The sequence below is a fragment of the Rhodococcus sp. JCM 9793 genome (genome assembly GCF_055380405.1).
This window is the reverse complement of record NZ_AP043721.1, coordinates 1,780,360-1,895,702: the sequence shown is the minus strand read 5'-3', so window position 1 is coordinate 1,895,702 and position 115,343 is coordinate 1,780,360. Positions and strand designations below refer to the sequence as shown.

The 115,343-nt window shown below is 64.5% G+C and carries 90 protein-coding genes and 3 pseudogenes (2 of these 93 only partly in view); 38 read left to right on the top strand and 55 right to left on the bottom strand.

All coding sequences use genetic code 11. The annotated features are described in order from the left end of the window. Window positions 1-112: the 3' end of an oxidoreductase gene (locus ACZ46K_RS11040; protein WP_464748214.1), read on the top strand. 1,874 nt of this gene lie to the left of the window's left edge; the window shows 112 of its 1,986 coding nt (coding positions 1,875-1,986); the start codon falls outside the window, past its left edge; it ends in the stop codon at window positions 110-112. Window positions 113-162: 50 nt separating this feature from the next. Next, the gene (locus ACZ46K_RS11035) at window positions 163-918 is read left to right on the top strand and encodes an SDR family NAD(P)-dependent oxidoreductase (RefSeq protein WP_464748212.1); all 756 of its coding nucleotides are present in this window, start codon (window positions 163-165) and stop codon (window positions 916-918) included. A gap of 14 nt (window positions 919-932) precedes the next feature. Here ACZ46K_RS11035 and ACZ46K_RS11030 read toward each other — a convergent pair whose 3' ends face one another. The 7 genes from ACZ46K_RS11030 to ACZ46K_RS11000 form a co-directional block, all read right to left on the bottom strand. Beyond that, window positions 933-1,538 (bottom strand): response regulator, encoded by a 606-nt coding sequence (locus ACZ46K_RS11030; protein WP_054807104.1) that lies wholly within the window; start codon window positions 1,536-1,538, stop codon window positions 933-935. Then, entirely contained in the window at window positions 1,535-2,566 is a 1,032-nt protein-coding gene (locus ACZ46K_RS11025) for a sensor histidine kinase (protein WP_464748209.1), read from the bottom strand. The genes ACZ46K_RS11030 and ACZ46K_RS11025 overlap by 4 nt, the downstream gene beginning before the upstream one ends. Before the next feature lie 50 nt (window positions 2,567-2,616). Next, window positions 2,617-3,378, bottom strand: a complete 762-nt coding sequence (locus tag ACZ46K_RS11020) for an ABC transporter permease (RefSeq protein WP_464748207.1) — start codon at window positions 3,376-3,378, stop codon at window positions 2,617-2,619. Then, entirely contained in the window at window positions 3,375-4,301 is a 927-nt protein-coding gene (locus ACZ46K_RS11015) for an ABC transporter ATP-binding protein (protein WP_054810430.1), read from the bottom strand. Before ACZ46K_RS11015 ends, ACZ46K_RS11020 begins: the two co-directional genes overlap by 4 nt. Window positions 4,302-4,370: 69 nt before the next feature. Further along, window positions 4,371-5,543 carry a CaiB/BaiF CoA transferase family protein gene (locus ACZ46K_RS11010; RefSeq protein WP_054810431.1) on the bottom strand — a complete coding sequence of 391 codons (1,173 nt, stop codon included), beginning with the start codon at window positions 5,541-5,543 and terminating at the stop codon, window positions 4,371-4,373. After that, window positions 5,540-7,246, bottom strand: a complete 1,707-nt coding sequence (locus ACZ46K_RS11005) for an acyl-CoA dehydrogenase family protein (protein ID WP_464748206.1) — start codon at window positions 7,244-7,246, stop codon at window positions 5,540-5,542. The genes ACZ46K_RS11010 and ACZ46K_RS11005 overlap by 4 nt, the downstream gene beginning before the upstream one ends. A 23-nt stretch (window positions 7,247-7,269) precedes the next feature. After that, complete coding sequence (locus ACZ46K_RS11000) at window positions 7,270-8,610, bottom strand: MFS transporter (protein WP_464748205.1); 1,341 nt, start codon at window positions 8,608-8,610, stop codon at window positions 7,270-7,272. A gap of 137 nt (window positions 8,611-8,747) precedes the next feature. On the opposite strand from ACZ46K_RS11000, the gene ACZ46K_RS10995 reads away from it, so the two are divergent. The 3 genes from ACZ46K_RS10995 (at window position 8,748) to ACZ46K_RS10985 (ending at window position 11,130) form a co-directional block, all read left to right on the top strand. Continuing rightward, window positions 8,748-9,704, top strand: a complete 957-nt coding sequence (locus tag ACZ46K_RS10995) for a LysR substrate-binding domain-containing protein (protein WP_464749286.1) — start codon at window positions 8,748-8,750, stop codon at window positions 9,702-9,704. A gap of 9 nt (window positions 9,705-9,713) precedes the next feature. Next, complete coding sequence (locus ACZ46K_RS10990) at window positions 9,714-10,493, top strand: enoyl-CoA hydratase (RefSeq protein ID WP_464748203.1); 780 nt, start codon at window positions 9,714-9,716, stop codon at window positions 10,491-10,493. Window positions 10,494-10,587: 94 nt separating this feature from the next. Further along, a complete protein-coding gene (locus tag ACZ46K_RS10985) occupies window positions 10,588-11,130 on the top strand; it encodes a dihydrofolate reductase family protein (RefSeq protein WP_378490658.1) in 543 nt (180 codons plus the stop codon). A 28-nt stretch (window positions 11,131-11,158) separates the two neighbouring features. Here the strand turns inward: ACZ46K_RS10985 and ACZ46K_RS10980 are convergent, their stop codons facing one another. Beyond that, window positions 11,159-12,403 carry an amidohydrolase gene (locus ACZ46K_RS10980; RefSeq protein WP_464748201.1) on the bottom strand — a complete coding sequence of 415 codons (1,245 nt, stop codon included), beginning with the start codon at window positions 12,401-12,403 and terminating at the stop codon, window positions 11,159-11,161. A 139-nt stretch (window positions 12,404-12,542) separates the two neighbouring features. On the opposite strand from ACZ46K_RS10980, the gene ACZ46K_RS10975 reads away from it, so the two are divergent. Next, entirely contained in the window at window positions 12,543-13,415 is an 873-nt protein-coding gene (locus ACZ46K_RS10975; protein ID WP_464748199.1) for an alpha/beta fold hydrolase, read from the top strand. Window positions 13,416-13,490: 75 nt separating this feature from the next. Here ACZ46K_RS10975 and pcaDC read toward each other — a convergent pair whose 3' ends face one another. Genes pcaDC through ACZ46K_RS10960 form a run of 3 tightly spaced genes read right to left on the bottom strand, consistent with a single transcriptional unit; the run spans window position 13,491 to window position 16,953 of the window. Further along, window positions 13,491-14,654: a bifunctional 3-oxoadipate enol-lactonase/4-carboxymuconolactone decarboxylase PcaDC gene (gene pcaDC, locus ACZ46K_RS10970; protein ID WP_054810954.1), complete on the bottom strand. Its 1,164-nt coding sequence runs from the start codon at window positions 14,652-14,654 to the stop codon at window positions 13,491-13,493. Next, window positions 14,654-15,976, bottom strand: coding sequence for a lyase family protein (locus ACZ46K_RS10965; RefSeq protein WP_464748197.1), 1,323 nt, complete (start codon window positions 15,974-15,976; stop codon window positions 14,654-14,656). The genes pcaDC and ACZ46K_RS10965 overlap by 1 nt, the downstream gene beginning before the upstream one ends. Window positions 15,977-16,032: 56 nt before the next feature. Further along, window positions 16,033-16,953: a LysR substrate-binding domain-containing protein gene (locus tag ACZ46K_RS10960; RefSeq protein WP_464748195.1), complete on the bottom strand. Its 921-nt coding sequence runs from the start codon at window positions 16,951-16,953 to the stop codon at window positions 16,033-16,035. Window positions 16,954-17,052: 99 nt separating this feature from the next. Between ACZ46K_RS10960 and pcaH the strand changes: the two genes are divergently transcribed. Both pcaH and pcaG read left to right on the top strand, forming a co-directional pair. Further along, a complete protein-coding gene (gene pcaH / locus ACZ46K_RS10955) occupies window positions 17,053-17,784 on the top strand; it encodes a protocatechuate 3,4-dioxygenase subunit beta (RefSeq protein ID WP_464748193.1) in 732 nt (243 codons plus the stop codon). A 9-nt stretch (window positions 17,785-17,793) separates the two neighbouring features. Further along, entirely contained in the window at window positions 17,794-18,450 is a 657-nt protein-coding gene (gene pcaG, locus ACZ46K_RS10950) for a protocatechuate 3,4-dioxygenase subunit alpha (RefSeq protein WP_054806874.1), read from the top strand. Window positions 18,451-18,529: 79 nt separating this feature from the next. On the opposite strand, the gene ACZ46K_RS10945 is transcribed toward pcaG, so the two are convergent. Then, complete coding sequence (locus tag ACZ46K_RS10945; RefSeq protein WP_054810774.1) at window positions 18,530-19,990, bottom strand: DHA2 family efflux MFS transporter permease subunit; 1,461 nt, start codon at window positions 19,988-19,990, stop codon at window positions 18,530-18,532. Window positions 19,991-20,140: 150 nt separating this feature from the next. Between ACZ46K_RS10945 and ACZ46K_RS10940 the strand changes: the two genes are divergently transcribed. From ACZ46K_RS10940 to ACZ46K_RS10920, 5 genes and pseudogenes are all read left to right on the top strand, one after another. Further along, a complete protein-coding gene (locus ACZ46K_RS10940) occupies window positions 20,141-20,770 on the top strand; it encodes a TetR family transcriptional regulator (protein ID WP_378556101.1) in 630 nt (209 codons plus the stop codon). A gap of 40 nt (window positions 20,771-20,810) precedes the next feature. Next, window positions 20,811-21,896 (top strand): potassium channel family protein, encoded by a 1,086-nt coding sequence (locus tag ACZ46K_RS10935; RefSeq protein ID WP_054806873.1) that lies wholly within the window; start codon window positions 20,811-20,813, stop codon window positions 21,894-21,896. Between the two features lie 78 nt (window positions 21,897-21,974). Further along, window positions 21,975-22,841 (top strand): PaaI family thioesterase, encoded by an 867-nt coding sequence (locus ACZ46K_RS10930; RefSeq protein ID WP_464748191.1) that lies wholly within the window; start codon window positions 21,975-21,977, stop codon window positions 22,839-22,841. A gap of 56 nt (window positions 22,842-22,897) precedes the next feature. Further along, complete coding sequence (locus ACZ46K_RS10925) at window positions 22,898-23,350, top strand: MarR family transcriptional regulator (protein WP_054810642.1); 453 nt, start codon at window positions 22,898-22,900, stop codon at window positions 23,348-23,350. Then, window positions 23,347-24,723, top strand: a pseudogene (locus ACZ46K_RS10920) (MFS transporter); the annotation flags it as partial. The gene ACZ46K_RS10925 and the pseudogene ACZ46K_RS10920, both read left to right, overlap by 4 nt. Here ACZ46K_RS10920 and ACZ46K_RS10915 read toward each other — a convergent pair. Next, the gene (locus ACZ46K_RS10915; RefSeq protein ID WP_464748189.1) at window positions 24,704-25,609 is read right to left on the bottom strand and encodes a type IV toxin-antitoxin system AbiEi family antitoxin domain-containing protein; all 906 of its coding nucleotides are present in this window, start codon (window positions 25,607-25,609) and stop codon (window positions 24,704-24,706) included. The pseudogene ACZ46K_RS10920 and the gene ACZ46K_RS10915 overlap by 20 nt on opposite strands. Before the next feature lie 162 nt (window positions 25,610-25,771). Then, window positions 25,772-26,689, bottom strand: coding sequence for a TIGR03564 family F420-dependent LLM class oxidoreductase (locus tag ACZ46K_RS10910; protein ID WP_464749285.1), 918 nt, complete (start codon window positions 26,687-26,689; stop codon window positions 25,772-25,774). Between the two features lie 93 nt (window positions 26,690-26,782). Here ACZ46K_RS10910 and ACZ46K_RS10905 point away from each other — a divergent pair, with 93 nt between their 5' ends. From ACZ46K_RS10905 to ACZ46K_RS10890, 4 genes are all read left to right on the top strand, one after another. Then, the gene (locus tag ACZ46K_RS10905) at window positions 26,783-27,616 is read left to right on the top strand and encodes a TauD/TfdA dioxygenase family protein (RefSeq protein ID WP_464748187.1); all 834 of its coding nucleotides are present in this window, start codon (window positions 26,783-26,785) and stop codon (window positions 27,614-27,616) included. Continuing rightward, window positions 27,613-28,170, top strand: a complete 558-nt coding sequence (locus ACZ46K_RS10900) for a nuclear transport factor 2 family protein (RefSeq protein WP_054807607.1) — start codon at window positions 27,613-27,615, stop codon at window positions 28,168-28,170. The genes ACZ46K_RS10905 and ACZ46K_RS10900 overlap by 4 nt, the downstream gene beginning before the upstream one ends. Window positions 28,171-28,264: 94 nt before the next feature. Further along, window positions 28,265-28,942: a PaaI family thioesterase gene (locus ACZ46K_RS10895; protein WP_464748185.1), complete on the top strand. Its 678-nt coding sequence runs from the start codon at window positions 28,265-28,267 to the stop codon at window positions 28,940-28,942. Window positions 28,943-29,031: 89 nt separating this feature from the next. Further along, entirely contained in the window at window positions 29,032-29,379 is a 348-nt protein-coding gene (locus ACZ46K_RS10890; protein ID WP_054807608.1) for a hypothetical protein, read from the top strand. 182 nt (window positions 29,380-29,561) lie between these two features. On the opposite strand, the gene ACZ46K_RS10885 is transcribed toward ACZ46K_RS10890, so the two are convergent. The 3 genes from ACZ46K_RS10885 to ACZ46K_RS10875 form a co-directional block, all read right to left on the bottom strand. After that, on the bottom strand, window positions 29,562-30,761 hold the full coding sequence (locus tag ACZ46K_RS10885; protein WP_054807610.1) for a MalY/PatB family protein: 1,200 nt from the start codon (window positions 30,759-30,761) through the stop codon (window positions 29,562-29,564). 383 nt (window positions 30,762-31,144) lie between these two features. After that, on the bottom strand, window positions 31,145-31,795 hold the full coding sequence (locus tag ACZ46K_RS10880) for a hypothetical protein (RefSeq protein ID WP_464748183.1): 651 nt from the start codon (window positions 31,793-31,795) through the stop codon (window positions 31,145-31,147). A 174-nt stretch (window positions 31,796-31,969) separates the two neighbouring features. Beyond that, the gene (locus ACZ46K_RS10875; protein WP_464748181.1) at window positions 31,970-32,128 is read right to left on the bottom strand and encodes a hypothetical protein; all 159 of its coding nucleotides are present in this window, start codon (window positions 32,126-32,128) and stop codon (window positions 31,970-31,972) included. A 209-nt stretch (window positions 32,129-32,337) separates the two neighbouring features. Between ACZ46K_RS10875 and ACZ46K_RS10870 the strand changes: the two genes are divergently transcribed. Then, on the top strand, window positions 32,338-32,856 hold the full coding sequence (locus tag ACZ46K_RS10870; protein WP_054807431.1) for an arsenate reductase/protein-tyrosine-phosphatase family protein: 519 nt from the start codon (window positions 32,338-32,340) through the stop codon (window positions 32,854-32,856). On the opposite strand, the gene ACZ46K_RS10865 is transcribed toward ACZ46K_RS10870, so the two are convergent. Further along, a complete protein-coding gene (locus ACZ46K_RS10865) occupies window positions 32,827-34,587 on the bottom strand; it encodes a tyrosine-protein kinase domain-containing protein (RefSeq protein WP_054807432.1) in 1,761 nt (586 codons plus the stop codon). The two genes, ACZ46K_RS10870 and ACZ46K_RS10865, sit on opposite strands and share 30 nt — an antisense overlap. After that, complete coding sequence (locus ACZ46K_RS10860) at window positions 34,587-53,447, bottom strand: non-ribosomal peptide synthetase (protein WP_464748179.1); 18,861 nt, start codon at window positions 53,445-53,447, stop codon at window positions 34,587-34,589. The genes ACZ46K_RS10865 and ACZ46K_RS10860 overlap by 1 nt, the downstream gene beginning before the upstream one ends. Window positions 53,448-53,632: 185 nt before the next feature. Here ACZ46K_RS10860 and ACZ46K_RS10855 point away from each other — a divergent pair, with 185 nt between their 5' ends. The 10 genes from ACZ46K_RS10855 to ACZ46K_RS10810 all read left to right on the top strand — a co-directional run bounded on the left by ACZ46K_RS10855 (window position 53,633) and on the right by ACZ46K_RS10810 (window position 66,966). Continuing rightward, window positions 53,633-55,465: a DUF4012 domain-containing protein gene (locus tag ACZ46K_RS10855; RefSeq protein ID WP_464748176.1), complete on the top strand. Its 1,833-nt coding sequence runs from the start codon at window positions 53,633-53,635 to the stop codon at window positions 55,463-55,465. 768 nt (window positions 55,466-56,233) lie between these two features. After that, complete coding sequence (locus ACZ46K_RS10850) at window positions 56,234-56,929, top strand: WecB/TagA/CpsF family glycosyltransferase (protein ID WP_464749284.1); 696 nt, start codon at window positions 56,234-56,236, stop codon at window positions 56,927-56,929. Beyond that, entirely contained in the window at window positions 56,926-58,116 is a 1,191-nt protein-coding gene (locus ACZ46K_RS10845; RefSeq protein WP_464748174.1) for a glycosyltransferase family 4 protein, read from the top strand. Before ACZ46K_RS10850 ends, ACZ46K_RS10845 begins: the two co-directional genes overlap by 4 nt. After that, window positions 58,113-59,222 carry a polysaccharide pyruvyl transferase family protein gene (locus ACZ46K_RS10840; protein WP_464748172.1) on the top strand — a complete coding sequence of 370 codons (1,110 nt, stop codon included), beginning with the start codon at window positions 58,113-58,115 and terminating at the stop codon, window positions 59,220-59,222. Before ACZ46K_RS10845 ends, ACZ46K_RS10840 begins: the two co-directional genes overlap by 4 nt. Further along, the gene (locus ACZ46K_RS10835) at window positions 59,219-60,493 is read left to right on the top strand and encodes a hypothetical protein (RefSeq protein WP_464748170.1); all 1,275 of its coding nucleotides are present in this window, start codon (window positions 59,219-59,221) and stop codon (window positions 60,491-60,493) included. The genes ACZ46K_RS10840 and ACZ46K_RS10835 overlap by 4 nt, the downstream gene beginning before the upstream one ends. After that, the gene (locus tag ACZ46K_RS10830; RefSeq protein WP_464748168.1) at window positions 60,494-61,657 is read left to right on the top strand and encodes a polysaccharide pyruvyl transferase family protein; all 1,164 of its coding nucleotides are present in this window, start codon (window positions 60,494-60,496) and stop codon (window positions 61,655-61,657) included. Further along, window positions 61,647-63,143, top strand: a complete 1,497-nt coding sequence (locus ACZ46K_RS10825; protein WP_054805370.1) for an oligosaccharide flippase family protein — start codon at window positions 61,647-61,649, stop codon at window positions 63,141-63,143. Before ACZ46K_RS10830 ends, ACZ46K_RS10825 begins: the two co-directional genes overlap by 11 nt. A 336-nt stretch (window positions 63,144-63,479) precedes the next feature. After that, the gene (locus ACZ46K_RS10820; RefSeq protein ID WP_054811053.1) at window positions 63,480-64,733 is read left to right on the top strand and encodes an IS256 family transposase; all 1,254 of its coding nucleotides are present in this window, start codon (window positions 63,480-63,482) and stop codon (window positions 64,731-64,733) included. A 92-nt stretch (window positions 64,734-64,825) separates the two neighbouring features. Further along, window positions 64,826-65,590 (top strand): nitroreductase family protein, encoded by a 765-nt coding sequence (locus ACZ46K_RS10815; protein ID WP_464748167.1) that lies wholly within the window; start codon window positions 64,826-64,828, stop codon window positions 65,588-65,590. A gap of 302 nt (window positions 65,591-65,892) precedes the next feature. Beyond that, entirely contained in the window at window positions 65,893-66,966 is a 1,074-nt protein-coding gene (locus ACZ46K_RS10810) for an acyltransferase family protein (RefSeq protein ID WP_464748165.1), read from the top strand. A 697-nt stretch (window positions 66,967-67,663) separates the two neighbouring features. Here the strand turns inward: ACZ46K_RS10810 and ACZ46K_RS10805 are convergent. After that, window positions 67,664-67,948: pseudogene (locus ACZ46K_RS10805) on the bottom strand (IS1634 family transposase); the annotation flags it as partial. 177 nt (window positions 67,949-68,125) lie between these two features. Next, entirely contained in the window at window positions 68,126-69,439 is a 1,314-nt protein-coding gene (locus ACZ46K_RS10800) for a sugar transferase (protein WP_464749283.1), read from the bottom strand. Between the two features lie 89 nt (window positions 69,440-69,528). Between ACZ46K_RS10800 and ACZ46K_RS10795 the strand changes: the two genes are divergently transcribed. Next, on the top strand, window positions 69,529-70,782 hold the full coding sequence (locus ACZ46K_RS10795) for an IS256 family transposase (RefSeq protein WP_054811053.1): 1,254 nt from the start codon (window positions 69,529-69,531) through the stop codon (window positions 70,780-70,782). Between the two features lie 857 nt (window positions 70,783-71,639). Further along, entirely contained in the window at window positions 71,640-72,575 is a 936-nt protein-coding gene (locus ACZ46K_RS10790; RefSeq protein WP_054805374.1) for a sugar phosphate nucleotidyltransferase, read from the top strand. Window positions 72,576-72,662: 87 nt separating this feature from the next. On the opposite strand, the gene manA is transcribed toward ACZ46K_RS10790, so the two are convergent. Then, window positions 72,663-73,910 carry a mannose-6-phosphate isomerase, class I gene (gene manA / locus ACZ46K_RS10785; RefSeq protein WP_464749282.1) on the bottom strand — a complete coding sequence of 416 codons (1,248 nt, stop codon included), beginning with the start codon at window positions 73,908-73,910 and terminating at the stop codon, window positions 72,663-72,665. Window positions 73,911-74,381: 471 nt separating this feature from the next. Between manA and ACZ46K_RS10780 the strand changes: the two genes are divergently transcribed. Then, window positions 74,382-75,140 (top strand): helix-turn-helix domain-containing protein, encoded by a 759-nt coding sequence (locus tag ACZ46K_RS10780; RefSeq protein WP_464748163.1) that lies wholly within the window; start codon window positions 74,382-74,384, stop codon window positions 75,138-75,140. A gap of 212 nt (window positions 75,141-75,352) precedes the next feature. Beyond that, a pseudogene (locus ACZ46K_RS10775) lies at window positions 75,353-75,524 on the top strand (DUF1049 domain-containing protein); the annotation flags it as partial. Between the two features lie 384 nt (window positions 75,525-75,908). Here ACZ46K_RS10775 and ACZ46K_RS10770 read toward each other — a convergent pair. From ACZ46K_RS10770 to ACZ46K_RS10760, 3 genes are all read right to left on the bottom strand, one after another. Further along, a complete protein-coding gene (locus ACZ46K_RS10770; RefSeq protein ID WP_054805376.1) occupies window positions 75,909-76,115 on the bottom strand; it encodes a hypothetical protein in 207 nt (68 codons plus the stop codon). A 281-nt stretch (window positions 76,116-76,396) separates the two neighbouring features. Further along, window positions 76,397-76,597 (bottom strand): hypothetical protein, encoded by a 201-nt coding sequence (locus ACZ46K_RS10765; protein WP_054805377.1) that lies wholly within the window; start codon window positions 76,595-76,597, stop codon window positions 76,397-76,399. A gap of 111 nt (window positions 76,598-76,708) precedes the next feature. Further along, complete coding sequence (locus ACZ46K_RS10760; RefSeq protein WP_464748161.1) at window positions 76,709-77,194, bottom strand: DUF4352 domain-containing protein; 486 nt, start codon at window positions 77,192-77,194, stop codon at window positions 76,709-76,711. A gap of 1,431 nt (window positions 77,195-78,625) precedes the next feature. Between ACZ46K_RS10760 and ACZ46K_RS10755 the strand changes: the two genes are divergently transcribed. Further along, a complete protein-coding gene (locus ACZ46K_RS10755) occupies window positions 78,626-79,240 on the top strand; it encodes an SGNH/GDSL hydrolase family protein (protein ID WP_464748159.1) in 615 nt (204 codons plus the stop codon). Window positions 79,241-79,676: 436 nt separating this feature from the next. Here the strand turns inward: ACZ46K_RS10755 and ACZ46K_RS10750 are convergent, their stop codons facing one another. The 23 genes from ACZ46K_RS10750 to ACZ46K_RS10640 form a co-directional block, all read right to left on the bottom strand. Further along, window positions 79,677-79,838, bottom strand: a complete 162-nt coding sequence (locus tag ACZ46K_RS10750; protein WP_464748157.1) for a hypothetical protein — start codon at window positions 79,836-79,838, stop codon at window positions 79,677-79,679. 139 nt (window positions 79,839-79,977) lie between these two features. After that, window positions 79,978-80,661, bottom strand: coding sequence for a DUF4352 domain-containing protein (locus ACZ46K_RS10745; RefSeq protein WP_464748155.1), 684 nt, complete (start codon window positions 80,659-80,661; stop codon window positions 79,978-79,980). Between the two features lie 225 nt (window positions 80,662-80,886). Beyond that, a complete protein-coding gene (locus ACZ46K_RS10740) occupies window positions 80,887-82,521 on the bottom strand; it encodes an FAD-dependent oxidoreductase (protein WP_464748153.1) in 1,635 nt (544 codons plus the stop codon). After that, a complete protein-coding gene (locus ACZ46K_RS10735; RefSeq protein ID WP_054809467.1) occupies window positions 82,514-83,998 on the bottom strand; it encodes an FAD-dependent oxidoreductase in 1,485 nt (494 codons plus the stop codon). Before ACZ46K_RS10735 ends, ACZ46K_RS10740 begins: the two co-directional genes overlap by 8 nt. Window positions 83,999-84,017: 19 nt before the next feature. Beyond that, window positions 84,018-84,326, bottom strand: a complete 309-nt coding sequence (locus tag ACZ46K_RS10730; RefSeq protein WP_464748149.1) for a hypothetical protein — start codon at window positions 84,324-84,326, stop codon at window positions 84,018-84,020. 88 nt (window positions 84,327-84,414) lie between these two features. Then, entirely contained in the window at window positions 84,415-86,061 is a 1,647-nt protein-coding gene (locus ACZ46K_RS10725) for an FAD-dependent oxidoreductase (RefSeq protein ID WP_464748147.1), read from the bottom strand. A 65-nt stretch (window positions 86,062-86,126) separates the two neighbouring features. Continuing rightward, entirely contained in the window at window positions 86,127-86,651 is a 525-nt protein-coding gene (locus ACZ46K_RS10720) for a nuclear transport factor 2 family protein (protein ID WP_464748145.1), read from the bottom strand. Further along, window positions 86,626-87,438, bottom strand: a complete 813-nt coding sequence (locus ACZ46K_RS10715) for an SDR family oxidoreductase (RefSeq protein ID WP_464748143.1) — start codon at window positions 87,436-87,438, stop codon at window positions 86,626-86,628. The genes ACZ46K_RS10720 and ACZ46K_RS10715 overlap by 26 nt, the downstream gene beginning before the upstream one ends. Window positions 87,439-87,464: 26 nt before the next feature. Continuing rightward, window positions 87,465-88,208: an EthD domain-containing protein gene (locus ACZ46K_RS10710; RefSeq protein ID WP_464748141.1), complete on the bottom strand. Its 744-nt coding sequence runs from the start codon at window positions 88,206-88,208 to the stop codon at window positions 87,465-87,467. Beyond that, on the bottom strand, window positions 88,196-89,104 hold the full coding sequence (locus tag ACZ46K_RS10705) for a TIGR03619 family F420-dependent LLM class oxidoreductase (protein WP_464748139.1): 909 nt from the start codon (window positions 89,102-89,104) through the stop codon (window positions 88,196-88,198). The genes ACZ46K_RS10710 and ACZ46K_RS10705 overlap by 13 nt, the downstream gene beginning before the upstream one ends. A gap of 5 nt (window positions 89,105-89,109) precedes the next feature. Continuing rightward, window positions 89,110-89,988: an alpha/beta fold hydrolase gene (locus tag ACZ46K_RS10700; protein ID WP_464748137.1), complete on the bottom strand. Its 879-nt coding sequence runs from the start codon at window positions 89,986-89,988 to the stop codon at window positions 89,110-89,112. Between the two features lie 30 nt (window positions 89,989-90,018). Continuing rightward, on the bottom strand, window positions 90,019-91,746 hold the full coding sequence (locus tag ACZ46K_RS10695) for a CocE/NonD family hydrolase (protein WP_464748135.1): 1,728 nt from the start codon (window positions 91,744-91,746) through the stop codon (window positions 90,019-90,021). A 107-nt stretch (window positions 91,747-91,853) separates the two neighbouring features. Continuing rightward, window positions 91,854-92,615, bottom strand: a complete 762-nt coding sequence (locus ACZ46K_RS10690; protein ID WP_054804805.1) for a glucose 1-dehydrogenase — start codon at window positions 92,613-92,615, stop codon at window positions 91,854-91,856. Window positions 92,616-92,647: 32 nt separating this feature from the next. Beyond that, window positions 92,648-93,694 (bottom strand): phosphotransferase family protein, encoded by a 1,047-nt coding sequence (locus tag ACZ46K_RS10685; protein WP_464748132.1) that lies wholly within the window; start codon window positions 93,692-93,694, stop codon window positions 92,648-92,650. A gap of 35 nt (window positions 93,695-93,729) precedes the next feature. Then, entirely contained in the window at window positions 93,730-95,283 is a 1,554-nt protein-coding gene (locus ACZ46K_RS10680) for an FAD-dependent oxidoreductase (RefSeq protein ID WP_464748130.1), read from the bottom strand. After that, complete coding sequence (locus ACZ46K_RS10675; protein WP_464748128.1) at window positions 95,280-96,155, bottom strand: VOC family protein; 876 nt, start codon at window positions 96,153-96,155, stop codon at window positions 95,280-95,282. Before ACZ46K_RS10675 ends, ACZ46K_RS10680 begins: the two co-directional genes overlap by 4 nt. 13 nt (window positions 96,156-96,168) lie before the next feature. Next, window positions 96,169-97,392, bottom strand: a complete 1,224-nt coding sequence (locus tag ACZ46K_RS10670) for an amidohydrolase family protein (protein WP_464748126.1) — start codon at window positions 97,390-97,392, stop codon at window positions 96,169-96,171. Between the two features lie 18 nt (window positions 97,393-97,410). Then, the gene (hsaA, locus tag ACZ46K_RS10665; RefSeq protein WP_054804786.1) at window positions 97,411-98,622 is read right to left on the bottom strand and encodes a 3-hydroxy-9,10-secoandrosta-1,3,5(10)-triene-9,17-dione monooxygenase oxygenase subunit; all 1,212 of its coding nucleotides are present in this window, start codon (window positions 98,620-98,622) and stop codon (window positions 97,411-97,413) included. A gap of 161 nt (window positions 98,623-98,783) precedes the next feature. Beyond that, on the bottom strand, window positions 98,784-99,575 hold the full coding sequence (locus ACZ46K_RS10660) for a FadR/GntR family transcriptional regulator (protein ID WP_464748124.1): 792 nt from the start codon (window positions 99,573-99,575) through the stop codon (window positions 98,784-98,786). A gap of 37 nt (window positions 99,576-99,612) precedes the next feature. Beyond that, window positions 99,613-101,883: a CaiB/BaiF CoA transferase family protein gene (locus ACZ46K_RS10655; protein WP_464748122.1), complete on the bottom strand. Its 2,271-nt coding sequence runs from the start codon at window positions 101,881-101,883 to the stop codon at window positions 99,613-99,615. 15 nt (window positions 101,884-101,898) lie between these two features. Continuing rightward, window positions 101,899-103,065: an amidohydrolase family protein gene (locus tag ACZ46K_RS10650; protein WP_054804781.1), complete on the bottom strand. Its 1,167-nt coding sequence runs from the start codon at window positions 103,063-103,065 to the stop codon at window positions 101,899-101,901. Between the two features lie 35 nt (window positions 103,066-103,100). Beyond that, window positions 103,101-104,369, bottom strand: coding sequence for a CaiB/BaiF CoA transferase family protein (locus tag ACZ46K_RS10645; protein ID WP_054809484.1), 1,269 nt, complete (start codon window positions 104,367-104,369; stop codon window positions 103,101-103,103). A gap of 192 nt (window positions 104,370-104,561) precedes the next feature. Beyond that, complete coding sequence (locus ACZ46K_RS10640) at window positions 104,562-106,172, bottom strand: ABC transporter substrate-binding protein (protein WP_054809485.1); 1,611 nt, start codon at window positions 106,170-106,172, stop codon at window positions 104,562-104,564. A gap of 175 nt (window positions 106,173-106,347) precedes the next feature. Between ACZ46K_RS10640 and ACZ46K_RS10635 the strand changes: the two genes are divergently transcribed. The 5 genes from ACZ46K_RS10635 to ACZ46K_RS10615 all read left to right on the top strand — a co-directional run bounded on the left by ACZ46K_RS10635 (window position 106,348) and on the right by ACZ46K_RS10615 (window position 111,191). Further along, the gene (locus ACZ46K_RS10635; RefSeq protein WP_464748120.1) at window positions 106,348-106,521 is read left to right on the top strand and encodes a hypothetical protein; all 174 of its coding nucleotides are present in this window, start codon (window positions 106,348-106,350) and stop codon (window positions 106,519-106,521) included. A 567-nt stretch (window positions 106,522-107,088) separates the two neighbouring features. Beyond that, a complete protein-coding gene (locus ACZ46K_RS10630; RefSeq protein ID WP_054804779.1) occupies window positions 107,089-108,042 on the top strand; it encodes an ABC transporter permease in 954 nt (317 codons plus the stop codon). Next, entirely contained in the window at window positions 108,035-109,132 is a 1,098-nt protein-coding gene (locus tag ACZ46K_RS10625) for an ABC transporter permease (protein WP_054804778.1), read from the top strand. The genes ACZ46K_RS10630 and ACZ46K_RS10625 overlap by 8 nt, the downstream gene beginning before the upstream one ends. Continuing rightward, the gene (locus tag ACZ46K_RS10620) at window positions 109,129-110,202 is read left to right on the top strand and encodes an ABC transporter ATP-binding protein (protein ID WP_464748118.1); all 1,074 of its coding nucleotides are present in this window, start codon (window positions 109,129-109,131) and stop codon (window positions 110,200-110,202) included. The genes ACZ46K_RS10625 and ACZ46K_RS10620 overlap by 4 nt, the downstream gene beginning before the upstream one ends. Next, a complete protein-coding gene (locus ACZ46K_RS10615) occupies window positions 110,202-111,191 on the top strand; it encodes an ABC transporter ATP-binding protein (protein ID WP_054809487.1) in 990 nt (329 codons plus the stop codon). The genes ACZ46K_RS10620 and ACZ46K_RS10615 overlap by 1 nt, the downstream gene beginning before the upstream one ends. Window positions 111,192-111,230: 39 nt before the next feature. Here ACZ46K_RS10615 and ACZ46K_RS10610 read toward each other — a convergent pair whose 3' ends face one another. The 7 genes from ACZ46K_RS10610 to ACZ46K_RS10580 form a co-directional block, all read right to left on the bottom strand. Further along, window positions 111,231-111,623 carry a hypothetical protein gene (locus ACZ46K_RS10610; RefSeq protein WP_054804777.1) on the bottom strand — a complete coding sequence of 131 codons (393 nt, stop codon included), beginning with the start codon at window positions 111,621-111,623 and terminating at the stop codon, window positions 111,231-111,233. A gap of 121 nt (window positions 111,624-111,744) precedes the next feature. Continuing rightward, window positions 111,745-112,620 (bottom strand): IclR family transcriptional regulator, encoded by an 876-nt coding sequence (locus tag ACZ46K_RS10605; RefSeq protein WP_464749281.1) that lies wholly within the window; start codon window positions 112,618-112,620, stop codon window positions 111,745-111,747. Window positions 112,621-112,796: 176 nt separating this feature from the next. After that, window positions 112,797-113,318, bottom strand: coding sequence for a MarR family winged helix-turn-helix transcriptional regulator (locus ACZ46K_RS10600; protein WP_464748116.1), 522 nt, complete (start codon window positions 113,316-113,318; stop codon window positions 112,797-112,799). 80 nt (window positions 113,319-113,398) lie between these two features. Next, on the bottom strand, window positions 113,399-113,890 hold the full coding sequence (locus ACZ46K_RS10595) for a flavin reductase family protein (RefSeq protein WP_054804773.1): 492 nt from the start codon (window positions 113,888-113,890) through the stop codon (window positions 113,399-113,401). A 53-nt stretch (window positions 113,891-113,943) separates the two neighbouring features. After that, window positions 113,944-114,441 (bottom strand): DoxX family protein, encoded by a 498-nt coding sequence (locus tag ACZ46K_RS10590; RefSeq protein WP_464748114.1) that lies wholly within the window; start codon window positions 114,439-114,441, stop codon window positions 113,944-113,946. A gap of 40 nt (window positions 114,442-114,481) precedes the next feature. Further along, entirely contained in the window at window positions 114,482-115,288 is an 807-nt protein-coding gene (locus ACZ46K_RS10585; RefSeq protein ID WP_054804772.1) for a FadR/GntR family transcriptional regulator, read from the bottom strand. Between the two features lie 46 nt (window positions 115,289-115,334). Beyond that, window positions 115,335-115,343, bottom strand: partial view of an acyl-CoA dehydrogenase family protein gene (locus tag ACZ46K_RS10580; RefSeq protein ID WP_464748112.1) — the 3' end only. Its footprint extends 1,317 nt past the window's final position; the window shows 9 of its 1,326 coding nt (coding positions 1,318-1,326); its start codon lies off the right edge, out of view — the gene reads right to left on this strand; its stop codon occupies window positions 115,335-115,337.

Below are 115,343 nucleotides of genomic sequence, written 5' to 3'. Positions count from 1 at the left end.
CCGCGACCTCGAGGGCAGCGACATCGACGTTCATCTCGTCGGAGACGCACACGCACCGCGGCGGATCTTCAACGCGATCTGGGAGGGAGAGAACGCCGCCCGCCGACTCTGACCGTCCTGCTACACCGATGAATTCCCACGAAACCTACCGAAGGTTGGAACATGACCGCATCACAGAAACCCCGCACAGCCATCGTCACCGGCGGAGGATCCGGTATCGGCCTCGCCATCGGGCGTCGACTCGCCGCCGAAGGCCATGCGGTGGCCTTCTTCGACCGCGACGGTGACAGCGCGAAAGCTGCTGCAGCGCAGATCGAAGCAGAGGGCGGAACCGCCATCGGGGTGCCGGTCGACGTGACCGACCGCGCCGCCATCGACGCCGGCGTCGACGAAGTGAAGACCCGGCTGGGCGTCCCGCAGATCCTCGTCAACAGCGCGGGTGTCACCATCGCCGGACCGGCCCTCGAGGTCACCCGCGAGGTGTGGGACACGGTGCACGCCGTCAACCTCACGGGTACCTTCGACTGCTGCCAGGCCGTGCTGCCGCACATGATCGACTCCGGGTGGGGCCGGATCGTGAACATCTCGTCATCGAGCGCACACAGCGGAGTAGCGGGAATGTCGGCGTACGTGTCGTCGAAGTCGGCGGTGATCGGTCTGACGAAGTCGCTCGCGCTCGAATTCTCGAAGCACGGCATCACCGTCAACACGATCCCCCCGGGATTCATCGACACTCCGATGATGCGCGACCACGCAGGTCAGGGCCTGATCTCGGTGGAAGACCAGATCGCGCGCACGCCGGTGGGTCGTGTCGGGACGGCGGAAGACATCGCGGCCACCACCGCGTTCCTCGTCAGCGACGGCGCGAGCTACATCACCGGCCAGATCATCGGTGTCAACGGTGGCCGCAACACGTAGCGGAGTGATCCGGCTCAGATCCACCCGTTCTGCTGGGCGCGCCGTGCCGCTTCCACCCTCGTCGTCGTGCCCGTCTTCCCGATCGCCGACGACAGGTAGTTGCGCACCGTCCCCTGCGACAGGTGCACTACGCTCGCGATCGCGGCGACGGGCACCCCGTCCAACGCCGCGCGCAGCACATCGCGTTCGCGGTCGGTGAGGGGATTGTTGCCTCCGGCAATGGACTCGGCGGCCAGGGCCGGATCCACGACACGTTCGCCTCGCCGAACTCGCCTCACCGCTTCGGCGAGTTCGGTGGCGGGCGTGTCCTTGACGACGAACCCCGACGCACCCGCTTCGAGCGCGGAGCGCAGATAGCCGGGGCGACCGAAGGTGGTGACGATCAGCGACCGCACGTCGGGGAGTTCGCGAGCGAGTTTCCCGGCGACGGCGATGCCGTCGAGTCCCGGCATTTCGATGTCGAGCAGGCACACCTCGGCGTTGCTCGAGCGTGCCGCGTCGAGAACTTCGTCGCCTCTGCCCACTTCGGCGACGACGTCGATGTCGCCCTCGAGGCCGAGCAACGCCGCCAACGCACCGCGGACGAGTGCCTGGTCATCGGCCAGCAACACACGAATCATCCGAATACCACTTTCAGTTCTGTGCCCGTGCCGTCGGTTGCGGCTCCGACAGCGAATTTCCCGCCGGCCGAACGAACCCGGTCGCGGATGCCTCTCAGGCCGTTGCCGTCGCGGCTGCCGTCGATGCCCACGCCGTCGTCGACGACGCTCAACGATTCTCCGCCGAGGGCGATCACACAGGTGCGGGAGTTGCTGTGCCGGACCACGTTGGTGACTGCTTCCCGCAGCACCCAGCCGAGTACGAGACGGTATCGGGGGTCGACGACCGACGCGTCGCCGCGCAGTTCGACGTGGATCCCGGCGTCGTCGAGTGCGGTTCGGGCACGATCGAGTTCGTCGGCGAGACGCGCGACACGCAGCCCGGTGACGGTGGCCCGTACTTCGCCGAGTGCTTCGCGTGTGAGCGCGCGGATCGCGGCGAGTTCGGCTTTGGCACGTTCCGGGTCGAGATCGATGAGGCGTTCGGCGAGTTCGGCCTTCACGGTGACTGCGGTGAGGCTGTGTCCGAGGACGTCGTGCACGTCGCGGGCGACGCGGTCGCGTTCGTCGGCGATCACGAGTTCGTTGCGCAGCGCGGTGTACTCGTCGTCACGGTCGCCGACGGCGCGGATCACCGCGGTGATCGCACCCACCAGCACGACGATCAGCGTGTAGAAGAAGTCGTCGCGGAAGGTGCCGTTGAGCCACGGCACCAGCAGGCAGACGCCGGCGGTCACGACCAGGACGGCCATCCTGGGCACCAGCGTCAGCGAGAACATCGCGAACGACACCACGAATGCGCCCATGCCCAGTGCGCCCGTCCCGATGTGCAGGCTCACTGCGCAGATCAGGAGCACCAGTAGCGGAAGGTGGATGGCGGCGACACGCTTCGGGGAGCCCTGCCCTGCGTAGAGGGCACGGAATCCGTGGATGTAGACGAGCGCGAACGCGGCGACGCCCGCGGTGCCGAGTGTCTTGCCGAGGGCCGACCCTGTGGTCAGTACCTCCGCCAGCGGGTAGATCAGAAAGAGGAGCCAGACGGTTGCCATGAACCATCCGAATCTGGCCCACGGGTCCTCGTCGGTCCGTCCACCCACTGTCACTGCCGACCCCGTCCTCGCTTCACCAGGTATGTCGAGAGCATCACGAAGATCACTGCCCACACCGACAAGTTAAGCATCGGTACCCACAGCGGCTCGGCAGGTAGGGGGTTGCCGCTGCTGTCGATCAGGACGCCCTCGGTCAGCGGGTACCGGGCGAGTGCCACGTAGCCGTAGAGCGGGGTGAACTTCGCGATGGCGAGCATCGTGCCCGACAGTGGGATGAAGATGTTGCCCAGGAATGCGAGGACCACCAAGCTGCCGCTCGCGGCGCCCACGGCCGCTTCCGATCGGAATGCCAGGCCGAACATCAGTCCGTAGACGGAGAACACGGCCGCACCGACGAGCACTGCGATCGAACTGAGAATCCACGCGCTCCACTCGCCCGAGGCACCGGTGAACACGCCGAGGATGAAGATCAGTGCGATGGGGATCGCGGCGAACACCAGCGCGACGGTCGCTTTCATCGCGACGAACCCGGCGTCTGTCAGCGGCGTCAGACCGAGTTGCCGCCCCCACCCCTGCATGCGCTCGACCGCAGCCATTCCGCCGATGCCGGTGGTCGCGGTGACGGCGCCGTACGCAGCCATCGAAATCATGATGTACATGGCGACGTTGCCGTGGCCGGCCGATTCGGATGCGTACGACTGCGATGCACCGAAGATCAGATAGAAGAACGCGGGCAGGATCGCGATGAAGAAGACGCTGATGTAATCGCGGAACTTGCGGCGCAATTCGAGGCGGATGAATGTGGTGGTCATGCCGGAACCTTCTCGGTGAGTGTGAGGAATGCGGTTTCGAGTGATCCGCCCGTGATTTCGAGGTTGGTGGCACCCAGATCGACCAGAAGTGTGCGGGCCACGTCGTCGGAATCGGTTGCGCGGATCTCGATTCGATTGCCCATCATGGAGATGTCGGCGACACCCGGGTGCGACGCCAGCGCCGCACGCACATGGTCTTCGCGTCCGTGCGCGATGTCCGCGGACACCATCCTTCCCGTGGCGAGCGCACGGATCTCGGAGGTGGGGCCGTCGGCGACGAGGCGTCCCCCGGCGACCATGACGATACGGTCGGCGAACGAGTCGGCTTCTTCGAGGTAATGGGTGGCGAAGACTACGGTGCGTCCGGCGTCGGCTTCGGCGTGCATGGTCGCCCAGAAGTCGCGGCGGGCGCCGACGTCCATCCCGGCGGTCGGTTCGTCGAGGACGATCAGGTCGGGGTCGGGCAGCAGGGCGAGAGCGAAGCGCAGCCGCTGCTGTTCACCACCGGAACATTTCGACACCATCCGGCCCGCGATCGTGGTGACCCCGGCCCGTTCGATGACCTCGTCGACGTCGCGGTGCGTCGGGAACGTCGACGCGATCATCTCCACCGTCTCGCGGACGGTGAGGTCGCGCAGCAACCCGCCGGTCTGGAGCACAGCGGACACCTGGCCTGCGGCGATGGCATGGCGTGGTGGTTTCCCGAACACTGTCACCACCCCCTCGGTGGGTTCGGTGAAGCCCAGCACCATGTCGAGGGTGGTGGTCTTCCCTGCACCGTTGGGGCCGAGTAGCGCGACGACTTCGCCGCGCTGCACGGTCAGGTCGAGGTGGTCGACGGCGTGCACTTCGTCGCCGCCTCGAGGCCGGAAACTCTTGACGACGTCACGCAGCTCGATGGCTGCGGCATCTGTGTTCTTCATGGTCAGAAGTCTGCTGGGGATCGCGGCGCGCCGCGATCCCCAGCTGTCACAAGATCACGATGACAAATGTCAGACGGAGGCCGTGCGGTACCTTCCCAGCACGTCGTCGGTGTGCTCACCGTGCAGAGGCGGTGCGGAACGCAACGGTGGCCGCACTCCCCCGAAGTTGACGGGGAAGGCGATCTGTTCGAGCGGGCCCGATGTGTGGTCGACGGTGCCGATCATGCCGATCGCGGCGGTGTGCGGGTCGCTGTAGATCTCGTCGAGATGCCGGATCGGCGAGACGGGCACTGCGTTCTCCTCGAGCACGCGGCACCAATATTCGACGGTGTTCGCCGAGAACACTTCGGTGAGCACCTGTTCGAGCGCGTCACGGTTCTCGATGCGGTGACGGTTGCGCACGAACCGCGGGTCCGTCGCCAACTCCGGACGTCCCATCGCCGTGCACAGGTTGTCCCACAGCCCGTCGTTGCCGACCGCGACGACGAAGTAGCCGTCGCTCGCGGGATAAGCCTGGTACGGCGCGAGATTCGGGTGTGCGGACCCCATCGCATGCGGGCGTTGACGCGTCGCGAAAAAATTGGTCGCCCAGTTCACGTGCATCGCGAGCTGGCATTCGAACAGCGACGTGGTGACGTACTGGCCGCGACCGGTACGGCCGCGTTCGACCAGCGCCGCGAGCACACCGATCACACCGAACAGCGCCGCACCGAGGTCACCCATCGCGTAGCCGGACTTCATGGGCGCGCCGCCGGGTTCACCGGTCAGCGACATCAACCCGCCCGCAGCCTGGGCCACCATGTCGTAGCCCGGCTGGTCGGACAGGGGTCCTTCGTCGCCGAACGCGGAGATGTGCAGGACGACGAGGTGCGGGTGCCGTTCCGACAGTGCGCGGTAGTCGAAGATCTTCTGCAGTCCGCTGCCCGGCTTGAAGTTCTCGACGACGACGTCGGCGTCCTCGAGCATGCGGTGGACGATCCGCTGACCTTCCTCGGATTTCAGGTCGAGGGTAACCGACTTCTTGCCGCGGTTGACGGCGAGATAGTAGGTGGCGTCGTCGCCGACGAAGGGCGGGCCCCACATCCGCGTCGGGTCGCCGCCTTCGGGGTGCTCGACCTTGGTGACGTCGGCCCCGAGGTCGGCGAACGACATCGTCGCGTACGGCCCGGCGAGGATCTTCGACAGATCCACCACCTTGACGCCGGCGAGCGGGGCCGGTCCGGTGGTCGGGTTCTCGGTCATTGCAGGACTCCTGCCAGTGCGTCCGGTGCCGCAGCGCGCGCGACGGACGGGTCGATGTCGGTGCCGTCGACGACGGCACCGAGATATGCGAGCGCAACGGCGTTCGGTTCGCCGCTGAGCCCGGTGAGATAGGCGTTGGCGACGAGCAGCGACCGGTGTCCGCGACCGCGCTCGACGCCGTGCGACGCGAGGTCGACGAGCAGCGTGGCCATCACGGTCCGCGCCAGATCATCAGCGTAAGTGGCACACAAGGTTTGGGCGCGCACGTCGTCGCCGGCGAGAAGTTCCTCACCCCGCGCTTCGAGCGCATCCCAGCGATCGCGCAGCGCTGCGACGGCCGGCGCGCACTCCGACGACGCCGCGTCGAGCAGCGCGCGCTGCGCCGCGGCAAGGGCACGATGCGCGCCGCTCTTGCGCATGGACCGCAGGACGTCGAGAGCAATGACGTTGCTCGAGCCCTCCCAGATGGAACCAAGGTGCGAGTCGCGGACGAGACGCGCGAACGCCCAGTCCTCGATGTAGCCGCACCCACCGCGCACTTCCATCGCCTCGCCGGTGACGGTTCGCGCCCGCTTGCAGATGTAATGCTTTGCGACGGGGGTGAGGATCCGGACGACGGCCTTGGCCTGCTCGTCGCCGTGGTCGGCGAGGTCGAGGGTGGCACCGGCGTAAGCGACGACGGCGAGGGCGCCCTCGGCGTCGAGCAGCAGCGGCAGCAGGGTGGCACGCATGAGTGGCTGGTCGAACAGAGGCGTGCCGAACACCTCTCGATCGCGGGTGTGCGCGACCGCGTCGCGAACGGCGCGGCGCATCAGGGCGCTCGAGCGCATTGCGTTGGACAGACGGGACGTGTTGAGCATCTCGGTCATCTGCCGGAACCCGCGGTCGAGGTCGCCTACCTGCAGCGCGTACGCGCCGTCGAGGGTGACCTCGCCGCTGGGCATCGAACGGGTGCCGAGCTTGTCCTTGAGCCGGTCGATCGTGTACGAGTTGCGGCTACCGTCGGGAAGGTGCTTGGGCAGCATGAACATTCCGACTCCGCGCGTGGAGTTCTCCGGGCCGTCGGGGAATCGGGCGAGGGTGACGATGACGTCGGCGTCCGGGTTGGAGGTGAACCATTTGTGTCCGGTCAACCGCCATGCGGTGCCGTCGAATTCGGCTCGGGTCTCGGTCTTGGCGATGTCGGTGCCGGCCTGGGTCTCCGTCATGAACATCGCGCCGGTCAGCGACGTGTCGACGTCGGTGGACGTCAGTCCGTCGACGAACGGGCCGAACACATCGGGGTCGCCGAACATGCGCAGCGTGCGGGCAGCGGCGTCGGTCATCGACACCGGGCATGCGAGCCCGAACTCCGCCTGCACGAACAGGTATGACGCGAGGTACTTGACGAGATGCGGCGGTACGTCGGTCCAGCCGTGGACCGGGCGGTGCGACAGGGCGGAGAGTCCGTATTCGGAGTATGCGGCGCGGCACAGTTCCACATAGGCGGGGTGGTAGTCGATGGTGTCGATGCGATTGCCGTCGCGGTCGTACTGGCGCAGCGTCGGCGGGTTCGCGTTCGCCGTGGCGGCGAGTGCGTCGAGTCTTTGTGCGGCGTCGGCGCCGAGGCGGTCGAGCAGACGGTCGGTCAGTGCCCGGTCGGAGTCGTCGATCCACCGGTCGACCACCGACCGGAGGGCGGGATCCTCGTGTGCGTAGTTCATCAGCGTCCTTTCGAAGGTGGTTCTCAGTGCGCGACAGCGGAGGTGCGCGATGGCGCAGGGTCGGCCTCGGTATCGGAGCGGGTGGCCGACCGGCGCAACAGCGCCGTCATGCAGATCATCGAGAGCAGGACGTATCCGAGTCCGAGTCCGACGACCGGCCAGATCGAGCCGGTGCGGCTGAGCAGGAACTGACTGACCATCGGAGCGGTACCCGCGAAGAGCGCCGTCGACAGCTGGTACGACAGTGAGATGCCCGTGTAACGGATGTGGGTGGGGAACACCTGCGCGAGGATGCCTGCCAGCGCCGCGTAGTACATCGCGTGCGGAGCCGTCGCGAGGACCATGCCGATGATCGCCCAGGTGAGCGAACCGGTTTGGATGAGCACGAACATCAGCGGCAGGACGACCAGTTCGGGGATCAGCATCCACAGCACTGCCCGACGCACGTCGATCCTGGTTGCGAGGATCGCACCGAACGGCTGCACGATCACCTGAGCAACGAGCGCGATCGTGATGACGAGCAGGAAGTCGCCCCGGTCGAATCCGAGATCTGTCGTGGCCCAGGAGAGTGCGAAGGTCGTCTTGACGTAGGTGATGGCGACACCCGCGACGACCGCGCCCACTCCGAGGACCATCGGAAGCTTGTGGAACCGGAACACTTCCGCGAGCGGGACGCGCTTCTTCTCCTGAGATGCCGCTGCCACCTGCATCTCGGGCGTCTCCTCGATCCGCAGCCGAATGTAGAGGGCCACGATGACCAGCGCGGCGGACGCCACGAACGGGATGCGCCAGCCCCATCCTTCGAAGGCCGCGTCGGACATCGCGGTCAACCCCAGGAACGCCACCGTCGCAAGGAGGTTCCCGACCGGCGACCCTTGCTGCGCAAAGGCTCCGTAGAGAATCTTCTTACGCGGCGGGGCGAATTCCGTGGCGATGAGGACGGCGCCTCCCCACTCGCCCCCCATCGCGATACCCTGCAGCACTCGAAGCAGGACGAGAAGGATGGGCGCCCAGATACCGATCTGGCTGTAGGTCGGCAGCAGGCCCACACCGACGGTTCCGATGCCCATGATCGCGAGGGTGGTGATGACCGCGTTCTTACGCCCGAACTTGTCGCCGAAGTGACCGAAGATGACGCCGCCGAGCGGTCGGGCGATGAACCCGACTGCGAAGGTCGCGAAGGCGGCGAGTGTGCCGACCGCGGGAGAAACCTGAGGGAAGAACAGGGCGCCCAGCACCAGCGCGGAGGCCGTGCCGTAGATGTAGAAGTCGAACCACTCGATGGTGGTGCCGACGAAGGCGGTGACACCGGCGCGGCGCGCGGCCTTGGTGTCGTGCGCGACGGGCTCTGGGGGTGGGTTCACGATGCACTCCGGGGGCGTGTCGTGCGGGCCGAGTCCGCAGATGAATGAGGCATGTATCACTATCGCGGTCACTACCGTGTAATGTCCAAGACCTAATCAGACATGATTATGTGGATAATTCACTGAGTTGGGGCGATATGGAACTTCGTCAGATACAGGCATTCCTCGCGGTGGCCGAGGAACTGCATTTCGGCCGCGCTGCGGAACGTCTGCACATCGCACAGTCGCCGCTCAGCCAGATGATCCGCGCCCTCGAACGAGAACTGGGCGCACAGTTGTTCGCGCGCACCACCAGATCAGTGCAGCTCACCGCAGCAGGGACGGCACTACTCGCTCCCGCACGGGTGATCGCAGCGCAGATCGATGTCGCGCGCACTGTGGTGCGCTCGACCGCTGCCGGTGAAACCGGCGTGGTCAGCGTCGGCTTCGGAGGCGCGAGCGGCTACGCCGTCCTGTCCGAACTGACTCGCGCGCTCGCCGATCGCCATCCCGGGATCGAATTGGACCTGCGGCCACAGACGTATTCGGGCAGGGTCCGCGACTCCGTCTCACGCGGGCTGCTCGACATGGGCATCGTGGGTCTCCCCGTCACCGACGAGTTCGACACCGAGACGGTGCGTCACGAGTCGCTCCTGGTCGCGGTGCCGGCAGGGCATCGCTTTGCACACCGCGATTCGCTCGATCCCGCAGATCTCGCAGGCGAACGCCTGGTCATCTACCCCGCTGCGCACGGCTCGATCGTGCGCGACGCAACCTTCACCGTGTGCGCATCGGCAGGGTTCGCGCCGGTGATCGCGCGTGAAGCCCCCGACCCCTACAGCCTCCTCGCCCTCGTCGGCGCGGGTGTCGGAATAGCGGTGGTTGTCGCGTCGACCGCGCACATCACCGTGGACGGCGTGCAGTACATCCCGCTCGACGGCGGCCCGGTCCTCCCGATCGCCCTCGCGTGGCGACGCGACAACCCCGCACCCGCAGTCCACCGGGTACTGGAGGTGCTCCGCGAGCTGCCCGGCCCCGATGGCGCCGAACGCCGCGAGTCGGGTAGACAGAGTGCGGACCACACCGGAGAACACACTCCGACCCGAGAACACTGAGGAGACTTCGTGACGGAATCGATCCTGCTCGTCGAACAGCGTGGACCCGTCCGGATTCTCACGTTCAACCGCCCGCAGCAGCGCAACGCACTCAGCTCGGCCCTCATCGACACACTTCGCACCGAGCTCGCCGCTGCGGACGCCGACGAGCAGACCAGCGTCGTGATCCTCACCGGCTCCGACCCGGCCTTCTGCGCGGGCCTCGATCTGCAGGAACTCGGATCGGGTGGCAACACCCTCCTGAAGGTCGAGGACGAGAGCATTCCCGCCGGACATCCGTGGCTGCCGCTGTCGAAACCGATCATCGGCACGATCAACGGCGCCGCGATCACCGGCGGCCTCGAACTCGCACTCGCGTGCGACATCCTCATCGCCTCGGAGCGAGCACGATTCGCCGACACTCACGCCCGTGTCGGTGTACTCCCCGGGTGGGGCCTCACGTCGCGCCTGCCCGCAGCGGTGGGACGCGGGTTCGCGCGACGGATGAGCTTGTCGGGGAACTTCGTCGATGCCGAAGAGGCACTGCGGACCGGGCTGGTCACCGAGGTCGTCGAGCACGACGCCCTCATGAACGCTGCACTCGCGCTTGCGGAGACGATCGCCGGCAACGATCAACCCGGTGTGCGCACGCTGCTCGCGTCGTACCGTCGGGCGGAGGAGCACGTCGTCGACCCGGCCCTGCAGGCCGAGAAGCAGACGTCGCGGGCGTGGCTGGAGACGTTCACACCCGACCGCGTCGCGGATCGGCGTGCGGACGTGATCGGGCGGGGCCGCGCACAGAACGCGTAGGTTTGCCGGTCGATGACCGCGCATCCGGAAACGATGATTTCCACCCGTTCCTGAAGTCGATACTGGCACAAGGTCCACTCGACGAAGGAGAACCATGGCCAAGGTGTTGTACTCGGCGACGATGTCGCTGGACGGTTTCATCGCCGGACCGGGCGGCGACATGTCGTGGATGAAACCGTTCTTCGAACCCGACGAGGAGACCGACGAACTCGCGGCCGATATCGGTGCGCTGCTGGTCGGCAATCGCACCCACCGAGGGGACGACCCCAACCGCGGAACCCAGAACGAGGGCGCCTTCGGCGGGACGTGGGACGGCCCCTATTTCCTGCTCACCCACCATCCGGCCCCGAGCACGCCGGAGCCGGGAGTGACGGTCGTCCACGATCTCGAGTCCGGACTCGCAGCCGCCAAGGCCGCGGCCGGCGACAAGTACGTCGGCATACTCGGCGCCGATGTCGCACGCCAATGTCTCGAGATCGGCGCACTCGACGAGGTGATGGCGAACATCGTGCCGATCTTCCTCGGCGACGGCACACCCCTGTTCTCCTATCCCGGCGGCAAGCAGGTGCGGCTCGAGCAGACGAAGGTGTCGCACGCTCGGACGTGGACGAGCATCTGGGCGAGGGTCGTCCGCTAGCTCTGTTCGTCGAACCGGCGCCAATCCGCTACGCCGTCGGCAACCAGGTTCGTGCTGCGGTGACCAATGCCGTGACCCCGATCGTCATCGTCGGTTCGATGACCGGCGCATAGTGCGGCGAGTGATTCGAAGGCACCTTCAGCAGCGCAGGATCCGTCATGTCGCCCGTGGTGAACACCGAAGGATCCGCACCTCCGAGCAGCCAATATGCCAGGGGCGCACCAGCACTCGTGGCGAGGACTCCGACGTCCTCACTGCCTGCACCCGCTCCGGGATCGAGGATCTTGTCCTCCCCCAACCACGTGGCGAACGCCTCCAGAGTCTTGCCCAACGCGGAGGGATCGTTCGTGACCACCGGGAAACGTTCGATCGAGGTGATTTCGGGTTCTTCCGGGGCGCCTGCCGTCGCAGCCTCACCTCGAACAATGCGATCGACGCTGTCGAGGATCTTCTGCCGTATCTTCGCGTCGTAGCTGCGGATGTTCAGCTGCAGCACGACCTCACCGGGAATGACGTTGGCCGCATCTCCCGCGTGAATGGAACCGACCGTGAGCACCGCGGTCGCCGTGCTCGGGATCTCGCGCGAGATGATCGTCTGCAGACGCAATACGACCTCGGCCGCAATGACGATCGGGTCGATGGATGCTTCCGGCATCGACCCGTGCGCACCTCGGCCGATCACACGCACGCGCAGCGAGTCCGACCCCGCATACGAGAGACCGGGATGTCCGGCGATCTTGCCTGCCGGAAGCGGCGCCACATGCTGACCGAGCACCACATCCGGTTTGGGGAACCTGTCGAACAGCCCGTCGTCGACCATGGCTTGGGCTCCCGCACCCAACTCTTCGGCCGGTTGGAAGACGATGAGCAGTGTGCCCGACCAACTCGCAGTATCAGTGGAGAGAATCTGCGCTGCGCCGAGCAGGCACGTCATGTGCATGTCGTGACCGCACGCGTGCGCCACCGGCTTCGTCTCGCCGTGTTCGTCCACGGCGGTAGCGGTACTGGCGTAGTCGAGGCCGGTGTCCTCCTGGACGGGGAGAGCATCCATGTCGGCGCGAAGCAATGCGGTCGGTCCGGCGCCATTCTTCAACACCCCGACCACTCCGGTCTTCCCGACACCGGTGGTGACCTCGAACCCGAGAGCATTCAATCGCTCGGCCACGATGGCAGAGGTGCGATGTTCCTGGAATCCGAGTTCCGGATGTCTGTGAAGGTCCTTGTACAGATCGATCAGCGCCGGATCGATTTCCACCTTGTCGGATCTGGTCACAAGCTCGTCCCTTCCGATGCGGAACACTGGGGTCCTTGTCGAGTATCTACGGGATCGGCCATCGGCGGGCCGATACCCGCGATCGGGCAGTCTCGGACCTGACCGATGAGTTCTGTCGTCGACCCCGGTCTGTCACGGCATGACCACAATCGATCGCCCCGTCACCACCGCCACCCTGGACGTTCCCGGCGCCACCCTCACCTACGACATCCGCGGCTCCCTGAAGTCCGGCACCCCACTGCTGATCGTGGGGTCGCCGATGGATGCGGGAGGATTCGCAGCGCTCGCGGCGCAGTTCGTCGACCGCCCCGTCGTCACCTACGACCCTCGCGGCGTGATGCGCAGCCCCCGCGACACCCCCGGCCTTTCGACGCCCGACCTCCACGCCGACGACCTGCACCGCCTCATCGAGGCACTCGGCGTCGGCCCGGTCGACCTGTTCGGCAGCAGCGGCGGCGCGGTGAACAGCCTCGCGTTGGTCGCGAAACATCCCGAGCAGGTCCGGACACTGATCGCGCACGAACCGCCCACCTGCCCGCTGCTGCCCGACTCCGCAGTCATCAAGGCGGTGGTCGACGACATCGACGCCACCTACCAGCGCAGCGGCATGGGTCCGGCGATGGCGAAGTTCATCATGATGCTGACGCAGACGGAGCCGCTGGAGCCCTCCTACCTCGCCGTGCCCGCGCCCGACCCGTCGATGTTCGGGATGCCCACCGACGACGACGGCACCCGCGACGACGCCCTGCTCAGCCAGAACCTGCAGTCCTGTACCGGATACGAACCCGACTTCGACGCCCTCGCAAAGGCGTCGACCCGCGTCGTGATCGGGGCGGGCACGGAGTCGACGGGTGAGGTCTCCGCTCGCGCGGCAGCGGAGGTCGCGAAGCGACTCGGCGTCGAACTCACGATGTTCCCCGGCGGGCACGCCGGGTTCACCGGCGACGGATACGGCGTGCCCGGCGACCCGGAGGGCTTCGCGGCGGTGCTGCGCACAGTGTTGGCTCGCTGAGGTCTGCACACCTGATGTGAGGTTCGCACACCCGTTTGTCGACCACAGGGTGTGCGAACCTCACATTTGTGTTGCTTACTTCCCGGCGGATTCGAGATCCGCCAACGCCTGCTTCCCCATCGCAAAGGCGCGGTTGCTGTTGGGCACACCCGCATAGACAGCGGTGTGGAGGAAGACCTCGATGAGTTCGTCGGGATCCACGCCCGCTCGCAGTGCCGCACGGATGTGCATGTCGAGTTCGTGCTCGTTGCCGACTGCGGTGAGGATCGCGAGGGTGAGCAGCCGTCGGGTGTGGTGGTCGAGTCCGGGGCGCGCCCAGATGTCGCCCCACGCCGTGCGGGTGATGAAGTCCTGGAACGGCTCCGTGAACGCCGTGGCCTGCGACATCGCACGGTCCACGTGCGCGTCACCGAGCACGGAGCGTCGCATCCGCATTCCCACGTCGACGGCCGCAGACCGGTAGGCGCCCACCTGTTCCGACCGGGTGAGGTGGGCTCGGATCAGGGCGGTCACGCGACCCGCCTGCTCGACGCTCACCAGATGCGCGCCCGGATCGAGGACGTGGAAGTCGGCATCGGCGATCCCGTCGGCCAGTTCGCGCATGACGTCGGGTGGGGTCGCCGGGTCTTGTGCCCCCGCGATCACGAGCGTCGGAGCGACGATCCGCGCGAGGTCGGCGCGACCGTCGAATTCGGCGAGGGCCTCGCAGCAGCCGGCGTATCCGTCGTCCGACGTCGCCGACACCATCGCGACGTGCCGCTGGACCAGCTCGGGGTCGCGTTCCGCCAGATCGGCCGTGAACCAGCGTCCTACGATCTGCTCGGCAATCGAACCCGCCCCGTCGGCGAGCACCGTCTCCGCGCGGTCACGCCACTGCTGAGCCGGCTCGAACACCGCGGCCGTGCACAGCAAGGTCAGCGACCGCACCCGCTCCGGGCGATGGGCGGCAAGCCACTGCCCGACCGAACCACCTAGTGACAGGCCGACGACGTGCACCGCGTCGACCCCCAGCTCGTCGAGCAGTGTCAGAACATCTCCGGCGAGTTCGGCCACCGTGTAGGCACCTGCAGCAGAATCAGATTCACCGTGCCCACGATGGTCGACCGCGATGACGTCGGCGATCGGCGACAATGCCACGATCTGTGGCGACCACATCCTCCGGTCGGAACCGAGCGACCCCAGTAGCAGTACCGACGGGGCGGCGGGATCACCGTGTCGTTCGTAGGCGAGTGATGTCATCACAGTCCTCCGTGTCGGGCGAGGGCACGGTCGACCAGATCGGCGGCGTGCCCGAGATAGCGGGTGGGATCGAGGAGTTCGGCCAAGTCATCGGCCGACAGGTGCGCGGTGATGCGCGGGTCTGCGTCGAGCGGGATTCCGGAGACAGCGGCGTCGGTGACGACGGCTCGCGCATCGTCGACGTGTCGCGACAGTGCGCTCGCCACCTTCTCGGCCAGCACCGCGCCACCGGTGAGCCCGAGGTTGCGGTCGAGAGCATCGACGTGCACGTGCAGTCCACTGAGACTCACGGAAAGCCGTTGTGCAGCACCGCCGGTGAGACGAAGCAGATCCGCAACGACCTCCCACTCCGCATGCCACGACCCCGCGGCGCGGGCGAATTCGTGGTCGGCCGACGACAACACGGTCGCGACGAGCCCCGGCACCCGACGCGCGGCAGCCCTCGCCGCGATGGCAGCCACTGGATTTCGCTTGTGCGGCATGGCCGATGAACCGCCCGGTGAGTCTTCGGAGACTTCACCTATCTCGGTCATGGCCATGAGCACCACGTCGGTCGCGGGTTTCGACACTGCGCCTGCCGCGACACCGAGCGCCGCCGCGAGCCGCGTCATCGGCGTGCGCACGGTGTGCCACGGGATGGTGGCGCGCGCGAGTCCGAGGCGGTCGGCGAGGTCGTCGGCGAAGTACATCCCGTCGGGTGCGACGGCGGCAAGGGTGCCGGCGGCACCTCCGTACTGCACGGGCAGCGCCGAGAGGGCGCGGTCGAGTTCGATGCGGGCGTCGTCGAGTCCGGTGAGCCACCCGGCGACGAGAGCGCCGAACGTGGTGGGAAGGGCTTGCTGGCCGAGGGTGCGCGCGATCATCGGTGTCGCGCGATGTGCTCGGGCGAGATCTGCAGCAGCGTCGGCGGCCGCGGCGAGGTGGTCGAGGATGCGTCGTCCGGCACGACGCGCGAGGAGCACCAGCGCGGTGTCCATGACGTCCTGGCTGGTTGCGCCGACGTGCACGGCGGTCGCGGGGGCGGCGGCGCGATCGCGGAGCAGCTTCACGAGCGGGATGACGGGATTCCCACCTGCCACGGCAAGGGCACCGAGTTCGGCAGGGTCGAGGTCGCGGGCGAGTTCGGTGGCGGCAACGGCCACGGCAGCGGCGTCCGCTTCGGTCGCACGCCCGATCCCGACGGCGCCGGCGGTGATCGCGGCCTCGACCTCGAGCAGCGCTCCGATCCACGCGCGGTCCGACACCTCGGGTGCCATGTCGTCGGCCCCGAAGACAGGATCGAACAACGGCCCGCGGGTGGATTCCTGGTGGGGGTGTGACATCGGAGACCTCGGGATCGGATCGGGTTCACTCGGAAAAGCTGCGCCAGAGCGCGGTTTCACGCACCGACTGTGCCATGGCCGGCTCGGCGCAACAGCGCAGCAACGTCGTCGACGATAGCGGACGCCGCCGCAGCCGAGCGGATCACGCCGATCGTTTCGGCCGTGCCGACGGTGTCGACGGGCAGCCGAGCGAGCCTCCCGTCGGCGATGTCCCGCCCGGGGACGCGCTCGGGAGCCACCCATACGGCGTCGGATTCGCGCGCGTATGCGGCGGCGACCGCGACGTCGAGGGTCTCGACGGTGCCCGGAGGTAATTCGAGGCCGTGTCGTCGCAGGAGCACGTCGGTGTGGTGTCGCGGAACGGTACCTGCCGCCCCGACGACCAGCGGGTATTCGCACATCGCGGGGAACGTCGCCCGTGTGCCCACCAACGGATGACCGGGGCGGACCACAAAAGCGAGCGCCTCGGCATAGAGCAGCTCGAACGACAGACCGGCCATGGTCTCGGGGTCGCTCATCCGTCCGATCATCACGTCGACGTCGCCCACGCGCAGCGCCGCGAGCAGTTCGGTGTTGGTGGCGGTGCGGAGGCGGACGTCGAGCTCGGGGTGCTGCGCGCGCAGCCCTCCGAGCACCTCGGGGAGCAGCACCGACGCGGCCGACGGCAACGCCCCGATGCGCACGGTCGTGTGCTCGGATTCGCCGGCGCCCGCCAATCCCGCGATCGCGGTGTCGAAGGCCTGGACGACGCGTTCGGCGTGGTCGAGAAAGCGTTCACCCGCGGCGGTGGGGACGGCGCCGTGACGGCCTCTGTCCAGCAGTTTCATCCCGGCGAGGAGCTCGAGTTCGTTGATGGTCTTGGTGACGGCGGGCTGGCTCAGGTGCAGCCGTTCGGCGGCACGACCGACGTGGCGTTCGTGCGCTACCGCAACGAAGCAGCTCAGGTGCCGTAACCGGATACGACCGTGAAGATCCATTACCAGAAGTTATGCAACTTGGCCCGAATCGTCAATTTACATGAGAGTTCGGCGCACATAGCGTAGATGTAACCCACAGCCCACGACAGGAGCCGCTTCATGAGCATCGCTGGAAGAAGCGCATACGGCGAGTTCGTCGAGCGCGACCACACGCAGCATCCCCCGGCGCTCACGCCGGGTTACCGCACGTCGGTCCTGCGTTCCCCGCGCAATGCGCTCATCTCACCGCGGAACACGGTGTCGGAGAAGACCGCTCCGCTGATCACCGCAAGCGAGCTCGGCGAACTCGACAACGACCTGATCCTCAACTTCGCGCACGGCGGTCTGCCGATCGGCGAGCGGATCATCATGCACGGCTACGTCCGCGACGAGTTCGGAAAACCCGTGAAGGGCGCGTTCGTCGAAGCATGGCAGGCCAACGCCGGGGGCCGCTACCGGCACAAGAAGGACTCGTACCATCTCGCGCCGATCGACCCGAACTTCGGCGGTTGCGGCCGGATGATCACCGACGACAACGGCTACTACTTCTTCCGCACCATCAAACCGGGCCCGTACCCGTGGGGCAACAGCGCCAACGCCTGGCGTCCCGCGCACATTCACTTCTCGATCATGGGCGACGGCTGGGCGCAACGTCTGATCACGCAGTCGTACTTCGAGGGCGACCCGCTGATCGAGCAGTGCCCCATCGCCGCGACCATCCCCTCCCGCGACCAGGTGCGCAGCCTGATCGCCCAGGCCGACACCGCGAACGACGCCCCGTTCGACGCCCGCGCCTACCGGTTCGACATCACGCTGCGGGGCCGCCGCGCCACTTTCTTCGAGAACGCATAGGGAGCCACCATGAACCAGCCGCTCACACCGCTGCCCATGGTGCAGCGTCGCCCCGAGACCCCCTCGCAGACGGGTGGGCCGTACGTGCACATCGGTCTCGCGCCGCAGCAGGCCGGATTCGACATCTTCGAGAACAACTTCGGCAACGTGCTCGTCACCGACGACACGCGCGGCGAGCGAATCACGCTCGAGGGAAGGGTATTCGACGGTTCCGGCACCGCGGTCCGCGACGTGCTCATCGAGATCTGGCAGGCCAATGCCGACGGCAAGTACGCCCACCCCGGCGACACCCAGGACAAGGACGTCGATCCGTCGTTCCGCGGGTGGGGTCGTACAGGCGGCGACTTCGACACGGGCGTCTACACGTTCGAGACCATCAAGCCCGGCGCTGTGCCCGGAAACAACGGCAAGACCCAGGCCCCGCACGTGCTGATGGTGTTGTTCGCGCGCGGCATCAACGTCGGCCTGCATACGCGGCTCTACTTCGACGACGAGACCGACGCCAACGCCGCCGACCCTCTGCTGAGTTCGATCGAGTGGGAAGTCCGCCGCGATACGCTGGTCGCCAAGCGCAGCGAGCGCGACGGAAAGCCCGTCTACACCTTGGATATCCGGTTGCAGGACACCCCCGACGGCGGACGCGAGACCGTCTTCCTCGACATCTGAGGCAAGTGAGCAGCACACACAAGAACCTCGCAGGGCCAGTGGGAAGCCACCAGCCCTGCGAGGTTTACCTCTGCCCTGCTTACTGCGCTTCGGCGAGCGTCGTCGCGGGCTTCCGGATGAAGAACGCCGCGACCACAGCCAGCAGCGACACGATGCCACCGCACAAGAACGCCATGTGGATGCCGTCCTGATTCGCCGCGAGCTCGCTCGCACCGTCGGATGCGGCAGACGTCGCGGTCACGGTCATGACCGTGATGAACAGCGCGGTACCTGCTGCACCGGCCAGCTGCTGGACGGTGTTGAAGATCGCGCTGCCGTAGGAGTACAGCTCGGCCGGCACCGCTCCCAGCGACGACGTCATCAGCGGCGTCATCACCGATGCGAGGCCGAGCATCAACATCATGTGGATGCAGACGATCAGCGGCGTCGGCGACTCCGCGTCGAGGAGCGTCATCAACCACAGCGCCGCACTGACGACGATCGCCCCCGGGATGACGAGAGGTCGCGCACCGATACGGTCGTAGAAGCGTCCGACGAACGGCGACAGCAGACCCATCGCCAGACCGCCCGGGAGCATCAGCAGACCGGTCTCGAGGGTGTCGAGGCCGCGCACGTTCTGCAGGTACAGCGGCAGCAGGATCAACGCGCCGAACATCGCCATCATGCTGACGACCACCATGCTCAGGCCGATGCTGAACACCGGGTACCCGAACGGGCGCATGTCGAGCAGGGCGCGTCCGTCCTTCTGCCGCGACAGCTGACGCATCACGAACACGGCCAACGCCACCACACCGACGACGAGCGGCACCCACACCGGGATGCTCGACTCCTCCGCCGAATGACCGATGCTGCTCAGGCCGTAGACGATGCCGCCGAACGCGAAGACGGACAGGATGACCGACAGGACGTCGAGCGGGACCTTCTTCGGCTCGGTGAGGTTCTTGACCAGCACGACACCGATGGCGAACGCGATGAGCGCGACGGGCAGGACGATCCAGAACATCCAGCGCCAGTCGAGGGCGTCGAGGATGATGCCGGAGATCGTGGGCCCGATGGCAGGTGCCACGGAGATGACGATCGAGATGATGCCCATCATGCCGCCGCGCTTGTGGGCGGGCACCACGCGCAGCACCGTCGTCATCAGCAACGGAAGCATGATGGCGGTGCCTGCGGCCTGCGTCACGCGACCGGCGAGGAGCATCTCGAATCCCGGCGCGGACGCCGCGAGCAACGTGCCGAGGCTGAACACGCTCATCGACGCGATGAACACCTGACGGAGCGTGAACCGCTCGAAGAGATAGCCGGTGATCGGGATGACGACGGCCATGGTGAGCATGAAGCCGGTGGTGAGCCACTGGGCGGTGCTCGCGGTGATGTCGAGATCGACCATCAACGGCGGCAACGCGACGCTCATGATCGTCTCGTTCAGGATCATCACGAATGCCGCGACGACGAGGACACCGATCAGCACCTTGCTACCCGGTTCCAGATCGGCCTGGGGACCGACGTCGGTCTGGCCTTCCAACTGAGGTGACTGCATATCCGGTTACTTCCTGAAGGGGTATATCGATCGCGAATGCGACAACCCTGAAAGTCTCGCCCGATCTGGAAGTCACTGTCAACTTGATTTCTACTGTTAGATTGGCGCGGACTCTCAACGTTGCGGTCCGAGGTGAAAGGAACCCCACCGATGACCCAGAAAACCCAGCCACGTGTCCCCGACCTGCGGGAACGACGCAGGCAGGAGACGCGTCTCGAGATTTCGAGGGTCGCCCTGGAGCTGTTCGAACTCCAGGGATTCGCCACGACGACCGTCGACGAGATCGCCCGTGCGGCCGGTGTGTCCTCGAGCACGTTCTTCCGGTGCTTCACCACCAAAGAGGACTCCGTGTGGGGTCCGGACCGCGAACTCGAAACCGAAATCGTCGAGTGGCTCGAGTCGGTTCCGCCGGAAGACATCAACCTCACCGGTATCGAAGCCTTCTACGAGCGTTCCCTGCAGCGACTCGTGACGAGCTCCGAGGACACGCGCGATCGCATCCTGCGCACCCGCCGGCTCATCACGTCCGACGACCACTTGCGTGCCGCCGCGTTCGCCGCCGACGCCCTCGCCATGTGCCGGATCAGCACCAGCGTCGCCGAGCGCCTGCGCGGACTCCGCTCCGAATCGTTCGCGCGACTACTCGTCGAATCGGCCGGTGTGGCCTCACGCATCGCGTTCGACACCTGGGTCCGGCACATCGAACGCGGCGACGACGCCGACCTCGTGGAGATCTATCGCACCACCCGCACCGATCTCCGCAAGGTCGTCGTCACCTGATACTTCGACGGAGCGGCCACTCGCGTGTAAGAGTGACGTAATGCCCGATAGGTTGCGAGCCCGGTTCAGCCGGTCCGATCAGCTCACGGAGCGCCCCGACTTCGCTCTCGTCGGTGTGCTGAGAGTCCCCCAGACGTCGACGAGTCCGGCGCGCGCGATCGTGCGTCGCATCGGCTACGCCCTGGCAGCCCTGCTGGTGATGGTGGCGCTCGTCTACATCGACCGCGACGGCTACCGGGATGCGCAGGACAACGAGCTGTCGCTGCTCGACTGCTTCTACTACGCGTCGGTGTCGCTCTCGACCACCGGCTACGGCGACATCACCCCGATCACCCCGTCCGCGCGACTGATGAACGTCCTCGTCATCACGCCGCTGCGCGTCTTCTTCCTCATCGTGCTGGTCGGTACGACGCTGGGTGCATTGACCGAGACGTCACGTCAGACGTTCCGTATCCAGAGTTGGCGACGCCGGGTCCGCGACCACACCGTCGTCCTCGGGTACGGCACCAAGGGCCGCTCGGCCGTCGACGCCATGCTCGGCGACGAGGTCCCACCGTCACAGATCGTGGTGGTCGATACCGATCCCGTCGTCCTCGAGAGCGCGGCCGGACAGGGCCTGGTGACCGTGCACGGTTCGGCGACCAAACAGGACGTGTTGCGTGTCGCGGGGGTGCAGCGCGCGGCGTCGGTCATCGTCGCCGCGAACCGCGACGACACCGCCGTGCTCATCACCCTCGCCGCCCGCGAGATCAATCCGAACGCGAAGATCGTCGTCTCGATCCGCGAATCCGAGAATGCGCATCTGCTGCGTCGCTCCGGCGCCGACTCGGTGGTGGTCTCGTCGGAGACCGCCGGACGCCTCCTCGGTGCCGCGCGGAGCTCACCTCGCGCGGTCGACATGATCGAGGACATCCTCACTCCGGAGGAGGGTTTCACCATCGCCGAGCGCGATGTGGACCTCGAGGAGGTCGGTCAGGACCCCCGTCATCTGGGTCAGATCGTGCTCGGGGTCGAGCGCAACGGAAGCCTGTTCCGGGTGGGATCGCCCGAGGTCAGTGCCCTGGCTGCGCGCGACAAGCTCCTCTACATCCGGTTGACGACGGACGGGGCCGGTCACCGCGGCTGAACCTGGCTCTCCCGCTCTGCGCACTTTTATGGAAGAGTCATTTCCATGATTGAGAATGACATTTCCACACAGGGAGGGATGACCGTGTCCGCAGACAACACTTTCACCTCGGATTTCGGCATCAAGTCGCTGCAGGTTTCGAGGGACCGCGCGATCATGGGTGCGATCGTCACCGAGAAGCTGTGCAACCCGTGCGGCACGGCGTCACTCGGGTTCCTCACAACACTGGTCGACATCGTCGCGTCGTCCCCCGCCCTCGTCGTGGGTTCCCCCGACTGGACCGCGACGCAGGACCTGTCGATCCACGCCGCAGGTTTCCTGCGACCGGGCCCGATCGCGGTCGACGCCAAGCTGATCCGCGTCGGCAAGAAGACGATCCTGGTGGAGACCGACGTGTACGACACGCACGGCGTCACCGATCTCCGTGAGATCGCGAACTCGATCGACACCCCGGGCACGGGCGGCCTCACTCTCGCCGCGCGCGGTCTCGTGACGTTCGTGCGCCTACCCCGCTCCGCCGCGATCCACGGCGACGTCGCGTCCTACACACCCGAACAGTGGGTCGGGACCCTCCGTGAATACCCGCCCGTCGCCATCGACGATGACGTCTTCTCGCGCCTGAACCTTCGCGAGGTCGACGCCGCCAACGGGGAGTTCGAGCTCGATCTCACCAGTTTCGTCGCCAATTCCATCGGCACCATCCAGGGCGGCGCGCAGGCTCTGCTCGGCGAGGCCGCCGCACACGCGATGCGCCCGGACCTCGTTGCCACCGACATCCAGGTCCATTACCTGGCGCAGGTGAAGAAGGGCCCGGCGCGGTCGCACGGCACGGTCGTCCGCGACGCTGACGACCACTCGGTGATCAAGGTCGCACTCGTCGATTCCGGCGCGGACGACAAGCTGCTCACGCTGCTGACGATCACCCTTCAGCGTCCCCCGCGGTAGCCCGGCGAGCACCGCCCTCGCTTGACGAGGCATCCCCACAATTACATAATTTGCTTATGCAAAAACGAGCCTCGAATGTCGCCCACCCCCTGGAGACCGGTGACGATCTGGTGCTCGCCGTCGAACAACTGGTTCGATTCGTACGTTCCCGCTCCACGGCCGGAGACCTGAGCAGTTCGGCATCGTCCGCGCTCAGCCGGCTGGTCCGGGAGGGTCCGCAGTCGATCACAGCGCTCGCCCGCGCCGAACACGCCTCCCAACCCAACATGACTCAGCTCATCACCCGGCTGGAGAAATCGGGGCTGGTCCGTCGCGCCCCCGACAGCAGCGACGGGCGCAGAGTCCTCGTCGAGAGCACCGCCCTTGGTCGCGACGTGATCGGACAACGACGAGGCCAGCGGTCCGAAGCGCTGCAGCAACTCCTCGATCAGATGTCCGAGGCGGAGCGTGACGCGGTGATGGTCGCACTTCCCGCACTGGCACAAGCGATCCGGGACTCGAACCGATGAGCGTCGTCACCTCACGCCTGTCGCTACTGCCCATCCTCGTCTACACGGCACTGACCAGTGCCATCGTCAGTTCCCTCGGCATGCTGCTGGTGCCGACACTCTCGCACGAACTGGACGTCTCGGTCAGCACCGCCCAGTGGATGCTCACCGTCAACCTGCTCGTCGGTGCGGTGGCCACACCGATCATGGGCCGCCTCAGCGACGGCCCCTACAAGAAGCGCCTGCTTCTGACGTCGTTGGCGATCATCATGGTCGGATCGATCATGGCGGCGTGCGCCCCCAACTTCACCGTCTTCCTCATCGGGCGTGCGCTGCAGGGCCTTTCGTACGGCATCGTCCCGGTGACGATCGCCCTCGCTCGGCGCTACCTGCCGGAAGTGCAGGTACGGCCCGGGATCTCGAGCCTGTCGGTGACGGTATCGACCGGACTCGGCGTCGGCTACCCGCTCACCGGGATGCTCGCCAGCGGCTTCGGATTCCGCGTCGCGTTCGCATTCGCCGTCGTCTTCCTGGTGACAGCGATCATCGTGGTCTGGCGCGTCGTCCCGGACGGCCCCGACGACCGCGCCCCACGAAACCGGTTCGACGTTCTCGGCGCCGCACTGTTGGGCCTCGGCCTGACCGCGCTGCTGGTCGCCGTCAGCGAAGGGTCGAACTGGGGTTGGGGCTCGGTCGCCACCCTCGGGTTCTTCCTCGCCGCGGCGGCGATCCTGGCCACCTGGGTGCGCGTCGAACTGCGGGTGTCCAATCCGCTGATCAATCTGCGCGTCATCCGCCACAAGGATGTCCTGCTCGCGAACTGCACCGCGATCGGTCTGGGCGCTGCCATGTACATGGGCCTGTCCGTCGCCAGCATCATCGCTCAGGCACCCGGGACGACGGCGTACGGCATCGGGCTGCCACTGTTCTGGGCGGGTTTCGTGATGCTCCCACTGTCGGTCGGCAGCTTCACCGCGAACCGCGTCGTGCGGAAGTTGTCGGGTCGGATCAACCTGCCGACCCTGCTGCCGTTGGGCGCCGGAATGACGGCCATCGGAGCGATCCTCCTCTGGCAGGTCCACGACCAGCTCTGGGAGATCCTGGTCGGAATGATGCTGTTCGGTGTGGGAATGGGAACGACGTATGCGTCGATGCCCGGCCTCATCGCCAGGTCGGTCGCCGACACGGAACTCGGCAGTGCGGTCAGCTTCAACCAGGTCCTGCGCACCGTCGGCGGCGCGTTCGGTAGTGCGCTGTCGGGTTCGGTGCTGGCCTCGTACCTCGCCGCGGATCTCAATCCCACCGACACCGGCATCACCCTGGCGCTGGGACTCTCCGCAGGTGCCAGCACGGTGGTGTTCACGGCATTGGCGGTCAACCATGTGAGGGCACGGCGTCGTCTACGCCGCACTCTTTCCCGCGCGCCTGCCAGTCTCGGACAACAGCAATCGCCGAAGCGGGAAGCTGGGCCGCGCGCGGGAAGGAGGAATGATCGCTCCGAAGCTTCTCCCGACGAAGAACGTCGGGGCCGTCACCGCCGTACTTGCCCATACCGTCGAATTCGCCGACGATCCGATGCTCCTTCCAGTAGAAGTCGGTGCGGGCAACGAACTCCCCCTCCGGGGTGTGCACAACCTCCTGCAACGACGGGGCAGGCAGCCCGATCTGTTCCATCCTCAGCCGGCTGAGCGACTCACCGGGGCTTTCGCTACGTCCGTCGAGAAACGCGATGATCCGTCGCGCCGCGGCGATACCTTGCCGTCGGCCGCGGGACTCGAGGGCTTCCGCCAGTGCCGCCCGCAGCGACGGGTTTCTCGCCAACGCCGAATCCCCGGCAATCACGACCTCGTCGACCGGTGCGGTGCAGGAAAGGTCCGCGACGGTCCGCGCGAGGGACGTACACGGCACTCCGTCGACCTGGACGACGTCGTCGCCGAGCTGGACCACATGCAGATGCCGTCCGATGCTGCGTCGGCCACCGGATGTTCCGTCACGGCTCACGTGGACACGGCTCAGGTCGGGGCGCCCCAATGCCAGTCCGTGCAGAACTGCGGCAGACACATGGCTGATCGCGGTCCCGTCAGGCAGTGCTTCCCCCGTGGTTCGCGCCCGGATTCGATGTCGTTCGGTCGCGTCGAGGCCCTCGGCGGTTGGGCCATCCAGATAGATTCCGGGAGCGAGGCGCTCCAGTTCGCCGGTCCGGAGCCCACGACGGATCTCGGAATCGCTCAGACCTGAGCTGAGAGCGTCGCTGCGGCGGAAGGGTTTCGGTGAGGTCATGACGCCGAGAGTGGCATCGCAGTACGCACGCAACGTGCCGGATTCGGTGGAAGCGACAGATCTGTGGATGGTTCCGGCAGTTGTGGATAACTCCCGCGACGCAATTCGCTTCCGACAGCCCTCGTTACGGGTGTGGGGAACCAATTTCCGCGCGGGAAGCGCCTACCGGGTAGTGATCGAACTCAAGAAGCTCCGCGTGCGCTGCACCGAGCCGCGCACGTCGTCGCCGACGGGGAAGATCGCGGCCCAGATGTCGGTGGCGCCGGCGTCGAGCAGGCCCTGGAGTTGAGCCTGGACGGAGGCTTCGTTACCGACGATCGCGACGTCGGCGGGGGTACTCGCTCCCCCGACCTCGAGGACACGCTGATAGTTCGGCATACCGGCGTACATGGTGGCGGTGGCTGCGACCGCTGCGCGCGCTTCGTCGGCGTCGTCGTGCACCGCGACCGGCAGCCCCGCGACGATGCGCGGCGACGGCCGACCCGCTTTCTCCGCTGCGGCGCGGATGGCGGGCGAGATGACGGATTCGACGACCTTGGCCGACGCCATCCACAGCACCGTGCCGTCGGCGTACTCCCCCGCGACACGCAGCATCCGAGGCGACATCGCCGACAGCAACACGGGAACCGGATGCGCGACCGAGGTCATCCGCCCTTCGCTGCGGGTACTCCATTCGCCGCCCTGAAAGTCGACGTCGTCGCCGTGCAGGAGTGCGGTGATGATCCGCATGTACTCCTCGGTGTTGCGGCCGGGCCGGTCGTACGACATGCCGTACGCATCACGCACGAGACTTTCGTGCGACGGGCCGAGCCCGAGGGTGAAACCGGGGCGCCCCATCGCTTCCGCTACTGCCGCAACACGGTTCGCCTGCAGCAGCGGGTGGACGGGGTAGGTCTGCAGCACCGCGGTACCGAGTTCGATGGACGAGGTCTCGCGACCGGCGACGGCGAGCGCGGCGAGCGGGTCGCCCGCAACAGTGCTCGCGTACCAGAGCGACGCGAACCCGTCGGCCTCTGCTTTCTGTGCCTGTCCCACGATCTTGTCGGCGGTCGATGCGCCACCCGTCAACCCGATCCGCACCACGAGCCTCCTCGAGAACCTTCTTTATAATCAGAGAGAATAGTACTCTCAAAATGACGATAGCTACTTCTTGCCCGACCCGGAGGCCGCACCTTGTTTCCCGACATCACTCCTATCTCCGAAGAAATCGGCGCGTACGTCACCGGCGTCGACGGACGCTCACTCACCACGGCGGAGGCTGCCGCACGCTGCCAGGAACTCGTCGACGAGTACGGCGTCGTCGTGTTCCGCGAAGCGCGGATCAGCGACAGCGACCTCGTCGCGCTGAGCCGCATGCTCGGCGAGGTCGTCGTCCCACCGATGGGCGGCCAGGAAGACCATCCCGAGGTGTCCGCGATCAGCCTCGACCCCGCGAAGACTGTCCTCGCGTCGTACAACACCGGCACCTTCCATTGGCACATCGACGGCGCCACCGACGAGATCCCCCAGAAAGGCACCCTGCTGACCGCGCTGCAGGTCTCCGACGAGGGCGGCGATACCGAGTTCGCGAACACGTACGCGGCGTACGAGGCACTCTCCGACGAGGACAAAGCCGAGTTCGCGACGCTCCGCGTGGTGCACAGCTTCGCCGCGGCTCAGCGTCTGGCCAACCCCGAGCCGACGGAGAAGCAGGAGGCCGCGTGGGCGCGCGTGCCCGAGCGCGAGCATCCGCTGGTATGGACGCGGCGCAGCGGCCGCAAGTCGTTGCTGATCGGCGCGACCGCCTCGCACGTCGTCGGCCGGCTGGAAGAGGAGAGCAACGATCTGATCCGCCGGCTGCTCGCGTGGTCGACGCAGCCGCGGTTCTCGCTGCGTCACCACTGGCAGCCCGGCGACCTCGTACTGTGGGACAACACCGGCATGCTGCATCGCGCGGTACCGTATTCGGCCACGTCACCGAGGCTTTTGCACCGCACCACCCTCGTGGGCGAGGAGGCCGTCGCATGACCGACCTCGCCGACCTCGAACGCAACGTGCAGTACCTGATGGACAGGACTGCGATTCTCGACTGCGTCGCGAACCATGCGCGCGGGTGTGACAGACACGACACCGATCTTCTCAGCGGTACCTATCACGACGACGGCGTCGACGAGCACGGCACGACCGTCAACAGCGGACCGGACTACGCGGACTGGGCCAACTCCACTCATGCCGCGACGGCAGACGCCCACACCCACAACATCACCACCCACACGTGCGAGATCGACGGCGATACCGCGCACTGCGAAAGCTATGTCATCGTCGGGTTACTCGGAAAAGGTTCGTCCACAGTGCAATTGATGAGTGGTCGATACATCGACCGGCTCGAGAAGCGCGACGGCACCTGGCGGATCGCGGTGCGCAGGTCGACGGTGGAGTGGAGCGCCTCGGCCGACGCGTCGCTTCTGCAGTCGCCCTTCTTCACGAAGCAGGCCTTCCTCAAGGGCACCCGGGACGAGTCCGATCTGTCCTATCAGCGCCCCCTTTCCGCCGACTCCGATGCCCCCGCTCGCTGGCGATAGCAGTCCCGATCAGCGGCTACTTCTTTTGACAAGGGCATATGTCCCCTGTTCGGATGGGAAAGATGATTTTGCGCGGATTTGGAGATACCCGACGATGATGGACTCGCTCGACACCTTCCGGCTCTACGTCAACGATGGGTTGTCGGACGAAGAAATCGCAGCTCAGGCCGCGCGTTACCAGCCGCTGGCCCAGGATCTGCGCGACCTCATCGTGCTGTCCATCCAGTCGCGTGGCGGCGACGACGAGATCCTCGCGGCCCGCAAGCACCTCTCCGAGGCCAGGTCGATCCTCGAACAGAATCGGGACACCGGTCCGTACGGCACCCGCTTCAACGACTCGGGAAGTTTCCGGACGTGGGGCAACGCGGCGATGGGGTTGCGCAATCCGATCGCACCGCCGCTCGACTTCCATTTCGAGGACGACGGCCGCGTGTGGGCCGACTTCCATCTCCACGCCGGCTACGAGGGCCCTGCCGGGTTCGCGCACGGCGGGGTCTCCGCCATGGTGCTCGATCAGCTCCTCGGCGACACGGCGCGCCACGCGGGCGCTCCGGGCATGACCGGCACGCTGACGGTGAAGTATCGGCGCCCCACCCCGCTCGGTGATCTGCGGTGCGAAGCGCATCTCGATCGGATCGAGGGTGCGAAGGCGTTCGCAACCGGATTCATCTCCGGCTCCGACGGGGTGTGTGTGGAGGCCGAGGGCATCTTCATCGCACCGAAGTGGATGCGTGAGCAGCGCGATCGCACCGGGGTCCAGGGCGGCCTGTAGTAAGCCAGAACACCCGCGCAGCTACGGCGAGCGCAGCGTCGCGCTGAGTACAGTGGTCAGGTACGCAGCGCGAAGGACGGTGACCGCACATGGAGAATGTCGAGTTCTATTCTCTCGTCGCCATGTGCTCGCTCTTCGCGGCGTCGACGTGGTGTCTCGCCCGCCCACATCTGCTGTCCAGCCTTGCCGCAGCCGTCGCTTCCTGCTTGTGGGTGCTCCTCAACGGTCCCATCGAGGGTCGTGTCCTGTATGTGGTGACGCCGAATCATGGGCTCACCGAATCGGATCTGCTGTCGGCTGTGGGACTGTGCATCGCCGCGTGGGGCTATTGGTACAGCATCCGGAACCGGCGTCGTCGGAGGCGGCGTCAGCCGAACGGCCCCACCCACCGGCACCCCGATGAGACCCGCGCGGTGCCCGTCCGCATCGGCGACTAGACAAGACGATTGAGCCTTAGGCTTGCCTATGCCTCAGCGTTACATCACTGTTCGGTATCGGTTCTGGACGATTCAGCGATGCTCACATAGACTTGCCAACGGCCACTTCGCGTGGCCGTATCTCCCTGAAGTCCTCCCCGACACAGGAGATGCAGCGCAGAGCCCCGCTGGCTCCTCCCCCCTCAATTCGCCGGCGGGGCTTTCCTGCGCCCGCCTTCCGTCAGCCCCGCGGTCACACCGTCGAGGATCCTCCCGAGGAGCGCTTCCGACGTTGCGAAGTTGATCCGCACGTGGCTTCGGTAGTCGCGCCCGAATCGCTGGCCGCCTTCGACGAGAATTCCGCCGCGTTCGCCCACGCGAGCAACCGGATCTTCGACGCCGAGCGCACCGGCGTCGACCCACGACAGGTATGTTGCCTCGGGAAGGTGGTGTCGCGCGGCGGGAACCTCGGCCCCGAGTCTGTCGTGGACACGCCGGCGGTTGCGATCGAGTACTCGGATCAGATCGGTCTGCCATGCGTCGCCGTGCTGCCATGCGGCCAGGGTCGCGACCACTCCCGGAACCGAGACCGTCCCGTACAGATCGAACGGTTCGCCGTCGCGTCGGGACAGCAACCCTGTCGGTCCGTAATGCACTACGGCGCAGCGTAGTCCGGCCAGATTGAAGGCCTTGCTCGCCGACGTGATCGTTACCGTCCGCGCGGCAACTTCGGGCCCGAGCGACGCGAAGGGAATGTGCCGGTGCGGCTCGTAGATCAGCTCTGCGTGGATTTCGTCGCTGACGACGAGAATGTCGAATCGCTCGGCGATGTCGGCGATGCGCTCGAGTTCGTCGCGGGTGTGCACGCGTCCGGTCGGGTTGTGCGGGTTCACCAGGATCAGGACGCGGGGACGATACCGCGCGACCGACCGCTCGAAGGTGTCGAAGTCGAGTGCCCATCCGCTACCGGTGTCGACGAACGGAAAGTCGATCTGCTGCAAACCCATTCGTCGCAGCGTCGAGAGGAACGGTGGGTAATTCGGGGTCTGGATCGCGACGGAGTCGCCGCGGGTGGTGGCGAGATGCAGGACGATCTGCAATGCCTGAATGAGGTCGGTCTGCTCGCGTACCGCATCCGGATCGGGTTCCCACCCGTATCGCGAGGCCATCCGCCGGGAGAATTCTGCGCGCAGCGGTGTTCCGCGGAACCAGTCGGGGTATCCGAGGTCGCTGCTTTCGATCCGTTCACACAGTGCGCGCCGCACCTCCGGCGCTACAGGAAAATCCATGTCGGCGACCCAGGAAGGGATCAACCCCTCTGCTGTCGCTTGCGCCCACTTCGCTCCCGCGCGGGCCGACAGCTGGTCGACATCGAGATCGTCGAAACCGGGGACACCGGTCATCGAGCCTCCGAACACTTCCGCTACGGACAGCCGCGCGCTGAAGACAACGCGCGGCTGACTTCGCAGCACGCGGATGATGTCAGTTGCGTCGGTCTACTACCCTGTCATCGCCCTGAACGTCTTCATCCATCCGCGCGATGTGGGCTTTGATCCACTCGGTGCTCCCCGGTGTGGCGGAGCTGTCGAACGTTGAATCGGTGGTGCAGGTACTCAAGTCAATCCTCGTCGCATTCGACGCCGGCTTGCCCGGCGGACGCAGGTCACAACCACCCCGTGTGAGTGACCGTCGTCACTATAGCTCTGGAATCGAGCTCTGCCAAACCGTCTCGTAGCGGTCCGGCGGCGCCTCTGGATGGAGGCGCCACCGGAGCTACGGGCTCACCTCACGGCTGTGAGGACTGAGGTGCGAGCAGGTCGCGAATGAAGTCCAGGAACCACTGGATCGGATCGATGGGCAGTTCGTCCAGGGGCGGTTCCGGCGTCGTCACCGGCTCATCGGAGACGGGCCCCGCCTGAGCCGGAGCGGCCTCGGGGGCGGGAGCCGGCGCACCCTCGGCAGGCGCAGCCTCGCCGCCACCGACGGTCACGGTGATGGGCTCCTTCGCGAACGGGCGGCCCGACGCGTCGAAGATGTTGTCGTAGGTGGCGCCCGCGGCGTCCTGGCAACCCCAGTAGACCTCGTAGGTGCCCGGCGTCAGCGCGCGAGCACCGGTCTGCGCGGGTGCGCCGTCCTTAACGTAGGTGGCCGACGAGGTCTGGGTGTTCTTCACCGAGAACTTGGTGCCGGCGGGCTGGTTGTCGATGCGGCCCGACGGGGCCGCGGTGTCGACGGTGCCCGGCTCGAGGACGTAGGTGACGCAGGTGGCGCCGAGCTCGACGGAATCCTGCGGCAGGTCGAAATCGACCGTGATCGACGTGTCGTCCGCGGAAGCGGAGACGTTGGGGCCGGCAGCGGATGCGACACCCGGAACGGCGAAGGCCAGCGCAGCGGCACCGGCGGCAGTGAGGGCAGCTTTCTTGGCGACAGAATTCATAAATTTCCTCCCCGAAATTTTCTGGTGCGCCCTCGTCGTGAGCGGCACGCGAAACCGACCTCTGTCAGGCACAGCTTCATCTGCACGTTATCGCAGGTAACGATCCGTGTCGCGACGAAAGGGCTCGCACGCCGGGAAGAACCGGAATGTCCCCTTTTTCATGAATGCGGATGTTCAGTTCAGAAGGGGCGGCTGTGCGTGATCGCGTTGATCACGCTGCAATTCGACGAGCTGTTCTTCACGCTCGGCCACCCGAAGGAATGCGCCCACAGCGAATGCGACGGCGACCGACACTGCCAGCCAGGCCATCAGTCCCACTGCGATCCACCACATGACCACAGTGTGCGCGAAAACGAGGGACGCGCCAAACACCCTTACCGGACGAAACGACAACGCTCCTGTCACGAAACGGACACGCCCCGTCGCTCACCTGGAGTTTCTTTCACCGGCAGTGCAGATCGGGCGAAATACAACATGTTTGCAACGCCACATCACGGTGTCCCACACCCGACATGTCAGGCAGCGTCCCCTACGATCGCCCAATGCGGATCTTCTTTGTGTGCACCGGAAACGTTTGCCGCTCGCCAACCGCTGAACGCCTGACCTCTGCATACGCGGCCGAGGCCGGCCGTACCGATCTCACCGCGCACAGCGGAGGTACCCGCGCAATGGTCGGGCACGGGATGGAGCCCACGGCAGCGCTCGTGCTGCAGCAGCTCGGTGGAGACCCCGACGGGTTCACCGCGCAGCGCATCACACCGCAGCTCGCGGAAGATTCCGACATGGTCATCACCATGAGCGAACGGCAGCGCAACAAGGTCGTCGAGGTGGCTCCGCGCATGATGCGCGTGACGTTCACCTTGAAGGAAGCGGCCCGTCTCATGGAGGCGAGTAGCGCAACCACCGTTGCAGAATTGGCAGCGGCCCGGGCCCAGCACACTGCTGAGCCCGGGCCCGAGGACATCACCGATCCGATGGGCCAGGACGAGGAGACGTTCGTCGCGGTCGGTTCGGAGATCGCCGATCTGTTGCTACCCCTGCTTGCCCGAATCCGGGTCTGAGTCGTCGACCGGGCGTCGCGGTGCTTGGATCACCGGCCGCGACACCTCGTGCTCGGTTGCATGACCGTTGTTGGGTCCGAAGCCCTGCGCGGCCGAGTACGCCTGCGGCGGGTACTGCTCGTCGCTGTGACGTGCCGGTGCCTGCGGGAACTCGGAGACCCTCCACGAGTCGTTGCCGTTGCCGTTACTGCGCGGGTAGTCGTCGCTGGTCCGGTACGGCATCGCCTGAGTCTGCTCGGGCGTCGCATACTGATTCGGCTCGGTGTCCTGCTGACGCCGGGAAACCGGCGGATTCACGACCCGCGGAGCAACGGGAGCGGGCTGAGCCGCGACCGGTGCAACAGGCGCGGCATTGGCAGCACCCTCGGCGGGCTTGTCCGACTCGTAGTAGTACCGGTACTCGTACGATCCGCCGCGACCCTTCGCCGGGGTCATGTTGAGGATCGTGCCCAGCACGGTCGCGTTGACCGAACGCAGGTTGCCGACCGCGCGGGCGAGCTGTTCCTTGGTGGTCTTGCCGTGTCGCGCGATCAGCAGGGCACCGTCGGTGATGGTGCTGAGCACGGCTGCGTCGGTCACGGGCAGCAGCGGCGGCGCGTCGATGATGACGTAATCGAACCGCGACCGCAGGTCTTCGAGCACATGGCGGGCGTGTTCGGAGCCCAGCAACTCGGACGGGTTCGGCGGCAACGCGCCCGCACCGAGCACCCACAGACCGTCGTACTTGGTGGTCTGCATGACGTCGGCGATCGACGCCTGGTTCGCGAGCACGGTCGAGAGGCCGGCTCCGCCCATCACGCCGAGATACTTCGACACACGAGGACGACGCAGGTCTCCCTCGACGAGCGCGACGGTATGCCCGGCCTCGGTGAGCACCAGCGCAAGGTTGATCGCGGTGGTCGTCTTACCTTCGGTGGGCAGTGCACTGGTGACCACGATCGCGCGCGGTGGATGGTCGACCTCGAGGAACTGCAGGTTGGTGCGCATTTCGCGGTAGGCCTCGGCGTCGCCGCTGTTGGCGTCGACGAACGAGATGGCAGGCGCCTCCTGCCGCGCCTTGTCCATCGGGATCACACCGACCACACCGGCTCCGGCGATCTCCTCGATGGCCTCGCGGTCCTTGACGGTGTTGTCGAGACGATCGCGCAGCACCGCGAGGGCGATGCCGAGCAGCACGCCGACGGCCAGGCCGAGTGCAACGTTGCGCATCGTCTTGGGCGTCACCGGTGCCGACGGCGTCGCGGCGTGGGTTTCCACCACGACGCGGGCTGTGGGAGGACCACCGTTCTCGGGCGTCTCGAGTTCACGGACCATGGTGACGAACTCGTCGGACATCGCGTTGGCGATGTCGCGTGCCCGCTCGGGCGACGGGTCGGTCACAGCCATGTCGATCAGGACGGTGTCGGGTGCCGACGCCGCGGTGACCTTCGCGGCCAGTCCGTTGGGCGTGATGTCGGTGAGTCCGAGCGTGTCGATGGTGCGCTCGGCGAGGTTCGTACCCGTCAGCAGCTTGGTGTACGACGCAACGCGCTGCTGTGAGAACAGGTTGCCCTGGTAGATCTCCTGGACCGATCCACCCGACGACGTGGACACGAACATCCGCGTCTTCGCTTCGTACTGCGGCGTGGTGAGCAGTGACGCACCGAGCGCGGCGAGAACGGCGACCACCGTCGTGACCGCGACGATCTTCCACCTCGCCTGCAGAATTCGCAGGTAATCGTGTACTTCCATCAGGGCGTCTCCCTCGTTGCGGTTACTGCGCACCCAACGGGCACGGTAGGACGGTCGTCGCGATCCGCCAGCGCACTGGCGAGAATCGGACCGAACGAACGCAGAGCATCCGCGCCGGTCAATTCCGAGTGCGTGTACGGCACCGGGTGTTCGACGACGAGACCGCGCACATACCGCTGCCAGGTGGCAGCGAGATCCGGGTGCCGGTCGAGATCTGGGGTGGCGACGAACAGGTCGACGTCGCCCTCGTAGGTCCGTGGTGTGTGCCGCAGCGCGGCCGCTTCGATGGCATCTGCTGCCGCGTCGGCCCGGCGGAGCACATCGCCCACGAGTTCGTCGGGCAGCGCTGCGATATCGAGTGCTGTGATATCGAGCTGGGGGGTGTCGGCGTCGGATTCCGGCTCGTGGGCTTCTCCGAGCGGAAGGGCTTCCGGGGTCAGGGTGTCGAGCAGTGCAAGCACCCCCACCTGGTCGCCGCGCTCCCGTAGCTGCACAGCCATTTCGTGAGCGATCGTGCCACCGACCGACCATCCGAGCAGGTGATAGGGACCATCGGGCCGAACTTTACGGATGGCTTCGATATACCGCGCGGCGAATTCGGGGATGCTGTGGGGTATGTCACCCGATCCGGTGGCCTGCACACCGTAAAGGGTTCGTCCGCCCAGGTGATCGTCGAGACCGCGGTAGGTCCACGAGAGTCCGCTGATGGGATGGATGCAGAACAGCGGCGGACCGGCGTCTCCGGCGGCGAGTTCGACGACCGTCCCGAGCGCGTCGGGCCCGTTTTCGCCGTGCTCGATGTGGTGCGCGAGTTCGTCGACTGTCGTTGTGGTGAAGAGCCATTCGAGCGGAATGTCCCGATCGAGTTCGGCGCGCAGATCGCCCGCAACCGCGACGGCGGTGATGGAACTCCCGCCGAGATCGAAGAACCCGCGGTCGGCGGACACGCTCTCGACGGGCACGTCGAGGTGCCGCGCGAAGATCGCAGCCACGGTCGGTGCGATCGGTCCCCGCGGCGGCACGTACTCGACCGCGGGCGCGTCCGGCGACGGCAGTGCCGCCCGGTCGATCTTGCCCGACGTTGTGAACGGCATTGCGTCGACGACGGTGATGCTCGCGGGTCGCAGATGGCGCGGAAGGTGGGCGGCGAGGCGGCGTCGCAGGCTTTCGATGCTCGCAGTGCCCTGCACGTAAGCGGCGAGGACACCAGCGGTGGGGACGGTGACGGTGGCGTCGACGTGCGGGTCGGACAGGAGCACGGCGTCGACTTCGGCGGGTTCGACGCGGATGCCGTGGATCTGCACCTGATCGTCGGCGCGGCCCACGTGATCGAGCTCCCCGTGTGCGTCGATCCGCACCAGGTCACCCGTGCGATACAGCCGGTCGCCGGGAGCACCGAACGGATCGGCCACGAATCGTATTGCGGTATCGGCGCTTCGGTTACGGTAGCCGCGAGCGAGTCCGCTGCCGCTCACATACAACTCCCCGACGGTGCCGGCAGGAACGGGGTGCAGCCGCGCATCGAGGACGTGGGCGGTGGCACCCGCGACCGGGACTCCGATGCTCGGCTTCCCACCACCGCGGAGCGGACCTGCAACAGACACGCCCACGGTCAGTTCGGTGGGGCCGTATCCGTTGAACACGCGGTGCGCACTCCACTTGTCGACGAGCGCAGCGGGAAGCGACTCGCCGGCCGCGACGAGGGTCAGTGGCGCCAACTCGGGCGACAGGGTCGCGAGCACCGTGGGGGTGAGGTTCGCGTGGGTGATGCGCTGATCGACGATCAACTGCTGCAACGGCTCCCCGGCGAAGGTGTGACCGGGCGCGATCACCAGAGTGCCGCCGTGGGCGTGCGCGGTGAGCAGTTCGAACACGGCGGCGTCGAACGTGTGGGAGGCCGCCTGCAGTACCCGTGCGCCGGGCGCGGCGTCGAGACGTTCGCGCTGCAGGTCGACGAGGGCGGCCAGTCCGCGGTGCGTCACCTCGACGCCCTTCGGGGTCCCCGTGGTGCCGGAGGTGTAGATCAGGTAGGCAGCATCGTCGACGCGCACGGTGTCGTCGACGCGCACGGTCGGTGATGCGGGCACGAGCACGTCGTCGCGGTCGGCGGTGACGTCGAGCCAGGTGACGTTGCCGGGGCCGTGCTCACCGACGGTGAGTCCGAAGACGGCGCCGGAGTCGCGCAGGATCGCGTCGATGCGCGCAGCGGGCTGCGCCGGATCCACCGAGACCCACGCGGCACCCGACTTGGCGACCGCCCACACCGCGAGCGGCCAATGCTGTTCGCGCGGAGACGAAATCGCGACGACGTCGCCGGGTCCCACACCGCGGCGGGCGAGGTCGGCGGCGATCTCGTCGGCGCGGGCGGAGATACCCGAGTACGTCCACACCACGTGCCCGGCCTGCACCGCGATCGCGCCGGGATGCTCTGCGACGGCGCCGTCGAGCAGGTCGACGAGGGTGCGCGGTGCGACAGCGGGCGTCGACAGCGGTGCGGGTGCGGGGACAGCGAGGTCGCCTACGGGAAGCTCCGGACGGTCCACGGCATCACCGAGCAGCGACACGTAGTCTGCGAGCAGCGAATCGGATGTGGCACTGTCGAAGAGGTCGACGGCGTGTACGAGACGCAGGTCGATGCCATTGTGGTCGATGCCATTTCTGCCACCGCGTTCGACGACTTCGAGCACCAGGTCGAACTGTGCGGGCGGCGCGCCGGCGTCGGCCTCGGTGATCTGCAGTCCGGGCAGTTGCGGCAGCATCTCACCGGCGACGGCGCGGTGGGTGAGCAGCACCTGGAACAGCGGGTGGTAGGCCTGCTCGCGTGTCGGCGCAACCCTCGCGACCACCTCTTCGAACGGCACGTCGGCGTGCGCGAACGCACCGAGGTCGGCGGCGCGCACGTCGCGCAGCAGTGCGTCGAACGGGCGGGCCGCGTCGATGACGGTGCGCAGCGGCACGGTGCCGACGAACATACCGACGAGATGCTCGAGCTGCGGGTCGCCGCGACCGGCCACCGCGGTCCCGACGGTGATGTCGTCGCGGCCACTGCGGCGCGCGAGCAGGACGGCGAGCACCGCGTGGGCCAGCATGAACACGGTCACGTCGTGGCTGCGTGCGGTCTCGCGCAGCCGGCGGTGAAGATCGGCGCCCAAGTGCACGACGGTCTGCTCACCGCGATGTGTGGGGCGTGCGGGTCGCGGCCGGTCGGTGGGCAGCGGCAGTGGACTGTCGGGGGCGCCGCCCAGGATCGTCGCCCAGTAGTCGAGTTGCCGTGCGGCGAGCGACGTCGGATCGGTGGGGTCGCCGAGCAGGTCGCGTTGCCAGCGCGCGTAGTCGCCGTAGGTGACGGGCAGCTCCGCGAACTGCGGTGCGCCCCCGGTGAGGCGGGCGGTGTAGGCGCGCGACAGGTCGTCGAGCAGCGGGCCGACGGAGCCGCCGTCGAACGCGATGTGATGCACCGCGGCTGCCAGGATCCACTTGCCGGGCTCGACGTCGAGCAACCGGATCCGCAGCGGCGCTTCGGCGACGAGGTCGAACGGCGTCGCGACGGTCTCGGCTATCGCCGCATCGACGTCGGTGCGCGAGAGGTGTTCGAGTACAGGAGGATCGAGCAGGACCTGACCGGCATCGGTGTGTGCGGTGCGCAGGATCCGGTGGCGATCGATCACGTCGCCCACCGCTGCGGTCAATGCGTCGACGTCGAGGTCACCGGTGAGCGAGAGGACGACGGGCACCACGTACGCGGTGGTGTCGGGGTCGACGCGGCTGAGCAACCACAGTCGGCGCTGGGCGGGAGCAAGCGGTGCGGGTCCGTCGACATCGGAGTGCTGCAGCGCACTCCGCTCGCTCCCGTCGCTCCCCTCACCCCCGATGCGCTGGGCCAGCGCCGCGAGCGTGGGTGCGTGCAGCACCGATCGCACGGGCACGTCCACCCCGAATACGTCGGTGAGGCGCGCGGCGAAGACGACGGCCGACAGCGAGTCGCCGCCCGCCGCGAAGAATCCGCGATGTGCGGACGGCCGCACTCCGAGGACGTGTTCGGCGACGGTGACGACGAGATCTTCGGCGTCGGTGAGCGTGCGGCTGTCGATCACCACATCGTCGCCATCCTGCGCAGCATCGAACTCTTCGAGCGCCGCGACATCGAGTTTGCCGTTGGCAGTGAGCGGCAGCGCGTCCACGATGCGCACCCGACCGGGCAGGCGCTGCGGTGGTACCACCAACGACAGCGACGCCTGCACATTCTGCGCGGTCAGTTCGTGGCCCGCGACGAACGCCACCAGCGTGCCACCGAGCGCGAGGACCGCGGCGTGCCGCACATCGGGTTGCGCGAGCAGCGACGCTTCGAGCTCGCCGGGTTCGATGCGCACACCCCGCACCTTGAGCTGCCGGTCGGTGCGGCCCCGGTAGGCGAGTGACTCGCCGGTGCGATGCACGAGGTCGCCCGTGCGGTACATACGGGTGCCGCCCGCCGCCGCGACGAATCGCTCGGCGGTGAGCGCGGGCGCATCGAGGTATCCGGCAGCCAATCCTTCACCGGCGAGGTAGAGCTCGCCGACGGCACCGTCGGGCACCGGTTGCAGGCGGCCGTCGAGGATGTGGGCGACCGTGCCGGGCACGGGGCGTCCGATGCCGGCAGGGGCGTCGCCGGTGATCTCGACGAGGGTCGAGACGATCGTCGCTTCACTCGGCCCGTAGGCGTCGAGCATCGTGCGGCCGGCAGCCCATCGCGCTGCCAGTGCGGGCGAGAGCGATTCGCCGCCCGACGCGACGACCCGCAGGGCAGGCAACCCGTCGGGATCGAGGGTGCCGAGCACGGTGGGCGTCGACAGGTAGTGGGTGATGTGCTCGTCGACGAGCAGGTGGTGCAGATCCGCTCCCGCATACACGTCGGGAGGTGCGACCACCAGTGTCGCCCCGGTCGTGTGCGCGAGGAGTAGTTCGAGCAGCGCGGCGTCGAATGCGGGTGAATAGCCGTGCAATACACGGTCTCCGGGGTGCACCCGGTAGCGCCTGGCGACCTCGGCGGCGAGCGGTGCGAGTCCGCGATGTGTGACGGCGACACGCTTGGGGGCGCCGGTGGAACCGGACGTCGCGACGACGTAGGCGACGTCGGGCGGGCACTGCGCCTCCATGCCGGAGAATTCCATGCCGGCAGACGACGTGAACGCCGCGCCGGTCTTCGTGACGGCCCACAGCATGCGGATGTAGTCGACGCTGCGGGGCAGGTCGATGGGCACGACCCGGCCCGGTCCTGCACCGGCGGAACGCAGTTCGTCGGCCAGCGCGTCGGACTGTGCGTCGAGTTCACGATAGGTGAGTGAGATCCCGTCGCCGTGCAGTGCCTCGCGATCGGGGTGCGCGGCCGCGGTGGCGCGCAGCAGCTCCTTCAGGGTGCGCGTCGTCGCGGGAGCGCCGCCGACGAGAGGCTCGGCCGCCGCAGCGAACTCGGCCTCACCCACCGCGGCATCCGGTGCGGCGGTGAGTGCGTCGAGGATCGTCACGAAGCGTTCGGCCAGCTCGACGGCGGTGGGCTCGGCGAAGCGGGAGGCATCGAACAGCAGGGTTCCCGCATAGCCGCCGGAGACAGCAGCGAGGGAGAACTGCAGATCGAATTTCGGTGTGTCGTCGACGCTTTCCTGCGCTTCGATAGTCAGGTCGTCCACTTGCAGGGGCTCCACGCCGAAGTCCTGCAGCGCCAGCGCCACCTGCGGTGTGCCGTGGATGTCGGCGACGACCTGCTCGAACGGAACCGAAGCATGGTCGAATGCGGCGACGTCGAAGTCGCGGACCTGGGTGAGCAGCCCGGTGAACGGCATGTCGGCTGCGACGCGCGCCCGCAGCACGAGAGTGTCGAGGAAGGGGCCGACGAGGTCTTCGAGTTGCGCCCAGCGGCGTCCACCCGTGACGGCGGCGACGGCGACGTCGTCGTGTGCACCGAGCCGGGCGAGCAGCACCGACAGCGCGGCGTGCAGCACCATGAATTCGGTGGCGCCGTGTTCACGCGCAAGCTCCGCGACACGGTCGCGTACGTCGACGGGAATTTCGAAGTCGAGGCGCTGTGCCAGGCCCTCTGCGCCGGTGTGGTCGACGGGCAGCTCGGTGACGACGAGACCGTCGAGCGCACGCTTCCAGTGCGCCACATCAACTTCCGATACCCCGCGTTCCTGCTCCCACAGTGCGTAGTCGGCGTACTGCAGCGGCAGCGGCTGCCACCCCGGCGCCTCCCCCGCGACGCGTGCCAGGTAGGCGACGGTGAGGTCACGCAACAGCGGCCGCAGCGATGCACCGTCGGCGATGGAGTGATCGACGTCGAGATGCAGCACGTGCAGGTTCTCCGCGACCGGTTCGAGCCGGCTCGACCACCGACCGCGACCGGTCACCACCTGGTGCACACCGTCGCCGTCGACGACGTAGTCGGTGCGCAGGATCTCGTGGCGCTGTGTCACGTCGTCGAGGGCTTCTTCGAGTGCGAGCACGTCGAGCGGTCCGCGCAAGTGCACGGTGCTGTGCAGACGGTATGCCCCGGGGGCGAGAGTGCCCAGACCCCACAGGCGACGCTGGGCGCGGCTGAGCGGGATGCGGTCGGGTCGCGGCGACACCGCGACCGGCCCGTCCTCACGTTCCGATCCACCGGCGTCGATCACCGCGGCGAGCGCCTCGACGGTCGGGTGGGTGAACAGCGTCCGCAGCGACACACTCACACCGGTCTCGTCGCGCAGCCGTCCGACGAGCACGGTCGCGAGCAGGGAGTTGCCGCCGATGCCGAAGAAGTCATCGTCGCGCCCCACCGTGTTGTTTCCCACCCCTTCGTGCCCCACCGTGTCGCGGCCGAGCAGTTCCGCCAGGATCCGCGCGACCGTGATCTCGGTGACGGTCAGCGGCTCCGACGAACCCGACGACCCACCCGTCGACGCGGCCGGCAGCGCCGCCACATCGATCTTGCCGTGTGCGGTGAGCGGGATCGTCTCGAGAGGCACGATGTGAGCGGGCACGAGATGCGCGGGCAGCAGAGCCCGCAACCGGGATCGCACCGGCTCGACATCGACAGACGACGGCGTCACATACGACGTGAGAACCCCGTTGCGCGGCAACGTGACAGAACGATCGACCTCGCCCAACGCCGCCAGCGCCGCGTCGATCTCGCCGGGTTCGATGCGCACACCGCGCAGCTTGAACTGGCTGTCGCTGCGGCCGTGGAATTCGAGGCTGCCGTCGCGGCGCCACCGCACGAGGTCGCCGGTGCGGTAACGGCGGGTGCCGTCGGGTGCGGCGACGAAGCGTTCGGCGGTGCGGGCCGGGGCGCCGCGGTAGCCGGTGGCGAGTCGTCCGCCGCCCACATACAGTTCGCCGATCACGCCGATGGGCACGGGCCGCAGCCGGTCGTCGAGCACAACCAGCGACGACGCGCGCACGGGCACGCCGATCACGATGTCGTCGCCCGAGTGCAGCGGCTGCGAGTTGGTGACGAACATGGTGGTTTCGGCGGGGCCGTAGCTGTTGATCAGGGTGCGCCCCGGCGACCAGCGGTCGACGAGCGCGGACGTGAGCCGGTCGCCGCCGAGCACGAGCACCCGCAGGTGCGGCAGGTCGCGGGGCGGCACGGTCGCGAGGGTGGACGGCGTCATCACCGCGTGGGTGATGGCGTCGCGGTCGAGGAGGTCGCCGAGGGCGGTGCCGCCGTAGCTGTCGGCGTCGGCCACGATCAGCGTCGCACCGGCGATGCCGGCGGTGAGGATCTCGAGCATCGCCGCGTCGAAGCTGGGTGCGGCCACATGCAGCACACGATCGCCGGGAGCCGCGGCGAGATCCTGGGCGATGTCGTCGGCGAACGCGCTCACACCACGCTGGGTGATGGTGACACCCTTGGGGTTTCCGGATGTGCCGGAGGTGAACACGTAGTAGGCGGGCGAATCGGGTGCCGGTTCGAACACCGGGACGGGATCGAAGTCGGTGCCGTTGTCGACAGGCACCCACGTCACGGTGTCGGGCAGGGTGTCGCTCTCACCCACACCGACGGCCACGCCGTCGAGCATCGCGGCGAGGCGCGCGGTGGGCTGGGCGGGGTCGACGAGCATCGGGGCGGCCCCGGCGCGCACGACACCCCACACGGCGAGCACCGATTCCAGCGACCGCGGCAACGCACAGGCCACCGCATCGCCGGGTTGCACACCCTCGTCCTGCAGGCGCGCGGCGAGATCGTCGGCGTAGAAGACGAGTTCGGGGTACGTCAGTTCGCGGTCGCCGTCGCGCACGGCCAGGTTGTCGCCGCCGAAGTCGGCGCCGGCGGCGAGGCGCTGCCGCAGCGACCGGGTCGACGCGGCGAAGCGGCCTTCCACGACGGGGTTCTGTCCGGCGATGAGGTCGATGTCGCCGAGGCGGATCTGCGGGTCGGTGACGGCTGCACGCAGGATCGCGGCGTACCGGCCGGCGGCAGCGGCGATGGTCGCCTCGTCGTACAGGTCTGTGCTGTAGAAGAATTCGAGCTCGAGTCCGGTGTCGGTGGGAGTGGCGGTGACCTGTAGATCGAGCTGGGTGTAGCGGGTGTCGACGGGCAGCACCGACACATCCACGCCCGGCAGTTCTGCGGTGCCTGGGGCGGGCCTGTTCAGCGACAGCGACACCTGGAACAGCGGGTGACGCGCCGCGCTGCGTACGGGGTTGAGGTGCTCGACGAGCGTCTCGAACGGCGCATCGGGATGCATGTAGGCGGCGACGTCACGGACGCGTACCTGCTCGAGGAACTCGGTGAACGTCGCATCGGGGTTCACGTCGGTGCGCAGCACGTGCGTGCCGACGAACATGCCGACGAGGTCGTCGAGCTGGGGTTCGCCGCGACCGGAGACGACGGTACCGATGGGGATGTCGCGTCCGGCGCCGTGTCGCTGAAGCAGGGTCGCGAGTGCGGCGTGCAGCACCATGAACAGCGTCGCGTGTCCGGTGCGGGCGAGGTCGTGCAGGCCGCCGACCAGTTCGGCGTCGAGCGACACGACGTGCGCGGCGGCGTGCCCGGTGGGATCCGACGGGCGCGGCCGGTCGCCGGGCAGTGTCGTTTCCTCGGGCAGGTCGGCGAGGACGCCGAGCCAGAACGGGAGTTGTTCGTCGGCGATGGCGTGTTGACGTCGCGCATAGTCGCTGTACTGCACGGGCAGCGGCAGCCACGCCGGTGCCGTTCCCGTGCGGCGCGCGTCGTAGGCGACGGTGAGGTCGCGCAGCAGCGGGGTCAGCGACCATCCGTCGGCGGCGATGTGGTGCAGCACCACCGCGAGTACGTGCCGCGTGGGTGCCGTCCGGTACAGCCGAGTACGCAGCGGGCGGTCGGTGGTGAGATCGTACCCGGCAGAGGCGAATTCGGCGACGAACTCACCGAGAGCATCGTCGGGGACGGCAATCGGCTGGAGGACGACGGGTTCGGTGGGCAGCACCACCTGCTCGGTCGCGGCGGGATACACGGTGCGCAGCGTGCGGTGTCGTTCGACGAGATCGGTCAGGGCGGCGGCGAGGGCATCGACGTCGAGATCACCGTCGAGCTGCACCGCGAACGGCATGTTGTAGCCGGGTGAGTCCGGGTCGAAGCGGTTGAGGAACCACAGACGCTGCTGCGCTGCAGGCATCGGGGCGGGACCGTCTCCCGCGACCAGCGGCGGACGCGAGCGTCCGACTCCGGTGCGCTCCGCGATGATCGCGGCGAGCGCGGTGACGGTGCGGGCGTCGAAGATGTCGCGGACGGTGACGTCGACGTCGGTGATGTCGGTGAGTCGCCCGGCGAGACGGGTGGCGAGCAGCGAGTTGCCGCCGAGGTGGAAGAAGTCGTCGGTCGCAGAGAGTGTCACGGCACTGTGGACGGCACCGACGCCGAGGAGATCGATGACGATCTCGGCGACCAGTTCTTCGACGGGCCCGTGCGGCGCCACTCCCCCCGCGCTCGTGATCTCGGGCATCGGCAGGGCATCGCGGTCGAGTTTGCCGTTGGCGGTGCGCGGCAACGCATCCAGCGGCACAGCGGCTGCGGGCACGAGGTAGTCGGGCAGAGTGCGGCGCAGTTCGTCCAGCGCAGCGGTACTGTCGCCGCCCACGAGATAGGCGACGAGCGTGTCGCCGCGCAGCAGCACCGCGGCCTGGGTGACGCCGTCGCATGCGAGAAGTGCGGCCTCGATCTCGCCGGGTTCGATGCGGTAGCCACGCAGCTCGATCTGATGGTCGGCGCGGCCCAGATAACGTAATTCGCCGGAGCGGTCGCGGCGGGCGAGATCACCGGTGCGGTAGCGGCGGGCGCCGCCGGGTGCAGCGACGAACCGGGCTGCGGTGAGGCCGGCCCGGCCGCGGTAGCCGCGGGCCAGTTGGTGTCCGGTGACATACATTTCGCCGATCGCGCCGGGCAGTGCCGGCCGCAGCGACACGTCGAGGACGTCGATGCCCATCCCCGGGATCGGGGTGCCTATACCGGTGGCGGTGGCTTCCCCGGCGGTGACGTGCACGGTGGTTTCGGTGATGCCGAACATGTTGACGACGTGCACGTGCGGGTGTCGTCGCGCCCACGGCGTCACGCGCGTCGGGTCGAGTGCTTCGCCGCCGAAGATCACGAGCCGCAGATCGGGCACCCTCACGTCGAGGTCGGCGAGTTGGTAGAAGGCGCGCGGGGTCTGGTTGAGTACCGTGACGTGCTCGCGGCCGAGAAGTTCGGCGAATGCCGCGGGGTCGCGGACGGTGTGGTGGTCGATCACGACGAGGCGCGCGCCCGTGGACAGCGCTCCCCACATCTCCCACACCGAGAAGTCGAAGGCCGGCGAGTGGAACAGTGTCCACACGTCGCTGGGGACGCAACCGAAGTCGAACGTGGTGGCGGCGAGCAGGGTCGCGAGGTTGCAGTGGGTGACGAGCACGCCCTTCGGGGTGCCCGTGGAGCCGGACGTGTGGATCAGGTAGGCGCCGCTGTCGGTGGGGATCGTCGTGTCGAAGTCGGCGCCGTCGTCGATGCGGGCGGCGATCTCCGGGTCGTCGAGGTGCAGTACGGGCACGGGCGAGTCGAAGCTGCTCTCGGCGAGCACAACCGACGGCGACGCGTCGCCGAAGAGTGCCTGCAGGCGCGCCGCGGGGTGGGTGACATCGACCGGCAGGTACGTCGCCCCGGCGCGTGCGACGGCGAGGATCGCGACGACGAGATCGAGCGATCGCGGCAACGCCACTGCCACCACGTCGTCGGTGCCGATCCCCCGCTCGCGAAGTATCGCGGCGAGGCCACCGGACCGCGACCACAACTGCCCGTAGGTGAGGGACTCACCTGCGTCGGACACGGCGATCGCTTCGGCATCGTCGGCGACGCGTGCCGCGACGAGCTCGATGGGTGAGGTGGCCACCGGGGGGAGCGTGACGCCGACGGGGGTGTGGCCGGCGCCACGCAATGGAATACCGCCCACCGGCGCTGCCGGATCCGCGGTAACCGAGTCGAGAGTAACCCCAAGCCACTCGGCCCATTCGATCAAGGTGCCTGCTTCGAACATTTCCGCTGGATACGTGAAGGTTCCGGCGAGTCCGGCGGGTGTGCCTGCGTCGGTGCGGTGATCGCGAATGTTGAGTTCGAGGTCTACTCGCGCAGCGCCGGACGGCAGCTCACGCACCGTAGCGCCGGGCACGGTGAAGGTGTCGATGCCGAAGCTCTCGTAGGCGAGGATCACCTGGAATACCGGGTGGTGTCCGCTGGTGCTCGCACCCACTGCGTCGACGATGCGGTCGAACGGGACGTCGGAGTGAGCGAACGCGTCGAGATCCACGCGGCGAGCCTCGGCGAGCAGGTCGGTGAAGCTGTGGCGCGGCTGCACGGACAGGCGCAGTGGGACGGTGCCGACGAACATGCCCACCATGTCGTCGAGCGCGGCGTCGGTGCGGCCCGAGACGGGGGCGCCGATGACGATGTCGTCGGTGGCGGCGAGCGCATGCAGCAGCGTCGCGAACGCGGCGTGCACCACCATGAACGGGGTGACGTCGTTGGCGCGGGCGAGTTTGTCGATGGCGGCGTGCACTTCGGCGGGCACGGTGAACGCGACCTGCGCGGTGGTACCGGTGGTGATGTTGCTGCGCGGGTGGTCGGTGGGCAGCTCCAGCAGCGGCGGGGCGCCGGCGAGCGTCTGCTTCCAATGCGCGAGTTGTGTCGCGGCGAGGCTGCGGGGATCGGTCTCGTCGCCGAGAACCGCTGTGTGCCACCGCGCGTAATCGCGGAAGGATACCGGCGAGCCGGCGAGGTCGGGGGTCTCGCCGGCTCGCCGATCAGCATATGCGGTCGCGGCGTCGCGTCCGAGTGGGAGCAGCGACAAACCGTCGACTGCAATGTGGTGGAGCACCACAGCGAGCGTGAACCCGTCGGTGGTGCGGTAGAGCGCGGCACGGAGGGGTGCGTCGGAGGTGAGATCGTAACGTCTGCGCGCGAACTCGGTCATCCGATCGTCGAGGTCGGCGGGTGCGTCGACCGGTGTGAGGTCGAGTTCCACGGTGTCGAGCAGGTGCTGACGCGGGCCGTCGCCGCTGTCGGGGTAGATGGTGCGCAATGTCTCGTGCCGGGTGATGACGTCGGCGAACGCGCCGCGGAGGGCGTCGAGGTCGGTGTCTCGCGGAAGGTCGACGGCGAACGCGATGTGGTCGCCGCCGTCCGTCTCGGCGGCAACGTCGAACCGGTTGACGAGCCACATGCGCTGCTGAGCGGGGGCGAGCGGTGCGTCGCCCGAGTTGTCGGCGTGTCCGGTGTCGTCACTGTGGACGAGCGGGATGTCGGCGACCGCGCCCGAGGAGCCGAGCGCGCGTGCGAGATCGGCGACGGTCGGGTTCTCGAACACGTCGCGCACACCCACGCGTCGCGCCGCGACCGCGCCGAGGCGGGCCGCGAGGGTGGTGGCCAGGAGCGAGTTCCCGCCGACCGCGAAGAAGTCGTCGTCGCCCGAGACGGCAGGCACGCCCAGCACGTCGGCGACGATCCCCGCGACGAGTTCTTCGGTGACGCTCCGGAACCCCTGATGAGCGGTGGATTCACCTGTGGGATCGGGCAGCGCGGCACGGTCGATCTTGCCGGTGCTGGTGAGCGGCACCGCGTCGAGCACGGTGACGGTGGCGGGCACCATGTGTCGCGGCAGGCGCGAGGCGAGCCAGTCGCGGATCGCGCGTCCGTCGAGCTGCGTGTCGGGGCTGTGCACGTAGGCGGCGAGCGCGCTGTCCCGGGCTGTGTACTCACGAACCAGGGTGACGGCGGTGCGCACGTCCGGGTGGTCGTGCAGGACGGTGTCGATTTCGCCGAGTTCGATGCGGAAACCGCGGATCTTGACCTGATGGTCGGCGCGACCCACGAATTCGAGGGCGTGGTCGCGGGTCCAGCGCACGAGGTCGCCCGTGCGGTACATGCGTCCACCACCGAACGGATCCGCGACGAAACGCTCCGCGGTGAGGGCAGGGGCGTCGAGATAGCCGCGGGCCACGCCCTGCCCCATGAGATACAGCTCGCCGGTCACGCCGTCGGGCACGGGCCGGAGGCAGTGATCGAGCACCGCCGCGGTGACTCCGACGAGCCCGGTGCCGATGGTGAGCTTGGCGCCGGGTTGCAGCGGTGTGCTGGAGGTGGCGATCACCGTGGTTTCGGTGGGCCCGTACACATTCAGCATGGCGCGGCCGGGCGACCACCGCGCCGCGGTCTCGTCCGGCCACATCTCGCCACCCACGGCGAGGACTTCGAGGTGGTCGAGTCCGGCCGGGTCGAGCTGGGTGGGCACCGACGGCGTGGTGAACCAGTGCGTGATGCGTTCACCACGAAGCAGTTCGAGTAGCTCGTCGCCGCCGAACAGATCGGGCGGTGCCACCACAAGAGTTCCGCCCGCCGTCAGCGCCATCACCTGTTCGAGGACGGCGCCGTCGAAGGCGGGGTTCGCGAAGTGCAGGATGCGGGCGTCGTCGTGGAGTGCGAAACGTTCGACGAACGACTGTGCGAGCGGCCCGAGTCCGCGGTGCGCGACCGCCACGCCCTTCGGCTTACCCGTCGACCCGGATGTGTAAACGAGGTAAGCGAGATTGTCGAGATGCACCGGACGCGCGCGGTCGGCGTCGGTGATCTCACGGGTGTCGCCGTCGAGCGTGAACGGCACGATTTCCACTCCCGACGGCACAGGCACGTCGGGGCCGGCGATGGCGTACCGGACGCCGGAGTCGGTGAGCAGAGCGATGATTCGCGCGGCAGGCTGAGCAGGGTCGACGGGCACGAACGCAGCACCGGTGAGGGTTACCGCTGCGGCCGCGATCACCGAGGCAGACGAGCGCGGCACCATCACCGCAACGCGGTCTTCGGCTCCCACACCCCTGTCGAGCAGCGACCACGCCAGCGGCCGGGCGGCAGTCGCGATGCGGAGCGGTTCGCCGCCGGGTTCGACGACGCGCGCCGCGGATCGTTCGATGATCTCGGCGAAGGTCGCTTCGGGTCCGGATTCGGCGACCGTCACCGGAACAGCACCGAGGTCGACGTCGCTCACCGGCCGGGTAGGGTGCTGCGCGACGTGCTCGAACACCGTGTTGAGACGTTCCGACCACGTGGTGATGGTCGTGTGGTCGAACAGTGTCGTGTCGTAGAAGAGCCGGCCCGTCAGCGATCCATCTTGCATGGCGCGCATCGAGATCTCGAGGTCGAACCGTGCGCGAGCCGAGCCGATTTCCTGTGCCCGCACGGTGAGGCCCGGAAGTTCGAGGTCGGGGACGTCGACGTTATCGTACGCGAGCATCACGCTGAACGGGCTGAATCCGAGTGCGTCGACGACCTGCTCGAACGGCACCGTGGCGTGGGCGAACGCGTCGAGGTCGGTGTCGCGGGCGGCGGTGAGCAGCGAGGTGAAGGGCGCGGCGGGGTCGACGTCGAGGCGCAGTGCGACGGTGCCGACGAACATGCCGACGAGTGCGTCGAGGTCGGGGTGATCGCGACCGGCCGTGCCTGTGCCGATGGCAATGTCGCGGACGGACGTCCACGCCGACAACCACACCGCGACGGCGGCGTGCACGGCCATGAACACCGTGGCGTCCTGGGCGGCGGCGATCGAGCGCAGGGCATCGACTTGCTCGGCGGGCACCGTGAACTCCGCTGCCGCGGCCGGGCCGAATCCGCCGTTGCGGGGACGGTCGGTGGGTAGCGGTGCTGCGGAGCCGAGCCCGGCGAGCACGGTGCGCCAATGTTCGAGTTCGCGACTGGCGAGGCTCGCGGGATCAGCGGCGTTGCCGAGCCGATCGCGGTGCCAGCGGGCGTAGTCGCGGTACTGCAGTGGTAGCGGCGCCCACGCGGGAGTCTGCCCTTCGACGCGCGCGGCGTACGCGGTGGCGACGTCGGTGGTGAGCGGCACGAACGACGCACCGTCGAGTGCGATGTGGTGGGCGACCACGGCGAGCACGTGCCGATCGTCGGCCACGCGGAACAGTCGCACACGGAACGGGATGTCTTCGGTGAGGTCGAACGGTGCGGCAGCCCACTGTCCGATCAGCGTGTCGACGTCGTCCTCGCCGACAACCTCGACGTCGAACGTATCCACAGCGCTGTCGATTTCGAGCACCTGCTGCACGGGCCCGTCGCTCGTCGTCAGGAAGACGCTGCGGAGGATGTCGTGGCGACCGAGCACATCGGTGAGCGCGGCCTGCAGCGCCGGCACGTCGAGTGCGCCGTCGAGATGCAGGGCGAACGGCAGGTGGTAGGCGGCGGGGTCGCCGTGCGCGCGGGCAAGCAGCAGCAGTCGTTGCTGGGCCGGGGCCAGCGGAGCCGGTCCGGTCTCGGCTAGCGCGACCGGCGCCGATGCGGCGAGCGGGCGTGCCTCGGCTGCGGCGGCGAGCCGGGCGACGGTGGGATGCTCGAACACGTCGCGGAGCTGCACGTCGCGGCCGAGCGCGGCGCCGAGGCGCGCGGCGAGCTGCGCAGCGCCGAGCGAGTGGCCGCCGAGTTCGAAGAAGTCGGCGTCGCCGCCCACATTGTCGGCGGCGGTGAGGTCGGCGAACAGTCGGGCGACGAGGGTTTCGGTGGGCCCGCTCAGCGGCTTCGACCCGGCGGAAGCCGCCACCGGGGCGGGCAGTTCGCGGTGGTCGACCTTGCCGCCCGGGGTGAGCGGCAGGGCATCGAGCACGGTGATCGATCTGGGCCGCAGGTAGCCGGGAAGTTGTTCGGCGAGGTGGATGGTCAGATCGGCTGTATCCACCTCACCCACCACATACGCGGCGAGGTGCCCGCCGCGCACCACGACGGTGGCGGCGCGCACGGCGGCGAACGAGGTGAGGGCCGTTTCGATTTCGCCGAGCTCGATGCGGCGGCCACGGATCTTCACCTGCTGATCAGCGCGGCCCAGGAAGATGAGCTGCCCGTTGGAATGCCAGCGCACCACGTCGCCCGTGCGATACATGCGACCACCGAACGGCGACGCAATGAAGCGTTCGGCGGTGAGTGCCGGTGCGCCGAGGTAGCCGCGGGCCACGGCATCTCCCCCGAGGTACAGCTCGCCGGACACTCCGACGGGCACCGGGTGCAGGCGGGAATCGAGGACCATTGCGGTCATACCGTCGATGGGTCGCCCGATGGGAACACCGGCTCCGGGTTCGAGCGGTGCGCTCAGCGTTGCGAGGACGGTGGTTTCCGTCGGCCCGTAGGCGTTGAGCATGGTGCGGCCCGGCGACCAGCGGTCGGCGACGGCCTGCGGCAGTGATTCACCACCGGCATCGAGCATCGTCAGATCGGGCAACCCGTGTTCGGGGGTGACGGCGAGGACGGCGGGCGCGGTGATGGCGTGGGTGACGCGTTCGGCGCGCAGCAGTGTCGCGAGGGCGGGGCCACCGACGGCGTCGGGTGGGCAGATGACGACGGTGGCACCGGAGTCGAAGGCGAGCAGCAGTTCTTGGATCGATGCGTCGAAGCTGGGTGCGGCGAGGTGCAGCACGCGCGAGTTCGCGTCGGCGCTGTAGCGGTCGCGCAGCGTGGTCACCAGCGCAGCGATCCCCCGGTGCCCGACGGCGACGGCCTTCGGTGTGCCGGTGGAGCCGGACGTGTAGATCACCCACGCGGGGTTGTCGAGATGCAGCGGGCGCAGCCGGTGCTCGGCGGTGAACTTCTCCGGCGACTCATTGTCGGAGGTGGGCGCGACGCGGGTGAGGTGCTCGGGCAGTTCCGGGTGCTCGCCCACGACAGCCACCTGCACATCGGCGAGAAGTTCGGCGAGGCGGAGCTCGGGAAGTTCGGGGTCGATCGGGGTGTAGGCGGCGCCGGTCTTCGCGACGGCCCACAGCGCGATCACGGAGTCGATCGAGCGGGGCAGCAGCACCGCGACGCGATCTTCGGGGCCGGCACCGGCGGCGACGAGGCGATGGGCCAATTCGTCGGAGCGGCCGTCGAGCTCGCGGTAGGTGAGTGCTTCGCCGCGGTCTCGCACTGCCACGCGATACGTCTGTGCGTGTGCGGCAAGCAGGTCGGGCAGCACCGCCGGCGTGGGCGCCTCGTTGCCGCGTGACGGGGTGAAGCCGGCGAGTTCGTCGGCGGTGGCGAACGGCAGGTCGCCCACGGGCGCCGACGGGTCGCTGACGAAATGCAGGAGGAAATCGAGGAACCTGCGGTGCAGGAAATCGAGGTAGTCCTGCGTGTACAGGTTGGGGTTGGCTTCGAAGTCGACGCGGAGGGTCTTACCCGGAATTCCCGCGTACACGTTCATCGACAGGTCGTCGACGGGGCCAGTGGACTGCACGTGGTAGTCGGCAGGCACGTCGCCGTAGACGATCGGCCGGTGGAAATTCATGATGTTGACGACGGGCCCGAAAGCATTGCGCGTCTCGGTGTGTTCGCGACCGAGTGCGCGCAGATCGGCGAGCATGTCGGCGTAGGAGTATCGCTGATGACGCAGCGCGCCGTTCATTTCCACCTGGACGTCGCGAATCAGGTCGGTTCCCGGCGCCGACAGATCCAGCCGCACACGCAGCGGCACCACGTTGGATATGACACCCGCAGAGCGTCTCAGGGCAGCGGTGGTGCGCGCCGATACGGGGAGCGACAGCACCACATCGGTGGTGCTCCGAGTGCGAGCCAAGAACGCTGCGAACCCGGCGAGCACGATCGGCACCTCAGTGGCATTCACTTCCTGCCCCCGTGCTGTGATCGCCTCAGAGAGCCCGGAGGTGACGGCAGTTCCTGATCGCCTCGCGGGGACTGTAGGGGGCGCGACGTCGCCGATCAGTGAGAGTGGCTCGGGAAGATCTGTAAGGCGCTGGGCCCAATGCTCGCGGTCACCTGCCTGCCGCTTCGATCCCACATAGGTGGTTTCGAACTCGATGATCTTCTCGATCGGCAATGACGTGACCGGCGGCGTCCCTTCACCCGCGATCCACGCCGAGTACAGCTCCGCGGCCCGGCTCAACAGGATCATGGCCCCGTGGCCGTCGAGCGCAATGTGGTGGACGTAGCTCGACAGGAAATACCGATTGTCGGCAATGTGCAGCAGGGTGCTTGCAATAAGTCGGTCGCCGAGGGGGTCGAGCGGCGCCGAGAAGCGCGCAGTCATCCAACGATGCGCAGCCGCTTCCGGATCATCGAATTCGCGACAATCGACATATGGGACATCATCGACATATTCGATGTCGACGAATTGCTCGGGAATACCGTCTCCGTCAGCGAGAAAGAGGAAGCCAGATTCCACATCGCGCGCAGCCTGCAGCATCGCCTCGGTCACGAGACCGTGATCGAGACTGCCCCGAAACTCCAAGTACTGAGCAGTAATAAAGGGCACGTCCGGATTCAATACCTGGGCGTACCACAGCCCCCGCTGGCTTGGGGACAGCGGAAGTAGTTGCACCACGCTCCCTCGCCTCACCCGACAAAAACACATACCTGGGGCGCGATAGCTGCGTTGTCATCCGCCCCGACGAACCGCGACTGATGCCTCCCAACACCGTTGCCACGATCGAACGCACAAAGTGTATCCAGGGTCAGCAAAGCTCACCACTTGAACGGACGGCCAACTCGATGTCGGTTATCGTTCCGGCGGAGAAACACGAAGGGGGAACAGGCCGCGTGAACAATGTTACCGGTGAGTCAGATTCGCCAGGTCCGCGTCGACGCAAGGTACGTCGACGCCTGTCGGACGAGGAAATCGCAGCACGCCGCAAGAAGCGGAGGCGCGTGCAGATCGGCAGCGGTGTCGGCGTTCTCGTGGTGGTCGGATTCTTCGGATGGCTTGGATACGAAGGCCTACAGGCGAAATCGAGCCTAGAGAAAGCTCAGGATTTCGCAATGCAGGCGAAAGACGCCCTGCTGTCGGGTGATACCGAAGAGGCAACCCGCGCGGCCGGCGACGCCGACCGTTACGCGCAGGAGGCACAGGGTTCGGTTGATTCGTTCCCGTGGCGCGCAGCCGGTGCCGTTCCATGGTTGGGCAGCCCTTTTGACACGACACGACAAATGACCACGATTGTGAGCGGTCTCACAGCAGATGTATTGCTTCCTGCGGTCGACGCAGGCAGTGCAGTGTCTCCCGATCAGTTGATTCTCGACGGTGCGCGCATCAATCTTGCAGCCCTTCGCGATGCCGCGCCGGTGCTCGAAACCACGTCCGCCGCGATCACAGATCTCGACGCGCAGGCGCAGGCAGTCGACAGCACATATCTCGGACTGATCGACGACGCACGCCTGGACCTTCAAGACCAGGTGTCCGAATTGTCTGGCCTGCTGAACAATACGTCGACCGCAGCGCAGATTGCACCCGCGATGCTGGGTGCGGATGGGCCGCGCAGCTACTTCATCGGGTTCCAGACCAACGCCGAAGCGCGCGGGACGGGCGGACTGTTGGGCGGGTTCGCGGTGGCCCAGGCGAACGACGGCGCCGTGAGCATCGACGATGTCGCCAGCAATCGAGAGCTCACGTTCGAATACGACCCCATCGATCTCGGGCCGGACTTCAAACAGGCATATGGCCACAGCCGTGCCACCCAGGATTTCCGCAACAGCAACGTCAGTTCACACTTCCCCTACGCCGGCCAGATCTGGCAGTCGATGTGGCAGCAGGAGACCGGCGAGCGCGTGGATGGCGCGATCGCGACCGACCCTGTGGCGTTGAGCTACGTGCTCGAGGTCGTCGGCGACGTTACGCTGCCGACCGGCGAGAAGATCACCGCCGACAACGTGGTCGAATTGACTGAATCGACCGCATATTCCCGGTTTGGCGATGATCAGGCGGCACGCAAGGCCTACCTCGAGTTGGTCGCCAAGACCGTGGTGGAAAAACTCACCGGCAGCATCTCCCAACCCCAGGCACTTCTCGAAGCGCTCGGGCGGGCCGCGAGCGAGGGCCGGCTTTCAGTATGGAGCTCAGTCCCCGAAGAGCAGGAAATACTTGCCGGCACAGCACTGGGTCACGTTGTTCCGGATGACCCCGCACCGTATGCAGGCGTGGTGATCAACAACCTCGGTGGCAACAAGCTCGACTACTACCTAGAACGAGAGATCGAGTACACCGCGGGCTCCTGCGAAGGTGATACACGCAATTCGACAGTCACAGTTCGCCTTACGAACAACCTCCCTGCCGGCGACCACACCAACTATGTTGCGGGGATGTTCGACAATCCGATCGGCGCACCAGCGGGTACGAACCTTGCTGACGTCGCGCTCGTGGCAACTCAGGGCGCCGAGCTCAAAAAGTCAACGATAAACGGCAGGTCGGGCTTCGTGTTCAACAGCAAGGAACTGGGCCATCCAATGTTCAACGCGCAGGTCCCCATTCCGCAGGGCGAGACAGTCGAAATCGTATACGAACTAACCGAGCCAATAAACAGTGGAGCAGCACGAGTGCCTGTCCAACCCCTCGCGGACGAGCCTGCGATCGCAATCTCGGTCCCGGTGTGCGGATAGAGCAGCAGACTTCCTACATAGACCGGATGTCTCAACCAAGCACGCTCGCTCAATGACTGTGATGTTCCCCACCGACGTTAAACATTGCGGGTCATGCCGGGCGCTACAGGCTACTTCCACCGAAATAGCCTGAACTGCACCTTGTTCAATGTTACCTATCGGTAGTCAGGCCCATAGGGAAGATCAAGTTCTACTCGAAGGTCTCCAACATTGCAACATCAGGATGCGGCGGAACCTGCCGTACCTCAGAATGTTCATTGGTGTGCTTACGACCGAGGTTAAGCACTGGTCGAGGCATGCACGGTACGGGGAGGTACACGTGCACTGTCCGGCACTGTAGTGATCGCCGACATGGCGAATGCAGCAGTCCGGGGCCTCACCACCTGGGCTCGGGGAGGAGTCAGAATGAGGACAACGCTTAAGGGATCACGGCACCACGAAGCCGGCATCGGTAGTGCCGCTCGGCATACTGCAGAATTCGTCGCTTATCTTCCTTCTCCTCAAGACCTCGACCGTCACTTGACCACTCTCGAGATTCACGATCAGCCACTGCCCATGCAGCCATGGACGCCTCGGCCCTGTCGTTGAGTCCTGCCAGTCGGACAGCGCTAAACAATGTGCCCGAGGCAACCCGCATGAGCGGCAATCAACCTCAAAGCGTTCGACTTCAACGCAACACATGATGAAAGGACGACCATGCTGCGGAGCGCGCCCCAATCAGTACCCCTGCGCATTCGAGGCACCCAGGTTCGCTTTGATGTCTTGACCATGCACGAGGTCACACAGCAGATCTTCGAGAGTGCACCCGCCACCTGGCGAACCGTGATCACGCCGAACCTCCACCACATCCATCTATTGCGACGAGACGCATCGCTGCTGCCCTTGTATCAGTCAGCGGACCTCCTTCTTCCTGACGGTTGGCCCGTCGCCTGGATGTTGTCGCGCGTGGCTGGATCCGACGTCGAGCGGATCGCCGGCTCGGACCTTCTCGAACAAGTGCTCGCAACAGATGGTGGCGGTCGTGCTCTTGTCCTTGTCGGAGGCGAGGATGTCACCGCATTGGCGACTGTCGCCGATCGAGCACGCCAGGTTAACTGGACCGTATTCGTTGAGCCCGCGCCTCGCTCGGAGGTCGAAAGTACTGATTCTCGGCAAGCGTTGGCTTCACGGGTCGCGGCGAACGGGCAAGGCGGCGTCATCGTGCTTGGGCTCGGCGCGCCAAAACAGGAGCGGTTCGCGCATGAAGTCAGACAGCTCGCCGGCTCCGGTCACATATTGTGCCTAGGGATGGCAATCAACTTCAGTGCAGGTAAGTACAAACGTTCACCAGAGTGGATGCGGCACGCCAAGTTGGAATGGGTCCACCGGATCATTAGCGAGCCCCGACGCCTTCTACCGCGATATGCGCGGGATGCGGGCGCACTTCTCCCAACTATGGCGGAAAACGGCAAGGTCAGGGCATGAACGAGTCCCACACGCTCATTGCTGGTAATCCGCTTCAGGCACGCCCGGTGGTTCTCCAGATTGGGCCTGAACCGGGCAGTAACGGCGGTATCGCTACAGTCATTGAGGAAACGCTCAAATTCGAGTCAGGCCGCTTCGAACAGCGCTCCTGCCACTCGTGGGTGCCAAACGGCAAACTCGCATCGTTCCCACGGGCCATTCGCGCGGCTTTCACGATGTTCACCAGCCGACGTCGCTGGAGCATCGCGCATGTCCACTTGAGTGAGTACGGGAGCTTCCTGCGCGAGGGCGCGTTGATCTTGCTCGCTCGAACCTTGAGACGTCCCGCTGTTGCAACCCTCCACGGAGCGAATCTCACACAGCATGTCGCAAAATATCCGCGACTCAGTCGTGCAATCTTCAATTCCACAACGATCGTTCTCTGTCTCGGTGAGAACCAGGCCAACATCGTGGCACGAATCGCCCCCAATGTTCCACTTCGGATAGTCGGAAACCCGATCCACTACACCGCTTTTCCGAGCTCCATCCCACCAGCCCCACCACGACGTGACCAGCCGACATTTGTCTATGCAGGTGAGGTCGGTCAGCGCAAAGGACACGATCGGCTGATCAGAGCCTGGGACACCGTGCTTCAGGAATATCCGGAAGCACGTCTTCGCATAGCTGGCCCACTAGCCAAAAACTACGAGGTTAGACCACAACAGGGAGTCGACTACCTCGGAAACCTCGATCGGAAGGCACTCCTCGAGGAGTACTCGAAGGCAACAGCCACAGTTCTCCCTAGTCGCGCCGAAGTCTTGCCAATGGTTCTGATCGAGTCACACGCTCAAGGCACTCCAACCGTCTATACCAAGGTCGGTGAGTGGCAAGTATTCGCGGATGCACCGGGGATCAGACTCGTCAATGTGCACGACGAGTCCGAAGATGTCGTCGTCTCATCTATTGCACAGGCCATGATCGATCTTGCTGCCATTCCGGCCACCGATCCAACCCTACTAATCTCCTGGAGCCGCGACCGGTTCTCCACTCAAGTGGTCTCCAACCAGCTGGACTGCGCCTATCACGCTGCAATTTCCGGCGAAAACCCAAGTGCCCTGCACAATCTGAGGAATAGTTCGGGCCTCGACGTGAAAACCCCTCTGCCGACAAATACTATCGGCACGCAACGGTCGACGGAGGAAATATGAAAACAGTCGGAATTCTTACTCGCCACGTCTACCCGAATTATGGATCGCTCCTGCAGGCCCATGCGCTTCAAAGCGCAATTTCCTCGTTTGGCCCCCAGTGTAACGTGATTGACTACTACCCTATGACAGATCACCCGATGCGGTTGGCGTCATCCAGACTCAGAGAGTCTCGCATGAGAGACTCCCCAATCAAGCGGGCCGCGTACCTTGCAATTCAAACCCCAAATATGGCAGGCATGAGCGTTCGATTTCGCGGCTTTCAGCGTACGCATCTTTCTCTCACCGAAACTTGCGCGGATGCTGACTCCATAACTGACGCGATAAAGGAAATCGATGTTGTGGTTGCCGGCAGCGATCAGATTTGGAATTCCGTACACGGACAGTTAGACCCAGTCTATTTCCTTTCCGGCCAGCCAAGCGAAAAGAAGTTCAGTTACGCCGCAAGTTTCGGATCCGGATCGCCGTCAGCTACCGATTCTGAAAGGGTAGTGCACTGGCTCGGGGATTACCGAAAGGTATCTGTTAGAGAGCCTTCCGCCCAATCTTCGCTCACCTCGATTGGAATCGAATCTCGCGTTGACATCGACCCAGTATTACTCCACAATCAGGACTACTGGACAGAATTCTCTGCAGCCCAACCGCAGGCCAGGTCCAAGTACATCTTGGTATATCAGCTCCACAATACACCGGATTTCAACCAGCGGCTCAAGCTCATATCTGAACGCCACGGACTGCCAGTTCGCCGTGTGACCCCCGATGCCAAAATATTTCTTACCAGCCGTGCATTCGACTACCTTGTAACACCAGAGAAGTTTGTTTCTCTCTTCCGCGACGCGGCAGTAGTCGTCACGGATTCGTTCCATGGGACCGCGTTCTCGCTCTTATATGGTAAGCCGATTTACGCACTTCTACCGGAAAGGAATTACACCCGCAACATCGACCTACTAGCTTCGGTCGGACTCTCGCACCTAGCGACGTCAGTAGATCAGGACTTGCCAGCCGATCCCCACTACGATCCCGAGCCGGTATCTGGCAAACTCAGATCCCAAGCCGCCGAGTCCTGGAAATATGTTCGTGATATCGCAACGGCGGGCGACCGGATATGACGCAGCAGCTGAGTGCCTCTGACACTCCGAGCGAAGAGATCCGAAATCGGATGCTCCCGATCGATTATCTCCAACTCGGTCTTTTTACCATCTACGCCTTCTCGTACTCGCTATACATGGCCGAGCTTTTTCCCTCCTCAATCTTCTACGCATCTTTGTCCATCTTCTTTATATTCGCCACGCTACGTGTCATTGTAATTCTACTCAGAGCCAGGCCAGGAACTCCTCTCATATTCGGCCGTTCCGCCGGGGCATTGCTAATTGCATCCTTCGCACTCCTCCTTATCTCGATTGGGCAGGAACTCGCTGCGAACGGCGATTTCTCATATACAAGTTTCAGCGCATCCGCATTGATCGTCATACCGGCAATCATTGCGCTATGCATCGCCAATACATCAACTGAGCGCGTCGCTGACCTTTATATGACGATTTATCTCGCTCGGTATTTGCTCTACTTCGCAATATCCAACGAATACTCGATCGAGGCTATACGCTCAATAAGTTGGTCTGATTCAGTTTCGCCATTCGAGTCATCCTTCGCCCACGACATGCTCGTACTGGTGATGTACTTTGTTGTACGGCAGAGCAAGGTTCGCACGGGCGTGACTGCATTCTTCACAATGTTGGCTCTCAAGCGTGCGGCGTTTATATCAGCCCCACTCTTCATACTGTTTGGACGCCAACTTCGCGCGCCATCCCCACCAAAGCGCGCATCTGTGATCGCACTATTTCTCGTTGGGGTCGCTAGCCCGTTCATCGTCATTGCTGCATACTCACAGAGCTTCTCACGGTTTTTCAGCGAAACATTCGGGACAGATCTAAACGACTTCACGAGCGGGCGCGTCCAGATCTACCAACTCGCCACACATTGCGCCGACACCTCGCACGCGTTCGGCTCGCTGAATACTTGTCTCAGCGACCTAGCATTGCGATTGAACGGAACCACCTGGAACAGTCTCTTACATAATGACACGCTCCGGGTTTACATGGAAGTCGGAGTCCTGGGAATTGCAATCTACATGGGAGCGCTCGCATATGTTTGCCGGCTCTCCCGTCCCGCTTTCGTTCTCATGGCATATACCTTTTTCGTGCTAGCCACTTCCAGATTAATTACCCATGTGAGCTTTTGGCTCGTACTCTTCACCGCGATTGCCTTGTTCGAGATGCTTAAATCAAATCGCGAACTCGAGGACGGCAGGTCCAATACTTCTGGCGATACCCACGCGACCGAACAGAATTCGCGAGAGTCAAATACAATTAGGGGACGATAGATGAGTATTCGACCGTCGCGGGTGGGAATCCTTACCCTGACACAGTCCGAAAACTATGGAACTGTGCTCCAGGCATATGCGACTCACCAGCTCCTAAACTCTGCCCCGAGCAGAGACCTATACTCGCTGATTCCCACCGACGTCCATCAGGTAAGGCGTCGGCGCGTCCTCTCGCTAGCCAACCCTAAGAATCCTAGTTCAGGAATGACCCGCCTGCGAAATTTCGCAGAAATGCGCAGTTTCATCCGCCCCTTCACGGATACCCGGGACGGCAAACGCTGGGTCGATATCAGCAGTCGACAGTCCGCAATTAACTACCTGAACTCTCGATACTCTGGATTCATTACGGGTTCGGATGAAATATGGAACCTTGCATTCGTCGGAGACAAGAGCATATATTACGTTCCACCTACCACCGGTAAGGTTCGAGCTAGTTTCGCAACATCAGCGAATCGGCTTGACATATCGAAGTTGTCTAGGGAAACACGCGAGATACTACGGGCCTCGCTTGATTCCTACGCGTACATCTCAGTCAGAGACTCAAACACCCGATCGTTCATCGAAAACATCCTCGATCGGCCAACTCCAATCGACGAAATCGTCGATCCAACAATAATCCATGGATTGCCCGAGTTTATTCGAACTCCCTCCGATAATCCTAGGGAAGGCCGCAAGAGGATCTTGATGATGGTCCGAGATAGACAGGTGGGGGACGAACTGATATCACGGTTTCATAATGTGGCAGATATCGACACCGTGTTCGTCCGGTATTCCGACGCCAAGTTTCTTCATCTGACTCCCGGAGAATACGTTGGGTGTTTCGGCGAGTACGACTGCGTCGTGACGGACTACTTCCACGGAACGTGCATGAGTGTTCTCAATAAGGCACCGTTCGTCAGTTTCGACAGCGAAGCGCTGTATTCACAGTACGAGAGCAAGATCAAGAACTTGCTCACCAAACTTGGGCTCAACGACCACTACGCTGACCTTTCCGGGAACCCCAGCGGAACTACCTCCTCTCTCATCGAGACCGTAGATCGAATGTTGACCGCGCCCCCGGCATGGACGGCCGATGCGGCCATCGAACGTGAGAGGGAACATGGTCTAGCGGCTCTCGAACGGATCAGGAGCGCAATCAGCGAGGGCCTAGCCAGTGTCCGTTGAGTCTGCCGGCGTCGCACGAAAATCGGCAATCTACGCAGTCGCGTCAATTGTCCAGAAGCTGTCTTCGCTCATACTCCTACCGATCTATACGCGTCTCCTGACACCGGAGGAGTACGGGTATTTCAATATCATCGTTACCCTTCTAATGCTCGGCGGGGCAGTCGCTGCACTCGGCTTGGAATTCGCCGTGGTCCGATACTCTCACCCTTCATTATCGGGCACGAACGAGACCGCCCATAACCACGGCGATAGGCAGGCCGAGAATTTCACAGCGACGTACGCAATCGTAATAGCTTCTTCGTTCCTCTTGACGGTAGTTCTGGTCGCAACAGGACCACTCTACTCGCCATTAATATTTCCTGGATTCGATTTCTATCCGGTAATCCTGATTGCGCTGTCCTCAATCCTATTTCAACCACTAACAACGGTATACCTAGCATTACTCCAAGCACGTTCGATGGCTCGTTCGTTCGGAACATACTCGCTTGCACTTTTTGCTTCTAATGGACTACTCACGGTTATCTTGTTAGGCCCCATGGAAGCCGGACTGCTTGGTGTCGCAACGTCCGCCGTAATCGTCAATGCAACGTTCGCGCTATACGGTACATGGCGAGCATTCAGACTCGGAATGCTTTGGGCGAAATTCAATCGGGACGATGTCGCCCGATTACTCAGTTATGCACTTCCGATGCTCCCTCATACGCTCACACTGCAGGCCACTTCCCTTGCGACTCGTGTCATCATCTCGAATATTGTTAGTGTCGCCGCCGCCGGATTGTTCAATATCGCGATGTATGCGGTTAATTTTATCGACGCGGTACAGACGGCATTCCATCGGTCCTTCTTGTCTTGGTACTTCGTCCAAGTCGACAACAAACCAACCGGCTGGAGAGTTCAAGTACGGAATGTAATCGCGTCGTTCGTCAGCGCATCGGTTGTCATCGCGGCTTCAGTTGCACTATTCGCAGATGAACTGTTGCTTATATTGACACCGCAGGATTTTCATTCGGCAGCGACCATAATCCCTTTGCTGGCGCTAAGCATGATGGTTAAATCTGTTTATTACCCCTCATTGTCGGCCTTGCTTTATCATCGCAAGGGCACCAATTCCGTGCTGTTGATTTCAGGCACATCGAGTGCAATTTCTATACCTCTAGCGATTGTAGGGGCTTGGTATTGGGGGCTAACTGGCGTTGCTATTGCACAATTAGTACAGCGCCTAACCATGAGCGCCATGGCGGTCAAACTGTCCGCGCGCTTAGATTTCGCTGGTATCCCATGGTCGCGGGTGCTCAAGGCCCAATCGGGTGGTTTGGCAATAGTTGCGATAGTCATGATTGGCGATTCCGTGGATTGGTGGGGAGTAGATTTCTGGCCGCTACTGTCCGTTAAGATTGTTCTGTGGGTCGCGCTTATTCTCTACATACTCATTTGTGATCCATTCTTGGCCAAGACCGCAAGGAGCGTAGTCCATCGTGAGCCTTAAGAGTAACCTGAAGTCGGTAGACCCACTCCGTCGTTTTGTGAAGCGGATTAAAATTCACCGCGAGTACATGTACGATGCCTGGTTTATGTCCAGCCATTTGCTGGATGGAGGCAGGGCATCAAGCCATGAGCAGTACCGAATCATGCTGCGTGTGCATTCGCTCGAGAAAGGTATGGCGCATCGTTCGCCACGCTCGTTCGGTAGTAGTGCCCCATAGAGTGGTGTAACCCGGTGACCAGCACCACAACCGACAGCGTGTCGCTGCTGGACGTGAAACGGTCACCGCGTGATCCTTCGAGTCAACCTTCCACAGAATCCTCGAACGGAGTCATCACGATGACCGCACCCCACATTGTCGACCCTGCGGGCGTATTGCACCAAGCCCTGACCGACGCGTCTCCCGATCTGATGCGTGAACTGCTACAAACCATGATCAACGCCCTGCTGTCCGCCGAAGCCGACGCGGTCTGCGGCGCCGAATGGGGCCAACAGTCCACCGAACGAGTCAATCAGCGCAACGGATACCGGCACCGTCCGCTCGACACCCGTGTCGGCACCATCGACGTCGCCGTCCCCAAACTCCGATCCGGCACGTATTTCCCCGAATGGCTTCTCGAACGCCGTAAACGCGCCGAGGCCGCATTGATCACCGTGGTCGCCGACTGCTACCTGGCCGGGGTCTCCACCCGCCGGATGGACAAGCTGGTCAAAACCCTCGGTATCAACGCACTGTCGAAGTCCCAGGTCTCACGCATGGCCGAGGACCTCGACGAACAGGTCGCCGCGTTCCGGCAACGGCGACTCGATCACGCGGGCCCGTTCACGTTCGTCGCCGCCGACGCATTGACGATGAAAGTCCGCGAGAACAAGCAGGTCGTGAATGCAGTCGCGATGGTCGCCACCGGAGTCAACGCCGACGGGCACCGCGAAGTGCTGGGCCTGCACGTGGCCACCAGCGAGACCGGTCCGGCATGGAACACCTTCTTCGCCGACCTGGTCGCCCGCGGCCTGAGCGGGGTCCGGTTGGTCACCTCCGATGCACACCGTGGTCTGGTCGATGCGATCGCGGCGAACCTGCCCGGTACTGCGTGGCAGCGATGCCGGACCCACTACGCGGCAAACCTGATAAGTGTGTGTCCGAAGAGCATGTGGCCGGCGGTCAAAGCGATGTTGCACTCGGTCTACGACCAGCCGACCGCCGATGCGGTCGATGCCCAGTTCGATCGTCTTGTCGAGTACACCGAGGACCGGCTCCCGACGGTCGCTGAGCATCTGGGTAATGCTCGCCCGGATCTGTTGTCGTTCAGCGTATTTCCGAAGGATGTGTGGACTCAGGTGTGGTCGAATAATCCTGCCGAGCGTCTCAATCGAGAGATCCGGCGTCGGACCGATGCGGTGGGGATCTTCCCCAACCGTGACGCCGTCGTCCGGTTGGTCGGTGCTGTCCTGGCCGAGCAGACCGATGAATGGGCGGAGGGCCGGCGGTATCTCGGGCTCGAGGTGCTGGCTCGTTGTCGTGCTGTGGGCACCGCGCCGGAGAGTGTCGGGGAGGTGGTTACGGAACCTGCTGCCGCGATTCCTGCTGCATAGTCAGGACAGGAGAAGGGATCACCGTCCTACACCACCTTCTGGGGCTTGACCCGTTCGGTGCAGCCAAAGCCACTGCACTTACCCAAATGCTGATGAACTCGAGCGATGAAACCCGTGGATCGACCGCCTACAACATGGGTGTATCCGTGCTCGCATCTTGGCGCGATTTCCATCAAGAGCGTGACGACCGGAATCAATCTACCCTCGACCTAGTCGAGCTGTTTCTCAGTGACGAATGCGAGGGGTACTCAACGAATTTCCGTGCCGGGGTGAAGGCAATTTTCGATCGAGACCCTGACTCTTGGAAAGACTTGCCCTTCGCCGATTTCGTCGCGACTCGACATTCGACGAGGCGCTATTCGGGTCAATCGGTTAGCGAGCATGACCTTGGTGAAGCAGTTGAACTCGCAATGCTCTCTCCATCCGCATGCAACCGGCAAATGGTTCGCTTACATGTGATTGATGATCCAGCGAGAAAGCGACTGCTATATGACACTCTCCATGGAACCGGTGGAGTGGATTTCGACAGTTGCCGGCTAGGCGTGGTTACCTACGACTCTCGAAGCCTCGAATTTTACGGTGAGCGCAATCAGGGTTACCTGAACGCCGGCCTATTTGCCATGACATTGGTGTATGCCCTCCATTGGAAGGGGATCGGTGCATGCCTGTTGCAGTTCGGGAATACCGTCACCGAGGAGCGGGGCCTTATCAAGCAACTGGGCATCCCAGAAGTCGAGCGAATCGCCGTAGGAATCTCCTTCGGACACCTTGAGTCCAGCGATGTTGTGCCGGCAAGCGTCCGGCGAACCGTTTCTGAGGTACTGAGGCGCGACGCTCTAGGTGTGATCACGTCATGATCGATGGGGACGTGTCCATATGCTCGCCAGTGCCAAAAACAGAGATACGTCCGTCCAGTCGCTGCGCGGGCTCACGGGATTGCTGGCAGTCCCGGAATAGAGATTTTCAGAATTAATTCGCCAGGCTCGAAATATCGTTGGCATCAACGGCCGGTTACTCAGGGGAGGACATAGTGGTGAATCCGAGGTTCGATCTCCGACGAAACAAGGGGCGATTGCCCATTGGTCCCCGACCTGCCGAGGACACTAGTTCGAGCCCACATTCAGGATCTCCAGCGAGCCGATATACGCACATCGACGCGATGCGAGCAGTCGCAGTGCTGCTGGTGGTGGTGGCACACGCAGGAGTCGGCCACATAATCCCAGGTGGGTCCGGCGTCACGATCTTCTTTACCATATCAGGATTCATTATTACGACCATTCTAATTAAGGAGTGGAAGAACACCGGAAAATTCGATATTGGCGGGTTTTATATCCGCCGCGCGGTAAAACTGACCCCTCCGCTCTTGGTCGCTCTAGTCATACCAACGATAATTTACTCAGCATTCGGTGGGCTCATCGATTGGAGCGATTTCGCCGGCCAGATCCTGTTCTATTTCAATTGGCTTAAACTCGACCACCCCGACGTCCTTCCTGGATCACCGGTCGTGTGGAGTCTCTCAATCGAAGAGCAATTCTACATTGTATTTGCTGTTCTGTGGCTTTGGCTCGTGAAAAGCTCTCGGGCGATTCCGTGGCTTGCCACGCTCTCGATCGTGGCCATCATCGCAAGTACCACACTCCGCTTCCTGTTCGCGTCTCCTGGGAGCGAACAAGTCGCTGACCGCATCTATTACGGGTCTGACACCCGAGCAGACAGTCTCGCTTGGGGCATCCTCGCGGCGATTGCACTATTTAAATGGCAGAACTCGACTGCACGCCGGGGTTGGCTTCAGCGCATCACCGGTAACGATTGGGCACTCATCGGTGCGTGTCTAATCTTCCTTGTGAGCTTGCTGATTCGCGACGACTGGTTCCGGCAGACGATTCGATACTCGTTTCAGAGCGTCGCCTCTTGCATTGTCATACTTTATGGGTTCACCGCCTTCCAAAGTATCGCGAATCGGTTGTTTACAGCGTTCTGCCAGATACGCATCATTCAAATCATCGGACTCGCCAGTTACAGCATCTACATAGTCCATTTGAGCATAATTATCGTCATTGATGACTACACCAAGCGACTGCCGTTGCCAGCGCATGTTGCGATTGGAACTGCTGTGTCGGTAGGCGTCGGAATTGCGATGTACTACTGGCTGGAGGTACCCGCTCGCAAGCAATACGAGAAGCTTCGGGAACGCCGTGCGTCATCTGCAGTTCATGCCACGAACCAGTCCTGAGTACCGGCACACGGAAGGCCGTGGTCTCTGATCGGCGTCGAGCGTTCAGCAATCAGCACCGTTGTGAGACGACAACCTGGGTTGCGATACTCGTGCACTCACCTCGTAAAGACAGCTGCCGCCACAAAGACATGGTCGAGAACGTTCTGCGGAGGCCGGACATCGGGCGATCACAACGAAAATTGCGTTGACCACAGCAAATGTCCAGGTTGTCGCCCCACCTGGTATGCCCGCCGAGCTGTGATCGCGGCAAGGAGAAGTCGGCCCACGCGCAGTTCACGGTCGAGACGCGTATCCCGGTGTTCGTCCCAGGCCCCGATCCTGCGTCGGAGCGCGGCGCTGCGAGCGCCAGTATGTCCTCGCGTCAGTACTTTCCCAAGAATTACTTACTTTCCGGGGGAGTTCCAAGGCGGGCGAGGCGGTTGCTCACACGCTCAATAGTCGGTGTCGTAAGGCGCTGGTTGGAAGCCACCGACCGAAGTCATCATTGAGCACGTGGGGTGGTGCCAACGCGCCGGGGTTGCGACGGCTGGTTTGATCCGGTCAATTTCGATCACGGAAAATCGTACGAATTGTTCCAAATGATTTATAAAGTCCGATGAGTCATTGGGATTTTAGAGACAATGCTGTAACTGGCAGTCGTTTGCTCGCCTACGGAAGAACTTCCTCGATCCTGGGTGATGGCATTTCGCTTAATGCCCGTTTCGAACCCGAGACGACGACCCAGAAGCCCCTGTTCAGCAACCGGGCTCTGGGAGGAAGTCACGGACATCACCACCGTTGATCGCGATGGTCGAGGTCCGAAACGGATGGAGCTGCTTGACCAGTCTCGCAGTCACTACACCGGCGTGGTCTTGGGCGCATTGCGCCAGAGCCGACGCCACGAATACGGTGTAGGTGTAGGTCGATCAAATCTCGGGTCCTGGAGGAACATCGGCCGTGCGCGCACATCGGTCTTCGACATCCGAAACGCCTGCTCGACAGTCACCGGCCGTGGTGCTTGCCTTTGGGATAACGAACCGGGTGGCCACGGACTTCGTGGCTCGTTCAAGTTCTTCACGATTACGAACGATACCTAGCGCTACTCGTCGATCTGTTCGGGGCGGGACCGCCTTCAGTACGTGGACCTCGTGCTGAGTCGTGGAGATATTGCAAGCGCTCAGTATGCGCCGTCACTCGCAAGGACAGCCTTGACGGTCTTCCCGATGATCAGTACATCCGAGATCATCGACCAGTTCTCTACGTACGACAGATCGAGCCGTACCGACTCGTCCCACGACAGATCCGAACGGCCGCTGACCTGCCACAGACCCGTGACGCCGGGACGCACAAGTAGGCGGCGCTTGACGCGACCGTCGTAGTTCTCCACCTCACGACGCAGCGGCGGACGCGGGCCGACGACGCTCATCTCACCACGCAGCACATTGATGAACTGCGGCAGCTCGTCGATGCTGTACCGGCGCAGCACCTTACCCACCTGGGTCACGCGCGGATCGTCACGCATCTTGAACAGTAGGCCAGCACCCTCGTTCTGCACCAGCAACGACTCGACCATCGCGTCGGCCTTCGTGACCATCGACCGGAACTTGATCATCCCGAACGGCCTACCGTCCAGACCAATTCGTTCTGACCGGTAGAACACAGGACCCTTGTTGTCCAGTTTGATCGCGACAGCCACAACCGCAAAGAGCGGCAGGAGAACAAGCAACGCCGCCACCGAGAAAGCGACGTCGAAGAGTCGCTTACCACTACGTTTGGCGCCGTGATAACTCGGTTTCTCTACGTGGATCAGCGGGAGACCTGCAACAGGACGCATCTCAATCCGCGGGCTCGCCACATCGACAACACCGGTTGTGACCACCAGATCTACGCCATGCGGATCAAGCTTCCAGACCAAATCCTTGATGCCTTCAGGACCAAGAGTCTCGGTAGCCGCCACCGCAACCGTGTCGGCACCCGATGCGCCGAGGGCTTCGAGGATCGAGTGCTCGTCACCGAAGATCGGCACCGACCGACCGTCTACATCGATCTCTTCCCCAACCGATCCTGAATATGCCGGAACACACACTCCGACAACTCGATATCCGTCGGCAAATTTGCGCTCGAATGTGCCGCCCAGATGCCGAACTGCACGCGCACCCCCGACTACGAGTACAGAGGTGGTGAACTCTCCACGCCGACGCTTCCGCGCCACAGCCTTTCTCCACAACCACCGGCTGACTAGCAATCCGAAGAGTCCAGCCGGCAAAGCAATCGCCAAGTAGCCACGCGCGAGTTCGAGCTGGAAGACAAGCGCAACAATTGCAATGAACCCGAACAATCTCAGTGTGCTAGAAACGACCCGTTGATACTCGTCGTAACCAGCACCGATTACCCGACGCGACCGTGTACGGAACAGACGAAGGTTTACCAGCCAAGCAACGGCAATAGTAGTGCCCCATAGAGTGGTGTAACCCGGTGACCAGCACCACAACCGACAGCGTGTCGCTGCTGGACGTGAAACGGTCACCGCGTGATCCTTCGAGTCAACCTTCCACAGAATCCTCGAACGGAGTCATCACGATGACCGCACCCCACATTGTCGACCCTGCGGGCGTATTGCACCAAGCCCTGACCGACGCGTCTCCCGATCTGATGCGTGAACTGCTACAAACCATGATCAACGCCCTGCTGTCCGCCGAAGCCGACGCGGTCTGCGGCGCCGAATGGGGCCAACAGTCCACCGAACGAGTCAATCAGCGCAACGGATACCGGCACCGTCCGCTCGACACCCGTGTCGGCACCATCGACGTCGCCGTCCCCAAACTCCGATCCGGCACGTATTTCCCCGAATGGCTTCTCGAACGCCGTAAACGCGCCGAGGCCGCATTGATCACCGTGGTCGCCGACTGCTACCTGGCCGGGGTCTCCACCCGCCGGATGGACAAGCTGGTCAAAACCCTCGGTATCAACGCACTGTCGAAGTCCCAGGTCTCACGCATGGCCGAGGACCTCGACGAACAGGTCGCCGCGTTCCGGCAACGGCGACTCGATCACGCGGGCCCGTTCACGTTCGTCGCCGCCGACGCATTGACGATGAAAGTCCGCGAGAACAAGCAGGTCGTGAATGCAGTCGCGATGGTCGCCACCGGAGTCAACGCCGACGGGCACCGCGAAGTGCTGGGCCTGCACGTGGCCACCAGCGAGACCGGTCCGGCATGGAACACCTTCTTCGCCGACCTGGTCGCCCGCGGCCTGAGCGGGGTCCGGTTGGTCACCTCCGATGCACACCGTGGTCTGGTCGATGCGATCGCGGCGAACCTGCCCGGTACTGCGTGGCAGCGATGCCGGACCCACTACGCGGCAAACCTGATAAGTGTGTGTCCGAAGAGCATGTGGCCGGCGGTCAAAGCGATGTTGCACTCGGTCTACGACCAGCCGACCGCCGATGCGGTCGATGCCCAGTTCGATCGTCTTGTCGAGTACACCGAGGACCGGCTCCCGACGGTCGCTGAGCATCTGGGTAATGCTCGCCCGGATCTGTTGTCGTTCAGCGTATTTCCGAAGGATGTGTGGACTCAGGTGTGGTCGAATAATCCTGCCGAGCGTCTCAATCGAGAGATCCGGCGTCGGACCGATGCGGTGGGGATCTTCCCCAACCGTGACGCCGTCGTCCGGTTGGTCGGTGCTGTCCTGGCCGAGCAGACCGATGAATGGGCGGAGGGCCGGCGGTATCTCGGGCTCGAGGTGCTGGCTCGTTGTCGTGCTGTGGGCACCGCGCCGGAGAGTGTCGGGGAGGTGGTTACGGAACCTGCTGCCGCGATTCCTGCTGCATAGTCAGGACAGGAGAAGGGATCACCGTCCTACACCACCTTCTGGGGCTTGACCACGGCAATCCCTACAGAAATAAGCGTGTAGTTCAGCGTGCTGACTGTATCCATCGTCAGTAGGTTCTCGTGGCCAAACCGGACGATGTGCGCCAATAGGACAGACAGCGTGACAATTATTGCGTCGGTCCAAAACAGGCGACGTACATACGCCGCCTGCCACGCCCGTCTTGTCCCGGTAGTGTCTAGACTCCCTGACGTGTGTGCCGAATCAGCGCTGGTCAAATCGACTTCAGAAGCTGATGTTCGCTTCTCTCCGACGGTAGTCACCGCGAGCCAACCCTCATATTTGTCTCCTCCCCGAGACATGTTTGTTTCTCCAAGCAGCTATTGCCCGAAGGCCGCAACCCTCCCAAGTTGCAAGCCAGCGCCAGTCGCCGCCCACTCTGTCGCATCGATCGCCCTACGCGTAGGTGCTTCGACCACCATCGCCCGCGCTACCTACGATTGAGACTGTAACGTTACTTACCTCAATAGGCAGACTGAACCGATGTCCAGAAAGCGTGGCACTCACCGCGGCCACATGGGCAACCCGGTTCGCGTTACTCCACGCCACAGCAAGTCCATTCCAGCCCCCGCCTCAGCGGAATATGGCTGCGCTTCCGCCAGTTTCGTATTAACGCCCGATTCGCGCGCTCAAACAATCGGTCATAGACTGCGCTCGCCGGAACCCGCCCACCTCGCCGACACGGCAATCAATCGCCGCCGAAAGAGACGTAAATCACATTACGGCGACGTGAATCGTAGGCGAAATATGGGATTTCCGGACAACTTTCATAAACTCGACAGGGGAGGCGAGGTTCCACAATGGAGGGAAATGCGGTAGTGCACACAGCGTTCCGTACAGCTGTAGTGCCAGCAGCGGGGATGGGGACACGGTTCTTACCCGCGACAAAGACTGTTCCGAAAGAGCTCCTACCGGTAATTGACACTCCGGGCATCGAGTTGGTCGCTGGGGAGGCGGCCGATTCGGGTGCTTCGAGATTGATCATCGTCACCGCGCCGGGAAAAGACGGGGTTGTATCGCACTTCGTCGAGGACCTAGCCCTCGAAAGTCACCTCGCGGCCAAGGGCAAGCACACACTGCTCGAGAAGGTCCGCAAGTCATCGAGCCTTCTCAATGTGGAATCTGTGATTCAGGATCGTCCGTTGGGCCTCGGCCACGCCGTCGGATGCGCCGAGCAGTCCCTCGCCGACGATGAAGACGCTATCGCTGTACTTCTTCCCGACGACCTCGTCCAGCCCGTCGGGATCCTGGAGACGATGTCAAGGGTCCGCGCCGAATACGGCGGGACCGTGCTGTGCGCGATCGATGTCCCCAAGGCGCAAGTGAGTTCCTACGGGGTCTTCCACGTCGAAGAGGTCCCCGGCGTCGCCGACCCGGACGTGATGAAGGTGCTCGGCATGGTCGAGAAGCCGCAACTCGCTGATGCGCCATCCACCTTGGCAGCGGCGGGCCGCTATCTCCTCGACCGAAGGATCTTCGACGCACTTCGCCGCATCAAGCCGGGGGCCGGCGGCGAACTGCAGCTGACAGATGCGATCGCACTGATGATCAACGAAGGCCATCCCGTGCATGTCGTGGTTCATCGTGGAACAAGACACGACCTCGGCAATCCCGGTGGCTATCTCCGCGCAGCTGTCGACGCAGCACTGAACAGCGACGAATACGGATTTGAGCTACGCAAGTGGCTCATCGAGCGCCTGGAAATGAGGAGTAACGCTTTCCGAGCCGAGCGATGACAGGGCGGCCCTGGATCAGATACCGATCCGGGACCGTCCCCCTCGCTTGCTCGATTCACCCGGATTGAAGTTTGCCCACAAATCGCCTCAAGGTCCAGCGGCGATAAACATCTGGGCGTCCACACCGTCCGAAGTGAAACTCACCGTCGCGCCGGCCGGCACCCAAATCGATTCACCCTGTTCCACCACGAAGACACATCCGGCGTCGATGGTTTCCACTCCCTCGACAGTGATCCTGCACGTTCCCTTCGTGCAGAGGAGAATCTGAGGGCAGCGTGCATAATTGCGCACCCCGCCGGATCCCACAGCACTACTCCCGTCGATTTCGACGCGACGCAATCGGAACTCCTGAGCAGGCGTGGGATAGTGCAGGATCACGGCATTCCAGGAGGAATCCGCGAGCGGCTCGGCGCGAACGATCGGGGGCGAAATGGGATCGAACCGGAGAACTCGCATCAACTCGTCGCGATTTACATTCTTTGTTGTCATCCCGCCACGTAATACATTGTCGGAGTTGGCCATGATTTCCACGCCTGTGCCACGCACATAGGCGTGCAGGTGCCCTGCGTCGAGGTAGATTCCTTCGCCCGGGTTCAGCGTCATACGGTTCAGGAGCAAAGCGGCAAGTACGCCAGTGTCTCCCGGATACTGTTCGGTCAGGTCGAGAAGCGTCTGAGCTTCGTCGCTGAAGCCACCGCATGGGTATCCCGCGAGGTAACGCCTGCAGCCTTCAGACAGCGCCGATAGCAAGGTCTGAGCGTCGACTTCGTCCAGGTTCAGCCACTTGTCGAACACCGTACGCAGCCCACCAGACTCCAACTCCTCTGCGTAGGTGGAGAGCTCCGGCACACGGAGTGCCGTGACCAGCGCGACTGTCCGACTCACCTCGCGAAAACCGGCCAAAGCATGGAATTCGGTGAGAGCGACGAGGAGCTCCGGTTTATGGTTGCCGTCGCGGTAGTTCCGTATCGGCGAATCGATCGGAATTCCAGCTGCATCCTCCCGAGCGAAACCCATCCGTGCCTGCTCGAGCGTCGGGTGCGCTTGCAGCGACAATGCGGATTCGGCTGCCAGAACTTTGAACAGAAACGGCAGCTGTGCACCGAATCTCGACAGGGAGTCCGCCCCCAGCGTCGATTCCGGTGACTCGGCGATCGCATCGGCCAACGTATCGCCACACTGCAGTACGGATGGGCCGTTCGGATGCGCGCCAAGCCACAACTCGGCCTCGGGATCATCCGTCGGATACGCTCTGCCCATCAAATCAGCTAAGGCTGTCCGTGATCCCCATGAGTACGGCTGGATAACTCCGTACAGTCGCTGAGCACGATGTATGCCGTTGCGAGCGCTGGCGGCCACGTCAAGGTGGCCATTGGCGCCTGTTGTTACCTCGGTGATTTCGATCGTCTCCCCTCGTCATCGAATGCCGCTACGTTGCAGGATTCTTGTAGCCCGGTTGGATTTCCGGATCTCCCGCGGAACCATGTGCATCGTGTCGGCGACTTCTGCACGTCTTGAGGGGAGGACGTCGTGCAGCCACTGACTGTTCGGCTCGGGCTCGACGGACTCACGCTGCCCGTCCGCCAGGAAGATCCTATGTGTCCCGCTTCGCCGCCGCGAGCCGAAACGGGTTGTGCAAATCGTTGACGCCTGTCACCTCGAGTGACAAGATGATCCACCACACGCGACGAACGTGTGTGCGAACAACTGAACAGAAGGCCCGCCGCGACTGGCATCGCGACGGGCCGGATGTCCGACTGAAGAGGAGTCGAACATGCGTCAGCATACCTATGTGCAGGTGTCATCGTGAGTATCGAAGCGATCGCCTGGGCACTCAAACACGCTGCTATTCCCTCCCCTACCCCACCCGGCATGCCGTCTGCGCCGGCATTGACCTTGGTGCTCCTCGGGCTGGCAAACCACGCGTCACGACACGGCGAAAGCGCCTTCCCGTCGGTGCGCACCCTCGCCGGATACGCCCGAATGAGCGAACGCCAAGTGCAACGCTGCCTCGGCGCACTCGTCGAACTCAGGATCATCGGCCTCGGCGATCAGCGGCAGGTTGCGGCCACCATCTCCCGTGAGGATCGTCGCCCCATCTGCTACAACATCCGCATGTCGCGGGGTGGCAGCCGGTCCAACGACGCCGCAAGCCCGGTGTACCGGCAGACAGGCAAATCGCGTGTCGAGCTCAAACACCATGCAGCCGCAGTCGAGCTTTTCGGCAACGCCCGGTCCGGCATCACCATGACCAATGATGCTTTCATCTCGCGCAGGTCCTGGACGACGGACATCAGCATCGACCATCGGGGGGCGACGGTAGTGATCGAGTATGACGGCGTCTACTGGCATCGCACAAAAGCGAAGATTCTCGTCGACCAACGCAAGAGCCTGGACCTGCTTGCGGCAGGGTATGTGGTGGTGCGTCTGAGGGAAGACGATCTGCCCGCCCTCGAGATCGAGCACCCGAGGTATCGGGAGATTCGGGTGTGTTCGGCGGCGCCGCGCCCCCGAACCGTCATGGAAGACATTCGCAACTGGATCGACGACCTACCAACTGGTTGATCTCGCGCGGCTGTCAACCTCAGCCCCGCTGGCGGTGACAGGATAGCCGTATGAACCGAGATATCGAGTTCCGCATCAGTGCAGTGGTTGGTCTGCTCATGGGTGGGTAGGCGCTATGGAGAACATGCCCGGACCTACCGCCTCTCCCAGTGAACGATGTTGTGCGGTTGTGTTTCTCGTTTTCGTCGGCGCAGCGATCACCTTGGCGGCTGCTTGAACTGTTGGGGTGGGACTTTCTCGCTGCCGCTGGGTGAGGCGCTGCTGTTCGCTGCGATAGCCGGAGCGGCAATCGTCGGAATCGCCGGCGGCCTACGGATCCTGCAGCTCCGCCACGCCGCCAACAGGGAACGCGGACTCAGTGCCAATCCACGAAGCCGATCGTGAGCACGCCACGCCTCTCACTGAGGCTCCGGCCTGTTGGAGCCGGGATGACGGGGCATGCCACAGTGTGAAATCCGGCCTGGGTGATCGAGATCCGGGCCGAGAAGCCACGGCAAACTCGGGCCCATGAGGTGTTCGATGAGACAGTCTGGCAGCAGGGCACGGGTTCTCCAGGTGATCGTGGGACTTCACCAATCGCATGATCAACTCGAAGCCCGTGCCCCTACCTGCATCGACACGCCGGTTCCTTTGATTTCTACCGGCTGCGCCCATCAATTGCCGGACGCTCTTAGGCTGGTGTACGTGTACGCCCAGTGACCCCATCGTCACCACGACAACACCCCTCGGTCTCTCCACGAGCCTGAGGGGCGTCTTTCGCTGTCTGGATTACCGGTCGTAGCCGTTGCTCGCAGACCCGGTCGAGAGCAGGACGATCATCTTGGTAAGAAAGCACTCCAGCGAACCCTCACCCGCGGTGCACGGGTGGGCGGTGTCGGAACTCGGAGGAATCCCGGGCTCCGCGCTGGCGATGCCCGCCGTACCGAGCGTGAGAGTGGCCGAAATTGCAGAGACGGCGAGGAACTTACGAATCACGAGTGATCCTTCCGAGTACTGGATGGGTCCCTGGCATATCGATCCGTTCGGTGGAGTGTTACGGAATGGACGTACCGGGCGCGTCGCTGCAGCAGCCCAGGAGACGCGCTTTACGCTCGCCTCACTGGTGCACGGCAGCGGCTATGTCAATGGCCATGGACAGACGCGCCGGTCTTCCAGAGCGCGCAACAGTGCCGATATAGGTCGGGCCCAGGTCGCGATACCGCAACCGCCACGGTGGAACATAGCCCTTCCGCGATACCGCTTCCGTGCGGTCTCTTTCACACGAAGTTCGAGTCGGTGAACTCGATCTCGCAGCGAGACGAACAGAAGCCGCTCGTGTCGGGATCGAGCGTTGTCTCGCAGTAGCGGCACTGCAGCTCCGCGTCCGATGGGGTCCGGAACATCGAGAGCCCTCCCCAGAGGATGGTGAAGAGTACGAGGATGTCGAGGTCGGTCACACGCAACTGATCGCCCTGCACCTGTGGGTCGTTACCGATCCCTAGCCGAGCGACATTTCAGTGCCCATGGAGAACATGGAGTCGTGAAGCTCCATCTTCGCTGCCGTGGCCCCGCTCAGTACGAAGCTGAGATCACCACTTACTGATTGCCCGGGGTTCGAGTCCATCGAGTCCAAAGTCGGAACGCCAGCTGTACTCGCCTTCGAACTTCCGGTCCTGGCTATCAATCAGGTACTGGTTCGAAATGGCAAAGTACTGTGGAGCGTCCCCGATGTTCGTCACGGTCACGGAGGCCATCGATGTTGCGTCGTCCCCGGAATGCACCACGAACTCCAGCTCCCTCATCCCTGACAGGCATCCCGAGGCCAGGCAGAGGTTGGCCTGCTCGCCGCTGTGGTCGTCGAGTCTCCGCTTGTGGTGGCTGGCACGGAAGCTCTTGAAGCACTTGAGTTGTCGTTGCCAGAGTTCACTGCGCCACCTCAGAACGGCGCCCGCAGCGCAACGCCAGCATTCTCGAATCGACGACCTAGCCGCGGCGTGCCGCCGGGCCGGTCTCACCGCACGGTTCGACACCCTCACCGCCGAGAAGGCGACCATGATCGCCGACTCGGTTGACATCCACGGCATCGACGCGCTGGTGCGAGCCGCGCTCGAACGACACCGCCCCCGCAACCCCGCCCGCTCGGCCGCCGCGTGGATCTCCACCTGGCAGCAGCTCCGGCCACCGCGCCCGAAGCTTCCGCCTACCTGCAACCAGTGCGACGAGTGGGGATGGCTGCCCGACGACGATCTCGGACGGGCCGTCCGCTGCCCCTGCCGCCAGGCCGGATTACGCGAACCTGACAGGTCAGCCGACTCCTCAAAGCAGATGTCGTTCGGAGAATCGCCGCACATGAAGTCAATTCCGCCGACAGTCAAAAATGCGGAATACCAAGCGCACTATCCGCGAGCGGATAACCACAGAAACATATTGGTGCGGTGGAGCTTTCAACCTCAGCTGGATGTTAGTCGAGTTCGTCCAGGTCTCCCCACCTCCCTCAAGCCATCCCGAAACGAGCAAGAAAGCAAACAATGCAACGCATCCGGAGAGCACGAGAAACGCATTGGCACGGCAGAGAACACGGTGCGGCGCAGGGGCACCCAGGAAAAAATGAGCGACATCCAGTCCGACGAATATCCTGCTGCCGAGGACGCAACCCGCCGTCAACTCCACCGAATAGAGCCACCTCGACCGATAAGGGCAGATGCAGACGTCACCACGATCGGTCGCGATTGGCGGACGTAATGCTACTTATGCCCCGGTCGCTGCGGTCGATTCGAAGGTCGACAAGGTTGCGAGCAACGTCCGCCTCTACGGCACCGACGGGCTCGGGAGCCAGACCACCGTCGGCTACGGCACCCCACCGAACGCGAGCACTGTTGCCTTCCGCACCTCCGGTGGGCGGCTGAAGGTCGGCGCACCGACCGAGTCCGATGACGCGACCACGAAGGCGTACGTCGATGCCCAGAGCGGTGGCGGGGGCGGTACGAGTGCAGTCGGTGAAGTCTCCGTTGCATCCGCACCAATCCTCGCGTCGTACGGCGCTCCGATCACCGTGACCCCGACCGCAGTATCAACCACGAGCATTACCGACGGTGTGCTGGTCGAACGTGCCGACGCTGCACTCCGGTACGAGGGCCTGACCAACCGCGGCGACACCGGATCGCACTACTACTTCCAACGACTCACCGGCTCGACGGCAGGTACCGCATCGAACCCGTGGCTGGTCGCGTTCGACTACGACTGCCAAGAGTTCGAGATCAAGGCATGGACCGCTGGCTCTCCTCGCGTCGAATATCGCCTGTGGGTCGATGGTCAGCCCATGGCGCAGGTCCTCGCCGTCCTCGGCGCGTCGGGTGCGTGGGCGATCAAGGTTCAGTTCCCGACGGCGCAGTTGCGGCGCATCGTGCTCGAGGTCGACTCGGGTTTCAACTTCGGTGGCATCTGGCGAGAGCCGGACGCGACAGTGCACCCGTCGTCCATTTCCGGCAGCACCGAAGAAACTTGCCGTGCTCGGAGACTCTCTGGTGTGGGGCGAGGGCATCGCCGCCTCCGGTCAGCAGACACTCGGGTTCGTGCCGCAACTCGGCCGGCTCCTGGGCTGGACCGTCACGAACCTCGGTATCGGCGGTACCGGCTGGGCCACCGATGTGACCACGGGTGTGACCGCAGTGAAGTTCGTCGAACGGCTCGCGGACATCTACACAGCGGCCCCGGATGTGGTCCTCATTCCGGGTTCGCAGAACGACAAGGCCGCAGCGGTGGGTGCGATCAACACCGAGGTCGCCGCGTCGATCGCGGCGATCAAAACAAACCTGCCCAGCGCGAAGATCATCCTCGCGTCGACTCTGTTTCCGGCCGTGCCGACCACGGCGCGTGGTGGGTTCGATGTGGCCTGTCGCGATGTGATGGACGCGGAGGTCAGGAGCGCGGTGGACGCCACGACGGGCGTGTCATACATCGATGCGAGTGGATGGTTCACAGGTACCGGTCGAGTCGGGACGCCGGACGGCGGTAACGCGGACTGGTTCCGGACCTCTATCGACTGGGCGCACCCGTCCACAGAGGGCCACACCTACCTGGCACGCCGGTTCGCGGCGGAGCTGAAACGGATCGTCGTCTAACCGCGGTGGAACGTGTGGCTGCATCCGCAGGCCTCGGACCAGCCGCTGGGCCCCTCGACTCCATCGCTGCACGACCCGGCGATGAATCGATCGTGAAACCCGCCCAGTACCGGAATGCGCGATACCCAGCGGAACGGGGACTTCCGATACGGATGTCCGCAGTCGGGGCAGAGGTCGGTCATGCCTTCGTTATCGCGGGGTAAAGACCCTCGTTACGGGACTAAAGACCCTGACCTGCAGTTTCATCTGTTCGGATGACAGGCCCGGTCACTTGCCGGGCAGGGGGAGTCCACCGCCGTCGAGAGCGGACAGGACGACGATGAAGACGCCCACGAGGAGGCCTCCCGCGATGCCGATGAGAGTGTCGATCTGCCAGTCCTTCATAACCGGCGTATCTCGGCGCGCCGGACGACCGTTACCGAGTCGACGGTGAAGGTCAGTCGTCCCACTCGTCGTATGCGGCCTGGATCTGGCCCCTGCTCTTCTGCTCGATGAGTGCCACTGTGTTGGACGGGAGGGGACCGGGGTTCTTGAGGTAGTCGCCCAGGATCTTGCGGGTGAGTTTCTGCTCCTTGAACCACGCAACATTGAGATTCATTGCGACATCCTCGCACTGAGCGCGGCTACTCGAACCTGAGATTGAGTCCGTGTAGTCCGAACGGATTACCCGCCCGTAACGCATCCCGCGAGGCATTACGGGGAGATCAGTCCGGCGCTCTGACCCCGTTCTGAATGCCCTACCGGAGCGACATTTCAGTGCCCATCGAGAACATCGAATCGTGAAGCTCCATCTTCGCCGCAGTCGCGCCGCTCAGCACGAAGCTAAGTTCACCGCTCACCGACTGGCCGGGATTCAAGTCCATCGATTCCAGATCAGAGCGCCAGTCGTACTCACCTTCGAACTTCCGGCCCTGGCTATCAATCAGGTACTGGTTCGAGACTGCAAAATACTGCGGAGCATCCCCGATATTCGTCACGGTCATGGACGCCGTCGATGTTGCGTCGTCCCAGAAATGCACCACAAACTCCAGCTTCCCGTCCCTGACAGGCGCACCGAGGCCCGGCAGCGGCGCGTCTGCTCGAGTGGTCGTAGCGGCCGCGCTGGTAGTGGCGGGTGCGGAAGCCCGTGGTGTTCTTGAGGTGGTCGAACTATCGTTCCCCGAATTCACCGCGATGAGGAACAAGATCAGCACGGCCAGCGCTGCCCATGGCCACTTCGGCTTCTTCTTCCCGCTGACAGGCGCCGGTGGTGCTGTGAAACCCGCGGCAAGCGGTCCGCGAGGCCGCGTCTGGTTGGTCCAATGCTGCCCGTCCCAGTATCGGTCCAAGGTTGGGTTGGCGGGATCGGGGTGCCAGCCGGCCGGAGGGTTCATGAGGTGATTCCGTTCTGCGATGAGATCTCCCTCGTCTGTCGTAGTCATCGTCAGGCTCGTTACGGGACTAAAGACCCTGACCTGCAGTTTCATCTGTTCGGATGACACCGCTGATCCGAACCGCCCATAACGCATCCTTATGTCCCTGTGCCAGTCCGCCAGAAACTTCAACGCGAAACAGCAACGCGCCAAGGGTGCGTTGCTGTTGAGCGGGACTCGATCAACGCCGGCGCCATACCCGTTGGTCAATCCCCATCGGCCGTCCCGGCCTGCTCAGTCAAGCCGCCGTTTCGGAGCGGTGGCGGCGGCTTGTCCTGCCAGGAACCCGAATGTCATCGACATGGCAATGGGCGAACCCCCCGAAGGATAGAGATACCCGAAGACGCCGGCCGCCACAGTACCGGCAGCGTAAAGCCCCGGCAACGGAGTGCCGTCATACCGAAGCACCTCCCCGTAGCCGCTGATGCGCGGACCACCGGTGGTACTCAACATCCCCGGATACAACCGAAGCGCGTAGTAAGGCGCCGACTCGACCGGCTCCAGCGAGCGTCGACCGAACTCCGGATCGACGCCTCGTTCGGCCAGGTGGTTGTATTCCGCGAGCGTTGCGGCCAACGTCGTGAAATCCACGTCGAGCCGGTCGGCGAGCTCCTCGATGGTGGCCGAAGGGTACAACCACTCCGGGTCTGGATCGCCGGGAGCCGCCGAGAGCACGGCCACCTGCGACCGCGCGGTGGCGTCGAATATCACCCACGCTGCGCCGAGGTTGGGCAGTCCCGGACCCTGGGCGCTGAAATTTCCGAACGCCTTCGGGAAATCGTTGTAGCGGGTGTGCTCGTTGAGAAACCGCTTTCCGCCCCCGTTGACGATCAACGATGCCGGATGGGAGCGGATCGGTAACCCTGCCTGCCCGGCCTGCACAACCGGCCTGCCTCCGTCGTCCAGTGTGGGGTCGTAAGCGACGGCAGTACCGAAGTAGGACCGCATGTTCGCCACTGCGGCACCCGCCTCCAGAACCATCTGCAATCCGTCGCCAGTGTTGGTGGGCGCGCTGACCGGCACGACGTCGTATCCGATGAATCCACGTACCATCTCGCTGTCCCACTCGAAGCCGCCACAGGCCAGCACCACCGCGCGCCGAACGCCGATGCTGGCACCACCACTTCGGACGCCGACCACCTCGCCGTTGGCGATGACCAAGCCGTCGACTGGGCTGGAACGCCGGATCACGACGCCGCGATCTACGAGACCGCGGAGCAATCGCGCCACCAGTGCGACACCTTTGACGCGCACATCGTCGGCCGTCCGCTGGGCAACCAATGCGGCCAGCTCCTCAGGATCCTGATCGGCCCGCTCCTGCGCGTGAGTAGTCCGTTCTCCCAAGATGTTCAACGTCGAACGCACCGGTAGTGCGTCGGCATACTCGGGTAGTTCGGTTCGGACCGAGAACGGTAGCGCCTCGACCGCGCGGCCTCCCGCAGTGCGCCCCGGCAGGTCGTCTAGGTGCAGGTAGTAGTCGGGGAAGCCCGGGATCGCGGCCATCTCCAGAGGAGTGTGTTCTTCCAGGTACGCCAACATCTGTGGCGCAGTGTCTACGAAAAGGTCGATCAACGCTGGGTCCGGCGCGTCATCGCCGCAGAGTGCCCGGATGTAGGCGAGGGCATCGGCTTCGGAGTCGGTCCCTCCCAACTCACCGAAATGACTGTTGGCCGGGATCCAGGCGGCACCACCCGAGAGCGCCGTAGTCCCGCCCAATTGATCGCTCTTCTCCAGCAGCAACACCGAGGCGCCACCGTCGGCGGCGAGCACCGCGGCAACCAGCCCGGCCGCGCCGCTACCGACCACGACGACGTCGAACACTTCCTGCCACTGATGTGTTACGGCGTCGTCGATCACGTGGTTACGCATCAGTGTCCTCCATGGCCGACGAGATCTGTGGTCGCGCGAAGGCCGCCGACGCACCGGCCCGCCGACCGAAGAAGGTGCAGTCGCCCAACGAGGCACCGCTCACGTAACCGGTGGCGGGAATTCCGGAGGTGATCCGGCCCGCCGCATAGAGACCGGGCACCGGCGCATCGTCGTGGTCCAGAACCGCACCGTCGGTGGTTGTCTTGAGACCGCCCAGCGTGAACGTGCGGAATCGTTTCCTCGCATCGATGGCCGCGAACGGCGAACGCAGCGGCTCGAGCCACCGCTCCGACTTGCCGTATACCTCGTCGTGGCCGGCCTCTGCGGCACGGTTGTACGCCGCCACCGTCTCGACGAGGGCTCCTGGTGGGAGCCCGGCCTCTGTCGCGAGTTCCTCCACGGTCTCGGCGACGTAGTCGGGTTGTACCGGGCCGCGGAATTCCTCTGCGCTGTCGAAGATCTTCTCGTCGAGGATCAGCCATACGCGACCGTCCTGGCGGAAGAGACCGTGCTGCCCGACCCTTCCGAGATAGGAATCCTCGTTGATGAACCGCTGGGCGGCAGCGTTGACCAGTAGGCCTGGTTTGACCAGAGCAGGAGGGACCGAGAATGCTGCCTCACCGGCATTCAGCCGCGCCGCCGCAGCACCGACTGCCATGGCCGCCCGGAGCACCGATCCGTCGTTCTCCTCCACGCCCAATTTGTCAGTGCCGACCAGGGCCGGCGCGTGGTCGGCCAGCATATGCTCGTTGTGGATGAAACCGCCGGTGGCCAACACCACCCCTCGGCGAGCTGCCAAGTAGAGGTCTTCCCCGAACCGGCGGGCGACCACTCCGACCACGCTCCCCTGGTCGTCGACGACGAGGCGTCGGACCCGGGTGCTATTGCTCTGCTCGACGCCGAGTTCGGCGGCTCGACGAGCGAGCACTTCCATCAACAAGAATCCGCCGGCGCTGCCGTGTCGCGATGACGTCGGCGAGGCCGGGCAGTGCCCGCGGGGAACCGGTGTAGTGAAGGTGGAGAAGGGGGCTGCGTCCTCACCGCCGGAGAACATCAGACCGTCGTCGGTCCACGGCTCCGCTGTGGGGCCCGACCAGAAGGCCGGCTTGAATGGAACACCGCAGTCGACCAGCCAGTCATAGTGCGCCACACTGCCTTCGCAGTAGAGACGGATCTTCTCCTCGTCGGCCCATGGCCCGCAGGCTGCTATGAGGAAGCGCGCCATCTCTTCCGGCGAATCCTCGAACTCACAGGCCTTCTGCAGGGCGGTCCCGCCACCGAGGTAGAGAAGGCCACCGGACATGGCGGAGGTGCCGCCGGGGCCACCGGCAGCTTCCAGCGCCAGCACCTCGGCACCGGACACTCGCGCCTCGATCGCGGCCGACACACCGGCGGCGCCGCACCCGACGACGATCACATCGACCTGACGGTCCCAGGCAGCAACCTTCGAACTCTTCACAGCTCCACTGCTGTTCACCGGACTCCTGCCTTCCGAATCAGTCCGACGAGGGCAAGGGCTGTGGCGGGCGTTCGGGAAGCAGCCGATCGTCCAGGCTCAGTGAACCCGGCCCCGGCGATGTGCACACAACCTCTAGCCCGGTCTGCTCGTCCCAGTAGCGTTTTCCGATCACTGTGCCCTGGTCATAGCCCTCGGCCGGGCCCGGCTTGGCATCCACACTCGCACCGGCCGGCAGCATGCCGGTCCCACCACAGCGGAGATCGATGTCCGACGGTGGCCCTTTGACCACGACAATCGATGTTGCACACACTGCGCTGACGTAGCGCTGGCCCGAACGAACCTGCATCTTCATACCTCCGAATTCACGTCACAGATGTGACTGGGCGGGTCAGAAACTCAAACCAGGCAATCGAATTGCTGACGCGTCTCCGTCATCACGCACTGACGCCGACCGGAGACGCGATCTCGACCGGCAACCCGGCGCCTTGTGTCAGGTGCCTCCCGGCCAGAAAACCAAAGGTCATGCCCACCGCGATGGGCGTGCCGCCGCCGAGGTAGGCCCCGCTGAGAGCCGATGCGGCCGTGTTGCCCGCGGCATACAGCCCGGGGATCGGCTCGCCCTGCGCACCGAGGACCTGAGCGTGCTCGTTGATCCGACACCCACCACTCGTGCCGAGCGTCCCGGGCCACTGCTGAACGGCGTAATAGGGCGAGCCGAGAATGGCCCCTGCCTGACCGCTGTCCCCGGTCTCGTCGGCGGCGTTGTTCTCGGCTTCCACGCTCGCTGCCAGCCCCGCCGGGTCGACCCCGATGATCGCCGCGAGTTCTTCGATCGTGTCGGCGCGGGCAATCCAGTCGGGTGCATCCTCGCTTGGCGCCACGGAGAGGATCGCCTTCTCCTGCTTCAGTTTCTGACCGAACACGACCCAGGCCGGCGGGAGATTCGGGTATCCGGGCAACGTCGGGTCGAAGTTGCCGAATGTCTTGGGGAAGTCGTTGTAGGTGAGCGCACCGTCAGCAAAGCGTTCACCCGCACGGTTCACTATGATCGAGCCGGGCCCGAGCCCACGCATCATCTGGGGGAACGGCTTTCCGTCCGGACCGATGATCGCCGGGTCGAAACCGGCGCCTTGGCCCCAATAGTGGTTCATCTGAGCCAGCTGCGCGCCCGCCCTCATCGCCATCCGATGCCCGTCACCCACGTTTCCACCGGGGGAAAGCGGCTGCACGTCGTACCCGATGTGCGCGCGCATCATGTCGCGATCCCACTCGAAGCCACCGCAAGCCAGCACGACACCGCGGTACGCACGAATGTTCAAGGGCCCTTCCGGCGACGATGCCTGGATGCCGATCACCGCATCGTGCTCGTCCACGACGAGACGCTGTGCCGGAGTCTGCAGCCGGACTTGCACGTCGTGATCGAGAAGCGTCTTGAGCAGAGCGCCCACGAGCGCAGCACCCTTCACTCGGATGCCGCGCCGTTCCCGTTCGGCAACAACCTCGAGCGTTGCCAGCGCCCCACCGCGGCCCCGAGCAGCCTCGTCCTCCTTCAGAGTGGTGTCGGCTCCGAGTGACAACAGACTGCTGCGGGTTGCCAACAGCTCGGACCACTCCCCGAGTTCCTCGACGGCCGGGAAGGGTAGCGGTTCGACGCTGCGCGAGAAGTCTTTGCAGCCCGGCACCCGTTCCCGGATCGCCTCGTAGTAGTCGTGAAGGTTGGTCACCGATTGAGTCTCCAGCGGCGTCACCGACTCGAGGAAGTCCAACATCTGCGGAGCCGTGTCCACGAAGACGTCGATAAGATTCGGATCCACCACGCGCCCGCCGGCGATGTGACGAATATAGGACACGGCATCCTCACGACTGTCCTGCAGTCCTGCGGGCGCGAGATGACGATTGTTCGGGATCCAGATGGCTCCGCCGGAGACACCTGTGGTGCCCCCGAGGACGGATTCCTTCTCCAGGATCAGAATTTTCGCGCCGTCAACCGCGGCGGTCACTGCGGCACTCAGGGCAGCCGCACCTGAACCGACCACCACTACATCGCATTCCACGTCCCACTGACTCGTCCGCTCACTCATGTCACCAATTCCTTCCGTTCGGGCGGTCACAGACCGCACCACGGTCCGTGTGGGGGGCGTGATCCCTAGTTGAGCGGGTCACGCAGTTCATAGAGCCGGTCGTATCCGGTCGACCGGATTCGCCAACCGTCATCGGTTCTCACGTATTCGTCTCGGTAGTACGCGGCTCCGCGGAGGACGGTCTGTTTGCTGCGGTCGATCACTGTGTCGCTAAGCGCCCAGCTCCCGACCGCGCGGTCGTCGGACTCGATGGTGATGACCGGGTGTGAGACCAAGTGCAGCGATGAGCTGTCAGCCTTGGCCAGGCTGGTGCCCTGAAGAAACTCGAGGACGGCGGGCTTGCCCTCTCGCTTGTGGCGGCCTGAGTCGTACCAGCAGACCACGTCTTCGGCCAGGCATTCCGCCAGGTCGTCCCAACGGTTCAGGTCCAGGGATCGGAGATAGGTGTACTTCAACTGCTTGATCGCTTCGATGTGGTGCAGACGCGTGACCATCTCGGTCATGCTCTCTCCCTGCTGCTCGAGTGGATTCGGGGCGTTCGACCTGCCGTTGCCGCTGATCGGGCTACCCGACGAGGACTGCGCGGTCATGCTCGCGAGGCGAAGCGCCCAGATGCTGGCCGCAGTCGAGATCCAGGAAGCTTCCGGTAATGCCGCTGGCGCGCTCTGAGCACAGGAAAATCGCTGTTTCGGCGATCTCCTCGGGAGTGACGATCCGGCCCAGGGGTGAGCGCCCGGCTCTCACCGCGAGTTCGTGTTCGGTGGTGGTGCCCAATGTTCGGGCTCGCTCTGCGGCCCACTCCCGCAGGCCATCTCCCTGGATCGAGCCGGGCAGGATGCCGTTGACCCGGACGCCGGGGCCCCACTGCAGGGCCGCTGAGGAGGTCAGCGAAGTGACGGCGGACTTCGCTGCGGCATAGGCGGCCAGTGTGGCCGAGGGCTTGGTGCCGGCCTGTGAGCCGATCGCCACGATCGCGGCACCCGGCTGATTCAAGTACGGATGCAGGGCTGTCAGCACCCGCCAGGTGCCCACCACGTTGACGTCGAGGCAGCGGATCCAGTCTTCCTCGGGTGTCTCCACGATGGGCGCTTCGGGTTCGGTCCAGAACGCTGCGTTCACCACGGCGTCCACCCCACCTCCGACCTCCGCGGCAAACTCCCCGAACGCCATGCAAGATCCCAAATCGGTGACGTCGACACACTGCCACCGTGCTTCTCCTCCGAATTGCTTGATTTCGTCGGCGAGCGCTTCGAGTCGCGCGGCGCTCCTGGCACCGAGTATCACCGCCGCACCCTCGCGGACGGCCGCCTTGGCCACAGCGGAACCGACCCCAGGTCCGGCTCCGGTGATGACGACGGTCTTGTTCTCCAGCAGCATCGGGTCTCCTTGGTTGCTCATTGGTGTCACAGGGGTTTCCGCAGCGGGTCGCGGCGCAGGTAGGAACTGGTCGGAAGCACGTCGAGTCCGGCCGCGTGGTCGATGAAGGTGCGGGTGCTGGCGGACATCCGGCCGCGGTTCTCCTCCAGCTTCTGCGGGTCTCCATCGGTGGCATAGAAGGCGTGCCGGTCCGTCAGGGCTTCGATCGGGAAGTCCTCTTCGACAATTGCTGCCCAGGTGGGGCTATCGTCCTGCAAGGCATGGACGACGAGGTTCTGGCGATAGCCGAAGGTGCTCTGGGTCTCGACGGCGACGGCGGTGTGGTGGTCGAGCCACCTGCTTCGCCAGGAGTCGGCGTCCTGGTTCTCACTGCGCTGGATGAAGGCGAGTTGGGTGAACCCCACGCCGCGATCGTCCAGCGGTGCCGCCTCGGCCGGTGTGGGCAGCGGCTCCGACTCCAGGACGGCGTATCCCGCGATCCGCTCCCCGGCCTCGCGCATCGCCTCGGCCACCGCAGCGAAACGGTACGGCGTGGCCGAGTGCACCCAGAGGCTGACGACAGCCTCCATCTGCGGTTCGATCGCGATCCGACGCAGGCCGTCGGGCACCGGTGCCGAGCCTGGAACTACTGCGGCATCGATGACGTTGATCCGCAGTCCGAGCACCGGCAACTCCAGGAGCCGGTCGGCGAAGGAGGTGCGGAGCCGTTCGGCGAAGACCGCAGGATCTTCGTCGGAACTCCGCCACACGGCGTACATCAGTTTCTGCACGTGGCCCCCTCCAGGTCGGTCGCCAGCCTCTCCATGTGCTCGATCACGTCGGCCACGTCGCCGGAAAGCACGCCGTCGGGGGTCGGTCGCACCGCGACATGGGTGACACCGAGGTCGGCAAGCTGGGCCAGCCCGGCGGCACTTCGATCCGACTGGCCACTCGCGTGGACCTCATATCCCTGCCAGTCGAGGCCGGCCTCAACACGCGTCGACCGTACGGTCTCGATCAGACCGGCCAGCGTCGCATGGTCGGTCGCTGCCGCGATCCATCCGTCACCCAGTGTTGCCGCTCGTCGCAAGTTTGCGGCACCGTGGCCACCGACCAGCAACGAGATCGGCTGTACTGGAACCGGGTTGAGCTTGATCGGGTCGAACTCGTAGTGGCTGCCGTGATGCTCGTGGTAACCATCTGTGACCAACGAGCGGAGAATGCTGAGCGCCTCCTCGAACCGGGCTCCGCGACCCTGCTCGGGGATGCCCAGAACGGAGTAGTCCTCGGGCCACGGACTCATCCCGACCCCGAGTCGGACACGGCCTTCGGCGAGCACCGCCAGCGACGCCGCCTGCTTGGCTACCAGGATCGGGTGCCGCACGGTTACTTTGGTCACCGACGTCTGCAACCGGATTCGTTCGGTGACCGCCGCAAGATGCCCGAGCAGCACGAACGGGTCGGGCATCGCAATGCTCTCCAGGAACGTGCGGTCGCCGGTGGAGTTGTAGGGATAGCGCGAATCCGACTCCTGCGGATAGAAGATGCTGTCGCCGACCGACACCGCACCGAAGCCGAGCCGATCGGCGGCCTGCGCCAAGGGCACCAACCACTCGGTCCGCACCCCGGTGAGGTTGATCGTGACCTGTTCGGTGCCGATGCACGGCACTGTCTCGGTGGCGGTCATCGATTTCACGCCACGGATGCGGCTGGTCGGGTCAGGAACTCCATGACCACACGCTCGAACTGCTCACGTTTCTCCGTCATCGCCCAGTGACCGCAGCCGGAGAAGACATGGAGCTCCACCTCGCGCATCTGGCGCAGCGGAAGCCAGGCCATCTCCAGCGGGGTCACTCGGTCGTCGCGACCCCAGGTGATCAGGGTCGGCGCAGCGATCTGGGGCACCTGAGCCCACAGCGGGATCTCCTCGGTGGGGCGCTTGCTCTTGCCTCCCACGTGGGAAAAGAAGAGTTGAAGCCACTCGATAGCACTGGGCTCCATGGCATTACGCCACCGCTCCTCGATCAGCTCCTCGGTGATGAACGCCTTGTCGCTGACCATCGTCTTCATCCACACGATCAGCCGCTCACGTGTGGGATCGTGAGCGAACTCGACCAGACGGGAGAGCCCCTCCGACGGGGACGGCGCCAGGATTCCGGCACCGACACCTCCCGGGCCCATCAACACAAGCTTCGCGAGGCGGTCGGGATGGTCGAGCGCGAAACGTGCCGCGACGCTGCCGCCCATCGAGTTGCCCAGCACGTGTGCCTTCTCCACATCCAGGTCGTCGAGGAGTGCGACGATCGCGTCCGACGAAATCCGGTGGTACGGGCGATCCATCTCCGGACGCGGGCTCAGACCGAATCCGGGCTGATCGGGGATGACCGTCTGGAAGTGCTGGGAGAACAGCGGCAGGTTGGCACCGAAATTGCCCCACCCGGAGACGCCCGGGCCCGAGCCGTGCAGCATCACCAAGGTTTCACCCTCGCCGGCAATGTGATAGCTCAGCGCAGTGGCGGCGTCCAAGCTTCGCCGCGTCCCTTCACGAGTCACGTCTATCGTCTGCAGCATCTGGTCTCCTATCGAGGTGGCGGGGGTTGATCAGGAAGAGGTCGTCGACGTGGCAGTGGCCGCAGCGACAACCGGGAGCAGCACCGCTGAAGCGGCGATTCCTCCGGAACGGACGGTCTGGGTGCGTACGGCGCCGTCGATCCCGCCGACGATCGGGTGACGCGGTGACGAACTGCCAGCGATGTGTACCCGGATCCGATGCCCTGCCCGGAATCGTTGGGCGGTGGCCCCCAGGCTGATCCGCAACGGTGTATCCGGAGTCGCGGTCCCGGCAGGCACGTGCACGTAGCCGTCACACACGTTGTAGCTTCGGCCGTCCTGGTGGACGTCGCTGACTGTGATCGAGTAGTCCGCCTCGGCGCTTCCCTCCACCCACAGTTCGGCTTCGACCCAGCCGATGATGTCCAGATCTTCGGCAAGTTCGGGACCGGTGAAAACCAGGACATCGTCGCGTCGCTGCACGTGAGTCTGTTCCACGGGGCCGGCCGGGCAGACCGCTTCGGGGGTCATATGGGCACCGCCGGCCGTCGGCACAGGGTTCTCCGGATCGTGCTGCCAGGTGTCGGAGACGTCGGTCTCGGGCGCGTCCCAGGACAGCGTGCCCTCCTCGCGTGTCGCGGCGGCGTTGCCGACCAGGTGCAGACGACGCAGCTGTGACTCGGCCGGAGGCCACTGCGGGTAGTCCCGCCACGCGTTCTCGCCCATCATGAACAGGCGGACACGTTCCGGGTAGGGCCAGATGACCGGCTCACCGGCCAGAGCGCTGCGGAAGAAACGAATCTGCAGAGTGTCCATGTCGAACATGGCGCCCGTGCCGAAGTAGATGTCACCGATCTTGAGCTGGCCGACGGTGCTTCCTCGCGGCACCCGGTGGGCCCACGGACCCATCAACAGGAACTGCTGGTCTCGCACCGTTTCAGGTGCGCGGGCGGTCATCCCCTCGAAGTTGCGGAGCGTGCCCACGTGAGCCTGGTCGTACCAGGAGCTCAGGTGGAGGACGGGCACCTCGATGTCGGGATAGCACGACTCCACCGACAACGAGGTCCACGCTTCCGACGCCGGATCGTCATTGGCCGCCCAATCGAAGAAGAACGGGGCGATGTCTCCGAGTACGGTCTCGCGGAGCTTCTCGATCGGTGCGGTGCGGGCCCATGGTGCAAGATCGTTGACCGCTTCCCGTGCCTCGCGTGCAGCCGAGGGACGGAGCTCGCCGCGTTTGATCATCCGGTGCGCGATGCCCCCGCCCAGCGCGTTGAGGGAAACACCGAGGAGTGCACCGAGTTCGAATGCGCCACCGCGGTAGCTGCGGCCTTCGAAGTAGTCGCTGCTGGCTTGGAACGGGGCGAGGGCCATCAGCCCCTCGGGCGCACGCTTGGCTGCCTGCCAGGCGGAGGCGGCCATGTACGAGCTGCCGTACATGCCCACCGCGCCGGTGCACCAGCTCTGCGCGCGCACCCAGGCGACGGTGTCCTCACCGTCTTCGGCCTCTGCGGTGAACGGATAGAAGTCGCCGTCCGAACGTCCGCGCCCTCGAACATCCTGGATCACCACGGCGAAGCCGGCGGCAGCCGCCTTGATCGGGTCGAGCACCACCCACAGGCCGGGATTGAAATCCTTGCTGTACGGCGTGCGCTGCAGCAGCGTCGGAAAGGGTCCCTCGCCTGTCGGCCGATAGAGATCGGTCCTCAGGATCGTGCCGTCTCGCATCGGCACTTCGACGTTGCGCTGAACGATCAATTCCGCACTGTGCGTTGTCATGTAGGGAAACCTAGAAGCCGACGGGTGCCGACGGAAGGGTCTCGTGCCGGGGGATGGAACCGAATCCGGCCGATCCTCGACATCCCACCCCGCACGACACGGCGGGCTCAGACATAGCCACCGTCGAGACGCAGCACGGCGCCAGTGGCGAAGCTCGACGCGTCGCTGGCGTAATAGAGCGCGGCGCCGACGATCTCCTCGGGACGTCCACCGCGCTGCAAAGCCATGGTCCGTTGCGCCCGCTCCTCGAATTCCTCCATGTCCCATGCCTCCGCGACCTCGGTGAGGAACGGACCGCACAGGATCGCATTGACCCTGACCGTAGGACCGAATGCGTGGGCGAGACCTTCTGTCACAGCGTTCAGCCCGGCCTTCGCGGCTGCATATGGCAGGGCATGTGGACGCGGCTTGATCGACTGGGTGGAGGTGATGTTGATGATCGAACCGCCCCGGCCTTCGGCCATCTTGGTTCCGGCCAGCACCGAGAGCCGGAACGGGCCACGCAGATTGACCCCGATGACCTTGTCGAACAACGCCTCCTCAAGCTTGTCCAGACTCGGATACAGCGGCGAAAGCCCCGCATTGTTCACCAGCACATCGAGCTGACCGAACCGCTCGTGCACCACCGCCATCAGATCGTCGCACTGCGACCACTCACTCACATTGCAGGCATACGCACCGGAATCGATTCCGTAGGTCTCACGGAGCTCGGCCGCAACCTCCTCGCATGCTGCCAGCTTGCGGCTGGCGATGATCACGTTCGCGCCTCTCGCCGCAAAACCGTGAGCCATCTGCAGCCCCAGTCCGCGGCTGCCCCCGGTGATCAACACCGCTTTGTCGCGAACATCGAAGATCGGATCGGTAGTCATATCGGTAGTCTTATGCGACGGGCCTGCGATGGTCACGAGACGATTCTTTCTGCGCGGCGGAACAGGGCTTGGCTCATCCCATGGAGGCGGGCGCCGACGGCCGGGTCGGCCAACCCCGCGCACGAGCGCGCATGGGTGCCTTCGAGGATGACGCCGATCTTGAAGCACGCGAGCACGACGTACCAGTCCACGGCACTCACGTCGAGTTCACTAGTGGTGCAATATCTGTCCACCAGCTCGTCGGCGAGGGGCAGACCCTCGGTCCGGTAGATGGGCCCTGCGATGCCGATCGGCTCGTCGGCCGACGGCCAGGTCGCCAGGAACCGGCCGAGGTCGAGGAGCGGATCACCGATGGTGGCCATCTCCCAGTCGACGACGGCCAGAACACGAGCGTCGTCCTCGGAGAAGATCACATTGGCGAGATGGTAATCACCGTGCATGATGCCTGGCCGGAAGGTCGCCGGCTGATTGGCCCCGAGCCATGCCACGATCTGATTCAGTCCTGGCAGTTCGACGCCGTCGTAACCGTCGAGCGCGCCGAACGAATCGAGTTCTCGCAACCACCGGGGAATCTGACGTTCCAGGAACCCCTCCGGCCTGCCGAACTGTTCGAGGCCGATGCTGCGGTAGTCCAGGTTCCCCATGGTCGCAAGCACATCCATCGCATGGAACGCGATATCGCGTCGTAGGTCTCTGTTCTCGGCAAACCTCGGCGGGACGACGACGGCCGGATTGAATCCGTCGACCATCTCCATGACATAGAAGACCCATCCGATGACGCTCTCGTCGGTGCAGGCTGCCACCAGGGCGGCATGCGGGACGGCACTGCCGGCCAATGCGCCGAGGATCTCGACCTCGCGCCGCAACACCTCGTTGCTGCTCTTGCGCAGGTGTAGCGGTGGGCGGCGAAGGACCAGTTCGCGGTCCGCGTGTGTGTAGCGGATCAGAATGTTCTGGGTACCGCCTGCAAGCACCTCGACCGGGCTGCCGGGGTCGGGTCCGATCCCCTGGGAGTGGAGCCAGCCTGAGATCTGATCCCAATCCGCGAGGCGCGGATCCGGCGCTCCCGTTCCTGCCACGCCTGTAGTGGCGGACGGCGACAGTCCGGCCGGGCTCATTTCTGAGCCCTGTCCACCATGTGCCGGGCAGCGAGGTAACCGAAGACCATCGACGAACCGATCGGTGCGCCCGGTCCCGGATAGCAGGATCCGGTCCACGAGGCCATGATGTTGCCGGCCGCGTAGAGCCCGGTGATCGGCACGCCCGATTCGTCGAGGACCCGAGCGTGCGGATCTGCCCGCAGACCACCCTTGGTGCCCAGATCGCTGAGCACCATCGGCAGGGCATAGAAGGGGCCCGTTCGCACCGGCGCGAGCGCCGGATTGGGGTTGACGTCGGGGTCGCCGAAGAAGAGGTCGAAAGCGTTGTCGCCGCGACCGAATTCCTCGTCGACACCAGCATCTGCGAACCCGTTGAAACGCTCTATCGTCTCCCCCAGATTCTCGGCGGGAATGCCGAGTGCGGCAGCGAGCTTGTCGAGGGTGTCTCCGCAGTAGGCGAAACCACCGGCGAGCCACTCCTCAGGCACCGGAGCACGCGGCGGTTCACCGTTGAGACCGTAGCGGTCGACGTAGGCCTGATCGACGATGAACCAGGCGGGCAAGGTCAGCGTGCCGTTCAGGACTCCGGTGCGGAATGCTCGGCCGATTCGGTCGTAGGGTAGCGACTCGTTGCAGAAACGACGACCATCCTGGTCGACGACGATCGAGCCCGGATGTCCACGCTGATGGACCCGGAACGACGGGCCGAGCGGGGTGTCGAATGCTGGGGTCCACCACGCCTCGTGCAGCAGATCGGCATCAGCGCCGATGCGGCGTGCCTCGGCAAGCACCTCGCCGGTGCTACCGGGGGCACCCATCTGCCAGCCCGCCTCCACCGGGTGCCCCTCACGCTTGCGCATGTCGATGTCGTGGTCGAAGCCACCGGCCGCCAGGAGTACCCCGGTCCGGACACGAACATTCATGTCACCGTCGCGCCCGCCGAGGCAGGCACCGACGACCTCCCCGGGACGCGTATCGAGTTCTCGCAACGGTGCCTCGAGCTCGATCCGCACCCCGGCACGAACACAGGCCTGGATGAGGCGGCCCAGTAGAGCGCGCCCACCTCGGAGCTTGTTGCCCGTGTCGTGGCCGCCTCGGATCAACGGCAATTCCGGCCGGATCAAGCGAACCAAGTCGTTGCCGATAGCCCAGTCCGGCAGCGGTTTCGGGAATATTGCCCGTCCGCTCGGCATATACCCTGGGGCGTCCGGGTAGTAGTCGGGGAATGCACGCCAGTGGAACTCGACGGACGGGTCCTGGAGCAGGAAGTCGACCATCTCCGGTGCGGCGTCGAGATATGCCTCACGCAGGTCGGCAAATCCGGTGCCATCCGTCGTCGCAGCAATATACGCATCGACCTTCTCCCGCGTGTCGGCGAACGCAGCCGCCGAGACAGAGTTCAACGGCAGCCACAGTCCGGCTCCGGCGTAGGCGGCAGTACCACCGAGGTACTCGGTCTTCTCCGCGAGGATCACGTCGAGACCGAGGGTGGCAGCGGTGAGAGCGCCGGTGAGAGCACCCGCACCGCCGCCGACCACGAGGACATCACACTCGAGCGAGGAGGTCATGCACTTACCTTTCTGTGCCCCCAGTAGCTGGTGGCAGTGGTTTCGTACGTGGGTGTCCCGGGTTCGACGAGGCGTCCCTCGCAGCCCACCTCGACAGTGAAGCCGTCGGGGGTCATCGAGTAGAACGAGACCATCCCGTCGTTGCTGTGCCGGCCGAGCGTGAGACGTTGCTGGATACCGGAATTCAGGGCCCTGTCGTAGGCTCGACCCACGTCGTCGATCGAGCCGACCTCCACCATGAAGTGGATCAGCTGGGCAGGAGCCGGCCGCTTCATCAACGCCACCGTATGGTGGCGTCGGTTGCAGCCCAGAAACGTGATTCGCTCATCTCCCCGCTTGCCGTCCGGCCCCATCGCGCGCATGGTGTTGCGATCCACGAAGCCGAGAGCATCCCGGTAGAACTCGAGCGCCTCGTCCGACTCCGGCCCCCCGATGACGACGTGCCCCATACCGAGGTCGCCGGTGACGAATTCCCGCACATGAACGGTCTCCAGCGGGTCGTGCACCAGCGACGGCCCGCTGTACAGCTCGAGCGGCATACCGAACGGATCGTTCATCATCCGCAGGTCCCGAACCCGCCGCACGTCACATTCGACGGAAGTCCCCGTGCGGACGTCGACCCCCTGATCCCGCAGGGACACGGTCAGGGAATCCAGCACATCCCGGCTCTCCACCTCGAACCCGATTCCGGAGACCCCACCGGATTCACCGGCAACTATCTCGAGCCGCGCGGCATGCTCGTCCATGCGGAAGGCGACCCCGCCCTGAGGAGACCGATCGGCGGTCATCCCCAAGACCTGAGTCCCGAACCGGGTCCACGCATCGACGTCGACCGAAGACAGCCTGAGGTAGCCAAGTGAGTGGATTGTCATCGAGAGATTCCCGTCACCGCGCGAGGGTCTGCATGGCGTCCTGGAACCACTCGCAGTCACGTGGGAAGTCGGCGGGGGACAGCGGTTCCTGCAGTTCCTCGACAGAAGGACCGACGCGCTCGGCGATCTTGTCGAGCTTCGCCAGGTCGAAGCCGTACAGGTTGGCACAGGTCTCACCGAGCAGTCGACGAGCTTCGGCCTCGCTGGTGCCCTGGAGTGCCACCCGGAGATGCTGGCGGGTATAGGGGGCGGTGCCTTCGCGGTGCGGGTAGTCGCTGCCCCACATCACGTTTCCGGCTCCCAGACCCAACGCCGGCTGTACCTCACCCGGACGGATCGTGCTCGCACCCACGAAGCAGTTGCGCTCGAAGTACTCACTCGGACGCAGCGACAGCTTGTCGTATGCCTCCTTGACGAACATCTCGAGCCACGGCCGGTCTGTCAGCGCCGAGAACTGGATTTCGAGACGGTGGATGGTTTCGACAACCCACTTCACGCCTTGCTCGGTCATCGAGTACTTCAGATTCGGGAACCGTTCGAAGACACCGCCGATCAACATGTGTGACAGGGTGCGGTTGGTGAACAGACCGAACTCGTAGAGCATGACGGCGGAGGTCGCCGGATCGTCGGGGTACTCCGGCTCACCACTGCCACTGTGGGTTCCGACCACCAGGCCGGTCTCCTCGCACGCCCGCCACACCGGGTCGTAATGGCCGGTGTAGTGAGGCAGGGCAGTCGGGTGATTGGGCGGGCTGGCCGGGATGACCACGCCTCCGATGACGCCGGTCTCGGCAGCCCAGTGGATCTCCTTGACCGCGTCCTCGATCTGGTGCGGGAACACCTGGACCATGCCGCGACGTTGCACCGGAAGCTCGGAACAGAAATCGACCAGCCAGCGGTTGTGCGCCTGGATACCGGCCCAGCGCTTGTCGTAGTCCGCCTTGTTGGAGGGAAGCGGGACGACGTTGACGATGGAGGGGAAGAACGGCGGGATCGTGTTGGGGAAGATCACCTCACCGACGACGCCATCCTCTTCCATGTGGGTGCGGCGAAGTTCACTGTCCCAGTTTCGGGCGGCTGTGTCGTTGACCAGATCGTCCCACGGGCTGGCGTACGCCTTGGCCCACTCGTCGAACTCCTCGTGCCAGTTCGACGGAAGGTACTTCTTGTAGTCCCAGAGGTCTGCGCCGGCGTGGGTGTCGGCAGAGACGATGGTGTAGTTCTTCTTCGCGCTCATTATGTTTGATCCTTCTGCTCAGACTACGGATTCGCTCGGGCCCAGCCCCATGGCGTTGTGGGCCCAGCTGTGCAGGGTTCGTTCGTTTGTGTTCACGGTGTGGTGTTTGGCCGCATGGGCGTCACGCCAGATGCGCTGCATCGGGTGGGTATCGCTGATGACGACAGCGCCGGCTCGATCGAAGACGTCGTCGATGGCAGACACACACCGAACGGTGCCCAGCACCTGGTCCCGGCGCGTGGTCGAACGCTGGTCCATCGTCGGAAGCCCACCCCCTGCCAGGGTTTTGTGGATTCCGGAGATGTTGCCGAGCAGTTGACGACGGCAGGCGTCGATCGTGCTCGCCGCGGCACCGAGGGCGGCCACCGAGTACGGGTCGGCATCCAACATCTTGCCGTGGGCACGACTGACCCGCTTGCTCTGATAGTCGATCGCAATGTCGAGCAGTCCCTGGGCCATACCGACCACAGGAGCGGTGATCACGCTGGGGAACATCGTCGCGAACGGCATGCCGTAGAGCGCCGCAGTATTGCTCTCGCGCCCGGGGGCATCGTTCGAGTAGACCTGCGTTTTGGTCAGCGCACGGTGGGACGGCACGAACGCGCCGTCGATCACGATGTCGTTGCTACCCGTGCCGCGCAGCCCGACTGTGTGCCAGACATCCTCGACCACGTAATCGGTGCGCGGGATCACGACGTTGTAGGTGGTGGGGGGTCCGTCCTCGTTCATCTGTAGCGCTCCCAGAATGGCCCACTGACAGTGATCACTACCTGAGGAGAAACTCCACCGACCCGTGAGCTCGAACCCCCCGGGTACGGCTGTGAGCTTGCCTCCCGGCATGTAGGAGGAGCTCACCCAGGCATCGGGGTTCTCATCCCAGATCTCGTGCTGGAGCTTGCTTTCGAAGAGCGCAAGTTGCCAGTTGTGGACGCCGACGACTCCGGTCACCCAGGCCGTCGAGCCGCAGTGCTCGGCGATCGAGAGCACCGCTTCGTAGAACGCCACCGGGTCTGCCTCGTAGCCACCGAACGCCTTGGGTTTCAGCAGGCGCATCACCCCGGTGTCCGTGAGTTCCTTGACCGTGGAATCCGGGAGACGGCGGTCGGACTCGGCCTGAGCGGCGCGTTCACCGATGCCGGGGAGCAGTTCGTTGACTGCCCCCAGCACGGTGCCGACTGCAGCGTCGTGACCGGCTCCTGAACCTGGATGCGGGTCGCCTTTGCTTGGCATCTTTCCTCCTGATGTTCCGGGCTGCGCGATAGTTGGACACTAGGCGCACGGAACGTGTGTGCATGAGGGGCAGGTGCCACTGGATGAGATCCGCTTCACAGGAATTTCGCACTACCGGACGAGATCCGAAAACCCTTGCATACCTATGAAAAATCCGGTACTCACACCCATTCGATGACGGAGTCCAGCGCCATCGCGTAGTGCGTCTCGACGTACTCCCCGAGATCGGCCATGTGCTGGGCCATGAGTTCCTCGGCACGGGCGCCGTCCCCGGCTGCGACAGCCTCGGCGATGGCACGGTGTTCGGCGTGGACCTCGGGGCGGTCGGCCGGCTCGATGCTGGGTCCTGCCGAGCGGATGAACTCTCGATAGATCTGGCCGACGGCGCGAGCAAAGAGACTGAGTACCGGGTTGGATGCCGAGTAGCTGGCAATCACATCGTGAAAATTGCGCGCCTGCGCCCGGAAAGCGGTGCCCGGGCCCATCTCGTGGCTGGTCGCTTCCAGCAGGGCAACGCGAAGGTCGGGGGTACCGCCGATTGCCAGTTCTCGCACCAGAATCGGCTCCAGCGCCTGCCGAGCCGCGATGATGTGTCGGTATGTGACACCCATGATCTGGCAATACAGCCGGATCACGGAACTGAACTCTGCGCCGTCGCGATCGTTGACGACCGGGCCCCCGTTCGGCCCCGGTCTCACTTGGATCAACCCGATCGACTCGAGCATGCGCAGAGCTTCCCGGACCGAGGCATAGCCCACCCCGTATTGCTCGGCCATCGAAGGCACCGACGGAAGCCGGTCGCCGGCACCGAGACCCGATCCGATGATCTCGGCCACCACCTTGCGCGCGGTGTGCTCCGACATCTTCTGCGGACGTCGCAGCATGGTGGTGGGATTCGGCTCGCGGCGAACCGACTTCCGCGGGGTGGGCTTCTCAGCCTCGTCAGCAGGCATCTCTCTCCTCTGATCGCACGAGCGACCAGGGCGAAGTTCAGGCCCGCACAGAGTCGAGAACCTCTGCGGTGTGCTCTCCCAGAGTCGGTCCGGGACCGGTCTTTCGACCCGGTGTCTCGGACAACCTCACAGTCGAGCCCACCTCCCTGATGTAGCCCCAGTCCGCGTGCTCTAGGTGTTCGAACACGTGGCCCGACTCCACTGCCCATTCCTGCCAGAAGAACTCCGGCATGAACGGCGTATCCCGGGCCACCTCGTTGGCAATCCTATGCGAGTCGAGCCATTCTGTTGCAGAGGGTGTGTCGAGAGTGGCCAGGTATATCTCCAGTGAGACCCCCAGCGCCTCCTCGGAACGGAGATTGTTGACGCTGGCGCCGACCGACTGCAGTCCACTCCGCAGGCGACCCTGGGCGCTCTCCCCCACAGCCGCGACACAGACCCATCCGTCGGCGGTCTCGAACAGACGGTACGTCGGCGAGAGCCCGAGTTGCCTGGCATCGAGTCGAGCGGTGTCCAACGGCTTGTGCTCGCCGTCAGTCATGTGCTCGCTCACCGCGAACAGACTGGCATGGAGCTGCGGTGCGAGAACGAACTGACCTTCGCCAGTGCGGGCCCGATGTTCCAATGCCATCAGGATGCCGGTGGCCCCGAGGAATCCGCCGTAGTAGTCCTCACTCGCACGTGCTCGTCGTACCGGCTTGTTGCCCGTGCCCGACGCGACATACATGAGTCCCGTCAGCGCCGAAAGCAGCGGCGCGAAACTCTTCTCCATGGCGCACGGGCCATCCGCGCCCCACCCGGGCTGATAGCAATAGATGAGGTCGGGCTTGTGCCGGCGCAGCGACTCGTAGTCGACACCGAGTTTCTCCGCTTTGCCCGGCCGCTGGTTGTGCACGACCACGTCCGCGGTATCCACCAGACGGAGGAAGTGACTCTTGCCTTCTTCAGTCGTCAGGTCGAGGACGATGGCCCGTTTGCCGCGCTGACATGCTTCGAATGGGTCGGGCAGGGAACGCATCGTGTCGCCGATCGGAGGTTCGATCTTGATCACGTCGGCACCGAGGTCCGCAAGATACTTCGCGCCGTACGCAGCAGCCATGAACTGGCTGAGGTCGAGGACCCGTAGTCCCGACAACGGGTGGTCGAGCCTTGCTCCCGCAACTTCGGTCTTGGGTTCGAGTGCGAGCAGGGTGGGCAGTTCTTTCTGATGCAGGCCGACGGAGGGGGCAGGCACGGGAAGGCCCGGCATCGCGGTCGAGAACTTGATCACCGGCGCGACCTGCCGCAACGATCCGTACTCGGGGTCGGGCATGTCCATGACCAGATCGGCGTGACGGACCTGTTCGTGTTCGAGGATCTCGCCGGGCCGCAACACCGGAACGACAGCGACGTCGCGCGCGCGCAGCAAGTCGAGCCATTCGTCACGCGGCCGCGTCTTCCAGATCTTCGGCACCTCGTGTCGCGCGATCCGGAACTCGTCCTCGTTCATCGGCACTGCCATTTCGACCTTGTCCGTGACGGTCTGGAAATGCTCTCCCACTCCGAGAACGTCCATGGCGGCCTTGAAGGCCCCGTTGCCACCGGTGTGGACCATCAAGTACTCGCCGTCTCCGCACTCGAACAGGTCGATGAGCACACGGCGATGGCCGAAGTGACCTTTCTCCTCGGTGTCGAGGTAGGACTCGTCCTTCGCGGTGAACCACCAGTTCATCGGTGCCTGTCCCAGCACACCGTCGAGGATCGAGACGTCGACGCGCTGTCCGCGCCCGGTGATGCGACGGGCGCGCAGTGCGGCGAGGATCCCGATGGCTCCGAGGAAGCCCGTGGTGTATCCGATGCTCGGATGCCCCAGGAAGATCGGACCCTTGCGATGGCCCGGCTGCTCGGCCATGAAGCCCATCCGAGCGGCGACCAGCGCGTCGTAACCCGGCCGGTCCCGCCACGGTCCGGAGCGCCCGTACGCAGTGGTGGAGAGGTGAAGCAGGCGTGGATTGAGGATGCGGAGATCCTCGTAGTCCAAGCCCAGCTCCGTGCTCCGTGCGATGCCGTAGGACTCGATGAAGATGTCGGCACGGCGAATCAGCTGGCGCAATGTCTCTGCGTCATCGGGATTCTCGGGATCGAGCACGATGCTCCACTTGCCGCGATCCCACATCTTGCGTTCCGGAGCGGTGGCATCGATACCACCACCCGGCCGCTCGACTTTCACGACATGCGCGCCATAGTCGGCCAACAGGAGCGAGGTGATGGAGGAGGGCATCCCCCATGAGGCGTCTATGACGAGAAGTCCGTCGAGCGGCCCGGGCATGTGAATACTCCGTTCTTACTTGGAGACCAAGGTCGGGATCTGCGCGTCGCGAACCCAATCCGGAATCTCGGGGACCGTCCAGTTGAACATCTTCTCTGCGTTCTTGTAGAGAATCATTTCCGCTTCGTCGTCAGGAACATCCTTGAAGAGCTCCTCGACCGTCGACTGAGTCTCTGACCAGATGCAGTTGGCGTGCGGGTAGTCGCACTCCCAGAAGATGCGATCCAGACCGATCTCGTGACGATTCGCCAGACCGTATGGCTCGTCGATCATGCAGAACCACATGTTGCGCTTGCAGATCTCCGACGGCGTCAAGCTCTGATCCAGGTCACCCCAGTACTTGTGCAGGCCGTATTGGCGGTCGGCACGTTCGAGAGTGACCGGCACCCAACCGATGCCACCCTCCGAGTACACGAGCTTGATCTTCGGGTACTTCCGGGCCACCGGTCCGTACATCATGCCGACGGCGTGGGTGATGGTCTGCGTCATGCTCAGGGCAATCTCGAGGGCGGCCGACGATTCCGGCGGGCGGTACGCCTTCCAGCCACTGGACGCGATGTGCATGCAGACCGGAATTTCCTCGGCCTCACAGATTTCCCAGATCGGGTTCCAGTAATCCGTGTAGTAGGACGGCAGACCGAGGTTACTGGTCTCTTCCGGAATCGTGATCGCCCGGAAGCCACGCGCAAGATTGCGCTTGATCTCCTTGACCGCAGCTTCGATGTCCCAGAGCTGGATGATTGCCATCGGCACATACATCTCGGGGGCAACGAGGTGCCAGTCGTACATGAAGTCGTTCCAGGCCCTCACTGAGTAATCTGCGAGTTCCTTGTCCTGGAAGTTGATGAACAGAGCGCCCCCGAACCGCGGCAGTGTCGGGAAGCTCAGGCTCGACATGATTCCGGCCATCTCGAAATCCTTCTTACGAGCAGCCGCGTCATAGCAACCCGGGATCATGTCCTCGAATCGCATGGGCTCCCGGCCCCACTCCTCCTGAGGCTTGCCGGCGACGGCATTGAGACCCAGGTAGGTATGCCGAGTGTCTTCATACATCCAGAACTCGGCACCGTTCTCGTCCTCGAGAACACGTGGGGCGCGGTCCTTGAACCGCGCGGGAACCCGCGAAGTCCAGGTGTCGCGCGGTTCGACGATGTGATCGTCGACGCTGAACAGTTTGCGCATTGACCTTCCTTCTTCCTTGATTGGTTCAGACGGAGCTAATCGGCTCGATGGGCAGGTACGGTCTCGGGTTCTACTACCAGGTCGTGGAGTCCGAGCTCGGCGAGCACACCTGCGGTATCGGCGCCGAGTTCCGGAGCCGCGGCGAGGCCGATTCCCCGCTCCCGGCGGCGGCGGGCCATCACTTCGACGCCCGGATATCCGCCGTCCACTGGGACTACGGCTACCGGGGTCAAAGGGGCAGTGTAGGTGCCCTCGGCAAGGACCACACGAGTGCTCACGCCGAGGTGCCGGGCGTGGCCGGTACCGACCGCCTCCCGAACGGTTCGCACCATCGCGGCAGGGACTCCCGCGGTAGCGAAGAGCGCTTCCCACTCGTGGGCTGGACGGGCAACGAGAGCCTGTGCGACAACTGCGGTCTCGTCGTCGCGGTCGGCCCCGTAGTCGGCGCCGCGCTCCCACGAACCGGTCGCCCGATAGGACTCCGGAAGTCCCACGATGTCGACGAAGCGTTCCCAGTACTTGCGCTCGATGGGGCAGACCAACAGCACCCGCCCATCGCTGCAGGCATACATCCGATAGCGCGAACCCATCGCCTGGAAGTCGGGGCGGGAGGGAAGATCATTGAGTCCGGCCTGCGCCTCTCGCCACATCCACGACAGAGCTGCTTCCCAGATGGAGAGGGTGACAACCTGGCCGGATCCTCCCCGCAGCCGCCTGAGAAGAGCCGCCTGGATCCCCAGGGCCGCCCAGATTCCGGCGAGCGCGGTGCCGTGCGCCTGGTACGAGGCCGGCACCCGGGGCATCCCGTCGTGCCACTCGACCTCGACGAGTCCGGCCATGACATCGGGCTGAAGGCCGTGGGCCGGCATCCCCGACCACGGACCGTCGTCGCCGTACCCGGTCACGGAGCAGTACACCAGTCCGGGGTTGACAGCCAGAAGCGTCTCGACGTCCACACCGCGCTTGCGGGCGTCCTCCGGGCGCGCGCCCACGATCACGACATCGGCCCACCGAGCAAGGGCATCGACGGCGAGTGGCCAAGCCGCAGAACGCGCATCCAGCGCAACGCTACGGGTGCCCGCATTGAGAGCATGGTGCACGTCCGAAGTGGTGCCGAACGAATTGCCGATCTGACGGTTGCCGTCTCCACCACGCGGGTTCTCGACCTTCACCACGTCGGCGCCGAATTGAACTAGCGCGCGACTCGCCATCGGACCGCTGAAGTGAGTGGAGAAGTCGACGATCCGCGGCCAGCCACGCCCCAGATCAGCCTGATTCTCCTTCAATGAATCCGATTTGCTCATAAGGTATTTCGACCCCCTTCCTCGGTTCGGCGAAACGTATGCGCGTCGGCTACATGTGAGTTGTAGCAGTGGAACAGGGCCGGTTTCACTAGCTCAGTCCCACCCCGTGACATCGGGATCTGAAACATGCATGAAACGAGGCAGTCCCGGCCACAGAAGTGACCGGGACTGCCTCGTCTCCGACGTTCGGTGTCAGTTCGTCATGAATGCCTCATCGAGCAGAATGATTCCATCGGTGGACGGAGTGGCACCATAGACATCAGGCGCCCACGGAACGAAGCCCACGCTGGCGCCCCAGACGATGAATGGCTGGTCGGTGTTGACGAGGCTCTGCACCTCACCGAGCGCGGCGCGCTTGGCTTCGTCGTCAGGGGCCGACAGCACATCGGCGAGCAGCTCGTCCATCTCCGGATTGGCGTAGCTCATGATGTTGTTCGTGGATTCGCTGTGCAGCGCGCTGAACAACCGGATCTCGGGGTCCACATCCGAGAGGCTGTACGCACCGAAGCTCATGTCGAAGTCGCGGTCCACGTAGCGGCGCTTGACCAGGTCGGTGGTGCTGCTGGCGTACTCGACGGCGGTATCGAATCCGACGGCGTTCATCTGGGCCTGTACCGCCAGTGCCAATTCCTGGGAGTCGGGGTTGTTGACGCTGAGGAACGTGATCTTGCCGTCGTACCCGTCGGCTTTGGCCTCGTCCAGCCGTCGTGTGGCCTCCTCCTGCGAAGGTTCGATTCCAGGGACGCTGTTCCACTCCGACCACGACTGGAACATCTCCGTGCCGGGCATTCCTTCGCCTTCACGCACACGTTGGTCGAGCACTTCGGGATCGACGGCGTATGCGATCGCCTGACGGACGCGTGGATCCGCGGCCGGACGTCCCTCGGCAGCATTCAGCTGACCGACCATCTTCAGACTCAAGGCCTCTGTGTAACCCGGGAATTCCTCCAGTGCGGCCGTCACAGTCTCGGCGTTGCTGAGATATGCCATGTCGATTCCGCCTGTCCGGAGCGCGTCGACCTTGGGCTGGTCGCCTGCGATGGCGACGAATTTCAGACCGTCGAGGTTCGGGGCACCGCCCCAGTAGTCAGGACGAGCCGCCAGCTGCAGCTCTTGCTGGGGTTGCAGGCTGACGACTGTGAAGGGGCCTGCCCCGATGGGGGTGAACGTGTCGCCTTGCTGAGAGGTCGGCGCCACGATCATGCCGTGCCCGTACGACAGCATGGCAGGGAAGGTTCGCCACGGCTGGTTCAAGGTGAACACGACGGTTGACGGGTCCACTGCCTCCGTGCTCGTCACGACCTCTTCATAGAGCTGCGAGTGCGCACCACCTTGCGTGTTGTACCGGTCGATACTGGCGACGACCGCGTTGGCATCGAGTGGAGTTCCATCGCTGAACGTGATGTCGTCGCGCAGCTTCATCGTCCACGTCATATGATCGTCGCTCGCCTCCATCGACTGCGCGAGCCGAGGTTCGAAGGCTTGCGATTCGATGTCGAACCGCATCAGAACGTCGTACACGGCTGCCATCTCGGTACCACCGGTCGAGCCGGTGGCCTGTGTCAGCGTCGGATCGAGGTTGGTGACCGGCGCGAGCCCAGCGAAGGTGAGGGTGCCACCCTTCACCGGCGCCCCACCATCTCCTTGGTCGCCGACGATGCCGTAGGCCAGCGCCTTGGGCTCGGATGCGGACTCTCCACCCGAATCGTCGGAGCCGTCGGTGGCTGCACAGCCGGCGAGGGCGACGGCACCGACCGCGACCATCGCCAGTATTCGGCCAACCCTCTTCGAGTTCCCAATCATGAACAACCTCCTAGGTTGACGGTCGACCCTTGCCCTGACAGCACTGTCGTCGATCCTGTGCCGATGACGTGAGCCTGCGGTGCGCGGCCCGCCTCGCCGCCGACTCTAGACATCAATTACGTTGTGCCACAAGTATTTTTGACTTTCTCATGAATTCAACTCGACCGGCTCGCCCATGAAAGCAACCCTGGCCACCACTGAGATCACAGACCACTGCCGAACCGATGATTCCGACAATGCGTACAGCGGCATCGCCAATGCGTACCGCATCATCACCCCTGCGTACAACACCGCAGCTACGGTCCGCGGCACCGCAATCGACCCACGGCTACGCACCCGAGGCCGATGAAACGCCACCGACACCGATACCACCGCCACCGCCAGGTAACTTGCCGAAGACGTGTGCAACCGCGAATCCCACCTGAGGTCATCGGTGCCGGATCCGCAGTATTCGGTCGGCACCACTGCCGGCGCACTCGGACCGCAGACGTCCGAGACCAGCGCATCCGTGAACGAAAGCGCTGATCACCAGGCCTTTCATCCATACCGCTCCGGCGAGGCAGCGCATCATCGAGAACACTCACGCCGGAACGGTCTCGACACCGGCAGCCGAGTACTGCGGTGTCATCCGTCAGTCACATCGCGAGGCCTCGGCCCAGAATTCTCGTCTCGGGGTCCGCTCTGCACACAGCTTCTGCCGCCACCCGTGAGGACACCGAGCGCCTCACCGAGGATGGAGGAAATCGATGCCATTCAGTGGGACATGTGCGCCCGACTTCACGGATGCCGAAAGCTACATTCGATTCGCACCTGGTCAGGTAGTGATATGTAATCCGTCGGGACAATCCGACGTACTCACCTTCAGCTGATAGCAGGCTTCGGACACTCATGAACAGAGGAAGGAGGCGGTGACACGGTGGCGCGAACAGTGATCGAGAAAGTGATCGAACTGGTCGTCGTACTTTTCATCGTCAGTCTCGGCACGTTCGCCCTCGTATCGCTCATCCCTGGCGATCCGTCGGTCGCCGTTCTCGGTGAGGGCCGCTCGCCCGAAGAGTACGCACAGGCTCGCGAGGCGATGGGGCTCGACGACCCGTTCCTCACGAGATACTGGGGGTGGCTGTCGGGGGCTTTGCAGGGCGATCTGGGTAACTCGATGGTTCCGCCACAGGGCGCGGTGACCGACAGCATCGGTGCGGCACTTCCGGTCAGCGTGCAGCTGGCCCTCATGGGTCTGGTGATGGCGATCGCCGTGTCGATACCGCTGGCGATGTACTCCGCTCGGCACCAGGGCGGATGGATCGACCGCGTGATCAGCGCCGGCACGTTCGGCGTCCTGTCGGTCCCCAGCTTCCTGGCCGGCCTCCTGCTGATCATGGTGATGGTCAACTACCTCGGCTGGTTCCCGCGCTCGCAATGGGTGCGCATCTCGGATGGTCTGGGCCAGAACCTCTACCACGCCTTTCTGCCCGCGTTGACCATCAGCCTGCTCGAAATGGCGATGTTCACTCGAATCCTGCGCAGTGACCTGGTGTCGACATTGAAGGAGAACTTCATCCTCGTAGCGAAGGCGAAGGGCATGTCGAATACCCGATTGCTCTTCAGCGATGCGCTACGGCCGTCCTCGTTCTCGCTCATCACGATGATCGGCGTCGTCATCGGCTCGATGATCGGCAGCACCGTCATCGTCGAGACCTTGTTCTCGCTGCCAGGAATGGGCACGCTCATCGTCCGCGCGGCGCAGCAAGGAGACATACCGATGGTTCAAGGGGCTGTCTTGGTGATCGCCGCCGTCTACGTCGTCGCCAACGGAGTCATCGACATCGCCTATGGATACCTCGACCCAAGGAGCAGACGAGCCCATGTCTGAGACGACTATCGAGATGCCTGCCGACACCACCACGGCCCTGGACGACGCACGCCCGGAAGCCGTAGCCGAACCGTCGGACGTAGGCGAACGGCGAAATCTGTACCGCGCTGGGGCCGTCCTCACCGTAGTGGGCGTGCTCGCAGTCGGACTCGGGTTGACTCCGTCACTCATCACGGTGGCCCGCGTGCTGGTCATCCTGGCCGGTCTCGTGGCGCTCTACATGGGCGTGCGAAGACTCGGTCTGGCCAGATTCGGATCCGACTTCGACCTGTCCTTCATCCTGTCCTGCGCATGGCTCGCCGTACTGATCACGATGGCTCTGCTCGCCCCGCTTATGCCGTTGGCCGAGCACGAGGACACCGCCAAGACGCTCACTTCGGCGAGCTATGCCCAGCCGAGCCTGTTCTCCACACACCCACTCGGCACCAACAACTTCGGTCTCGACCTGCTCGCCCGGTCGATCTACGGGGCTCGGTACTCGCTGGCAGTCGCACTCTCCGCAGTGCTGCTCGGAATGATCGTCGGTGGCGCGATCGGTATCGTCGCCGGCTATTTCGGTGGCAAGATCGACCGGATCGTCGGGGTGCTCACGAACTCGCTGCTCGCTGTTCCTTCGCTGATCTTGCTGATTGCACTCGCCTCCGTCCTCGAACCGAACCTGCGCAACATCTCGTTCGCGTTGTCCATCCTCGCGATACCCACCATGGCGCGGATAGCCAGAGCCAACACTCTGGTGTTCTCCCAACGAGAGTTCGTTCTGGCAGCCAGGGCCATGGGCGCCACTCGGCTGCGGGTGATGCTGCGAGAGATCGCACCCAACGTCGCACTTCCCCTCGCCTCGATGGGCATGGTTCTCATCTCAGCGATGATCGTCGCGGAAGCATCGCTCAGCTTTCTCGGGCTGGGTATCCAACCGCCGACCCCGACATGGGGAAACATGATCTCGGAGGGTCAGGGAACCGTCTTCGAGCAACATCCTCACATCGTCTGGGTTCCTGGCCTGTTCCTGTTCCTGACGGTGTTCTCGCTCAACCTCGTCGGTGAAAAAGCGCAGAAGCGCACCGGCGGTACTCGGGAGGTGAAACTGTGACACACGAAGCCCCGCTGCTAACGGTAAAAGAGGTATCCACACGGTTCCGCACCAAGCGTGGCCGGCTCAGAGCAGTCGAGCAGGTCTGCCTCCAGATCGAGGCCGGCGAGACACTGGGACTCGTGGGCGAATCGGGGTCCGGGAAGTCCGTGCTAGGGCAGACCATCATGGGACTCGTCTCGCACGGCGGAAACACCACAGTCACGGGGCAAGTGCTCTTCGAAGGCCACGACATGCAGACGCTGACCCGCAAGGAGCAGCAACAGCTCTGGGGAAACGACATCGCGATGGTGTTCCAAGACCCGATGTCGGCGCTCAACCCATTCAAGAAGATCGGCACGCACATCACCGAGTCCTTGCGCGCCCATCTCGGGCTCGACAAGGCGCGGGCGCGCGAGCGGGCGATCGAACTGCTACGCAAGGTCCGGATCCCCGAACCGACCCGGCGCATCGACCAGTACCCCCACGAATTATCGGGCGGCATGCGCCAGCGAGTGGTGATCGCGATGGCCCTGGCCTGCGACCCCAAGCTGATCATTGCCGATGAACCCACCACCGCCCTCGATGTGACCGTCCAGAAGCAGATCCTCGAGCTGCTCGAATCCCTGCGGTCGGAGATGCACATGGCAGGCATCCTGATCAGCCACGATTTGGGAGTCGTTGCCGGGCAGACCGACCGGGTTGCAGTGATGTACGCAGGCCGGATCGTCGAGACCGCCCCGACCCAGCAGTTGTTCGCCCGCCCGCGGCATCCCTACACCGAGGCGCTGCTCGCGGCGGTTCCCCGCCTCGAACAGGAACCTCACACACGACTCGAATCCATCGACGGTGGCCTGCCGGACATGACGAGACCACCTGAGGGGTGCGCGTTCGCGTCCCGCTGCAAATACGCGCAACAGAAATGCCGCGAAGTCGTGCCCGGCCTGGATGCGTCCTCGGGCACCGGCGCGGTCGGCCATCCACATGAAGTGGCTTGCCACTTCCCCCTGGGCGGTCTCAGTGTGGCCGAGCTCGGAATGCCCCGCGTTGGAGATGTCGACGATCGCGTGCTGGAAGTGGAGAAAATCTGATGGCCGGTAGTGGAGTTGCACATCTGCGCAAGGACGACAAGCCTGTGCTGTCCGTCGAGAACCTGGTGGTCGAGTTTCCCGCTGGTCGTCATCAGACGGTGTTCGCGGTATCCGACATCAGCTTCGATCTGTTGCCGGGCGAGACTCTCGGAATCGTCGGGGAATCCGGTTGCGGCAAGTCCACGGCCGGCCGGGCCGTGATGCAGCTGCCGGCCCCGAAGACAGGCAGTGTCGAGATCGACGGGACGGAACTGACGACGCTGAGCTCGGCTGCGCTACGCAAGTTTCGGGCCAAGATGCAGATGATCATGCAGGATCCCATCTCATCACTGAACCCACGTCGTAAGGTCAAGCACCTGGTGACCGAGGGGCCCCGAATGTGGGGACGGCAGAACAGAGAGGCCCTGGAGAAACGGGGACGCGAACTGCTGCGCGCGGTCGGCCTGGATCCGGACATGGTGTGGGATCGCCTGCCCGGCGAACTGTCGGGCGGTCAGTGCCAGCGCGTGTGCATCGCGCGCGCCATGATGCTCGAGCCGAAAGTGCTCATCTGCGACGAGCCGGTGTCCAGCCTCGACGTTTCGGTTCAGGCACAGATTCTCAACCTACTCGAGCAGACGAAGACCGAGTTCGGCCTGACCATGATCTTCATTGCCCACAACATGGCCGTGGTCAAGAACATCAGCGACCGCGTGATGGTGATGTATCTGGGAAAGGTGTGCGAGATCGCGCCCAGCCGAGACATGGAAAACCAAGCACGGCATCCGTACTCGCGTCTGCTGCTGTCTTCCATACCCGATCCCGACGTCCTCCGGGGCGAAGCCGAGGCGACCCCGACGATCGAGGGCGACCTTCCCTCTCCCCTGAACCCTCCGTCCGGATGCCGCTTCCGCACACGCTGCCCGCTTGCTACGGATCAGTGCGCGGCAGAGGAGCCACTGCTGCGCGAGGTGGACGCCGACCATTACGTCGCCTGCCACCACGTCTGATTCGCTCTCGGTGGCCGAACCTTCGGCCACCGGGTCGTCTCACTCGCCTACTCGTACCGCAGATCCCTCGCTGTGGTATCTGGCGCCGAAGCGCTCTTCGAGCATACGCAGGATCATCTTTCGGCCGGCCAGAATCTCCCGACGAGCCACTTCGACCTGGTCGCCGCGGTCGATCGATATCGACCACTTGTCCCACCAGGTCTCCAGGGAGGGCTCGGGCGCACGAACGGCCACCGAGAAGATCAAGTGGACGACATCGAGCTCATCTGCAGGCCGGGTCTGGAGCATGAAGTCCGACTCCGGAAAAAGAAACCACAGCCGGTCGTCTGCGATCTCGATTCGGCAACCCTCGGGTAACTCGGTGCCCCTGCGGAACGACTCGGCCAGCTTGGCATCCAAGCTGACACGAACGGCCTCGGAAGGACAGACCATGGTGACGAACCTCCAAGCGATAGTGGATAAGTCGAGGTGGATAGCACCTACGGATATGTCAACCGCCCGATGTCCGGGACCGGATGACGAATGGGTCGCGGGCTGATTCGCGGGTCGTACGTCACAACGCGCGTACGTAACCGGCCAGATCGGCCTGTACCGGCTCCTGGAGTTCGCCGGCGCCCCGAACTCCGCCGCCCCGACTGGTCGGTACCGCGGGAATCAGGCAGCTCGCAATTGACTCGGCCGTCTGCTTGACGATGCGCGCATGCACCTGAAGTGTTGCCCTGTTGGTGCTGATCGGCCCAGTGATGGAGACAGCGCCGACGACCCCCGAAGAGGCGATAATCGGGGCGGCGACACATGCCAGTCCTCTGACGGAATCACCGAAGTCACTAGCGATCCCGGTTCGCCGCGCGGTCTCCAGAATCGACTTCAGGCTGGGCGCGCCCGGGCGAGCGAAGATGGTAGCTGTATCAGCGAGGATGCGCTGCCACGCCTCCTCCGGCTGCGCGGACAGCATTGCACGGCCAACCGCGGTCCAGTAGGCCGGCAAACGGCCACCGATACGCGTTGGTACGTCACTGCGTGCCGGGCCGACCTTATCGATATAGACGACCTCGTCGCCGTCCAGGATGCCCAGGTGCACGATCTGGGCACACTGCTGCTGCGCCTGAAAAAGCCAGGTACAGGCCTGCGTCCGCAGTCTCGTCGCATCTGCAGCGAGGCCACCGACCTCGAAGAGGCGCAAGCCGATTCGGTAGCCGGCCGAGACTCGTTCGATCCAGCCGACATCACGCAACTGTTCGGCCAGGCGATAGACGGTGGAACGAGGAAGGCCGGTGCGTGCGGTCAGGTCATCGAGGGAAAGCGCACGTCCGTCGTCGAACGCATCTATCACCACTGCGGCGCGGCCCAGCACCGAGCGATGCCCTCCCGAACGGCGCGGAACAGTGTCCATCGCGACGTCTTCAGGGGTGTTTTGCAAGATAGTCATGACCACTCCTAGGCAATCATTAACATTGCTTCGATATATGCATAGAATATCCGGTTTGCAATTTACGTCAAGCCATCCAGGATCGAGAAGGCTTGTGCAGGAAGGTAAAACAGGTGATGGAACTACGAGGACAGAAGGAAGTCAGATGGGGAGGTAGGCATCGTCATACATGCCCCCTACCCAGCAGCGCTTGCCTCCGATTCACTTCCGCGGGACGTCGCGCCGGACCACGTAACGAGTTCGCCGGCGAAACGCTGGAACAACGTTGCGAAGTCGATGATCTCCCGCTCGTCGAATCCAGCCAGACGATCAGTGATCAAGCCGCGGAACTGCCGCTCGACCTTACTTGCAACTCGACTGCCTTCTGGTGTCACCGCCAGGATCGTCACGCGGCGATCTCCCGTCGGAATAGTGCGCTCCACCAAACCTTCCCGGACGAGACCTTCCACTAGGCGGCTGGCGTGTGAGACACCGAGATTGCTTGCCGACGCCAGATCTCCGAGCCGACGAGGTCCGCGCTGATCGAGTTCACGGAGCATCGTGTAAGCGGGGCGGTCGAGCTGGACACCGGGAATTCCGGTGGCCACGGGGTATACCCCTGCGGCAGCGAAAGCCCGAGCAGCGCGTACCCAGGCATCGAGAACGCCGGCGACAGCGGTGTCACGATTCTCGATCTGTACAGATGTGACTGAGGCCATAGATCAAGAAGATCACACCTTGTTCTCTATGGCAATTATTGCGGGCAGAAACTTTTACTGAGCGGGAAAGTTTCCTTCGGCTACAACGCGAGGTGAGTACCGAAGATCCTCCGGTGATAGGTCAGCGGGAATCCCTCACCGGTCTCCACCGACGCCACCGCACCCAGCGCGATGACGTGGTCCCCGCCTTGTACCAGCTCGACCAGGTCGCATGCCAGCCAGCTCAGAGCGCCATCGAGTCGGGGAAGCCCCGCATCCGGTCGCCAAACAACGCCGTCGAACTTCCCGACACCCCGGCTGGAGGCAAACTGCAACGCGGTCGATGCCTGCGACACCGCCAGGATGTTGAGGCCGAACCTTCCCGCAGAACGTATTGCCGTGAGCAAGGCGGAACGCCGGTCGAGCGAGACCAGAACCATGGGTGGGTCCATGGAGAGCGACGAAAACGCACTCACGGTTGCTCCGTAGTGTTCGTCGTCCCACGTTGTGGTCACGACGGATACCGGAGTCGCTACCGAGGCCATTGCCTGACGGAAATCGTGCTGGATATCGGTCTCGAGCTGTGCAGTCATAGCTTGCCTTCCATCTCGTCCTGATATTGGCACTGCGGAAGATGCCGCACTGCCTACGTGGTTTGCGGTCGGTAACAGGTGGCCATCAGGCCGGCGGCTGCGAACACACCGGCGGCGACGGCGGCGCACGCCCAACCGAAACCGAAGGTGTCCACGCCGTACATGTGATCGAGCGACCAGCGGCCCGGGCCCACCAGGGCGGGCACGACAGCCACGGCAGCCACCAGGACGGTGTATTCCCATCCGCCATTGAACACGAAGTAGCCCTTGCCGCGATGGTCGGTGAAGGTCGCCACCAGCATCAGACCTATGAAGGCCGCGGAGGCAACAGTGGTGGCCAGCCCCACCAGAATCAGTGCGCCGGCGCCGATCTCGGTAAATGATGCCAGCCTGGCATGAAGGTGACCTGGACGCAGTCCGAGCGATTCGAACCAGCCCGCGGTCGCATCCATCCCACCGGTACCGAGAATCTTGTTCGCGCCGTGCGCGATGAGCATGACTCCCAACGCGACCCGCAGCAGCAGCATCGCCAGATCAAGTTCCGTGCTCACTCCAGTCCTTTCACCTCGCCCCTGGCCGCGTCGGTGCGGCTTAGCGCCATTCGATGACTCGATCGAGGAGTTCGGGGACCCGCTCCTCGCAGTAGTCGTTGATGTCCTGTTGATGCTCGTGTGAGAGTCGATGGGCGTCCTCGGGACGACCTTCGATGATTGCCGCCGCGATCTGGCGATGAGCGTCGAAGAAGTCGTCGTGCTTGGACGAGAGGTCGATCGCTCCGAGCACCTGCTCACGGAAGATCGCCGACATGGCACTCACCGAGGTACTCAGCACGAGGTTCCCACTCAGCGCGTAGACTGTCTCGTGGAATTGCGGTGTGGCACGCCATATTCCGCGTGGTTGTACAGCATCATCGGCGTCCGGATCCCCTTCCCCGAAGGTGGCCAGCAGCTGGCTGCGCGCCTCCTCCGGATCGGAGCGCCGCGCAGCGAGGTCGGCCAACCACGGCTCGAGCGCGACCTTCGACTCGGCCAGTTCGCGGTAGGTCGCGCCCGCTAGCCGGTAGTACAGCGCCGAGGTACGCCCCAGGTCCGAGGCGTCCACAGCTGCCATCACCGGTCCGCCACCGCGGCCCTGTTTGACCACGACCAGTCCCTGCGCTTCCAGTATTCGCAGCGCCTCGCGCAGGGTGGTCCGGGCGACGCCGTAGTTCGCCATCATCGTGACTTCGGAGGGCAGCACATCACCCGGCTCGACGCCGTCGTCGAGCATCGCCTCCACAATCGCGCGCGCCAGCACCTCGGCGAGTTTGAGCGGACGCATACGCTGCGGCAGCGGGTTCAGCAACGTCGGGTTGCCGCGTCGCACGCGTTCGCCTTCGACTCCGGTGGGTTGTTTCATGTGCCCGACTCCTCGCATCAGATTCCTGCGTCCCAACCACAACGTCTCATGCGTT

Bases quoted from the DNA above. Each gene is read 5' to 3' on its own strand.
- ACZ46K_RS10810 (WP_464748165.1), top strand. From the start codon at position 65,893: ATGCGAGCAGTCGCAGTGCTGCTGGTGGTGGTGGCACACGCAGGAGTC.
- ACZ46K_RS10585 (WP_054804772.1), bottom strand. From the start codon at position 115,288: ATGAAACAACCCACCGGAGTCGAAGGCGAACGCGTGCGACGCGGCAAC.
- ACZ46K_RS10900 (WP_054807607.1), top strand. From the start codon at position 27,613: ATGACCGACCTCGCCGACCTCGAACGCAACGTGCAGTACCTGATGGAC.
- ACZ46K_RS10820 (WP_054811053.1), top strand. From the start codon at position 63,480: ATGACCGCACCCCACATTGTCGACCCTGCGGGCGTATTGCACCAAGCC.
- ACZ46K_RS10930 (WP_464748191.1), top strand. From the start codon at position 21,975: ATGACCGTGTCCGCAGACAACACTTTCACCTCGGATTTCGGCATCAAG.
- ACZ46K_RS10625 (WP_054804778.1), top strand. From the start codon at position 108,035: ATGTCTGAGACGACTATCGAGATGCCTGCCGACACCACCACGGCCCTG.
- pcaG (WP_054806874.1), top strand. From the start codon at position 17,794: ATGAACCAGCCGCTCACACCGCTGCCCATGGTGCAGCGTCGCCCCGAG.
- ACZ46K_RS10740 (WP_464748153.1), bottom strand. From the start codon at position 82,521: ATGCGTAACCACGTGATCGACGACGCCGTAACACATCAGTGGCAGGAA.
- ACZ46K_RS10760 (WP_464748161.1), bottom strand. From the start codon at position 77,194: ATGTCAACCGAGTCGGCGATCATGGTCGCCTTCTCGGCGGTGAGGGTG.
- ACZ46K_RS11030 (WP_054807104.1), bottom strand. From the start codon at position 1,538: ATGATTCGTGTGTTGCTGGCCGATGACCAGGCACTCGTCCGCGGTGCG.
- ACZ46K_RS11010 (WP_054810431.1), bottom strand. From the start codon at position 5,543: ATGACCGAGAACCCGACCACCGGACCGGCCCCGCTCGCCGGCGTCAAG.
- ACZ46K_RS10700 (WP_464748137.1), bottom strand. From the start codon at position 89,988: ATGCTGCAGACGATAGACGTGACTCGTGAAGGGACGCGGCGAAGCTTG.
- ACZ46K_RS10915 (WP_464748189.1), bottom strand. From the start codon at position 25,609: ATGACCTCACCGAAACCCTTCCGCCGCAGCGACGCTCTCAGCTCAGGT.
- ACZ46K_RS10840 (WP_464748172.1), top strand. From the start codon at position 58,113: ATGAAAACAGTCGGAATTCTTACTCGCCACGTCTACCCGAATTATGGA.
- ACZ46K_RS10670 (WP_464748126.1), bottom strand. From the start codon at position 97,392: ATGAGCGCGAAGAAGAACTACACCATCGTCTCTGCCGACACCCACGCC.
- ACZ46K_RS10715 (WP_464748143.1), bottom strand. From the start codon at position 87,438: ATGCTGCTGGAGAACAAGACCGTCGTCATCACCGGAGCCGGACCTGGG.
- ACZ46K_RS10680 (WP_464748130.1), bottom strand. From the start codon at position 95,283: ATGACCTCCTCGCTCGAGTGTGATGTCCTCGTGGTCGGCGGCGGTGCG.
- ACZ46K_RS10600 (WP_464748116.1), bottom strand. From the start codon at position 113,318: ATGGCCTCAGTCACATCTGTACAGATCGAGAATCGTGACACCGCTGTC.
- ACZ46K_RS10875 (WP_464748181.1), bottom strand. From the start codon at position 32,128: ATGTGGTGGATCGCAGTGGGACTGATGGCCTGGCTGGCAGTGTCGGTC.
- ACZ46K_RS11020 (WP_464748207.1), bottom strand. From the start codon at position 3,378: ATGACCACCACATTCATCCGCCTCGAATTGCGCCGCAAGTTCCGCGAT.
- pcaH (WP_464748193.1), top strand. From the start codon at position 17,053: ATGAGCATCGCTGGAAGAAGCGCATACGGCGAGTTCGTCGAGCGCGAC.
- ACZ46K_RS10995 (WP_464749286.1), top strand. From the start codon at position 8,748: ATGGAACTTCGTCAGATACAGGCATTCCTCGCGGTGGCCGAGGAACTG.
- ACZ46K_RS10985 (WP_378490658.1), top strand. From the start codon at position 10,588: ATGGCCAAGGTGTTGTACTCGGCGACGATGTCGCTGGACGGTTTCATC.
- ACZ46K_RS10690 (WP_054804805.1), bottom strand. From the start codon at position 92,615: ATGACTACCGATCCGATCTTCGATGTTCGCGACAAAGCGGTGTTGATC.
- ACZ46K_RS10705 (WP_464748139.1), bottom strand. From the start codon at position 89,104: ATGACCGCCACCGAGACAGTGCCGTGCATCGGCACCGAACAGGTCACG.
- ACZ46K_RS10925 (WP_054810642.1), top strand. From the start codon at position 22,898: ATGCAAAAACGAGCCTCGAATGTCGCCCACCCCCTGGAGACCGGTGAC.
- ACZ46K_RS11015 (WP_054810430.1), bottom strand. From the start codon at position 4,301: ATGAAGAACACAGATGCCGCAGCCATCGAGCTGCGTGACGTCGTCAAG.
- ACZ46K_RS10720 (WP_464748145.1), bottom strand. From the start codon at position 86,651: ATGACCGCGCAGTCCTCGTCGGGTAGCCCGATCAGCGGCAACGGCAGG.
- ACZ46K_RS10745 (WP_464748155.1), bottom strand. From the start codon at position 80,661: ATGACTACGACAGACGAGGGAGATCTCATCGCAGAACGGAATCACCTC.
- ACZ46K_RS11035 (WP_464748212.1), top strand. From the start codon at position 163: ATGACCGCATCACAGAAACCCCGCACAGCCATCGTCACCGGCGGAGGA.
- ACZ46K_RS10890 (WP_054807608.1), top strand. From the start codon at position 29,032: ATGGAGAATGTCGAGTTCTATTCTCTCGTCGCCATGTGCTCGCTCTTC.
- ACZ46K_RS10650 (WP_054804781.1), bottom strand. From the start codon at position 103,065: ATGCGCAAACTGTTCAGCGTCGACGATCACATCGTCGAACCGCGCGAC.
- ACZ46K_RS10635 (WP_464748120.1), top strand. From the start codon at position 106,348: ATGAAAGCAACCCTGGCCACCACTGAGATCACAGACCACTGCCGAACC.
- ACZ46K_RS10640 (WP_054809485.1), bottom strand. From the start codon at position 106,172: ATGATTGGGAACTCGAAGAGGGTTGGCCGAATACTGGCGATGGTCGCG.
- ACZ46K_RS10885 (WP_054807610.1), bottom strand. From the start codon at position 30,761: ATGACCGGTGTCCCCGGTTTCGACGATCTCGATGTCGACCAGCTGTCG.
- hsaA (WP_054804786.1), bottom strand. From the start codon at position 98,622: ATGCCAAGCAAAGGCGACCCGCATCCAGGTTCAGGAGCCGGTCACGAC.
- ACZ46K_RS10750 (WP_464748157.1), bottom strand. From the start codon at position 79,838: ATGAATCTCAATGTTGCGTGGTTCAAGGAGCAGAAACTCACCCGCAAG.
- ACZ46K_RS10595 (WP_054804773.1), bottom strand. From the start codon at position 113,890: ATGACTGCACAGCTCGAGACCGATATCCAGCACGATTTCCGTCAGGCA.
- ACZ46K_RS11005 (WP_464748206.1), bottom strand. From the start codon at position 7,246: ATGAACTACGCACACGAGGATCCCGCCCTCCGGTCGGTGGTCGACCGG.
- ACZ46K_RS10865 (WP_054807432.1), bottom strand. From the start codon at position 34,587: ATGGAAGTACACGATTACCTGCGAATTCTGCAGGCGAGGTGGAAGATC.
- ACZ46K_RS10795 (WP_054811053.1), top strand. From the start codon at position 69,529: ATGACCGCACCCCACATTGTCGACCCTGCGGGCGTATTGCACCAAGCC.
- ACZ46K_RS10615 (WP_054809487.1), top strand. From the start codon at position 110,202: ATGGCCGGTAGTGGAGTTGCACATCTGCGCAAGGACGACAAGCCTGTG.
- ACZ46K_RS10895 (WP_464748185.1), top strand. From the start codon at position 28,265: ATGATGGACTCGCTCGACACCTTCCGGCTCTACGTCAACGATGGGTTG.
- ACZ46K_RS10845 (WP_464748174.1), top strand. From the start codon at position 56,926: ATGAACGAGTCCCACACGCTCATTGCTGGTAATCCGCTTCAGGCACGC.
- ACZ46K_RS10790 (WP_054805374.1), top strand. From the start codon at position 71,640: ATGGAGGGAAATGCGGTAGTGCACACAGCGTTCCGTACAGCTGTAGTG.
- ACZ46K_RS10660 (WP_464748124.1), bottom strand. From the start codon at position 99,575: ATGCCTGCTGACGAGGCTGAGAAGCCCACCCCGCGGAAGTCGGTTCGC.
- ACZ46K_RS10940 (WP_378556101.1), top strand. From the start codon at position 20,141: ATGACCCAGAAAACCCAGCCACGTGTCCCCGACCTGCGGGAACGACGC.
- ACZ46K_RS10860 (WP_464748179.1), bottom strand. From the start codon at position 53,447: ATGTGTTTTTGTCGGGTGAGGCGAGGGAGCGTGGTGCAACTACTTCCG.
- ACZ46K_RS10835 (WP_464748170.1), top strand. From the start codon at position 59,219: ATGACGCAGCAGCTGAGTGCCTCTGACACTCCGAGCGAAGAGATCCGA.
- ACZ46K_RS10610 (WP_054804777.1), bottom strand. From the start codon at position 111,623: ATGGTCTGTCCTTCCGAGGCCGTTCGTGTCAGCTTGGATGCCAAGCTG.
- ACZ46K_RS10960 (WP_464748195.1), bottom strand. From the start codon at position 16,953: ATGGATCTTCACGGTCGTATCCGGTTACGGCACCTGAGCTGCTTCGTT.
- ACZ46K_RS10605 (WP_464749281.1), bottom strand. From the start codon at position 112,620: ATGACTATCTTGCAAAACACCCCTGAAGACGTCGCGATGGACACTGTT.
- ACZ46K_RS10870 (WP_054807431.1), top strand. From the start codon at position 32,338: ATGCGGATCTTCTTTGTGTGCACCGGAAACGTTTGCCGCTCGCCAACC.
- ACZ46K_RS10655 (WP_464748122.1), bottom strand. From the start codon at position 101,883: ATGCCCGGGCCGCTCGACGGACTTCTCGTCATAGACGCCTCATGGGGG.
- ACZ46K_RS10815 (WP_464748167.1), top strand. From the start codon at position 64,826: ATGAACTCGAGCGATGAAACCCGTGGATCGACCGCCTACAACATGGGT.
- ACZ46K_RS10945 (WP_054810774.1), bottom strand. From the start codon at position 19,990: ATGCAGTCACCTCAGTTGGAAGGCCAGACCGACGTCGGTCCCCAGGCC.
- ACZ46K_RS10725 (WP_464748147.1), bottom strand. From the start codon at position 86,061: ATGAGTGAGCGGACGAGTCAGTGGGACGTGGAATGCGATGTAGTGGTG.
- ACZ46K_RS10830 (WP_464748168.1), top strand. From the start codon at position 60,494: ATGAGTATTCGACCGTCGCGGGTGGGAATCCTTACCCTGACACAGTCC.
- ACZ46K_RS11025 (WP_464748209.1), bottom strand. From the start codon at position 2,566: ATGGCAACCGTCTGGCTCCTCTTTCTGATCTACCCGCTGGCGGAGGTA.
- ACZ46K_RS10695 (WP_464748135.1), bottom strand. From the start codon at position 91,746: ATGACAACGCACAGTGCGGAATTGATCGTTCAGCGCAACGTCGAAGTG.
- ACZ46K_RS10975 (WP_464748199.1), top strand. From the start codon at position 12,543: ATGACCACAATCGATCGCCCCGTCACCACCGCCACCCTGGACGTTCCC.
- ACZ46K_RS10730 (WP_464748149.1), bottom strand. From the start codon at position 84,326: ATGCAGGTTCGTTCGGGCCAGCGCTACGTCAGCGCAGTGTGTGCAACA.
- pcaDC (WP_054810954.1), bottom strand. From the start codon at position 14,654: ATGACATCACTCGCCTACGAACGACACGGTGATCCCGCCGCCCCGTCG.
- ACZ46K_RS10850 (WP_464749284.1), top strand. From the start codon at position 56,234: ATGCACGAGGTCACACAGCAGATCTTCGAGAGTGCACCCGCCACCTGG.
- ACZ46K_RS10880 (WP_464748183.1), bottom strand. From the start codon at position 31,795: ATGAATTCTGTCGCCAAGAAAGCTGCCCTCACTGCCGCCGGTGCCGCT.
- ACZ46K_RS10935 (WP_054806873.1), top strand. From the start codon at position 20,811: ATGCCCGATAGGTTGCGAGCCCGGTTCAGCCGGTCCGATCAGCTCACG.
- ACZ46K_RS10675 (WP_464748128.1), bottom strand. From the start codon at position 96,155: ATGACAATCCACTCACTTGGCTACCTCAGGCTGTCTTCGGTCGACGTC.
- ACZ46K_RS10645 (WP_054809484.1), bottom strand. From the start codon at position 104,369: ATGAGCAAATCGGATTCATTGAAGGAGAATCAGGCTGATCTGGGGCGT.
- ACZ46K_RS10965 (WP_464748197.1), bottom strand. From the start codon at position 15,976: ATGTCACACCCCCACCAGGAATCCACCCGCGGGCCGTTGTTCGATCCT.